Below are 115343 nucleotides of genomic sequence, written 5' to 3'. Positions count from 1 at the left end.
TTCCGAATATGTTGAGGGCGATCATACTTTATTTATTGGAAAAGTGCTAGATATTAAATTAGAAGAAGGGAATCCATTATTGTTCTTTGGTGGCCGATATCACCAACTAAAAGAATTAGAAGTCATCCAATCATAAGGAGTGGAAGAGATATGAATATTGTCGCTGCTGCTGAAGCATTATTACAAGCAGAAAAAGAAAAGAAACCAATTGCTCCTTTTACATCTTTAATAGAAGAAATTTCTATTAAAGATGCCTACCAAATTCAAATTTACCAAATTGAGAAAAAAGTAGAACAGGGTGCTCTTGTTAAAGGGAAAAAAATTGGTTTAACAAGTAAAGTCATGCAAGACATGTTCAATGTTTCTACACCTGATTATGGACATATTTTAGACAATATGATTTTTGATGAAGGTAGTCCGATTCATGTAGAACGTTTTATCCAACCAAAAGTAGAATTTGAAATTGCGTTTGTTTTAAAAGAAGATTTAATCGGCCCTAATATTACTGCTAAAGATGTGATTGCTGCGACAGCGTATGTTGTCCCAGCAATTGAAATTATTGATAGTCGAATAGAAGATTGGAAGTTTAAATTTGAGGATACAGTTGCAGATAATGGTTCATCTGCAGGTGCTGTTATTGGTCAACGTCAAACTAAAATTGGCAATGTTGATTTAGTAACTGAAAAGTTGAGCGTATATAAAAATGATCAACTTATAGATGAAGCAACGGGCGATGCTGTTATGGGGAATCCTGTGCATGCAGTCGCATGGCTAGCTAACACATTATCGGAATACAATATTTCTCTTCAAAAAGGAGAGATTATTCTAGCAGGCGCCTTAACAAAAGCGATCATTTTCGAACCAGGTGATACGTTCACAGCTAAGTTTGAAACACTTGGCGAGGTAAGTATATCTTTTACTGAGGGCGGTGTAATATCTTGAATAGATTAAAAGTTGGTATAATTGGTTCTGGTAATATTGGAACAGATTTGATGTATAAAATTGAGAGATGTGATTTTCTTGAGATGAAAGTCATGGTTGGCATTGATTCAAAATCAGAAGGATTAGAACGTGCTAAAAGTAGAGGATATGAAACAATTGATACTGGGATAAACGGTCTAATGGAGAAGATAGATCTTGTGGATATTGTATTTGACGCGACAACAGCATATGCTCACCGTTTACATAGTGAGAAGCTAATAGCAGCTGGGAAGAAAGTAATTGATTTAACACCAGCTGCAATTGGACCTTTCGCTGTACCAAGTGTCAATTTAACAGAGCATTTTGAGGCATCAAACGTAAATATGGTAACTTGCGGAGGACAGGCAACTATTCCACTAGTACATGCTATCAATAGAATTATTGATGTTGAATATGCAGAAATTATTGCAACGGTTGCAAGTAAAAGTGCTGGACCTGGAACGAGAGCTAATATTGATGAATTTACACGTACTACTTCAAAGGCTATCGAGCAAGTAGGAGGAGCCAAAAAAGGGAAAGCTATTATTATATTAAATCCCGCGGAGCCTCCTGTTATAATGCGAGATACGGTTCATGTTCTTGTGACTGAAGAGGGGCATGAAGAGTCAATTATTTCTTCTATTAAATCAATGGTTGAGGATGTACAAAAGTATGTACCAGGCTATCGATTAAGAGGGGAACCACAAATAGATGGAAAAAAAATATCTGTATTTGTAGAAGTTGAAGGAGCAGGTGATTTCTTCCCTCCATACTCTGGAAATTTAGATATTATGACAGCTGCGGCTGCAAAAGTAGCAAATGAACTTGCAAAGCATTTATTAACTTCAAAAGTATAGGAGGAGTGGCAGTGAATCGATCGTTTGAAATATTAGATGTAACACTACGCGATGGTAGTCATGCAATGAGGCACTCTTTCACCGAAAAACAGGTTGAAGAAACGGCTAGAGGTCTAGATAAAGCAGGTGTTTCTTATTTTGAAGTATCACATGGTGATGGCTTAGGAGGATCTTCTTTACAATATGGATTTTCTAAGGTAAATGAACTGAAGTTAATAGAAGCTGCATCTTCAGTATGTAGTCGAGCAAAAGTATCGGTCCTACTTATTCCAGGTATCGGAATAAAAGATGATTTACAGGATGCAGTTAAAGCAGGAGCCAAGATGGTACGTGTAGCAACGCATGTAACCGAAGCTGATGTTGCCGCTCAGCATATTAATTTAGGCAGAGAGCTTGGACTAAAGACAGTTGGATTTTTGATGATGGCTCATATGGCATCTACAGCTAAAATCGTAGAACAAGCTAAACTATTCGAGAGTTATGGAGCAGAAATTATCTATGTAACAGATTCAGCAGGTTATATGTTACCTAATGAGGTGACTGAGCGTATTAAAGCATTAAAAGAAAATGTTTCGTGTGAAATAGGGTTCCATGGCCATAATAATTTATCCATGGCAATGGCTAATACAATAGCTGCAGTGGAAGCTGGGGCATCTTATATTGATGGTAGTCTAAGAGCTTTAGGAGCAGGTAGTGGTAATACACAGACAGAGGTAATGGTAGGTGTATTCGAACGTCTAGGTTATAACACAGGGATTAACCTATATGATATTTTAGATGTTGCAAATGATGTAGTTGCACCATTTATGCAAAGACCACAGGAAATAACAGGTTCTAGTTTAATTTTGGGATATTCAGGTGTTTACTCTAGCTTCTTACTTCATACTCAGTCTGCTGCTCAAAAATTTAATGTAGATGAGCGAGATATTTTAGTTGAACTTGGGAAAATGAAAGCAATTGGTGGTCAAGAGGATTTAATTTTTGATGTGGCACAACGTTTAGCTTTAAACGTGTAATTAATACCCTCCATTTTATTTATAATGGAGGGTATTTTTACTTCAGAGAACTTATTATCCTATTTTCTTCGTTACTATTTATTGAAAAATTTCTTTTGAATAGTCTTGTACAAAAGAAAATCAATAATTATTATTGGTTTTCTTTTGTTTTTTGAACTATTTTTAATCTAGTATAATCTTTGGAATTTTCATACAATTTAACAAACCACTAAAATTTTAGTTAAGTAAGGAGGAAAGAGATATGGGGAAACCTGAAATTGCCAAATTAGGCTATGTAGCATTAGTAACAGCAGATTTGGAAAAATCATTGTATTTTTTCAGAGAAGTAATTGGATTAGAGGTTACAGAGGAAGTCGACGGAGTGTACTATCTTCGGGCATGGGGAGACTTCCAACATCATACTTTGTCTTTGGAACAAGGAGATCGTGGATATGTACGTCATATTGGTTGGCGTACTAAATCAAAAGAAGATGTACTCCTTTTTAAAAACAACTTAGAACAAGCTAGTGTTGATGTTGAATTCATAGAAGCTTGGGATACACCAGGAATTGGAGAAGCGATACGATTTAAACTACCAAGTCAGCATACTTTTGAGTTGTATTTTGATATAACTCGCCCAGAAGTTGAAGAGCATCGCAAATCAGTATTAAAGAATCAAACATATAAATCATGGGCTAAGGGAATATCTCCACGTAGGTTTGATCATGTGAATATCCATACTTCAACAGATGTAGATCAGACTTACTCTTTTTTAGAAAACGTGCTTGGTTTTAAAATGCGAGAGTTTTTACGAGATGATGATGGATCCGTGTTAGCTGGGTGGATGAGTGTAACACCGCTAGTGCATGATGTAGCAGTTTTATCAAAGCCTAATCTTCCAACACCAGCCAGATTACATCATATTTCCTATTGGACAGATGATTCACAGGATATTTTAAGAGCTGCAGATATATTAAGAGAAAATGGAATTGAATTTATTGGGCCAGGTAAACATGGAATTACGCAAGCGATGTATTTGTATGTGATGGATCCTGGCAGTGGATGTCGAGTAGAACTGTTTACTGGAGGTTACCTTATTTTTGAACCAGATTGGGAACCGATTGAGTGGACGATGAAAGAACGAGCTATTGGTAATACGTATTGGGGAGATTCTGTGCAAGATAAAGAGGCTAATAAAATTACGATAGAAGCCTAAATGGAGGTGGTTGGCAAATGCATACAATTGAAATCAATTTCAATAATTTAGATTTTTGGCAAGAACATATTCCTAATCATGTGATGGCATTAGGATTTTTTGACGGACTTCATAAAGGACATCGCGAAGTAATTAAAACAGCAAAAGAAGTAGCGATTGCAAAACAATTACCTATGTCTGTCATGAGTTTTTTTCCTCATCCTAAAAGTGTTTTATCTAATGGTAAAGAACAAGTCGATTATTTAATGCCATTGGATGAGAAAAAACGTGTATTAGAAAGCTTGGGTGTCGATTTCTTCTTTATTGTAGAATTTAATTTATTATTTGCTAGCTTATCTCCGCAGCAATTTGTATCTGATTACTTAGTAAACTTCGGTGTAGTTCATGCTGTATGTGGTTTTGATTATACGTATGGCTATAAAGGTATTGGAAATACGAGTCGTTTAAGAGAGGATTCTAATTTTTGTATAGAAGTAAAAGAAGTTCAGTGTGTTAAATTTTTCGGACAAAAAATTAGTTCGACTGCTATTCGCAATTCGTTAAACGCTGGGAAACTACAGGAAGTTCAAAAGTTATTAGGAAAACCATATGAGGTTAAATGGCATAGGTATGAGGGGCTATTGCCTCAATACACAGTACCAAAACCGGGTGTATATTTTGTCACTCTTGAGAGTAAATGTGGTTCTTATTCATGCAATATTAAAGTATTACAGAATAGGGAGTTACATATAACAAGCAATAAGTTAGAGAATTGTAAGTTACTTACAATTCGTTGGCATTATAAAGTGGAAGAAGAAAGTTGTATGGCTACTAGTTAGATAGGGGATGAAGATTTGTCAAAGATAAATGTGTTTCAAGAACTTATTAGGCAAGATAAACCTTTTATATTACCGGGTGCTTATGATGCCATGACAGCGAGATTAATAGAAGAGTTTGAATTTCCTGCAATTTATGCAACTGGTGCAGGAATATCAAATGCTCAACTTGGTTGGGCGGATGTTGGATTAACAACAGTGAGCGAAATTGCCGACATCGTTAGTCGAATGTCAGATGTAACAACAATTCCTATAGTTGTCGATGGTGATACCGGATTTGGAAATGCCATTAATGTCATGAGAACAATCAAACAATTAGAGCGAGCTGGTGCTTCTGCGATTCAATTAGAAGATCAAGTATCACCTAAAAAATGTGGACATTTTAGTGGGAAACAAGTGATTACTAAAGAGGAAATGGTTGGGAAAATTAAAGCCGCACTTGATGCTCGAACTGACCAAAATTTGGCTATTATTGCACGGACAGATGCACTTGCAGTGTATGGAATGGAAGAGGCTATAGATCGTGCACATGCCTACAAAGAAGCAGGTGCAGATGTTCTATTTGTGGAAGCGCCGACTACAATTGATGAATTAAGTCTAATCACAAAAGAAATACCAAATGTACCTCATATTATTAATCTAGTAGAAGGTGGTAGAACACCTCTTGTTTCATTAGAAGAAGCTGAGAAATTAGGCTTTCAAATTGTGTTATGTGCAAATACAATATTACGTTCGGCAATTAAGGGCATTCGAGATAGCTTAACTATTTTATCAAAAGATGAATCACAAGCAAATATAAAAGACTACATTTGCTCATGGGAAGAAAGACAAGAATTATTTAAATTAAAAGAAATTAACGACTTGGAAAAAAAATACGCTGCAGAAAATTTTAGTGGATATGGGAGGGTAAAAAATGGCGAGAGAAGTAGATTTTGATTTGGTCGTGATTGGTTGTGGGGTTGCTGGAACATCCGCAGCACTAGCAGCTGTAGAAAAAGCGAAAGAACAGGGTAAAGAATTAAAAGTTGCCATTTTAGAACGCGCACCATTTGATCAACGTGGTGGGAATTCTCGTTGGACAGCTGCCTACATGCGTATGGAAAATATTGATACTCCAGCTGAAAATCTTGTAGAAGATATGCTGGATTTCTCTGATCATTATTCTGATCGTGCCTACATTGAAACACTTGCAAAAGATGCTGGCCCAACTTTACGGTGGGTAGAATCCAAAGGTGTAGAGTTCGATTATTTACCTACAATGTTTTTAACAGCTGCAAAACCACGCCTTTTACCTGTAGGTGGAGGGCGAGCAATTATTGATGCTTTATCCTTACGAGCAAGAGCTCTTGGAGTAGAAATTATGTACGAATCAACTGCTTGGGATTTAATATTAGACGATGATGGTGCAGTTGAAGCTTTAAAGGTTCGTATTAATGATGGTTCTTCCGTAACTCTTAAAGTAGGTTCAGTGATTTTAGCATCAGGTGGTTTTCAAGGAAGCCAAGAAATGATGGCTCAATATATCGGGAAAGATGCACATAAAATTCCAACAGTTGCGGAAGGGGGATTATTTAATAAAGGAGAGATGATTCGACTTGCGCTAAAAATTGGGGCAAAAAGTGCAGGACAATTTGATTCCTTCCATGCAGAAACCGTTGATCCTCGAAGCAAACGTGAGGAAGCTGGAGTTATGCTCTATCCATACGGTATTTTAGTGAATCAAGAAGGGAACCGATTTACTGATGAGGGAATTGCTACGATTGATGAACAGTATGAGGAAGTAGCTCGCAAGATTTTTTATGATTGTCCAAATCATTTAGCTTATATGATTTCAGACCAACAAATCTATAATATTCCTGGTTATGAGGAGGCACTTCAAACCGAAGTAGAAGCAATTGAAGCAGAAACTATTGAAGAGCTTGCACTTAAAATTAATGTTTCTCCAGAAAGATTACTAGAAACGGTAGAGCAATTTAATCATGCTGTTCAGCCTGGTGAATTCTTATGGAATAAGAAGGACAATAAAAAAGCGATCAACATTACACCTCCAAAATCCAATTGGGCAATTCAAATAAACCAAGGTCCGTTTGTTGCGTACCCTATTATTTGTTGCAATGTATTTACAAATGGTGGGTTAGCAACTGATATTAATGGGCGTGTTTTATCCAATGATGATGTGCCAATTCCAGGATTATATGCTGCAGGTGAAACTGCTGGTTTGTATTATGGTAAGTATCCAGGTGGTACATCTGTACTTAGAGGTCTTGTATATGGCAAAAGATCCGGAGAACATGTTGCAAATTCTATTCCTGTAAAAAAAGAAGCGTATGTAAAATAGGAGGGAAACTATGGTGCTAGAGCTAAAAGGTCAGGTAGCGTTGGTTACTGGTGGGGGAAGAGGGATTGGACGAGAAACATGTATCTTGCTTGCTTCACTTGGTGCAGATGTCGCAATTTGTTCCCGTTCCGTGCAAGAATGTGAAGAAGTTTCTGCGTATATTCAAAAAACGTATGGAACAAATACTGTAGTTGTCACAGGTGATGTATCAAAAGAAAAAGATGTAGATACTATTATTGATCGCGTCAATAACACACTTGGACCCGTTTCTATTTTGATAAACAATGCAGGTGTAATGAGTTTAAAACCTTTTGTTGATACTTCTATAGAAGAGTGGAATTGGGTTCATGATGTTAATGTAAAGGGTCCATTTTTACTAAGTAAAAAAGTAGTGCCTGACATGATGGAACGTGCGGAAGGTGTCATTTTGAATATTTCATCGATCTGGGGTACAAAAGGTGGACCAAACCGCAGTGCATATATCAGTTCAAAACATGCCGTTATTGGGTTATCAAAAGCACTTGGAGAAGAATTAAAGCCATATGGTATTCGAGTTAATGCTATTTGTCCAGGACCAGTTAATACAAAAATGACAGATGATTTAGGTCCAGATCTAAATAAAGAAGGCTGGCTAGAACCGATTGACTTAGCAAACATTATTGTTGATCTTTGTTTACCTAAAATGAAAGCCATAACAGCGTCATCAATTGAAGCATTTGGAGCAGGGCAACCAGTTTCAACTAAAAAAATGAGTGGAGGAAAAGAAAATGAATAAAATAGTAACATCAATAGAATCAAAAAATATTAGTTTAGAGCTTTCTATCAAATTATTGGAGGCGGCTGTAGTAAAGGGTAAAGAATTAGGTATGCCATTTAGTATTTCAATTGTTGATAAAGTCGGAAATTTAAAAGCATTTTCTGCTATGGATGGAGCTCCAGTATTGAGTTTAGAAATTGCACAAAATAAAGCATTTTCAGCCGCAGCATATAATCGTCCAACGCATGAATGGTATGATCGTTTAAAAAATGATCCACCATTATTACATGGTATTGTGCATACAGATCGTTTAATCATCTTTGGAGGCGGTTATCCCATCTTGATAAATGGTGAATTAATCGGAGGTATTGGTGTAAGTGGGGGACATTATACACATGATATGCAAGTATGTGAAGCTGCGCTTGAATTACTTAAGCAATTTGAGGAAGTGTAATGCCTATGGAAAACTATAATATTATTATTATAGGAGCAGGAATGGCAGGGTTATGTGCAGCTGTTGAAGCGGTTTCTAATAATGTTCGCGTACTCATTTTAGAAAAAGAAAATGAAATAGGCGGCAGTTCTTTACTTAGTGGAAGATATATGGCATTTGCAAATACAGATTTACAAATGCAAGAAGGAATTCAAGATTCAACAGAAATGCTCGTAAATGACCTACTTACGGTCGGAGATGGTGCCAATGAAAGGTCTCTTGTAGAAGCTTATGGCCAGCATCAACTAGAAACTTATCAATGGTTAATAGAAAAAGGTGTACAATTTCATGCGGTTCAAGCAGTAAGTGGACATAGTGTGCCAAGAGGACATCAAATTACTCCTAAACAGGCAATCCAAACATTATTTGATCTTGCCAATTCAAATTCCAATGTTACTTTTCTATTAAATGCAGATGTTAAAAGATTGCGTAAAAATAACGAAGGTAAAGTGACGGAAGTTTTCTATGTGAAAGATGGAAAAGAATTCAATGCAATTGCTGAAGATGGTGTAATTATAGCTTCTGGTGGGTTTTCTAAAAGTGAAACCTTATTGAATGCATTTGCTCCTCAATTGAAGGGGGCGCTTCGAATTGGAGGTAAAGGGAACGTTGGAGATGGCATCAAACTGGCATGGGAACAAGGTGCCTGGATGCGGGACTTTCCCTTTCTAAAAGGGACTTATGGTTTTCATCCATCAGCAGATGGTCCTCGTAAATCTCAAGGGTTAGTCTTTTACAAAGGTGCAATCATTATAAACGCGGAAGCAAAACGGTTTGTGAATGAATCAATTTCTTATAAATTAATTGGAACAAAAGCTTTAGAACAATCAGATGGTATAACCTATCAAATATGGGATCAAGCAATTATGAAAGAAAGTGTACCAGGAGATGCATTATATGACTTTGACAAGTTACTAGATTTAGGATTAATTGAACAGGCTAATTCACTGAGTGAGTTAGCACAAAAAATTGATGTGCCAGAAAAAGCCCTACTCGAAACGATTCAAACATATAATAGCGATGTAAGTAAAGGTGTAGATCAACAGTTTGGACGTAGCACTTTAACACATAATTTTGGCAATCCGACAACGATAAGTGAAGGACCGTTTTATGGAATGCGAACAACTGTTGCAATGCTGGCAACTTATGCAGGTATTGCTGTAGATGAACAAGCTAGAGTATTAAATCCTTATAATGAGCCTATTGAAGGCTTATATGCAGCAGGAGAACTTGTTGGAGGGTTTCATGGTGCTGGCTATATGACAGGAAGCTCTCTAGGAAAAGCCGCTATTTTTGGAAGGATAGCTGTGCGTACAGCTATACAAAATATAAATACTGAAAGTTTATTTGTAAAGGGGTGAGTTGAAATGAAGATTTGGCATCAAAGTCTGACATCTATTGAAAGCATTCCACAATATCGCGATGCAGTAGTCAATCATATTCAAAAAGTAGCTCGTCCAGATGTTGAGGTTGTGTTGCATGGAATGTCGAATGAAACATATCCAGCTCAATATCCGGGGCACTTTATTACGTATAATTATTTGCAAAGTCTGCATAAGGAACAATTTATTAAAAATGCTCTAATCGCGGAAAAAGCAGGATATGACTGTGTTTTCATTGGGACTATTCCTGACGTTGGATTATTGGAAGCACGTACACTTGTAGATATTCCGGTCATAGGCTATGGACAGGCTTCATTTCATGTAGCTTCGATGTTGGGGGATACTATTGGTATTGTAAATTTTTTAGAACCTTTAACGGATCAATTGAAATTTAACATAGAGCGATATGGTTTAGGGTCCAAACTGGGTCCAATTGTACAAACGAATGTTGGTTTTTATGATATTCTTGAAGGCTTTGCTAATCCTGGTCCAGTAATACAAGCTTTTACTAATGCAGCTGAAAAAGCAATCGAACTAGGTGCAGATGTAATTGTCCCGGGTGAAGGACCAATGAATGTATTTTTAGCTACCCATGGTATTAGTAGAATTGGAGACGTGCCAATCGTCGACTCATTTGCAGCAGGTATTAAGATGTGTGAAACTTTTTATGATTTGAAAAAAAATTCTGGTGTAACAATGACTAGAAAAGGATATTTCAACGCGAAACCTCCAGAAGAGGCTGTAACAAAACTAAGAGAGTTCTATAATTTAAAGAGTGATTTACATGCAGAATCGGACTATGGTCTTTCTGTGAAGGTTCCTTTTTAACGCAGTATCGAAAATTCCTTTTTTAATGATACTTTGTAATATAAAAATGGATGGATCTATAATATAGATTTTGGACTTACGCTAAAATAGTGAGACAATATAAAACACCTTCAGTTTGAGTACACTTGCAATAAGTACTTAAATCGGAGGTGTTTTTACCTGGGCAAAAATGTGCAGCGTCATCATTTAAAAATCTTTTGTTGAAATAAGATATAAATGGTATATTTTATACTAAGAGTGGTTACAAATTAAATGAAATTTTAAAGTGTATGTTAGATGTCATCTAGAAGGCGAGAGATTAAAAGATGAAAATAATTACTGTTAAGGATATTGTCCGTAAGTTCTCATTTAAGGTTTTAGCTGGACATGATCAATTGCATAGACCATTAATACATAATAAAGTACGTCGTCCAGGACTTGAGTTTATGGACAAATTTGATTTTATTACGACCGGGTATGTACAAATTTTAGGGAAGAATGAAATAAATTATTTACACACATTAGAAGATGAAGAATGTAGGCTGCGCATTGGGAATATTGTTAAATATAATCCTCCGTGTATTATCATAACATCCAATCAAGAGGAACCTTTAGGATTAATACAATATTGCGTAGCTGAAAAAATTCCGGTCTTACAAACTCCTGATTCAACCAGTGTTTTAAGTGCGAAGTTAGATGCATATGTAATGAAGGGAATGGCACAAGAAATAGCCATTCACGGTGTTTGTGTGAATGTTGCAGGAATGGGGATACTTTTACGAGGCAAGTCAGGTGTTGGGAAAAGTGAAACAGCTCACACATTAATTGGCCGTGGACATCGATTGATTGCGGATGATATTGTTGTGCTGAAAAAGCTAAGCCCTCAAACATTACTTGGAACACATAATGAAAAGAACAAAGAATTTCTTGCCTTGCGAAGTATCGGTTTGTTAAATGTAGTGCGACTTTACGGGAGAGCATCATTTCAAGAAGAAACACGAATTGCGCTTGATATTGAGCTGACAAAGTGGGAACAAAATGACCTTAATAACGAATTAGAGTTAGAAACAAAGTTTACCGATTATATGGGGGTTCAAATTCCACATATTCAAATTCAACTTCAGCCAGGCCGTGATGTAGCAGGTTTAATTGAGGCTGCAGCAAATAATTGGTATTTAAAGCAACAAGGTTATAGTGCTGCGGAGGATTTTGTACAACGACTCGAAAAAGACTTTGATAATTCAAATTAAATATTCATACTCATTTTGTGAAGGCAGCTACTTGCATTATTAAAATTAAGTAACGAAAACATGCTACCGCAATTTACGGTAGCATGTTTTCATTTTCGTTATTGTACTGGGTTTGGTGCAGATGCGTTTTTGTCAGTTGTTTTTGCAGATGCGATTATGATTGATGTATCCATATTAGGTATAGACTTATTAGCGGCACCATCTGCTTTAGGGGTGTTGGAATTAGCAGCAGCTGCTTTTGTAGGAGGCTGACTATTTGGTGTATCCTTCGGAGCTGCCTGCTTTTCAACATTATTAGCTCCGGAAGGAATAGGTGATTCGGCCATATTTGCCACGCTGTTCATCATTTTTTCAACTTGTGGTGCTATGTTTCCGACCATCTGCTTTATGTTTCCGCCCGCTTGTCCGGTGCTACCACTCGAAGCGTGTTGTCCGGATTGAGTTTTGCTATTCATTGTGGAATCAGCATTAGCTGATGCGCCTTTTGAAGCATTTTCGTTCATCATATTTTGCAATGTGTTACTAACCATCGCTTTTGTTGCACAAAACTTTGTTGCGCCTTCAGCTGCTGTCATGGAACCTAACAAGACGAGCATTTGACCTTTCCTGCTTTTCTCATCATGCATAAGCCTGACAGTACCATATGCGGTCATAATTGATCCCAACATGAAACGAGTGAATGCACTTTTAGAACTGATATTTTGTTGGTTTTGAGTCAACTTTGTGAAACCTCCTTTATGAATTTTAATAAAAGCGTCTAAAAATTTTACTATTACTTAGGCGCAATGGAACAAGTGAACGTCTAAACAATTGTTCGGACATTTCAACTTTATAATCCCCAATTATCTACTGATTATACGTATCGTTTAACTTGCCTAATGTTTTTAAAAAAATTATTAAAATGTTCAAAAATAAGAATTCATTTTCAATTTTAATCCAATATATGAATACCACAATTACAAAAAAATATGAAATCCAAAGTATTTGGAGAAAAGAAAGGGCTTACTCTTGTCGTTTGCAATTCCATATATTGTGGAAGCAATTGGTATTTGGGCTGTACAAGAAAAATATGGTCAAGTTGCACAAGCAAAAGCACAAGTAAAACTAAAAGAAGCAAGCTTATAAAAAAATTATAAATCCTTACATATATATCACGGTGAACCGTACCATAAGTAAGTGCAATTTCAGTATGGCATAAAAAACAAGAGCTCGGTATGGAACCGAGCTCTTGTTTATATAGCTTATTTAAAATCAATAATGATCTTGAGTGCTTTTTCTTTAGCAGCGCTTTTGAATGTGTCATAAGCTTCTATAATATTATCGAATGTGAAGTTGTGCGTAACGAGCTCTTCAATTTGGATCTTTCCGTTTACTAACGTTTTTAAAAGCATAGGGATTGTGTTTGTAGATACAAGCCCAGTCGTAATCGTAACATTACGAATCCAAAGGTCCTGTAATTGTAAATCTACAGGTTTTCCATGTACTCCTACGTTTGCTAGATGGCCACCAGGAGCTAAGATTTTTTGGCATATGTCGAATGTGGCAGGGTATCCTACTGCTTCGATTGCAACGTCGACGCCCCGGCCGCCTGTTATTTCTAAAATTTCCTTTATGGCTGCATCCCCATCTTTAGAGATGATGGTGTGTGTAGCACCAAAACGCTTTGATTCCTTTAGTCGGTTTTCATCTAAGTCCACCATAATAATTGTAGAGGGTGAATAAAATTGAGACGTTAATAATACGGACATCCCGATTGGACCCGCACCTACAATGGCAATGGTGTCGCCAGGAGAAACTTGACCGTTTAGTACACCGATTTCAAAGCCGGTAGGTAAAATATCAGAAATCATAACGGCTGCATCGTCAGACATCCCTTTTGGAATGTGGTATAGCGAGTTATCAGCGTGTGGAATGTGTACGTATTCTGCTTGTGTACCATTAATGAGGTGCCCTAAAATCCAACCCCCATCTTTACAGTGCGCGTATAACCCAGTTTTACAGTAATCACAAGTGCCACAGGCTGTAACACATGAAATAATAACCTTATCGCCAACTTTAAAGTTTTTCACTCCTGAACCAACTTCTTCAACGATACCGATGCCTTCGTGGCCTAAAATTGTTCCCTCTTTACAAGCAGGTACATCGCCTCCAAGAATGTGTAAATCGGTACCACAAATAGTTGTTTTCGTTAACTTGATGATTGCATCACTATCATTAATAATACGCGGCTTTTCAACCTCACGTACTTCTTTTTTTCCTGGACTTGCATATACTAAAGCTTTCATCTTATGGCCTCCAATAAGTTTGCAAATTTTCTCACACTCAAAGTATTAACAAAAGTTAGGTGAAATAAACAGATTTTTTGTAAGTTAAAGATAAAATTAGACATTTAAGTTGCGGAAAAATACATTTTGCAAATCATTGAAGTGGCATTTCAACTTTTTTGGAGTGCTGCTTTTGAGTTAATGAAACCAAGTTATTCACTAATTATTATTACAGTAGGAACCCGATTAGCGTGGTACGATACATTAGGAAAGACATATACGACAGTAGACTATCAACATTTTATTGAACTTGTAGCTACGGAAATTGAAACCTCACTGGCCCTTTTTAAGTACAGTATAAAAACCGCATTTAGCTATGTTACGGAGAACCACATCATAAATAAAGAAGTTCTTTTACTAATAGACATTATATCTAAATTATGATAATACTAGTATTAAAGAGATATGGAGGTTGTCCATTTATGAATATTTTGGTACAAGGTGCAGGAGCTTTAGGTGCTTACTTTGGTGGTAGACTGTTAGAATCAGGTCAAAACGTTTCATTTTTTGTGAGAGAAAAACGGGCTGCTCAATTAATTAAAGAAGGCTTGAAAATAAATAGTCCCGAAGGAAACTTTGAAAGCAAAGATGTAACTGTTTATACATCCCCTGAACAAGTCAAAAATATAGACTTAGTAATACTAGCTGTAAAAGGATATCATCTTGACCAAGTCATACCACAAGTTCAAGCAATCGTTCAACAAACGGGGGCGTGTGTGCTACCTCTGTTAAATGGTATGGAGCATTTGGAGAGACTACAGGAAGCGGTTGGAAAAGAAAAAGTGATAGGGGGATTTGCTTCTATCATTGCAACACTAAATGCACAAGGTCATGTCGAGCATACAAGTGGAGGTAGTGCTATAAAATTTGGAGTTCTTCATAACGAACAAACAGAAATATGTGAGCAATTAGAAGAAATCCATCATCATGTTAAGGCCAATTTGTTAAGAGAAGAAAATATTCTAAAACATATGTGGAAAAAGTACATTTTTATTACGGCGTTATCCGGTATAACTTCAGCGATGCAGTTGCCGGCAGGATTTATAGCAAGTACAGAGGCGACCTTTACTGTTGCAAAAAAGGTAATCTATGAAATGAGCATGTTAGCTAAGCAAGAGGGAATTAGTTTAGCGGAGCAGGAAGTAGAAATGATGGCAAACAATTTAAAAGGTTTTAAAAAAGACGCAACATCTTCCATGCATCAAGACATGAGAAAAGGGCTTCCTTTAGAAGTCGAACATTTACATGGAGGAGCACTGCGTTTAGCTGTCAAAAATCATGTGACTGTTCCTGTGATAGAAACGCTATATGGCATATTGAAACCATATGAAAATGGCAATCCGAATTTACGATAAAAGTAGTTCTGAACTTTAACACTAAGGGGTCAATTCTGTTATAAGAATTGACCCTTTTTTCTTTGATTTAGTTAGGTGCGCGAGGGATAAAAAAACAAGATAGTGCTCCTCAAATGAACCTATTAATAAAAATATCTCAAACCTCAAATATGCCCAAAACTCACATACGACTTATCCGAAAATAAGTACAAAAACAGTAGAAAAGTCTCTTTCGGCACTTAATATTGGATAAGTCGTATAGTCATTTTGCTATATTTTATAAAGCATGATTAATAAATTAAATCGAAATATTAAACGTGTAGAAATGAGAGGTGTCAATCTAATTACAGTACTTGGGTTGATTTCTAAGAACGCGACGGACAAGCAATCGTAACAGGATTTCTTTCTAGTTTATTCAATTACCATAAGTTTTGTCCAAAGTGAATTAGCAATGACTATTCCTGTGATAGAAACGCTGTATGGCATATTGAAACCATATGAAAATGGCAATCCAAATTTACGATAAAAGTAGTTCTGAGCTTTAACACTAAGGGGGCAATTCTGTCAGAAGAATTGCCTCTTTTCAGGTCATAATACTTATTTCATTAGCATCTGTTCGATTGTGCAGGGAGTCCATTTTTATCGAAAAATAGAGAAGAGAGCGTACATTGTCTTTGAAATACAATGTACGCTCTCTTCTTGATTTCTTATTCTTTATTCATTAGGCTATGCTTTCTACCATAAATAAAATAGACAAACAATCCAATTGCAAACCAAATCCCGCTTGCGATCCATGTATGAACGGAGAGTTGGGTAATTAAAAATAAACATAATACAAACGAACAAATCGGTAAAACTGGGAAAAACGGTACTTTAAACCCACCAGTTGGTATACTCTTATCTTTCCTTAAGTAAATAACTCCAATGGAAACGATTGTAAATGCAATTAATGTTCCCATGCTTACTAATTCTGCCAGTTTAGATAATGGAACGATGCCAGCACAAATAGCTACAAGTACGGCAAATGTCCACGTATTTTTAACGGGTGTATTATATTTTTTGTTAAGCTCAGACATACTTTGCGGAAGTAATCCATCACGGCCAAACGCGTAAAGAAGTCTTGTTCCTCCATATAACATCACAAGTATAACCGTTACCATCCCGACAACAGCACCAAGAGAAATTACGCCTGCCACCCAATCTAGGTGAACGAGCTGCATAGCAAAGCTGACTGGGTCACTTACGTTTAGACGTGTATATGAAACCATTCCAGTTAAAACAAGCGAAACCGCTATGTAAAGTAATGTACAAATTAATAATGAACCAATAATTCCAATTGGTAAATTGCGTTGTGGATTTTTAACCTCTTCAGCCGCTGCTGAAACAGCATCAAACCCAAGATAAGCAAAGAAAACAATGGCTGCTCCGCTCATAACTCCATTTATACCGAACGGCATGAATGGCTGCCAATTAGCAGGCTCCACATAAAAAATACCTACTCCAATAAATAATAGAATAACACCTACTTTAATAAATACCATAATCTTATTAAGCTTTGCAGATTCTTGTATCCCGCGAGTTAACAATAATGCAATGGCAAGTACAATAGCAATAGCAGGTACATTCACATAAGTTCCATCTGCTGGATTAAAAGGCCCCGAGATTGCCTTTGGAATGGTGATATTAAATCCTTCTAAGAAAGCCGACAAATAAGAGGACCAACCAGTTGCGACAGAAGCAGCTGCCAAACCATATTCTAGTAACAAAGCCCACCCAACTAACCACCCAACTAATTCTCCAAATACAATATATCCATACGTATAAGCACTACCTGTTACTGGTATAGATGAAGAAAATTCTGAATAACACAAACCTGCCAATGCACAGACAATAGCAGCTATTATAAACGAAAAAACAATAGCTGGACCAGAACTACTCGCCGCTACTGTTCCAGGAAGGATGAATATACCTGTTCCGACAATGGCACCAACTCCAAGCAACACTAAATCAAATGCGCCTAGCGTTTGCTTTAGCTGGACATCTCCACTTTTTTTAAGTAATGTTCCGACATTTTTTCTCCTGAATAACACATTTTTCATTTTTAACCCTCATTTTTCCTGAAAACCTGCTAAAATTTTATACGTTTATTCTAGAAAGGTCAAATGTTTTTGCTTTTTTTGCGAATTTTGTCGAAAAAAAGTTAATTTGAAGTCGATTTGAGAAACAGTGGTAAAATTAGTTTCTGCAGATTGGTACATATTATCCTTAAATGAAAGAACTATTTTACTTCGTGTCTGTGCAAAAAAAAGCACAAAATGAATTAACCATTTCATGCGAAAGTTTGAGATGAATACAAACCTATAATTTCTAACACCAAACTATAACTTTATAAGGGGTAGTTTGGGCGGGAATACTTCTTGTAGTAGGACCATAGATTACAATTAGGTTTCGGTTTGCAGGGTTTCTTGTAAATGATTGCCCATTTGTTAATAATATTTGAGTAAATGGTGAAATATTTAATCTTAATTGCCCATCACTACTCACTAATTGTTCATTAAAGTAGTCTACTTTTACATTTTGATTTTGGTTATCTTTTACCATAACTATTGCCCGATATTGTGGTGGGAAAATAAAAGGAGTAGGGGCGTTTCCATCATAATATCCAGTTACTCTATCGCCGACTGTTACCATTACATGGTCTACAAAGTAAGTAGTGGGTGACACCACGAAATTTACTGAAGATCCATTTCCATTATCTACTGATATTAATGTATAACAACCTTCTCCTTCACCATTTACACCTATCATAAAATCACTAATCATGGTGACTGTGCCATGAAAAGATTGAAAATTTATCATCCTCATACCTCCATCGATATTTAATCATTTCCTTATTATGCTATTCATTCCTAAGACTTTGTGTTATCTGTACTTAATTAACAATAAAAGTGGCAACAAAAAGGGTTATCAAAGTGGCCTGTATAGCCACTCTGATAACCAATTTAACATATCTTTATTTGTTTAATTTGTTCTTCATTCGGTGTGAAAAATGATGCCATACACAACAGGTGTAGCTGAAAATAAATCAGAAGGCTATCCGATTAATAGTTCTTTTTTAATTTAAATGCAAATATATGCCGGAAAAGGCGGAATAATTATTTCGTTCTAGTTATACAATAAGGTAGCCGCTGATCCTAATTTGTTGGATCAGCTGCTATTTCATTTTCTCATCATCTGTTCTTGAGCCATTCTTATCATTTCTTTCACCATGTTACCGCCAATCGGTCCACCTATTTTTCCAGCTGTTCAGCTGTAAGTTTACCGTTATATCCCTTATTCAATGGAATGCCTAGTTCATTTGCAATTTCGTATTTTACATCATTTGGATTGCTAGTATCTACGTTATAACCTTGCTCTTTCATAACTCGGGACTTGAGTTTGTCTAACTCGCCGCGAGCAGAGGGGACTAATATCTTATTCTTCTTTGCCATTTTTCTTCACTCCTTTTTTGTTAGTCTTTCTTGGGAATGAAACTTTACTCATATTGATGCAGTATGTAATGAAATTTTTCTATGCATATTTTCTTTATCACGTGGGATAGTCTAATAAACCTATGGATTCATCTTTTATATCGAATAGGCTAACATAATTAACATTTCAAGATGGATTACATAGATTGAAGTAGTCAAGAAAAGCTAATTTGAAGGAGAAATTAAATTGATTGACCAACAATGTGAGGGTATAAATCAACGTATAGAACAATGGGCATTGTTCCATTTTGCACAGGAAGACCAATTCAAACGTTTAAAAATGGCATCTGTAAACAATCCGGCCTTATTTTATCAATATGGGGAGCAGCAATTTTTTAATAAAGCACTTGCATTTCGATACAAAGCAATGATAGCGGGCTCGCTGATACCATATACAAAAATGGTAGAATCAGCTGAAAATAATACTCAAATCAGTCGAGAGGTTAAACCGTTGCTTAATTTGCTTCTTAATGGAGGATATATTTTGTATACAAGGCATGGGGAATCAACCGTGGGAGAAGATCAAGCGAATATAGACTTTCAAAATTGTTCTACACAACGAAATTTGTCTGGAAATGGGAAAAGACAAGCCGTAAGCTATGGAGAGATACTTCGTAGTCTATATATCCCTGTTAATTTTCCTGTCCTTGCGAGTCCTTTTTGCAGAGCAAGAGAGACTGCTGAATTGGCTTTCGGAGAAGAAAATGTCCAAGTCGATCCTTTCTGGGGTGAAATATATAAGTTGAGCGGTCATTTGAACGAAAGAGAACAGGAAAGAATATTAAAAGCCCTTCAATCAGCACTAGAAATCATACCACCACTGGGAACTAATAAGGTTATTATCGCGCACAGTTTTCCAAAAGCGTTTGGTTTGAATCAAATTCCAGACATGGGAACTGTAGTTGTGAAACCTCTTGGGGATGGAAAGGGGTATGAGGTTGTCGCTCTGATAACTTTAACAGAGTTGTCGGATTTGCTTAAATAAATTGAAAAAGGTTATCAGAGCGGCTACTACGCCATTCTGATAACCTTTTATCATTTCTTCATCTGTCTGATCATCTCTTCATCCGGCGTAACAAACACCGTATTTTGTTCAAAATAAATCACAAACCCTGGCTTCGCACCACTCGGTTTTTTCACTTGTTTAACTACTGTGTAGTCAACTGGCACAGAAGCCGATTCACGTGCTTTACTAAAATATGCTGCAAGATTGGCTGCTTCTAGTAATGCTGTTTCGGATGGATTGTCGGAATGTATAACAACATGGGATCCTGGGATATCCTTTGTATGGAGCCATGTGTCTGTTTTTCTTGCTAGTTTAAACGTAACAAAATCATTTTGTTTGTTGTTTTTCCCTACAGAGATTTCAGTACCGTCTGAAGCGATGAATTTTTCAGGACTCGGTTTCGTCGGCTTTTTCTTCTTTTTAGAAGCTCGAGCTTTTAACAAACCTTGCTCGATTAATTCTTCTCGAATTTCTTCAATGTCCGTTGGAGAAGCTTGCATCACTTGTTGAAGCAGTAATTCGAAATACGTAATATCATCTTTTGTAATGTCAAATTGTTGTTGAATTTTTAGCAAGGCAGTTTTTGCCTTTGAATAGCGGCTATAGTACCTTTGTGCATTTTGTGAAGCTGTTTTTCTAATATCTAATGGAATAAGCACCGTTTTTTCGTTTTCGTCGTAGTAGTTAACTAACTCGACTTCCTTTAAACCTTTTTCAATTGCATAGGCATTTGCCATTAACAGTTCACCATACAGTAGAAATGTATCTAAGTTTTCGGCTTGTTCAAAGTCTTTTTTCAGCTTTTTCATTTTCAGCTTCAATTTGCTTAATTCGTTTAGAAGCCATCTTTCTAAATCCCCGGCTTGTTGTTTTACACGGTCACGTTCCGCTTTTGCAAAATACACGCGGTCTAATAGGTTGCCTAGAGTTTCTTCATCATATTTGTCTCCAACTAAATGAGTTAACGCATTTGGAGAGTAAAAAGTTTTTCCGTTTACATCTACAATTTGTTTTGTAGAACCACCTTGTTCAAATTCTTTCATATATGCTTTATACACTTCTAGACGTTCTGTTGTTTCATTAAAACGGTGTAGTAATTCTTTCGCATGTAATGGTGAAAACCCAGAAATCTGCTCTACGATTTCGCTTGATTCGTTTACTGATTGAATAACTTTTACTAATTCATCTGTTATTTCAAATGGATGTAGTTTATTTTGAGCGGGTGGTGCTAAATATGGCTGACCTGGTAAAATCGTCCGATAACTATTCATGGAAGGTGATAAATGCTTAATACTTTCTAAAAGAAGATTTCGACTTGGATCGACTAATAGTAAGTTACTGTGACGTCCCATTATTTCCATATGGATTTCTCTTGTCATATCATCGCCAATTTCATTTTTACTATGAATTTGGAAAATGATAATACGGTCAGTTTCGTGCTGACGAATAGATGCTATCACACCACCTTCTATATGTTTACGTAATACCATACAAAATAGAGGGGGTGTTGCAGGATTATCGATTGTTTCATTTGTAATCTGAACACGCGAATAAGAAGGGTGCACAGAAAATAATAATTTGAAGTTTTTGCCTTGTGCACGTATGTGCATTAATATTTCTTGTGCGTTTGGTTGGTGTATTTTAGAAATACGTCCTGTTACTAGTTGTTGTAATTCAATTGTCATTGATCTTGTGAATAAACCATCAAAAGCCATAATTTGTCCTCTTTCAAAACTTTATTTTCTGTCTGGCTTCATCGCTTAGCCATAATGGGTCAAAATAAGCGAGTTACCTTTTCTACTTAATAGGAAAGTGTAGCTTTTTTACTTAGTATCTGTCTAGTTCCAGCGACTTGCCCCTCGGGGTCAAATGGGTAATCGACTTTGGTGGCTGAGAAGCTGCCACCTCGCGATTCGCCATTTGCCTGTCGGGGCAGACATAGTCGCTTATACTTTTCATAATATCTTATCATTTTAAAGGGAACTTGTGTTATAATCAGTAAAGTATGTAAACCATGTTGATCAAATAGACAGACGGATTACGAATGTATTGAAGGAGAAGTTATGCGCAGAGAAAAAGGTATATTGATCGTTCTATCAGGTCCATCTGGAGTAGGTAAAGGAACAGTGAGAAAAGAACTGTTTTCAGAACCAGGTACAAACTATGAATATTCTATCTCCATGACGACTAGACTTCCTCGTGAGGGAGAAGTTGACGGGATAGATTATTTCTTTAAAAAGAAAGAAGACTTTGAAGAGTTGATTGAACAAGGAAGATTATTAGAGTATGCCGCTTATGTTGGCAATTACTATGGTACTCCAATTGATTATGTAAATGAAACTCTCAATTCTGGACGTGATGTTTTCTTGGAGATAGAAGTTCAAGGAGCAGCGCTAGTTCGGGAAAAGGCACCAAATGCTTTATTTATTTTCCTTGCACCACCAAGCTTGTCCGAATTAGAACAAAGACTAATTGGGAGAGGCACAGAAACGGAAGATGTTATTAATTCTAGAATTCAAGCTGCTAGGCAAGAACTAGAAATGATGCATTTGTATGATTACGTTGTGGAGAATGATGAAGTAGCAAAAGCATGTGGCAAGATAAATGCTATAGTTGCTGCAGAACATTGTCGACGTGAGCGTGTTGAAAAAAGATATTTAGCTATGTTGGAAGGGGAAGTATAAATGTTATATCCATCAGTAGATCATTTAAAAACAAAAATTGATTCAAAATACTCACTAGTGAGTGTAGCTTCAAAAAGAGCTCGACAGTTACAAGAAGATGGTGGAGAACGCTTAACTTCATACGTATCACATAAGCAAGTTGGGAAAGCGTTAGAAGAAATTGCTGCTGGCGCACTTATTAACTTATCACCTGGAAAGAACATAATTTATAAAGACGAAGTATAATATTTTTAAAGCAACAACCTCCCAAAGAGTCAACATTTCTTTGGGAGGTTGTTGTTTAAAAAGGAGGAGCAGCCGTGTTAACTGCTAAGAAAATTGTTGTTTGTGTTACTGGTGGAATTGCGGTTTATAAAGCTGTTGCGCTAGTGAGTAAACTAACGCAAGCTGGTGCAAATGTGAAAGTAATTATGACACAATCAGCTATGCAATTTGTACAGCCATTAAGTTTTAAAGCATTGTCTAGAAATGAAGTGTATTTTGATACATTTGATGAAAAAGATGCGAGTGTCATTGCACATATCGATTTAGCAGATTGGGCAGATTTAATAATCGTTGCTCCTGCTACTGCAAATGTGATTGGGAAGCTTGCAAATGGAATTGCAGATGACATGGTAACGACTACATTACTCGCAACGACAAAAAAAGTTTGGATTGCACCTGCCATGAATGTACATATGTATGAAAATGCAGCAGTTATTCGAAACATAGATCAGCTTTCGAAGGATGGATATTCATTCATTGAACCTTCAGAGGGCTTTTTGGCATGTGGATATATAGGCAAAGGTCGATTAGAAGAACCAGAAAAAATTGTGCATTTAGTCGAGGGATATTTTGCTCCGAAAGATCTTCCATTACAAGGAAAAAAAGTGGTGGTAACAGCTGGACCTACTAGAGAGAGAATAGATCCTGTTCGTTTTCTTACAAACTTTTCTAGTGGTAAGATGGGCTATGCAATGGCAGAAGCAGCAGTGAAACTTGGAGCTCAAACAACACTTATATCAGGACCTGTAGGTATTGACCCTCCAAGTGGTGTTCAAGTTGTTCAAGTAGAGAGTGCTCAAGATATGTTTGAAGCAGTAATTGAACATTTTGATTCAGCATCTATGGTCATTAAAACTGCAGCAGTTGCTGATTATCGACCAATAGAAATTCATGCTCAAAAAATGAAAAAGCAATCTGGAGAATCGACAATTGTTTTGGAGCGTACTACTGATATTCTTGCTGAGCTGGGCAATAGAAAAACTAGCCAATTACTAATTGGATTTGCTGCTGAAACAAATGATGTTGTCCACTATGCAAAAGGTAAATTAGTTAAAAAAAATGCGGATTATATAATTGCAAATGACGTAACAGAAGTTGGTTCTGGATTTGGTACAGATACAAATGCAGTTACGTTAGTTGGGAAAAACAATATAGAAATGCATTTTCCATATATGACCAAGAAGGAGCTTGCTCTTCAATTGTTGCAAACGATTATTCACTTAGAAAATGATGTGAAAAAATGATAGCGGAAGTAATTGTGGATGTCTCTACCTTTTCAGTCGATCGTCCGTTTGACTATATCGTTCCAGAACAATTTGTATCAATAGTAGAACGAGGTAGTAGGGTACATGTACCTTTTGGAAATCGAAAAGTACAAGGATTTATCACAAATGTAAAAGAGCAATCAGATTTCGATGAATCTAAGCTAAAAGAAATACATTCCATTATTGATGTGGAACCAGTCATTACTGAAGAGCTATTACAATTGTCGAAGTGGTTGACAAATAAAACGCTTTGTTTTGAAATTGATGCTCTTCAAGTAATGCTGCCAGCAGCTTTGCGTGCATCTTATAAGAAGAATATCAAGTTAATCGAATATCAAGCAGTGGATGACCAGTTTTTAAGTCTTTTTGGAAAAAAAGAATCGGTTCCTTATGATGTTGTAGAAAAAGCAGGACTGTTGAAGTTAATGAAGAAGTACCTAACAAATGGCAGTGTCGAGTTAGAAACGATTATTAAGCAACAAGCTAGAGCTAAAACGATTGTGAAATATAAAGTTTCACCTGATCAAGATTATATTCAAACACAACTAGCTGGTCTTAAAAAACAAGCTGTAAAACAAAAAGAATTGATTGAGTGGTTATTAGTACAGGAACAAACTTCATATACATTGCAAGAACTTAGTGCGTTAGCAGGAGCAACTAGTAGTACTGTAAAAGCCTTAATCGAAAAAAATATTTTAGAAAAAGAAAAAAAAGAAGTATATCGGGAAATTAATTCATTAGAACATAATGAAATAGATCATCGATTTCAGCTTACTAAAGAGCAAGAATTTGCACTTTCAAAGGTAAATAGTGCCCAAGACAATGCAGAACATACTACATTTCTACTACACGGTATTACGGGTAGTGGAAAAACGGAAATATACTTGAATACAATTGAAAAAGCTATTTCTAAAGGAAAACAAGCAATTATGCTTGTTCCAGAAATTTCACTTACTCCTCAGATGACCCGTAGATTTAAATTACGTTTTGGTGAGGAAGTTGCAGTAATGCATAGTGGTTTATCTATCGGTGAAAAGTATGATGAATGGCGCAAAATATGGCGTGGAGAAGTGAAGGTTGTAGTAGGGGCAAGGTCTGCTATATTCGCACCCTTTAGGGATCTTGGCGTCATTATTTTGGATGAAGAGCATGAATCTACATATAAACAAGAGGACAATCCTAGGTACCACGCCAGAGATGTAGCGATTTGGCGTAGCGAATTTCATAATTGCCCGGTCATTCTTGGAAGTGCAACTCCTTCATTAGAATCCTACGCTCGTTCTTCAAAAGGTGTTTATACATTATTAACATTACGTATGCGAGCAAAAGAGCAACCATTGCCGACTGTGAATGTTATCGATATGCGCGTAGAACTTAAAAATGGAAACCGTTCGATGTTTAGTGTCGATCTTGCAGATGCGCTTAGAGAAAAGCTTGAAAAGAAAGAACAAATTGTACTCTTCTTAAACAAACGAGGTTTTTCTTCCTTTGTCCTCTGCCGTGATTGTGGAACGGTAGTAGAGTGTGATCAATGTGATATCTCGTTAACCTATCATCGCTTTAATGAGCAACTAAAATGCCATTATTGTGGTCATGAAGAGCCGGTTCCGACGATCTGTCCGGAGTGTTCCAGTGAACATATTCGTTTTTTTGGAACAGGTACGCAAAAAGTGGAAGAAGAAATTACTAAACTATTTCCTTACGCTCGGGTTATTCGGATGGATGTCGATACAACGAGAACGAAAGGTTCACATGAACGTATACTAAAGCAGTTCGGTGACGGAGAAGCAGACATATTACTTGGTACTCAAATGATTGCAAAGGGATTAGATTTTCCAAACATTACACTTGTAGGAGTATTAAATGCAGATACAACCCTACATTTAGCTGATTTTCGAGCATCGGAAAAAACCTTTCAGTTGATGACACAAGTAAGTGGAAGAGCAGGGAGACACGATAAAGAGGGGGAAGTATATATACAAACCTATACTCCCGAGCACTATGCGATTGAGCTATCTAAATCTCAGATGTATGAACCTTTTTATCATAAAGAAATGCAAGTTCGTAAACAATATGAGTATCCTCCGTTCTATTATTTGACGCTTGTTCAAGTGACACATGAAAACGTCATGATTGCTTCTGAGTATGCAAAACTTGCTACAGATTGGTTACGAGGTAATTTATCTTCTACAACAATGGTGGTAGGTCCTACCGCTTGTGCAATTAGCAAAATTCAAAATAGATATCGTTATCAATGTTTGATAAAATACAAAAAAGAACCAATATTAATCGAGAAATTACAGCAATTAATTAAAATATATCGTTCGGATTGGATGAAAAAAGGGATTATTTTATCCATAGACCTAGATCCATCCGCAATTTTATAAGCTGTATGAAATGAGGAAAAGAAATGGCAATTAGACAAGTTATTACACACCCAAATGAACTACTAACAACCAAATGTAAAGAAGTAGTGAATTTCGATAAAAAACTGACAACACTTTTAGATGATATGTACGACACGATGATTGCATCCGATGGCATTGGCATTGCAGCTCCACAAGTTGGAGAAACAATCCAAGTTGCAATTGTTGATTTAGGAGAAGGGCAAGAAGTAATTGAACTGATTAATCCAGTGGTCGTTGAAATTAGTGGCTCCGAAATAGAAGTGGAAGGTTGCTTAAGTTTCCCTGACATATATGGAGAAGTAGAGCGTCCTTTTCATGTAAAAGTAGAGGCGCAAGATCGTGATGGTTCTTTGTATGAACTAGAAGCAGAAGATTACGAAGCAAGAGCCATTTTACATGAAATAGACCACTTACATGGCGTGTTGTTTACTACAAAAGTTATTCGTTATGTAGAGTTAGAAGAATTAGAACAAGAGGAGGTAATGGAATGACATCGATTGTTTTCATGGGAACGCCAGCTTTCTCTGCTCCGATATTACGAATGCTAGTAGATGAAGGTTATAATGTACTAGCTGTTGTGACACAACCTGATCGTCCCGTAGGTAGAAAAAAAGTCTTAACTCCTCCACCTGTGAAAGAAGAGGCCCTGAAACTAAACCTTCCAATTATTCAACCTACAAAACTGAAGGGCTCCGAGGAACTTGGACAAATTGTTAAATTGAATGCAGATATAATTGTTACTGCTGCTTTTGGTCAGATATTACCAAAAGAATTGCTAGATGCTCCAAAGCTTGGTTGTATTAATGTTCATGCATCTCTTTTACCAGCATATAGAGGTGGAGCACCGATTCATCAATCAATTATAGATGGACAAGAAAAAACGGGTGTAACTATTATGTATATGGAAGAAAAACTGGATGCAGGTGATATTATTGCGCAAAGTGAAATTTCTATCGAACATAATGATGACACAGGTATGTTATTTGATAAATTAAGTAAAGTGGGATCTGATTTATTAAAAGGAACATTACCATCTATCATTTCTGGAACAAACAATCGATTAAAACAAGATGAATCACTTGTGACGTTTGCAAGAAATATTTCAAGAGAACAAGAACGTATTGATTGGGAAAAATCTGCATTACAAGTTCATAATCAAATTAGAGGATTGCATCCATGGCCTGTTACTTATACAATTTTGGAAGAGCAAACAGTGAAAATTTGGAAAGCAGACACGATCAATACACATACAAAAGAGCAACCAGGTACCGTAGTGAAAATTGAATCGGATTATTTTATTGTTCAAACCGGTTTTGAAGAAGCGATACGAGTAAACGAATTACAGCCTGCTGGTAAGAAAAAAATGTCTGCTGAAGACTACCTACGTGGCGTTGGATCGAAATTACGAATAGGAGATACATTTGAATGACTAAAAAAGCCGAAAAAATATCTATTGGAAATACAAGAGATGCTGCACTAACTATATTAATGGCCGTAGAAAAACAGCAAGCATACAGTAACTTATTATTACATCAAACGATTGAAAAATATGCGATTGACCCAAAAGATCGTGCACTGTTAACGGAATTAACATACGGGACACTTCAATATAAAATGACATTAGATTATTACTTACAACCGTTCATTAAAGGGAAATTAGATGATTGGGTATTACAATTGTTGAGACTTTCCCTTTATCAAATTCATTATTTAGATCGTATTCCAGACCATGCTGCAGTAAATGAGGCAGTAAATATTGCGAAAAAAAGAGGCCATAAAGGGATCTCTGGAGCAGTAAACGGCATCCTTCGTTCTATTTTAAGAGAAGGAGTTCGTAGTACGGAAGAAATTACCGATGATGTAGAAAGACTTTCTATTGAAACGAGTCATCCGCTATGGATGGTGAAGCGTTTTGTTTCACAATATGGTTTTGATACGACTGAAAAAATGTTAATAGAAAATAATGAACCTCCTGTACAAACTTTACGTGTTAATTTATTTAAAAGAACTGTAGAGCAGGTGCTTTCATTATTTACGCAAGAAGGTTATACTGTTGCGCAAAGTAATATAATTCCAGAGTGTATATATTTGATTAATGGACAAGCTGCTAAATCAACTGCTTTTGAAAAAGGGTTTGTTACGATTCAAGATGAAAGTTCGATGATCCCAGCATATGTATTACAAGCAGAGCCAGGAATGACAGTACTCGATATGTGTTCTGCTCCTGGTGGGAAAACAACACATATTGCAGAAAAAATGAAAAACACTGGAAAATTAGTGGCTATGGATATTCACCAACATAAATTAAAGCTAGTGAAAGAAAACGCTGACAGACTTGGATTTAGTTTTATTGAAACAGTGGAAATGGATGGCAGAAAAGCACTAGAAGTTTATCCTGAAGAATCATTCGACCGTATTTTAGTTGATGCACCTTGCAGTGGCCTTGGTGTTATGAAACGTAAGCCTGATATTAAATATACGAAAAGTGAAAAGGATTTTACAACGCTTAAACCAATACAACTTAATTTGTTGGAATCTGCCTATAAATTACTTAAACCGGATGGTATTCTAGTTTATAGTACATGTACAGTAGATCGTGAAGAAAATGAAGGAACAACAGAATTATTCTTACAAGAGCACCCAGATATGGAACTTCAAGCTTTCCCGGAAGTTATTAAAAACATTAAAGAACAACCTAAAGACGGCATTCTTCAGCTTTTCCCACAAGACTTACGAAGCGATGGTTTTTATGTTGCCGCATTACACAAAAAGAACTAACTGCAGTTTCTTGTTAAACCAAAACGAGGTGAACGTATAAATGAAGTTCGTTGTAAAAACTGATGTAGGAATAAGAAGAACTGTAAATGAGGACCGAGTCGATGTTTTTGAACATAATGACAGTGTCATTCTATCTGTAATTGCAGATGGAATGGGAGGCCATAATGCTGGAGATGTAGCAAGTGAAATAGCTGTCTCTGAATTTCATAAATATTTTTCTACCATAGATGAAAATGCTATTTCAACTACAGAAGAAGCAAAAGAATGGTTAAATTATGCATTTCAATCGATTAATCAATCGGTTATTAAACATTCTACAGAAAATGTAGGCTGTGAGGGAATGGGAACAACGCTAATAGCAGGATTATTTTATGGCAAAACAGGAGTTATAGCACATGTAGGAGATAGCAGAGTATACCGTATAACTGATCAAAAAGTGGAGCAAATTACACGAGATCATTCTTACGTAAATGCTCTTTTAGATTCTGGTGAAATTAACGAAGAGCAAGCCAAGGTACATCCAAAAAAGAATGTATTAATGAAAGCGGTTGGAACTGAAAAAACTATTCATCCAGATTTTTATAAAGTTAATATTCAAGCGAATTCCTATTTTCTATTTTGTACGGATGGTTTAAGCAACAAATTAAGTGAAGCAACTATACAATCAACTCTTTTCTCAACCATGTCATTAGAAGAAAAAGGAGTATCCCTTATTAATGATGCTAACAGTGCTGGTGGTGAAGATAATATTTCGCTTATCTTACTTTCTAACGTAGATGAGGAGGTGTAAGGGTGCTTATTGGAAAACGAATTAGTGGAAGATATAAATTGTTAGACATGATTGGTGGAGGTGGAATGTCTAACGTTTATTTAGCGCATGATATGATTTTAGATCGTGACGTAGCGATGAAAGTGTTACGGTATGATTTTTCCAATCAAGAGGAGTTACATCGACGTTTTCAACGAGAGGCATTATCTGCAACTAGCCTTACACATCCTAACATTGTAAATATTTACGACGTTGGTGAAGATGGGGATATCCATTATATTGTCATGGAGTATGTAAAAGGGGAAACATTAAAAGAATACATACAAAATAATTCACCGATCTCACCTAATCGATGTATAACAATCATGAAACAATTAACATCGGCAATAGCAGACGCTCACAACAATAATATAGTTCACCGAGATGTAAAACCACAAAATATTCTTCTGGATGAAGAAGGAAAAGTGAAAATTACCGATTTTGGTATCGCGATGGCATTAAGTGCAACATCCTATACACAAACAAATTCCGTATTAGGTACCGTTCACTATTTGTCTCCAGAACAAGCTCGTGGTGGAACTGCAACTAAGCAATCAGATATATATGCACTTGGGATTGTATTATTTGAACTCTTAACAGGAGAACTACCATTTTCTGGTGAATCCGCAGTGTCGATTGCATTAAAACATCTTCAATCAGAGACGCCATCTATTCGTGCAATTTTACCTTCTATTCCACAAAGTTTAGAGAATGTTGTCATAAAAGCGACATCAAAAGACCCAAGAGACAGATATGGAACTGCAGAGGAAATGGAAGCTGATTTGGCAACTGCTATGACTCCAGAAAGAGCGAATGAAGAAAAATTTGTGGTAGAACTTGATGAAGGGGCAACGAAAGTACTTCCAGTTATTAAGGAACCTATATCTTTTGATGAAGTTTCAGAAACAAAGAAAATATCTGTAAAACCTTCTGTAGTAGAAGATAGTAAAGACAAAAAGAAAAAGAAGAAATGGAAGGTAATTAGTGGGGTTTTAGCTAGTATTTTACTAATAGCAATGATTGTAATTATTGCTTTCCCTGGTATATTTAAAGCAGAAAAAATAGAAGTACCAAATGTATCTAATTTAGAATTAGCAGAAGCGATTAAAAAATTAGAAGCAGAGGGCTTTATTGTTGGTGAGCAAACAAAAGAGTATTCAGAAGAAATTGCAGAGGATTTTGTCATTCGGACAACTCCAGAAGCTGGAAAAATTCGTGATAAAGAAACGGAGATTAGCATATATATTTCTTCTGGAAAAGAGACTTCTGTCATCGCGGATTATAGAGGTAGGGATATAGATCTAGTAAAAACTCTTCTTCAAAATCAAGGTTTAAAAGAAATTAAAACAGTAGAGAAGTTTTCAGATCAACCAGTTGGAATTATTTTAGAACAAACTCCGGAAGATGGAACAGAACTAGTTCCTTCTGAAACAGAATTAATATTTACAGTTAGTAAAGGTCTGGAATTACAAAGAGTAAAGGATTTAACAGGTTTTAACGAAAAAGCACTAAGTGATTATGAAAACTCTTCTGGGTTTACAATTGAAATTGTTGAAACGAGGAACTCTGATAATATTCCTAGTGGAAATGTGATGACTCAAACACCAACCGGAAATACAAAAGTTGAACCTGGGAGCACGATTGAAGTAGTGATTTCAGGTGGTCCCAAAGCCAAAGCTTCAAAACTATTTGTAAAATCTATAACAATTCCTTATGAAGAAGCACCGGAAGCACTAGCGCCACAAACAGAAGAAGTAGTGGAGGATGTTGAGGAAGAAGTTGTAGAAGGAAATGTAGTAGATGAATTAGAGATAGAGGCAGACCCAATAGTACCAGAACCAGTATTACCAGAACCAGAACCAGAACCAGAAAAATTACCACCAGCGGAAGTGGTAAAGCAAGTTGTTCGAATTTATATTCAAGATAAAACGAGAACAATGGCAGAGCCAGTAGAAGAGTTTGTATTGACGAAAACTGTGGAAAGACAAATTAAACTCGAAATTAGTGAAGGTCAAAAAGCAGCGTATCGTATAGAAGTAAATAAAAGAGTTATTGCAGAGGAAACAATTACGTATGAGGATATAAAATAGGGAGGTTACGAATGTCAACAGCTCAAATAAGAAAAGCATTAAGCGGATTTTATTATGTATATGACAATGATCAATTAATAGCTTGTCGAGGAAGAGGTATTTTAAGAAATAGAGGAGAATCACCTTTAGTTGGAGATTTTGTGGACTACACAGTAGAAGGCAATAATAACGGTACTATTGATGCAATTCATCCGCGTAAGAATAGTCTAGTTCGACCTCCAATCGCAAATATTGATCAAGCAATTTTAGTTTTTTCGATAAAAGAACCAGATTTTAACACCATATTATTAGATCGCTTTTTAGTTGTATTAGAATCTTTCCAGATAGAACCTATTATTTGTTTAACTAAAAGTGATTTAATGGATGAACAAATGGAAAAAACGATTGCCGAGTATACGAAAGAATATGAACAAATAGGCTATACGATTTTAATGACTTATAAAGACGACCCATTGTTTGATGAGAAAATAGCTCCTTTATTAAAAGGAAAAGTAACTGTGTTAGCGGGACAATCAGGTGTTGGGAAATCGACATTACTCAATACGATTTTGCCTTCATTAGACTTGAAAACAGGTGTAATTTCTGAGGCGTTAGGCAGGGGGAAACATACAACCAGGCATGTGGAGTTAATCGCAGTTTGTGATGGCTTGTTAGCGGATACACCAGGATTTAGTTCATTTGAATTTGAATTAATGGAGAAAGAACAATTATCAAGTTGTTTCCCTGAATTTGTAGCAATTCAAGATAGTTGTAAATACAGAGGCTGCATGCATGTCAAAGAGCCTAAATGTGCTGTCAAGGATGCTGTTGAATCAGGAGACATAAAAAAATATCGTTACAAACACTATATACAATTTTTAGATGAAATAATCGATAGAAAGCCGAGGTACTAAACATGGTGAAAATAGCTCCATCTATTCTAGCAGCTAATTTTTCAAAATTAGGAGAAGAAGTATTAGAAGTTGAAAAAGCAGGAGCAGAACTTATTCATATTGATGTGATGGATGGTCATTTTGTTCCGAATATAACGATGGGGCCGATAGTTGTAGAAGCGCTTAGACCTTTGACAAAATTACCTTTAGATGTTCATTTAATGATCGAAAATGCAGATCGATATATTGAAGCATTTGCAAAAGCCGGAGCAGACTATATTACGGTGCATGTAGAAGCTTCTCCGCATCTTCACAGAACGATTCAATTAATTCGTTCTTTCGGCGTGAAACCAGGTGTTGTACTAAATCCCCATACACCAATTGAATCGATTCAACATGTGTTAGAAGATATTGATATGGTTCTATTTATGACTGTAAATCCTGGATTTGGTGGGCAAAAGTTTATTCATTCTGTCGTACCCAAAGTGAAACAACTTGCAGATTTGATAAAAGAAAGAAACTTATCAATTGAAATAGAAATAGATGGCGGGATAAATGAAGAAACGATTATTCCTTGTGTAGAAGCTGGTGCAACTATATTTGTAGCAGGTTCTGCGATTTATAATGCGCCTGATAAAGGAAAAGCTTTACAAGCTATCAAAAATGCTGGATTAAGTGCTGTAAGTAAATGAAGCGAGTAGTCATTTGTTCAGGTGGCCCAAAAGAGGAAGTTGTTGATTTTAAACAACTTCCTCTTTTGAAAGATGAAATTGTTTTTATCGGGGCAGATAGAGGAGCAATGCATCTAATAGAAAATGGAATTATACCAAATGAAATAATTGGTGATTTTGACTCGCTTTTAGATGATGAGTTCCATTACCTGGAACAAAAAGTGGGGAAAATAACCAAATTACAGGAGGAAAAAGATGAAACAGATACCCATATTGCGGTTATTCAAGCATTAACTTATAAGCCAGACCAGATTATATTGACCGCTGTAACCGGTGGTAGACTAGATCATTATGAAGCGGTATTGCATGATATGTTTCAATTTCAAATGAGTAACCCTGATGTGATTTTTTCGATTCAAAATAAACAAAACATTATTCGATTTTTACTTCCTGGTACTCATCTTATTGAGTCGAATCATATGTATAAATACATTTCATTTTTTTCATTCGGTGAAACAGTAGAAGCAGTTTGGTTAAGAGGTTTTTTATATGAAGTGACAAATGAAAACATTGCAATGGGGAACTCAAAATTTACAAGTAATGAAGTAATAGGCCAAACAAGTACTATCTCTTTTACCAAAGGCATATGCTTAATGATAAGAAGCAGTGACTAAAAGGGAGGAATATTGTGTGAAGGTCTACACATTTAAATTACCTAAATCAGTTAGTAGTTTCGTGAAAGTATGTATTCGTCTATTTAAGAAAGAAGAAAAGAAAAAATGAAAAAATGCCAGGTCGACAATTAATTGTCGGCCTGGCATTAATTATGAGTGCGATTAAACGCGCTCAACTTTGCCTGATTTTAAAGCTCTAGCAGAAACCCATACACGTTTTGGTTTACCGTTTACAAGAATACGAACTTTTTGTAAGTTAGCACCCCATGTACGTTTTGTAGAGTTCATAGCGTGAGAACGAGCGTTACCAGCACGAGCTTTACGCCCAGTAATTACACATACTTTTGGCATTATATTTCCTCCTTAAAAAAGAAGCTGAAAGTTTTTTCAGTTCGTTATTTCACATACTTTAATAATTTACCACAGACGACTACTATGTGCAAGAGATATCAAGAAAAAAACCTTTACACCATGAAAAGCGTAAGTGCCTGTTTTGTTCCGACAGGCAAATGGGGAAATTCGCAGTCCAACTTGTTGGACGTAGAATATTCACATTTGACCCCGAGGAGCAAGGCGCTGAAGCTAGCCACCATGAAAAGTGGAAGGCGCTCGTTCATCGACGACAAGCACATGACAAGCCGGCAAAAAGGTTGTACTTTAACCTTTTGGACGGATTGACATGTGACCTCGAGTCGATAGCGCCTGTAACTAGCCACCATGAAAAGTGGAAGGCGCTCGTTTGTGTCACAATTTTAGTTTTATGAAAAGTACGTATTCGTAAAATCGTTTTAAAACTAGACTTAAGTAACATACTCTTTTATAATTCCTTATGGTGTAGTACAATAATGGATAGTAAAAAAGGACTTTGGAGGTTTCAACATGTCAATTGAATTGAAAAACGAATTCGGACAGATTGATATATCGCAAGATGCAGTAGCACAAATTGCTGGAGGAGCTGCTATTGAATGCTACGGTATTGTTGGTATGGCTTCAAAACATCAAATAAAAGATGGTTTAACAGACATATTAGGAAAAGAAAATTTTACTAAAGGTGTTTTAGTGAGACAAGAAAAAGAAGATTTACATATTGATATGTATATAGTAGTTAGTTACGGAACGAAAATTTCTGAAATAGCTTATCAAGTGCAATCCAAAGTGAAATATACACTTAATAAATCTCTTGGTATGTCAGTGAAATCCGTAAATGTTTACGTACAAGGAGTTCGCGTGGCAAACGTGTGAATAAGGGAGAGAAAATTATGAAATCTATCAATGGTATCCAATTTGCAGACATGATTAAGATGGGCGCTCATCATCTTTTTCAAAATGCAGATTACGTCGATGCATTAAATGTATTTCCTGTCCCAGATGGTGATACAGGAACAAATATGAATCTTTCGATGACTTCTGGTGCGAAAGAAACTGCTGCACATACAGTAGAACATGTTGGTAAAACAGCACAAGCCTTATCTAAGGGTTTGTTAATGGGAGCTAGAGGAAACTCCGGTGTGATCTTATCTCAATTATTCAGAGGCTTCGGCAAATCGGTCGAACAGTTTGATACATTAAATACAAAACAATTTGCGCAAGCCTTAAATTATGGTGTTGAAACTGCATATAAAGCAGTTATGAAGCCAGTTGAAGGTACTATTTTAACTGTCGCAAAAGATTCTGCTAATAAAGCTGTCGAAGTAAGTGAGACAGAAGAAGATATTCGCATTCTAATGGCTGCGGTTGTAGAAGAAGCAATACAATCACTCAATAGAACGCCCGACTTACTTCCTGTTTTAAAAGAAGTTGGTGTTGTGGATAGTGGTGGACAAGGACTTGTCTATGTCTACGAAGGATTTTTAGCGAGCCTAAAGGGAGAAGCACTTCCTGAAAAAACAGTGAGTTCATCTATGGATGATCTTGTAAATGCAGAACATCATAAGAATGTTCAAGGATTTATGGAGACTGTAGATATTGAATTTGGATTCTGTACAGAATTTATGGTTCGTTTTGAAGAAGGAAAAAAACTTTTTGATGAAACGGATTTTAGAAATGATTTAAGCGCTTACGGTGATTCTTTGTTAGTAATCTCAGATGAAGAAATAGCAAAAATTCATATACACTCAGAAACACCAGGAGAAGTACTCTCTTATGGTCAGCAGTATGGAGATCTTATTAAAATAAAAATTGACAATATGCGTCAACAACATACTGATATTGTTGGTGAAGGATTTTCTAAAGAAGCTCCAGTTAAAAAAGAAGTAGCACATCCTTACGCAGTAGTGACTGTAGCTATGGGTAAGGGAGTTGTTGAACTATTAAAAAGTTTAGGAGCATCAGCGGTAATTGAGGGTGGTCAAACGATGAACCCTTCTACTGAAGATATAGTAAAAGCAATTCAATCTGTTCATGCAGAGCGTGTATTGATTTTGCCAAACAATAAAAATATAGTAATGGCTGCAGAGCAAGCGGTAGAAGTTCTAGGAATTGAAGCTGCAGTTGTGCCGACAAAAACTATTCCCCAAGGAATGGCAGCAATTCTTGCATTTAATTCACAAGCTACTGTAGAAGAAAACAAAAAGAATATGACAAATGCATTTGCTCATGTGAAAACTGGTCAAATAACTTTTGCAGTTCGCGATACTTCAATTGATGGTGTTGAGATTAAAAAAGATGATTTCATGGCAATAGCAGAAGGGAAGATTATTTTTTCCAATCCTTCCCTACAAGTAGGTGCACATAAACTTGCACAGTCTATCATTCATGAAGATGCAGAAATAGTGACTATTATTTATGGCGAAGATGTTACGGAAGAGGAAGCGAAAAACTTAGCATCATTCATTGAAGAACAATATGAAGATGTTGAAGTTGAAGTGTATAATGGTAAACAACCACTCTATCCATATATATTGTCGGTGGAATAAAGAAAAGCGAAAGCGCCCTTTTTTCACATGGACATTTTCGGTTTGCTTCGGACGAATCTTATAGTAATATTATCTTTTATCAAAAGACCACGAGAATCTAGTCATTCTCGTGGTCTTTTACGTCTGTGCTACTCTTCTGCATAATCTTTGTTTAATGCTTAAATAATGTGTAGAATAAAGAGAAAGCAATAAATATTGGGAGGTCTATGCAATGAAGTTCAAATCAGTTTTTGATATTATTGGGCCTGTGATGATTGGACCATCTTCTTCTCATACCGCTGGAGCTGCACGTATTGGTAAAATAGCAAGAGATTTATTCGGTAAACAACCTACATGGGCAAGAATACACTTGTATGGATCTTTCGCTGAAACATATAAAGGGCATGGCACCGATGTAGCAATAGTAGGTGGTTTACTTAACTATGATACATTTGATGAACGGATTAAAACTGCATTTGACGATGCGAAAACAGCAGGCCTTACTTTCGAATTTATTCCAGAAACGGCACATACTGAGCACCCGAATACTGCACGTATTGTTATTGGGGATGACGAACGAGAAATGTCAATGGTCGGAATATCAATTGGTGGAGGAAAAACGGAGATTACCGAGTTAAATGGCTTTCTACTACGTCTTTCTGGTGAATTATCCGCTATCTTAGTTGGACATGAAGACCGATCTGGCTGCATAGCAAGTGTAGCGAACTGTTTAGCGTTATATAATATAAATATTGGACATATGGAAGTTTCTCGAAAAGAGAAAGGAAATATGGCGTTAATGATTATTGAAGTGGATCAAAATATAAATGACTCTATCTTAGCTGAAATTGCTAAATTACCTAATATTACACAAGTTAGAAGAATAGCGGATTAAGGAGGAAATGAAATGGACGTATTATTTCGTAATGTAAGAGAATTAGTTGATCGCGCGAATAAAGAACAAAAACTAATTTCTGAAATAATGATTGAACAAGAAATGCTCATTACAGAACGTACACGAGAAGAGATTATGGCTCAAATGGATCGTAATTTGACGGTGATGGAAGAAGCCGTTGAAAAAGGATTAAATGGAGTATTCTCTAAATCTGGATTAACAGGTGGAGATGCAGTTCTTTTGCAAGCGTATATGAAAAAGGGAAATTCTTTATGTGGTGATGTAATGTTAGATGCAGTGAGCAAAGCAGTTGCGACTAATGAAGTAAATGCTGCAATGGGAACAATTTGTGCAACACCAACTGCTGGATCTGCAGGCGTGGTACCTGGCACTTTGTTTGCAGTGAAAAACAAATTAAACCCAACAAGAGAACAAATGATTCGTTATTTATTTAATGCTGGAGCATTTGGCTTTGTTGTAGCAAATAATGCCTCGATTTCAGGAGCAGCTGGTGGATGTCAGGCAGAGGTTGGCTCAGCTGCAGGTATGGCGGCAGCTGCAATCGTAGAGATGGCTGGTGGAACGCCTGATCAATGTGCAGAGGCATTTGCTATTACACTAAAAAATATGCTTGGCTTAGTTTGTGACCCTGTAGCAGGGCTTGTGGAAGTACCGTGCGTAAAACGAAATGCAATGGGTGCATCCAATTCACTTGTAGCAGCAGACATGGCACTTGCAGGAGTAACAAGTCGAATTCCATGTGACGAAGTAATTGATGCAATGTATAAAATTGGTCAGTCAATGCCTACTTCTTTGAAAGAAACTGCTCAAGGTGGACTTGCAGCAACTCCTACTGGTAAATGGTTAGAAGCTAAGATCTTTGGGGGAGCAGTTGTAAGTGGAAACAACTAAAAAAGACGAGTTAGTCACTTCCTTAAAAGGAGTGGGGAGTGGCACTGCTACAGCATTACACGAGTTGGGAATTGAAACGCTAGAAGACTTAGTAATGACTTTTCCTTATAGACATGAGGACTTCCGCTTGAAGAATTTAGCAGAAACTCCGCATAATGAGCGAGTAACCGTGGAAGGAAGGGTCGAAAGTGAACCTTCTCTTCTTTTTTTAGGGAAAAATAAATCACGATTACAAGTACGTTTATTAGCTGGTCAGCATCTAATAAAAGCGGTGTTTTTCAATCAAGCATATTTAAAAACAAAATTAGAGTTGGGCCAGGTAGTTACTGTAACTGGTAAATGGGACAGAGGTAGACAAGTTGTGAATGTTACAACATTTTCTTCTGGTCCAAAAACAGATCAGCAAGACTTTGAACCTGTTTATTCGTTAAAAGGTACAATAAATCAAAAGACTTTCCGAAAATTTATGCGATTAGCATTAGATGAATTAGCGCAGGTTTTAATCGATGTTCTTCCAGAATCACTTCGAATTACTTATCGTTTACCCGGCATTTCAGAAGCGTTAGAAGGAATTCATTTCCCTCAAAATGTGGATCATTCTAAAAATGCAAGGCGACGATTTGTATATGAGGAACTTCTTATTTTTCAGCTTAAAATGCAAGCGATAAAAAAAGTGAGAAAAGAGCAAAATAAAGGAAATAGTGTTGCTTACGACAATAATCAGCTGAAAAAATTAATTGAAACTCTTCCATATGAATTGACCAATGCACAAAAAAGAGTAGTTAATGAGATTTGTAGAGACTTAAAAGAACCTCACCGTATGAATCGTCTTTTACAAGGAGATGTGGGATCGGGAAAAACAGTGGTTGCAGCAATTAGTTTATACGCTGTCATCACTGCGGGATATCAAGGGGCATTAATGGCTCCTACTGAAATATTAGCAGAGCAACATGCAAGTTCTTTAGATGAGTGGCTTTCCCCTATGGGAGTCAGGATGGCACTTCTTACAGGGTCAACCAAAACAAAGGCTCGACGAATCGTTTTAGAAAATTTGGAAGCAGGCAATATTGATTTATTAATCGGAACGCATGCATTGATCCAACCGGATATACTGTTTAACCAACTTGGTTTAGTAATTACAGATGAGCAACATCGTTTTGGTGTAGAACAACGTAGAGTATTGAAAGAAAAAGGAGAAAATCCAGATGTTTTATTTATGACGGCGACTCCGATACCTCGAACTTTAGCGATTACTGCTTTCGGAGAAATGGACGTATCTATTATTGATGAAATGCCTGCTGGGCGAAAAGAAATTGATACGCATTGGATGAAAGAGGATCAACTTCATAAAATAATCGTTCGATTAACCCGAGAATTAGCAAACGGAAGACAAGCTTATATTATTTGCCCACTTATTGAAGAATCAGAAAAGCTCGACGTGCAAAATGTAGTAGATGTATATACTATGATGTCCGCAGCACTAGGGAAGGACTATACAGTAGGTCTCATGCACGGACGACTTCACTCAGATGAAAAAGAAGGAGTCATGCGAGAATTCTCAGAAGGAAAAGTGCAAGTACTTGTTTCAACAACTGTTGTTGAGGTTGGAGTGAATGTACCAAATGCTACTTTTATGATTATTTTTGATGCGGAACGTTTTGGACTGGCCCAGCTTCATCAACTCCGTGGAAGAGTAGGGCGTGGGGAACATCAGTCTTATTGTATTTTACTAGCCGATCCTAAATCGGAAGAAGGCAAAGAACGTATGATGTCCATGACAGAAACAAATGATGGATTTGTACTTGCGGAAAAAGATTTAGAATTGCGAGGACCTGGTGATTTTTTTGGAAGAAAGCAAAGTGGATTACCGGAATTTAAAGTGGCTGATCTTGTACATGATTACCGAGCATTGAATACTGCGAAAGTAGATGCGGAAAAAATGCTGAACTCTGTCGATTTTTGGCATTCGGAAGAAATGGAAGGTTTGCGTTCCGTTCTTATAAATTCAAAAGTACTTGAAGGAGAACGGATCGACTAAAAAGAATGTAAGAATGATTTTGAATCATCTCTTGCATTCTTTTTTTAATATTTATATACTGATATTAGTACCAAGTGCTAAAATGGTGGTGATTGGATGAAATACACAAAAAAGGAACGTCAAAAAAGTCTTTTAGAAACATTAACTAAAAATCCATTTATAACGGATGAAAATCTGGCCACTACATTTAGTGTAAGTGTGCAGACAATTCGTTTAGATCGAATGGAACTTTCTATTCCAGAATTACGTGAACGTATAAAGTCAGTAGCTGCCCATAATTATGAAGAAGAGGTAAAGTCACTTCCAATTGATGAAGTTATTGGAGAAATTATCGATATCGATTTAGATAATCAAGCAATTTCGCTATTGGATATTACTTCAGATCATGCTTTTGCTAGAAATGGAATTGCTAGGGGTCATCATTTATTCGCTCAAGCAAATTCATTGGCAGTTGCCGTGATTAATGATGAGTTGGCTCTTACAAGAAAATCGATTATTACTTTTGTAAAACCTGTAAAAGTTGGAGATAGAGTAATAGCTAAAGCAGTGGTAGTATCTAGAGACGTAGAAAAAAATAGTACTCGTATAGAAGTGACGAGCAAAGTTGAGAACGAAACAGTATTTGTTGGTCAGTTTAATATGTACCGAGGTACCGAGTGACGAAGTCTTAAAAAGGGTGATGACGTATGAAAATTTCAATAGATGCAATGGGTGGAGATAATGCTCCGCATGAAATCGTAAAAGGTGTACTCCAAGCTTTACAAACTTTTGAAGATTTAGAAATACAGTTATATGGGGACGAACAAAAGCTAGCACCCTTAGTTACTGCTCATGAACGTTTGCAAGTAATACATACAGATGAAGTGATTGAAGGAACGGATGAACCCGTTCGTGCAATTCGTCGCAAGAAAAATTCATCGATGGTAAAAATGGCTGAATCCGTAAAAACAGGTGAGGCTGATGGTTGTGTTTCCGCTGGGAATACAGGAGCTTTAATGGCTGCAGGATTATTTATCGTTGGTCGTATCGATCAAGTAGACCGTCCAGCGCTTTCTTCAACGCTACCTACGCTCGACGGAAAAGGATTTGTTATGCTAGATATGGGTGCAAATGCAGATGCCAAACCCGAACACTTGCAGCAATTTGCGGTAATGGGTAGTGTCTATGCAGAAAAAGTCCGTGGTATTGCTAATCCGAGAGTTGGATTGCTAAATATCGGAACGGAGGATATAAAGGGGAATGAGCTGACGAAAGCTGCATTTACTTTATTGAAAGAAGCACCTATTAATTTCGTAGGCAATGTAGAATCGAGAGATTTACTTACAGGAGTTGCAGATGTTATTGTAACGGATGGATTTACTGGGAATATGGTATTGAAAACACTTGAAGGTACTGCATCTGGAATATTCACATTGTTAAAAGAAGCTTTCAACACTTCAACCAAAACAAAAATTTCAGCACTATTAGTAAAAAATGAACTTCGTGGAATAAAAAATAAACTAGATTACTCGGAATATGGTGGAGCAGGGTTATTCGGTTTGAAAGCTCCTGTTATTAAAGCGCATGGTTCTTCTAATGCAAATGCCATCTTCCATGCGATTAGACAAGCAAGAACAATGGTAGAGCATAATGTATGTGACATCATTCAAACCACATTACGAAAGGAATCATCTAATGACTAAAATTGCATTTATCTTTCCTGGACAAGGATCTCAATCTGTAGGTATGGGTAAACAATTAATTGAAAATGATGACAAAAGTAACCGATTTTATCAACAAGCAGACCAAGTATTAGGATTTTCAATATCTGATATCATGCTTAATGGACCTGCGGAGGAATTGACTAAAACGTATCATGCTCAACCTGCATTACTAACGACGAGTTCAATGATTTCGAGCAAATTAATCGAAGCAGGCATTACTCCACACTATACAGCTGGTCACAGTCTAGGAGAGTATTCGGCTCTTGTTGCATCGGGTGTAATTCGATTTGAAGAAGCTGTTTTATTAGTTCATCAAAGAGGTTTATTTATGAATGAAGCAGTACCAGCAGGTGTTGGTGCGATGGCAGCTATATTAGGTCTTGAAAGAGCTGCATTAACTGCTGTAACAGATGCCGTAACTAATACTGGCGAGACAGTGCAAGTAGCGAACTTAAATTGTCCTGGACAAATTGTTATTTCTGGAACTGCTGCTGGAGTACAAGAAGCTTCTATACAGGCAAAAGAAGCAGGTGCAAAAAGAGCAATACCATTAGTAGTTAGTGGTCCTTTCCATTCGGAATTAATGCGGCCTGCAGCACATAAATTAGACGAAGCTATTACTTCTATTGATTTACAGGAAGCAAAAATACCTGTCATTTCAAATGTAACAGCGGGGCCTGTTACAGAATCTAGCGTGATAAAAAATCTTCTAGTAGAGCAGTTATATTCACCCGTACGATGGGAAGAATCTGTACAAAAAATGATCGAACTTGGTGTAACGGTATTCATCGAGTGTGGACCTGGAAAAGTACTGAGTGGATTAGTGAAAAAAATTGATCGTTCAGTCACTACTTATTGTGTATTTGATGAAGAATCCTTACAACAAGTAATCTCAGACTTAGGGGAGCGTTTAAATGGGTAAATTACAAGGTAAATCAGCAATTGTAACTGGGGCATCTCGAGGGATAGGTAAAGATATTGCCCTTTACCTTGCAAGAGAAGGTGCCAAAGTGGCGGTAAACTATAGCGGAAGCAAAGAAAAAGCAGATGCTGTAGTAGAAGAAATTAAAGCAAATGGCGGAGAAGCATTTGCAATTCAAGCAAATGTGGACCAAGCAGATAGTGTTCAAAACTTAATTAGTACAACTTTAGAGCAATTTGGTTCAATCGATATTCTTGTTAATAACGCAGGGATTACTCGTGATAATTTACTCATGCGTATGAAAGAGCAAGAATGGGATGATGTACTAAATACGAATCTAAAAGGTGTTTTCTTATGTACAAAAGCTGTTACAAGACAAATGATGAAGCAACGTGCTGGTCGTATTATTAATATTACTTCTATCGTTGGTGTATCTGGGAATGCTGGTCAAGCAAACTATGTTGCAGCAAAAGCTGGCGTAATCGGGTTAACTAAGTCAAATGCAATAGAGCTAGCTAGTCGTAATATTACGGTGAATTCGGTTGCACCGGGGTTTATTACAACAGATATGACGGATGCCCTTCCGGAAGAAGTAAAAACACAAATGCTTAGCCAAATTCCACTTGCGAAGTTTGGAAATCCTGAAGATATTGCAAAAGCTGTAGCATTTCTAGCTTCTGAAGATGCAAATTATATTACTGGACAAACATTACATGTTAATGGCGGTATGTATATGTAAGTTTTGGCTTTCATTGACTAGAAGTTTTTTGTATAATCATTGAGGGGAGGTGACAAATGTGTCAACAGTTTTAGAACGTGTTACAAAAGTAATCGTGGATCGTCTAGGTGTAGATGAAAGCGAAGTGAAATTAGAAGCATCTTTCCGTGAAGATTTAGGTGCTGACTCTCTAGATGTAGTTGAATTAGTTATGGAACTTGAAGATGAGTTCGATATGGAAATTTCAGATGAAGATGCTGAGCAAATTTCAACTGTAGCAACTGCAGTTAGTTATATTGAAAGTAAACAAGCTTAAATAGTAAAAGAGACGTTCTCCTTTATTCTTTGTGAATAATTGGTAGGAGCGTCTCTATTTCTTTTTGCACATTGCAATATAAACAGGTAAACTTAGAAGGATAAATGAAGCATAAGAAAAGTGGAAGACAAAGTCTGAAGCTAAAATTGCAAGAAAGGCAGATTATTCATGAAAGTAAATCGTAAAAGTACGCATACAAAAAAAGCAGTTTATCCTGAAACTGTAAAACTGCAGTTTGAAGAGTTTCAAGATTATTTTAATATCCATTTTAAAAATCCAACATTATTGTACACTGCATTCACACATTCATCCTATGTGAATGAGCATCGCCGGAAACTATTCACCGATAATGAACGATTAGAGTTTTTGGGAGATGCCGTGTTAGAATTGTCGGTTTCCCAATATCTATATCAAGAATACACAACTATGAGCGAAGGTGAGCTGACAAAACTTCGTGCAGCAATTGTTTGTGAACCATCATTAGTCATTTTTGCAAATGAGCTTGGTTATGGGAAATACGTTTTACTTGGTAAGGGAGAAGAGCTTACAGGTGGCCGTGAGAGACCAGCATTACTAGCAGATGTGTTTGAGGCATTTATCGGTGCTTTATATTTAGATCAGGGCTTAGATCCAGTTATTTCTTTCTTAGAACAGGTGATATTCCCTAAAGTTGAAATCGGTGCTTTTTCGCATGTGATGGATTATAAAAGTCAATTGCAAGAAGTTATTCAACAAAAAAATAATGGTATGTTAAATTATGAAATTGTGGAGGAAAAAGGACCAGCACACGATCGCACATTTGTTTCTCGCGTGATGTTAAATTCCAAAGAACTTGGCATTGGGAATGGTCGTTCGAAAAAAGAAGCAGAGCAACAAGCTGCAAGAATAGCAATAATCGCATTAAAGGATTATGAACAGGAGGAATAAAATTTGTTCCTTAAACGATTAGAAATAATGGGATTCAAATCATTTGCTGACAGAATAGGAATTGATTTTGTTCCAGGTGTAACCGCGGTAGTAGGTCCAAATGGTAGTGGGAAAAGTAATGTAACGGATGCGATTAGATGGGTTTTAGGGGAGCAATCGGCCAAATCTCTTCGTGGTGCAAAAATGGAAGATGTTATTTTTGCAGGAAGTGATTCTAGAAAAGCATTGAATTTTGCAGAAGTTACATTAATATTAGACAACTCAGAGCAACGAGTTGCACTAGATTTTAACGAAATAAATGTTACAAGAAGAGTATACCGTTCTGGAGAAAGTGAATATCTTCTTAATAAGCAAACATGCAGACTGAAGGACATCACTGACTTGTTTATGGATTCAGGTCTTGGAAAAGAAGCTTTTTCAATTATTTCTCAAGGGCGTGTTGATGAGATTCTCAATAGTCGCCCAGATGATCGAAGAACAATTTTTGAAGAAACTGCTGGTGTGCTTAAATATAAGCAACGGAAAAAGAAAGCCGAATTCAAACTAATTGAAACAGATGATAATTTAAATCGAGTGTTGGATATTTTACATGAATTAGATGACCGTATGGAGCCGTTACAAATTCAGGCTTCATTAGCATCTGATTATTTAACTATGTCTGAAGAACTAAAAGACATAGAAATTGCTGTTATAGCACATGACTTGCGATTATGTGTTAGTAAAAATACCGTACTTCAACAAAAAATGAATGCACTACTAGAAATAAAACAAGTACTCACTATACATTTAAAAGATATTGAAGTCAGCATTCAAAATAGTCGAAAAGAAATGTCTGATGTTGATGAGAATTTGGATGTATCTCAAACTAGTTTACTTGAGGCGACTTCTGAGCTAGAACGTTTGGAAGGTAGAAAGCTGTTGCTTGCAGAGAAAAAGCAAAATGCCAGTCAGCAAATTGCGCAGTTGAAAAAAGTATTTGAAGAAGAGAAAGAAAATCTTCAATTATTAGAAAACCAGTTAAAAGAAAATAATAGCTCGAAATCAGGTAGAGTAGTGCTGTTAAAAGAACTTCGTACGAAAAAGCAGCAAATTGATCGTGTCTTAAATAAATCAGCCTCTGAACTAGAAGAAGAGATTGAAGCGTTAAAAGGCACATATATTGATTTACTAAACGAAGAAGCAACGATGAAAAATGAAATGAAGCACATGGAGCAACAATTGCAATCTCAGCTCGTATCTTCTGAGAAAATGATTGAAGATTACCAAGAAATTAAAATTGAACTAGAAAAACTAACACATCGTAAAAAAGAATTAGATCAGTTGCTAACGGATTGTCAAAGGAATCTTGCGCAAAGGTTGCACGATTTTCAAATGAAACGACAAGCCTCTGAACAATTAGAAAGTACTTTCGAAGAACAGCAAACGATGCTCCAAAAGGCTTACCAAATGAAGCATCAATTAAAAGCCAGAAAAGATTCACTCGAAGAATTAGAGTCCGAATTCTCAGGTTTCTTCCAAGGTGTTAAAGAAGTGCTGGTTGCAAGGGATAAAAAAGAATTGGAAGGAATTCATGGAGCAGTTGCTGAACTTATCCAAATCCCCAAACAGTATATGAATGCTATCGATACTGCGATTGGTCAACAATCTCAGCATATTATTACAAACTCAAGTCAAGATGCTAGACATGCGATCGAGTGGTTAAAAAAGAAACGAGTTGGTAGAGCAACGTTTTTACCACTTCAAGTGATGAAATCTCGAAAATTAAATGAGCAAACATTAGCGTCCATAAAAAAACATCCATCATTTGTTAACACAGCAGATATGCTAGTAAATTATAGCGATGAATATAAAATCATTGTGGAAAATTTACTAGGAAGTATTATTATTGCAAAAGATTTAAAGGGTGCAAATGATATGGCAGCCTCTGTGCAATTTAGGTATCGTTTTGTTACATTAGATGGGGATGTTGTGAATGCAGGGGGTTCTTTAACAGGTGGATCCGTTAAACAACAATCATCCTTATTCACACGGAAGGCAGAATTAGAGCAGCTAAATGAAAAGTTAATAGACTTAGAACAGTCAGTACTACAAGCTGAAAAGGCTGTTTCTACAAACAAACAAGCGGTACAACAAATGAAAAAAGATTTAGAAGAAACTCGTTTAGCTGGAGAAGTATTAAGAGAAGAAGAGCTTAAGCTATTATCTGAAACAAGGGAATGTGCAGCGATTATAGCTCGACTGACTAGCCAATTATTAGAGTACGATGAAGAAAAAGCTGAGAAAAGTAATCTGCATGTAGATTTAGTTGGTAAAAAAGAAAAAACTGCTAAAAGAAGCGCTGAAATTAAAGAATCACTGGTTTCAATTCAACAGTCAATAGATCAGTTACAATTGTTGAAGCAACAATCTATTGAAGAAAAAGATAAGTTCCAAAATGAGCTGGGTGCCTTATTATCTCAAATTGCTGTAGTGAATGAACAGATTACCCAACAAGAAAAAGAAAGAGTTCAACTCGAGAGCTCGATTTTAACAACCTCCAAAAAAGTTCATACTTTACAAAGAGAAATAGCTTGGTATGAAACGGACGACCAAGAAGGTCCTAGTGCGGAAGAAATAAGTAAATTGATGATTACATGTAAAACGACGAAAGACAATTTAATTATGCATATTCAAGCGATAAAATCGAAGAGGTCTACTCTGTCAAATAATATCAATGAGTTTGAAAGTGAGTTGAAAAAGTTACAACAACAAGCCGAAATTCAACTGAATGAAGAAAGAACTGTAGAGATTAAGTTAAGTAAATTAGAAGTAGAAATGACTGCTCTAAAAGATCATTTAGAAGATACGTATGAATTGACGCTTGATGAGGCGGAGAAAGATTTCCCGTTTAGTATGGATGAAGATTTAGCACGGAAAAAGGTTATTTTACTTAAGCGTTCTATTGACGAATTGGGGCCGATAAACTTAAGTTCTATAGAAGAGTATGAACAAGTGAATGAACGTCATTCCTTTTTAACAGAGCAGCGAGAAGATTTACTCTCTGCAAAAGACACTTTGCATGAAGTTATTAAAGAAATGGATGAAGAAATGACGATGCGCTTTGAAACGACTTTTTATGAGATTCAAAAACACTTTAAAGTTGTATTCCGAGAATTGTTTGGCGGAGGTCAAGCGGATCTAGTCTTAACGGATCCTAGTAATTTGCTCTATACAGGAGTAGATATTATTGCGCAACCACCAGGTAAAAAGCTACAAAACCTTTCTCTTTTATCTGGTGGAGAACGTGCTTTAACGGCGATTGCTCTATTGTTTGCTATTCTACAAACTCGGCCAGTACCATTTTGTATTTTGGATGAAGTAGAAGCTGCGCTTGATGAAGCAAATGTTACTCGTTATAGTAATTATTTGAAGAAATTTAGTCATGATACACAGTTCATTGTTATTACGCATCGTAAAGGTACGATGGAAGGTGCAGATGTATTGTATGGTATAACGATGCAGGAATCAGGGATATCAAAATTGGTTTCAGTAAAATTAGAAGAAGAAATTTTAGTTTAAAGGAGCTACCAAATGAGTTTTTTCAAGAAAATCAAAGACAAAATGATGGGTACAACCGAAGAAATTGAAGAAACAGTTACAATTACCAATAAGTTCAAAGAGGGCCTAGCGAAGACTAGAAATCAATTTACATCAAAAGTAAATGATTTAGTAGCAAAATATCGTAAAGTGGATGAAGATTTCTTTGAAGAATTAGAGGAAATTTTACTACAGGCTGATGTTGGATTTGAAACCGTAGTGGAGTTAATGGATTCACTTCGTTTTGAAGTGAAACGTAAAAACATAAAAGATACTACTGGTATTCAGTCAGTCATTTCCGAGAAGCTCGTTGAAATTTATGAAGCTGGCGATGAAAATATGACAGAATTAAATCTTGAAGAAGAGGCATTGTCTGTTATTTTATTCGTAGGAGTAAATGGTGTTGGGAAAACAACGACTATAGGGAAACTTGCACATCGTCTAAAAGGTGAAGGTAAAAAAGTAATGCTAGCTGCTGGAGATACATTCCGTGCAGGTGCAATTGATCAACTTCAGGTTTGGGGCGATAGAGTTGGTGTAGAAGTGATTAAACAAGCAGAAGGCTCTGACCCTGCCGCTGTCATGTATGACGCTATTAGAGCGGCAAAAACAAGAGGTGTAGATGTGTTAATATGTGACACAGCTGGTAGACTTCAAAACAAAGTAAATTTAATGAATGAGTTAGAAAAAATTCATCGTGTTATTTCACGAGAAATCCCGAATGCTCCTCATGAAGTTTTACTTGCTCTGGATGCGACTACAGGTCAAAATGCGCTTGTTCAAGCGCAGACATTTAAAGAGGTTACAAATGTTACGGGAATTGTGTTAACGAAGCTGGATGGTACTGCAAAAGGCGGAATTGTGCTTGCTATTCGCAATAAGTTGCATATACCAGTTAAATTTGTCGGTCTAGGTGAAAAAATGGACGACTTACAACCATTTGATGCAGAAAAATATGTGTACGGACTTTTCGCAGAAGGCTTAGAATTTGAAAGTGAAAATGATGGAGACAAGTAAAAACACTTGACAGACTTACAAACTATTTATACACTAATGAGTGACAATTGGATTGGTAAGGAGAGATGGGAATGATTGAAAAAACAACTCGTATGAATTTTCTCTTCGATTTTTACCAAGCATTATTGACAGATAAACAAAGAAGCTATATGCAACTTTATTATTTAGATGATTTATCACTTGGAGAAATTGCAGAAGAATACTCTATTTCTAGGCAAGCGGTGTATGATAATATAAGACGTACAGAAGCAATGTTAGAAGAGTATGAAGAAAAGCTAAATTTATTTTCTAAGTTTGAAAATAGACAAGAAGTAATTGAGCAAATTATGCAATTAACAATAGACCAATCATCTGGTAATAAACTGATTAAACTCATTAATCAATTAAAAGAATGGGATTAGGAGGCGGCGTGCATGGCATTTGAAGGATTGGCTGAGCGACTCCAAGGAACGCTTCAGAAAATCAAAGGCAAAGGAAAAATTTCTGAAGCAGATGTAAAAGAAATGATGAAAGACGTAAGACGTGCGTTAATCGAAGCGGATGTTAACTTAAAAGTTGTAAAAGAATTCGTCAAAAATGTATCCGAACGAGCAGTTGGTCAAGAAGTGATGAAAAGTTTAACGCCTGGTCAACAAGTCATTAAAATCGTAAAAGATGAATTGACTAAGTTGATGGGAGGAGAACAAAGTCAAATTTCTTTCTCTTCAAGACCGCCAACGGTCATTATGATGGTTGGACTTCAAGGTGCCGGTAAAACAACTACAACAGGTAAACTTGCAAATGTACTTCGTAAAAAGTATAACAAGAAGCCTTTATTAGTAGCAGCTGATATTTATCGACCTGCGGCTGTAAAACAACTAGAAACGATTGGCAAACAACTTTCATTACCAGTATTTTCATTAGGAATAGATATCTCTCCTGTTGAAATTGTGAAACAAGCATTAGAACATGCAAAAGAAGAGCATCATGATGTAGTGATTATTGATACAGCAGGTCGTCTGCATATTGATGAAGTACTTATGCAAGAGTTAAAGGATATTCGTGCACTTAAAGAGCCTGATGAAGTGTTTTTAGTTGTGGATGCAATGACAGGGCAAGATGCTGTTAATGTTGCGAACAATTTTAATGATGCGGTTGGTATTACAGGTGTCATTTTAACAAAACTTGACGGGGATACCCGCGGTGGTGCTGCGTTGTCTATTCGTTCTGTCACTCAAAAACCGATTAAGTTTGTCGGGATGGGTGAAAAAATGGATGCTTTAGAAGAATTTCATCCAGAAAGAATGGCTTCTCGTATTTTAGGAATGGGAGACATGATGTCTCTTATCGAAAAGGCCCAAGCAAATGTAGATGAAGATAAGGCAAAAGAACTAGAAGAAAAGTTCCGTACGCAAACTTTTACATTTGATGATTTCTTAGATCAGATTGGTCAAGTGAAACAAATGGGTCCATTAGATGAAATTCTTAAAATGCTTCCAGGTGCAGGTAAAATTAAAGGGTTAGAAAATGCGAAAGTCGATGAAAAACAAATGGATCGCGTAGAAGCAATTATTTATTCCATGACTACGCAAGAAAAAACGACACCCGATATTATTAATGGACCTAGAAAAAAACGTATTGCTAAAGGATCGGGTACAACGATTCAAGATGTTAACAGATTGATCAAACAATTTGAAGACATGAAAAAAATGATGAAGCAAATGACTAGCATGCAACAAAAAGGGAAAAAAAAGATGAAAATGCCGGGTTTAGACTCGCTATTTAAGTAAAATTTTTCGAAAAAAAGTAAGGTGTTAAGAAAAAACACTTTACAAACAAATAAAAGCTTGATAATATACTATCTTGTGTGAAACTATTCGGAGGTGCAATAAAAAATGGCAGTAAAAATTCGTTTAAAACGTATTGGAGCAAAGAAATCTCCATTCTATCGTATTGTAGTAGCAGACTCTCGCGCACCGCGTGATGGTCGTCAAATCGAAACAGTAGGTACTTACAATCCACTTACTAAACCAGCTGAAGTTAAAATTAACGAAGAATTAGCGTTAAAATGGCTTCAAGATGGTGCGAAACCATCTGATACAGTTCGTAACTTGTTCTCAGATCAAGGAATCATGGAGAAATACCATAACATTAAACTCGGCAAATAATCGGAGGTGACAATGTGAAGCAGCTGATCGAAGCAATCGTTAAACCATTAGTTGATTATCCCGATAATGTTCAGGTTGAAAAAGATGAAAGTATAAACCGTATAGTTTATAAGTTATCTGTACATCCTGAAGATATGGGAAAAGTAATTGGCAAACAAGGGCGTGTAGCGAAAGCGATTCGTACTATTGTTTACTCAGCAGCAGGCAGTCACCAGAAGAAAAAAACATATGTCGACATTTTAGATTAATGTACAAAAAGGGAGAACAAATTGTTCTCCCTTTTTTGATAGGTAAGAAAGAATCGGTCTAGCGTAAGCAACCTTGTCTATTGGGCCAGATATAGGCGCTTCCGCTTTTCTTAATAAGAACTGTCTAGCTCCAGCTCCTTGTCCCTCGGGGTCAAATGTGAAATCGCTGCGGTGGCTGAGGAGCTGCCTCCTCGCGATTCCCCATTTGCCTGTCGGGCCAGACATAGGCGCTTCCGCTTTTCTTAAATAGGAGGTAAATCAAATGGAATGGTTTAACGTTGGTAAAATTGTAAATACTCATGGCATTTGGGGAGAGATTCGTGTCATTTCTTCGACGGACTTTCCGGATGAACGTTTTGAAGTAGGAAGTGAACTAGCCCTTCATAAAGCGGATGGTTCTAAACCGATTACCGTTAAAGTTGCTAGTCATCGTAAGCATAAAAATTTCAATTTATTGACATTTGAAGGCTATTCTCTATTAAAAGACGTAGATGGATTCAGAAATGCAATATTAAAAGTTTCGGAAAAATATTTGACTGACTTAGAAGAGAATGAATTTTATTTTCATGAAATTATTGGATGTACGGTTGAATCGACAGATGGTGATGTAATTGGTGAAGTGACGGAAATCCTTCAAACGGGAGCAAATGATGTTTGGACAGTCAAACCTAAACAGGGTAAAACACATTATATCCCGTACATTGAAGATGTCGTAAAATCGATAGATATTAAGAATAAAAAAATTACAATTGAAGTGTTAGACGGTTTATTGTCATGATGAATATTCATATACTTTCTCTTTTTCCAGAGATGTTCACAGGTGTATTTGGAACATCTATATTGAAAAAAGCACAGGAAAAAGAGGAGGTTAGATTGAACATCATTAACTTTCGAGACTTCTCTGGTAATAAGCACAACAAAGTCGATGATTATCCATACGGTGGTGGAGCGGGAATGGTATTGAAACCGGACCCGATCTTTGATGCGGTGGAATCGATTACGGACAAAAGTAAGAAAGAGCCGCGAATCATTTTACTTTGCCCGCAAGGAGAACAATTTTCACAAAAAAAAGCTGAAGAGCTCGCACAAGAAGAGGAACTTATTTTTATTTGTGGGCACTACGAAGGTTATGATGAACGCATACGAGAACATTTAGTAACAGATGAAATCTCACTAGGAGATTTCGTTATGACTGGTGGAGAAATAGCGGCAATGGCGATTGTCGATAGTGTCGTTCGACTATTACCTAATGTTTTGGGGAATTCGGAATCACATGAATTGGATTCTTTTTCTACAGGTTTGTTAGAACACCCCCATTATACTCGTCCTGTTGAATATCGGGGCTTTAAAGTCCCAGATGTTTTATTATCCGGTAATCACGCAGTAATTGATAATTGGAGAAGAGAGCAATCCTTAAAACGTACGCTCGAAAGAAGACCAGAACTGTTAGTTTCAGCTAATTTAAGTGTTGAAGATAAAAAAATGATTCGTAAATTAAAAGGTGAATAAATTTGGATTTTTGCATTGCATCTGTTATTGTATTGTGGTATATTCTACTATGTACTTCTATGGGGAGTACTGATTTTGGATGTTCCGCTGCAACAGAAAATGGGTGTAAGAGCATTCTATAAGAGGAGAGAAAATCATGCAAAATATTATTACAGCAATTACTAAAGAACAATTACGTACAGATCTTCCTAAATTCCGTCCAGGTGACACAGTACGTGTACACGTTAAGATAGTTGAGGGAACTCGCGAACGTATTCAAATGTATGAAGGTGTTGTAATTCAACGTCGTGGAGGCGGAATCAGTGAAACTTTCACAGTGCGTAAAATTTCTTACGGTGTTGGGGTTGAACGTATATTCCCGGTAAACACACCAAAAATTGCAAACTTAGAAATTATTCGTCACGGTAAAGTTCGTCGTGCTAAATTGTTCTACCTACGTGAACTACGTGGTAAAGCAGCTCGTATTAAAGAACTTCGTCGTTAATAAAAAAGCAACAATTGATGTTGTAGTAAAGGTGAATTCACTTTTGCTGCAACATTTTTTAATTTTCAGGCAGGAAAAAAAACAGCCATTCTTTTTGCTTGATGTAGGTTTTCCTTGTACAATATAGACAGTAGATAAGGGGGCAAGCTGATGGAACAAGCTAAGAAAGAGAAAAATGAGATATGGGAATGGTCAAAAGCTCTCCTTATTGCCTTTGGTATAGCAGCAATAATTCGTTTCTTATTATTTACACCGATTGTTGTGGACGGTGAATCTATGATGCCGACTTTAGAAAATGGTGACAGGATGGTTGTAAATAAAATAGGATATATGATTGGAGAACCAGATCGTTTTGATATAGTCGTATTTCATGCTCCAGAACAAAAAAATTACATAAAACGTGTAATAGGGCTTCCTGGTGACCATATTGAGTTTACAAATGACCAACTCTTGATAAACGGTAAAGAAGTACCAGAGCCATATTTAGATCAATACAAAATCGAAATCACCGAGGGTACATTGACGGATGATTTTACACTAGAAGAAACACCTGCCCAGGTGAAAGAAATCCCTGAAGGATATATTTTCGTAATGGGGGACAATAGAAGATATAGTAAAGATAGTCGACATATTGGCCTTGTTGCCATTGATGAAGTGATTGGAAATACGAGTCTTGTTTTTTGGCCTCTGAATGAAATAGGTATTGTGAAGTAAATAAAGGAGTGTCAAAATGACGATACAATGGTTTCCTGGTCATATGGCCAAGGCAAGAAGAGAAGTAACAGAGAATCTAAAAATGGTAGATATTATTTTTGAGTTAGTTGATGCGCGATTGCCGTTATCATCTAGAAATCCGATGATTGATGAAGTAGTTCATCAAAAAACAAGATTACTGATTTTAAATAAAGTCGACATGGCTGATGAAGCAGAGACAAGAAAGTGGATAGCCTATTTTGCCTCAAAAGGGCTCCCAGCAGTCGCGATTAATTCATTAGAAGGAAAAGGACTCCAAGCAGTTTTTAAACTCGCTAAAGAGCTTCTAAAGCCTAAATGGGAGCGTATGGAGTCTAGAGGTATTAAACCTCGAGCAATAAGAGCGATGATTGTAGGAATTCCGAACGTTGGAAAATCTACATTGATTAATCGATTTGCAAAAAAAAATCTTGCAAAAACAGGAAACACTCCTGGGGTTACAAAGAGACAGCAATGGATAAAGGTAGAGAGAGAAATCGAACTACTAGATACACCTGGTATTCTTTGGCCGAAGTTTGAAGATCAGGAAATTGGATATAAGCTAGCTCTAACAGGAGCCATTAAAGATGCTGTTACTAATATGGAAGACTTAGCTATATATGGTCTTCGATTTTTACAAGAGCATTATCCGAATCGTTTGGAAGAACATTATAAAATGAGTGCAGTTAGTGATGATTTGGAAGTAACGTTTGATCATATTGGTAACCTCAGAAGAGCGTATTCTAACGGAACAGAAATTGATTATGACAAAGTAGCAGAACTAATTGTTCGAGATGTTCGGAATCTTCGTCTCGGAAGATTAACTTTTGACTTTGTAAGTGACATAACTGAATAATAAAAAGAAAATCGCCCTTTTACCAGTTGGTAGAAGGGCGATTCTTGATTTTTCTCCAAACTTACCGATACATAAAATAAATTAAGATAAAGAAAGTTGAAGTGAATTAGAATGTTTAGTCTTAAAGAAATGAAAGAAAAATTTGCCAATGCAACTGAGCAAGAGCCATGGATGGATGAGGTCGAAAACGATCACCGAGTAGGAGCCCAAAAATTATATAGCTCCTGGCTCAATAAACAAAAGTTACGCATGTTAGAAAAGCAAGAACATCAAGAAAAAATAATGTTTGATGCAAGTTATCGAAAACTTGCAACCGATTTAGTTGCAGGAGTCGATGAAGCTGGGCGCGGGCCATTAGCTGGACCTGTTGTAACAGCAGCAGTTATCTTAGGTGAAAATTTAGAACAATTAATTGGAGTGAATGATTCAAAACAAATCTCAAAAGAGAGCCGTAATAAATTAGCCCAAATAATAAAAGAAAATGCACTCAGTTACTCCATCCACTTTCAATCTGTAAATAAAATAGATGAACTTAATATTTATGAGGCAACAAAGCAGTCTATGACAGAAGCTGTACTTAGTTTGAATATACGGCCGTCTGTTGTAATTGTAGATGCGATGACGCTACCGATTAATATAGAAACGCACTCCATAATAAAAGGAGATGAAAAAAGCTTAGCAATTGCAGCTGCATCTATATTAGCGAAAACAGCAAGAGATAGCTATATGGATCTATTACATGAAGAATATCCTATGTATTGTTTCAATAAGCATGCAGGTTATGGAACAAAACTACATGTAGAAATGCTCCATACATACGGTCCAACTGAACATCATCGGAAAACATTTGAACCAATAAAATCTATGATAAAGGAAAGCGCAAGCGCTAATGTCTGCCATGACTGATTGGCAAGGATAGGGCTGCTTGCGCTAAACAAGAAATGAGGTGAAGAGATGTCGTCTACTTTTTTTTCTTCGATCCAATCCCAACCTGTTCAACAAAGCACTCCCAATAGAATGTTGCCTATGAAAGAAGGCCAAGTGATTCATGGATCAATTGTCAAGATTTTTCCAAACGATACGGCCGAATTACAAATAGGGGCTCAAAAAGTGATAGCTAAATTAGAAACACCCCTTCAAGCGGGGAATGCTCATTTCTTTCAAGTGACGAAATCTGAGCCGAACCTCCAATTAAAAGTTGTTTCAGAGCCACTTATCCAGTCCAATTCATCTTCTCAAACTACAGTTCAACTAATAAAGGCGATGAATTTGCCCAATACGAAAGAGATGCAAATAGCGGTACAATTCTTTTTAAAAGAGCAAATTCCAATGGCCAAAGAACAATTAGTACAAGCCGTACAACTATTGAAACAGCTTCCGACAAATGTAACGATGAAGTCGGCGCTCGAATCGATTCAAAAAATGACAGAATTGAAAATTCCACTTACACCAAAACTATTTGAAACAGTGATAAGTGGGAAATCCAAAGAAGGGTTACATTCATTGTTGCAATCATTTAAAGCAGCATTACTTCAAGATACTACTATCTCAACTAGCAGTAAGAATTCACTTCTGCAGATTATGCAAAAGCTTTCACAACCATTTGAAGAGCCTGTTGCTGGTGTTGTATTGGGCAAGCAAATAGAAACACTTCAGAATACGCAAGTATCAATTTCTACAAGACTACCTTTTTTACAAGCATTAAAACAAGCTGGAATTCTACCAATCCAAGCAACTTTGTCACAACCGATACTTCCTACAGCGAAGGCTACGTTACAGAATACAGCAGGAGAGTTAATGGGGAAATTTGGACAAGCAACACCAAACGAAAAAGAGATAATCATGGAACAAGTGAAAAATTGGGTTAATTCTCAAGTAACATTGAATAGTACACAAAAAGAACAAATACTTTCAGTTCTTAAAAACAACGATCCAAATGGACAAATCACACCTATTAATAATGCACTTATCAAAGCATTTTCAGAACAAAGTCAACATGCAGTGTTTTTGAAAGATGAAAATGGAATTACACCAAAAGAACATTTGCTCTCCTTATTAGGAAAAGGCGGTGGGTCTGAATCTTTTTCGCAAAATTTACAACAAATATTAAAAATATCCAAAAGTAGTATAAATCCAATTATTTCACAACAAATGATTCGATCAGAAGAAACAGTACTTCAGCAACTAGATGGAAAAGCTTTTGAACATGCTATGAAAGAAGTGCTAAAGACGCTCGGATTTAGCTACGAAGCAAGATTAGGTACAAATAGCGAAGAAATAAGACAAATTGCTTCTACACTAAAACCCCAGCTAGTGGAACTTATACAGCATCAAACTGTATCTGCGAATGTAAAGGAACAAGCTGAATTAGTGCTAGGTCGTATGAATGGCCTTCAACTCTTGTCGAATGAAAATGGACCTCAACATCAGTTGTTAATGCAAGTTCCATTAGAATTCCTAGGAAAGAAAATGGATGCTACCCTGGAGTGGAAAGGTAGAATGTTAGAGAATGGCAAGATAGATCCCGAATTTGCTCGAATTATGTTCTATTTACAATTAGAAGCATTAGAAGAAACAGTTATTGATATGCAAGTACAAAATCGAATTGTTACAATTAATTTATATAATCATGATACCCATCTTCAAACTCAAGCTGAAATGCTAAAAGAATCTCTAAAAAAAGGGTTGCAAGCTGTAGGATATCAGCTTTCAGGTGTCTTTGTTAAAACTTTTGAGGAACAAAAGTTGTCTTCAAAAATAAACATAAAATCGTCTGTTATAGAAACACAGGGAGTAGATATCCGAATATGAAAGAAATTAGATTGAAGCGAAAAGAAGCTGTTGCTTTAACGTATAAACCAGGATTAATAGATGCACCAACAATCGTTGCTAAAGGTAAAGGAAAAGTTGCAGAAAATATATTAGCTAAAGCGGAAGAGAATAATATACCAATACAAGAAGATGCAAGTTTAGTTGAACTACTTGGACAATTGGATATAAACCAATCTATTCCAGAAGAATTATATCAAGCTGTCGCTGAAGTTTTTGCATTTGTCTATAAACTAGATAAAGAAAAAGGTAATTATTAACTTATATTAAAATATTATTCTATATATTCTTTAATATGTTTTTAATTGAATCCCAAAGTCTTTTGTGGACAAATTCTGACAATTTTAATACAATGATAAAGGTACTATTATTTTACAAGAGTTTGATGGGAGGATGTAAGATGAATATCCATGAATATCAAGGGAAACAGCTGCTTAGACAATATGGCGTAGCGGTTTCAAAAGGAATTGTTGCTTTCTCTCCTGAAGAGGCAGTTAAGGCAGCGAAAGAACTTGGCTCAAGCGTTATTGTTGTTAAAGCTCAAATTCACGCAGGTGGTCGTGGTAAAGCTGGTGGGGTAAAAATCGCTAAAAATCTAGATGAGGTACGTGAGTACGCGAAGGAACTATTAGGGAAGGTATTAGTAACTCATCAAACTGGTCCTGAAGGTAAAGAAGTAAAGCGCTTACTTATTGAAGAAGGAAGCGATATTAAGAAAGAATACTATGTAGGTTTAGTATTAGATCGCGCAACTTCGCGTGTGACGTTAATGGGCTCTGAAGAGGGTGGAATGGACGTTGAAGAAGTAGCGGCAAATACTCCTGAGAAAATCTTCTATGAAGAAATTGATCCAGTTGCAGGTTTAACTGGTTTCCAGGCTCGTCGCATGGCGTTTAATATGAATATTCCAGCTAAACTTGTAAACAAAGCAGCAAAATTCATGCTAGGTTTATATCAAGTTTATATTGAAAAAGATGCTTCAATCGTTGAAATCAACCCGTTAGTAGTAACGACTGATGACAATGTATTAGCTTTAGATGCGAAATTTAACTTCGATGGAAACGCTTTATACCGTCACAATGATATTATAGAAATGCGTGACTATGATGAAGAAGATCCAAAAGAAATCGAAGCTTCAAAATATGATTTAAGTTATATTTCTTTAGATGGAAATATAGGATGTATGGTTAATGGAGCAGGACTAGCTATGGCAACAATGGATACTATTAGCTATTATGGCGGTTCACCCGCAAACTTCCTTGACGTTGGGGGCGGTGCTACAGCTGAAAAAGTTACAGAAGCATTTAAAATCATTCTTTCTGATTCCAATGTAAAAGGTATATTCGTTAATATCTTTGGTGGGATTATGAAGTGTGACGTTATTGCAGAAGGTGTCATTATTGCAGCTAAAGAAGTAGGACTAACCGTGCCTTTAGTAGTACGTTTAGAAGGTACAAATGTTGATTTAGGGAAAAAATTACTAAACGAATCTGGTTTAAATATCATCGCTGCTGACTCAATGGCAGACGGTGCTCAAAAAATCGTTAAACTTGTAGGATAAAGGAGGCAGAGAGAATAATGGGCGTATATATTAATAAAGATACAAAAGTAATCGTTCAGGGAATTACGGGCTCAACTGCTCTTTTCCATACAAAACAAATGCTTGAATATGGTACTAAAATCGTTGCTGGAGTTACACCTGGTAAGGGTGGTACTGAAGTGGAAGGTGTTCCAGTTTTTAATACGGTTCAGGATGCTGTAAAAGAAACTGGTGCAAACGTTTCTGTAATTTACGTACCAGCTCCGTTTGCTGCTGATGCAATTATGGAAGCTGTTGATGCTGACTTAGATATGACTATTTGTATTACAGAACATATTCCAGTATTAGACATGGTTAAAGTTAAACGTTACATGGAAGGCAAGAAGACTCGTTTAGTAGGACCAAACTGTCCTGGTGTTATTACAGCGGATGAATGTAAAATCGGCATCATGCCTGGATATATTCATACAAAAGGTCATGTGGGAGTTGTATCGCGTTCAGGTACATTAACATATGAAGCTGTTCATCAATTAACACAAGCTGGTATTGGTCAAACAACTGCTGTAGGTATTGGTGGAGATCCAGTAAATGGAACTAATTTTATCGATGCTTTATCTGCATTTAATGAAGATGAAGAAACTTACGCAGTAGTAATGATTGGTGAAATTGGTGGTACTGCTGAAGAAGAAGCAGCGGCATGGATTAAAGCCAATATGACAAAACCTGTAATAGGATTCATTGGTGGTCAAACGGCTCCTGAAGGGAAACGTATGGGGCATGCCGGTGCGATTATTTCTGGTGGTCAAGGTACTGCAGAAGGTAAGATTAAAGCAATGGAAGCGGCTGGGATGAAAGTTGCAGCAACTCCATCCGTAATTGGTGATACTTTAATAGAAGCTATTAAAGAAGCAGGTCTCTACGACGCTTGTAAAACACATTAATATAAATATACGGCACATCATTTGGTGATGCCGTATTTTTTTATAATTTATTAAAGTATATGAAAATTATGCATAGAAACTATCTAGCTAGAAACAGGCGCTTGTGCTTTTCTAATAAAGGAGGGACTATATGAAGAATGAAGTTAATAGTGAACTAGTAAGAAATAGATTATTAGCATTACATTATGTGCTTCCAGTTCCATTGAATAAGGTATTACCTTTAATTGAGTATGACCCCCAATTAGTTCAGTTAAGTAGAATGCCAACTCATTTACTTGCAACTTTGTTAAAGATTTCACAGGATCGTGCTATTAAGCTCCAGCGAATGTACTCGAAATTTGTCGAATATCCACTTCAACAAATGTATAAAAAAAGTAATATAACCCCAATTTGTTATACTGATCCCAATTATCCTTTAAGTTTGAAATCCCTTTACGATCCACCAACAGTTTTGTATACAAAAGGAGATTTAGCACTCCTTGAAAATCCCAAAAAAATTGCTATTATTGGTTCAAGAGAAGCTACAGACTATTCAAAAGAAAGCATAGAAAAAATCTTACCCCCAATTTTAAAACAAAATTATATTATCGTGAGTGGTTTAGCAAAAGGTGCTGACACTTTGGCCCATGAAATTACGATAGCATTAGGTGGGAAAACAATAGCTGTATTAGGTACTGGATTATTCCATGTATATCCAAAAGAAAATAATTATCTTACTGAAATCATGGCTGAAAATCATTTGCTAGTGACAGAATATCCACCTTACATAACTCCTAAAAAATGGAATTTCCCAATGAGGAATCGAATAATTAGTGGGTTGTCTCAAGGTGTTGTTATTACAGAAGCAAAACTAAAGAGTGGTACAGTTTCGACGATGGAGCATGCGCTAGAAAATGGAAAAGAAGTTTTTGCAATTCCTGGTTCCATACATTCGCCACTCTCAGAAGGTCCTCATCTCCTTATAACAGAAGGGGCTAAGCCAGTTTGGAATGGAGAACAAATACTCGAGGAATTAAATGATTTTGAGCAAATTGCGCATTAGAAAATGGAAAAGCCTTGCATTATGTTGAAAACTGTTATGTTTTCGAATTTACAAGACTGAAAACCATTAGTATCAGTGGTTAAAGGCAATTGCGCGAAGTTCTAAAAACGACAAAGTGACCAAAAAGTGACTAACTCAAAGTGTTTTACGTAATATGTTTACAGAAACCGTATTGTCTTTCTTAGTTGTGTGTACATAAGTGTTTAATGTAGTCTCCGGACTGCTATGCCCTAAGCGTTCTTGCACGTCCTTTATATTTGCTCCATGACTTACCAGTAAACTAGCAGATGAATGCCTTAAAGCGTGTAATGGTATATCTTTTAATCCTAACTTTTTCTTAACAACAGCCCATTGATTTGAAAATGACATAGGATTCATAACGCGGTAATCTCTAGTGCGAAAGAATAGATCCACTTCATCTAATGTTTCCCAGGCACTTTGCATTTCCCTTCTAACTTGCATCTGTTTTATATAAAACGAGTGCACTTCTTCCATAAATTCATTTGGTAGCTCGATCACTCTAGTTTTCCCTCCTCCTGTTTTTTTCTTTCCTTTCGGCGGACCGAGGTATAACTCTTTCGTATTCAAATCATAATTCAAACTACGCTTTATAGTCACGGTATTTTCCACAAAATTAAAATCTTCCTTTGCTAATCCTAAAACTTCGCCGCGTCTTGCAGAAGCATAATAAGCCATTTTAAGCATGACTCTGTCGCGTTCTTTAACTTTGTCTAAACCTCTCAAGAAAACATCTGTAATGTAATCCTCATCATAAATTTCACGTTCTTTTGTTTCCACACGGAGTGCTATGTGTTCCATTGGATTACGGTCAATAATTTCCCATTCATAAGCTTTGTGGAAGATACTCTTTAAGACCATTGTTCGCTTAGTTGTTGATTTCCTTTCATCCTCCTGGATCTCCGCCAAATAATCTTCAATGTGCAGCCTTTTTATTTTTGACACTTTCATTTTTCCGAAGTAATCATTAAGTTCATTTAAATAGTATTTATAATTACTAATTGTTGTTCTTGCTAAATCCTTTACCACGTACTTATCCCACCAACGATCTAATAGGGAAGAGAAACGAATTTCTTCTATTCCTTCGTCGTGATTATTCATGCACTCAAATTCAAATTCTTTAATTTTCTTATTTAATTCTCTTGGACCCTTTGCCGTTACCGTTTTCGTTTTTCGTTTTCGTTTTCCTCTATCGTCGTATCCTTGTTCAATATAAATTTTGTATTTATTTTCTCCAATTTCTTTGTATGATGTCATAATATAGCTCCTTTTGGTAGTGCATTTGGATAAATATCTCTTTTTTATTACGATACAGGAACATCTGTTCTTTTATATGTTATACTACTGGAAATAGAGTTGCAATTGAAATAATAGTTAGACAACTGGAAATTAATTTGTAATAATGAAAATTGTAAGTCTACAGACTGACGACTACCGGTGAGTAGGTCTAAACCTACTCGTTAACGTCTCTTTTTCCGTTCTTCCACAGGTTTCCATTCGTATAGTTCGTCCGTATCACAATGTAAAACAGCAGATATGTTTTTGGCAATTGGTAATGACATTAATCGTTCGCCAGTAGTATAAGTGTGTATCTGTTGTCTTGTGACACCTAAACGATTCGCTAACTCTTGTTGAGTCATACGAGCTTGCAGAAGTCTGTCGGATAAGAGACACCTACCGACATCGTACAAAGACTGCTTACCACCTTACTGGGAGATGTTTTGTAATGAAAAAGAAGGAAACCATCGATTTGAAACATTTATTAGAAGAATTAAGAAAGTTACTAGCTAATTCAAAGTGATTTATTTCGCAACAAGCGAATCAATCTGACTGCTTCCTTAATTTCATCTTCTGTAGCTTCTGTACCGTCAATTATGATTTCATACTTATTTTTAAGTGCGGAAGGGGTTAAGTCATCCTCGACAATAAGATTTCCTTCCGCTGTTGTTAGATCGTCCCCAAAGAAGTAATTCGGACTCACATCGTATATACCTGCAATACTTTTAATCAAATCCAAAGATACTCCATACAAGCCTCGTTCTATTTTAGATAAATTGCTGTAGTCATACCCTAACTTTTCCGCAAGCTCTATAAGAGTGTCCTTATTTTCTTTTCTAATCTTCCTGATTTTACTACCTACGTGTTCCTTCAAATGCATCACCCCCATTGCTCATTATATTGAAATTGGTCTAGAAAACCAACTACAAAAATAAACCATTAAAATTAATTTGTTAATTTAACCAATTTAGTAGTTGACTTGGTTAGTATAACCAATTATACTAAGGTTAATTCATTGGTTGATATAACCAATTTATGCAAGGAGGTGTACAAGTATGAATAATAATATTGCCGACATTCGTAAGAGTAAAGGCATCTCCCAAAAAGAATTAGCTGAAATGATTGGTGTCTCTGCAAATTGGATGAACCATATTGAAAAAGGAAAGCGAAGACCCAGTACTAAAACGCTCGAAAAAATAGCGGAAATGTTGCAAATCTCAATAAAAGATATTTTTTTAGAATAAAATTGGTTAATATCACCAATGTGAAGGCGGTGTAATTAATGAGACGCATTAGAACCGTAAAGGCTCTTCTGGATTATCTAACTTCGATTAATTGTCGGATGGGTAGATCCACGGTGGATAAACTTATTCGCGAAAATAGAATACCTCACATTCGTGTGAGTGATCGTGTACTAATTTTTGATTTAGATGCAATTGATAATTGGCTTTCAATCGAGGAGGTAGCGAAATGACACCAATGGCAACTTTAATTGTTTTCAGTGCAATCTTTATCGCATTGTCGTTCTCCATGGGCATGTTGTGGGAATCGACAAACGGAAAGGGAAAATAAACCCTAAGTAATACCTCGCACCCAGCAATAAATATTCGAAGAGCGGAGTACGCCAAGACGGACCGATTAAATCCCGAGCGACAGCAATAGCCAACGCCATGACATCGAATCTTTACTGGTGGGTGCGAGAGAGAACCTACTAAAAGGAGGAAAAGAAAATGGATCAAATAGTAGTCATGCATAATCGAAAAGCAGTAACTAGTTCTTTAAATGTTGCTAGTGTATTCGGTAAAGAACACAGAGGTGTCTTGAGAGACATTGATAATTTAATAGAGGGGCTTGCACAGATTGGGGCAGACCTATTTTTCGAAACAACTTACATTCACGAACAAAATAAACAAGAATATCGAATGTTTTTAATGAATCGTGATGGTTTCACTTTACTGGCAATGGGTTTCAACGGAAAAGAAGCTCTTCAATTCAAAATGAAATATATCGATGCTTTTAATCAAATGGAAGAACAATTCAAACAACCAATATCAAGCACAAAAGCATTATTACAAGCAGCGCTTGAACAAGAAGAACGAATTAGTGGAGTGTCGGACCGTGTAGAACTGCTTGAAAATAATATGCGGATTGATGGAGCTCAGGAATATCGAATCAATAAAAAAGGTAGAGGAAAAGTAGTTGAATGTATGGGTGGTATGGATACAAAAGCATACAAAGAAATTAGCAAAAGAGCATTCTCACAGTTCTGGAATGAATTCAAAAAATACTTTGAGATTCCTAGATATGGTGATTTGCCTAAAACACGATTTGATGAAGCCTTGCAATTCATTAGTGAATGGTCTCCAAATACAGCTATGCGAATGGAAATCAAGACATTGAACGCTCAACAAAATTTGAACCTAAACGATGGTGAGTTTCAATGAAAAACGGCAAAAAGTTGACTGCTGCTGAAAGGTCACATATTGAATCTAGCAAACTTAAATCTAGCGATTGGTTGCTTGCAAAAAAAGAGTCGGACAAGTGGTTGCTGGTGCATCGTGATGTTGCATCACAAACAAAAGTAATATTTGCACCAACAAAATAAGAGAACAGGAGATGTTAAATATGAAAAGTACAGGGATTGTTAGAAAAATTGACGCTTTAGGTCGTGTTGTTTTACCGAAAGAATTACGTCGCACATTAAATATTGCCGATGGAGATCCAGTAGAAATATTTGTAGATGGTGATCAAATCATCCTTAAAAAATATCAAGCGAATATGGAATGTGCTGTAACTGGTGAGGTATCTAATGAAAATATTTCGGTGTTGGACGGAAAGCTGATTTTGAGCCAAAAAGGAATAATTGATTTGTTGTCTCAACTTCAAGAAAAAATGAAAACGGGTGGTGAATAGAATGGATCTAATACGAGAAAATTTATCAGCGTGGCTTGAAGTAGAACAGGGGATTTTGGATGAAGTTGCACATGATGTTGCAAACTCAGATTCTATTGAAGAAATGGTTATTGCAAAACAAGCATACACAATTCAACAAACAAAAGTTGAAACAATCATGGCTGCAATGAAAATTGCTGAATAAAAATAACCCACTCACTCAGGCCAATGAGTAAGTGAGCAGAAGAAATTTTATATTAGTTACATCTTATCACAAAATCAGGAGGTTTAAACGTGAAAAACGTAAAGTTACTATCCATAAATCTTGAAAACTTTAAAGGTATTAAACAATTTTCGCTAGTTACAAACGGTGAAAGCGTAAGAGTATTCGGTGACAATGCTACTGGTAAGACAACCTTATTAGACGGTTTCTTGTGGCTGTTATTCGACAAGGATTCGCAAAACAAAAAGGATTTCTCTATTAAAGCACTTGAGACTACTGGTGATGAAGTTCACAACTTGAATCATATCGTCGAAGCTACTTTCAATATTGATGGAACAGAAGTTCTTTTGAAAAAAGTGTACTTCGAAGAATGGGTTCAAAAGCGCGGATCTTCTTCAAAAGAATTCAGTGGTCACAAAACAAAATATTACATTGATGAAGTTCCTAAAAAGAAAAAAGAGTATACAGATTACGTCGCAGAACTAGTCGAAGAAGAACTCTTCAAACTGATTACAAGCCCTACTTTCTTCAACGAACAGATTAAATGGCAGGACCGTCGTAAATTACTTTTAGAAATAAGCGGTGATATTTCAGATGATGAAGTTTTTGCTTCTGATAACCAACTTGCTGGATTAAATCTTATTTTAAAAGGTCGTTCCCTTGATGATCATCGAAAAGTGATTGCTGAACGTCGGAAATTAATTAATGAAGATTTGAAAACGATTCCTATCCGAATTAATGAAATCAATAAATCTATTCCAGTGGATGTTGTCGATATTGAGTCACTCAAAAATGATTCGAAAGATATCGAAAAACAAATGGATGAAAACAAAACACTTATCCATAACATTCAGAATGGCCAAGCATTGCAAAGTAAGCAGTTGGAGCTAGGCAAGGTTCAAAACGATTTAGAAACCGTTAAACGTACTTTTGAATCGGATTCGAAAGAGAAATTGTATCAACTACAAACTAAGCTGCAAGAAGAACAAAGTAATTTAAAAATAAATGACATGAAAATCTCTGAACAAAATCAAGGAATTAGCTATGCAAATGGCAATTTAAAACGCATTAACGAGGATCTAGTTAAGCTACGCGATGAATGGAAACATATTAATGCAAAACAATTCGAACATGTCGAAGAATGCGTTTGCCCAACATGTGAACAAGACTTACCAGTTGATCAAGTAGATGCTGCACGACAAAAAGCGCTCGAATCATTTAATGCAAAAAAATCGACGATGTTAGCGGAAATTGATACTAAAGGAAAGGGTATTGCACAAAACAAAAATAAATCCCTTGAAGATATCAATTCAAACATTGCCAATCTTGAAAAATTCAACACTATTAGAAGCGAAAAAGTGAAACAGATAGAGAAAGTTGCTGCTGAAATTGCAACGCTTAAAGGGACTTTAAAAGACGTTTCTGAATCACCTGAATACATCAAGTTTATGAATCTAGGACAAGCTTTAGAACAAGAAATCGCAAGTATTAAAAATCAGTCAGAACAAGCTACGGTTGATATTAAAAACGCAAATATCCAACTTGCATCTAAGAAACATTTAATTGATGCGGAAATCGCTGAATATGCGAACATCGGCAATCTGAAAGCAAGAATACAAGAATACGAGGAACAAGAGGAAATGCTTGCAAAAGAGTATCAGAAACTGGAGCACCAAGTATTCCTTACGGAAGAGTTTGTTCGTAGAAAAGTGGAGCTCCTTACAGAAAAAATAAACGCTAAATTCAAACTGGCTCGTTTCAAATTATTCGAAAATCAAATTAATGGCGGTTTAAACGAGGTATGTGAAACGACTTATAACGGAGTGGACTACGGTTCCTTGAATAACGCAATGCGTGTCAATGTAGGTTTGGACATTATCGAAACCTTATCCAACCATTACGGAATTGTGGCACCAATATTTGTGGATAATGCCGAAGCTGTAACCAAGTTAAACGCAATAGATGCACAGATTATTAGCTTAGTAGTTTCAGAACAAGATAAAACATTAAGAGTGGAATCGAAAGGTGACGACAACCTAACTATTTTGAATATGGAGGTTATCTAAATGACTGAAACAGTCGTAGTCAAAGTGGAATCGTATAACGATAGAGATGGATGCAGTAGAGAACAATTGCTGATTAACGGTGAATCAGTGATGTATGCTGGACCACTTTGGGAATGTCCAGAGGACGCAACTTTAGAACGTGATCTATTAGGTCCCAGTGACTTCGTGAGCCTACTTGAAAATTTAATTAAAAATCATAACGGCAAAAAAATAAAATTCGAATATGAAGAAGTGGAGGAATTTTAAATGACAAATCAATCAGTAGCACTAATTCAAAAAGACATCACAGATGCAGTTAGCCAGAACATCGAAAGGTTGCAGAGCGAGGGGCTTTCGCTTCCTTCGAACTATAGCCACAGTAACGCTTTGAAAAGCGCTTTTTTCAAACTACAGGAAACGGTAGATCGTAGTGGCAAGCCTGCGTTAGAGGTGTGCACGAAGGAATCAATTGCTAACGCTTTACTGGACATGGTTGTACAAGGTTTAAGTCCTGCAAAGACACAGTGTTATTTCATAGTTTATGGTAGCAAATTGCAACTAAATCGCTCTTACTTTGGTACACAAGCGGTATTAAAACGCTTAACGAACGTTAAGGATATTTGGGCAAATGTAATCTACAAAGACGACGAATTTAATTATGAAGTTGATCACGGGCGTGAAAAGTTAGTTAGTCACAAAACAGCTTTTGAAAACCGGGACAAAGAATTACTCGGGGTATATGCAATTATTCAAACGAATGATAATGAGGAAATACTCACAATCATGACAAAAAAAGAAATCGAAGTATCTTGGGGCCAGTCGAAAACTGGACAAGCTGTACACAAAAAATTCCCACAAGAAATGGCAAAGCGAACGGTAATAAATCGTGCAGCAAAAGCCTTTATCAATACGAGTGACGATAGTGATTTATTAGCGCAAGCTATCAACGATACAACAGAAAATGAGTATGAAAGAAAAGAAATTAATCCGCAGCATGAAGTCGATGAAAAAGCGAATACCGAAGATTTAGATATTAAACCAGACAAACCAATCATTGATATGCCTGTTGAAAATCCTGTCAACGAACCAGAGCCGACGTTAGAACCTGAACCACAGCAAGTTGAAGAAGAAGGACCAAGCTTTTAATGATTGAAATCAAAACTCTTGCTACTGGGAGCAAAGGAAACTGCTATTACGTGACAGATGGGGTAACACCCATCTTGATCGAATGCGGTATTTCATTCAAACAAATTCAACAAAAATTAAACTTTCAAACTACCGATATTGCTGCATGTTTGGTTTCGCATGAACATCAAGATCATTGTAAAGGTATTGACGGAGTTTTAAAGGCTGGCATTCGTTGTTATATGAGCGCAGGAACAAAAATGGCCATTAATCGAGATAATCATCATCGTATTAAAACCGTCGAGAATAAAAAGCAATTTACTGTTGGAACTTGGACCATATTACCTTTTGATGTGCAGCACGATGTCTCAGAACCATTTGGCTTCTTATTAGCCAATGAAGATGGTGAGAAGCTCTTGTTTGCTACCGACACGTATTACATCAAATATAAATTTAAAGGGCTGTCACACCTCATGATTGAAACGAATTATTGTCAATCGGTGCTAGATACCAATGTAGAGTCTGGTCGCATCCATCCATCCATGAGAAAACGTGTTATGAAGTCGCATTTTAGCTTAGAAAATGTAATTGAATTTTTAAAGGCTAATGATTTATCGAACCTTCAAGAAATTTGGTTGCTGCATCTATCGGATTCAAATAGTGATGAAGAATTGATTAGAAATGAAGTTGCGAAAGTTACAGGGAAATTAATTCGTATTCCATAAGAAAGGAGTCGCATCATGAGTGAAATCACATGGATCAAACTTAAAACAGATATGTTTGATAACCAAAAAATTAGATTGATTGAAGCTTTACCAGAAGGCGACACGATCCTAGTCATTTGGATAAAGCTACTTACCTACGCTGGGAGAACAAATGCGAACGGATTCATTTTAATCAACGAGGATATAGCTCTTACTGTTGAAGAAATGGCCATTATCTTTAATCGTCAATTAAATGTAGTTCGTCTCGCGTTAGAAGCATTTAAACGATATGGAATGATCTCGATGCATAACGAGATTGTCCGGATTAAAAATTGGGACGTCCATCAAAATATTGAAGGTATGGAACGTGCTAAACAGTTGAATGCAGAACGTAATCGCAAATATAGAGAGCGTAAAAAGTTAGAGTTACCAGCTGTTGCACAACAAAGTGACGTTAGCGTGACGTCACGTGACGAAACAGATATAGATTTAGACTTAGAACTAGAACTAGATAAAGAAAAAGATATAAAGAATAAAGATATACGTGATTTATTCAATCACTATAATTCTAAAAATATCATTCAACATAAAAATTTAAACAGTTCCATAAAAACAGCTATTGCCTCAAGACTTAAAGATTATAGCTATGAGCAACTTGTACAAGCAATTGATAATTACGCAATTGTATATTCCAGTGAAGATTATTGGTTTACAACAAAGTATGCTCTCGCTGACTTAATGAGAGACAAAGATGTTCGAAAGTTCATTAATGATGCAGAACCATTAAAAAACTTTGTAGCGAATCGTAGTTTTGGAGGTAAAACAAATGGAAGACAAGGAACTAATCAAGCGGCTGGAAAACAATATGCAGATGGCCTTAACTTCTGAGATATGTGATCAACATGAAGATTTAAAAAAAGAAATCCATTTGATGAACATTGATGGAGAAATGAAATGTCCTTTATGCGAACGTGATCGTTTAAATGCGGAATCGGAGCAAATAGAGACAGTCAAATTGATCAACGCTTTAAATCGTCAAGAATATAACGTATTTGCCCATAAGAGCGAGTTAAAGGATGAAGGGTTACTAGAAGTGTCATTCGGTACTTACGAAGCTCTAACGGAAGAAGAAACGACAAATAAGCAGCGCGCAACAGAAGCTTATCAAAAATTCCAACAGGGCGAGAGGTTTAACGTTTGGCTAACAGGATCACCGGGGGTTGGTAAATCACATCTTGCAATGTCCATCCTACGGAACTTGAATGAGCGAGGCAATAAAGATAAGTCCTGCTTATATATTTCGGTTGATGAAATGTTGCTTAAAATTCGTGACAGTTTCAACAACAAAGAAAGCAAATACACGGAACATTACTTTGTGGATCTGTTATCAAATGTTGATTATCTCGTACTCGATGACTTAGGAGCTGAAACAGGAGGAACTGGAACCGTAAAGAAGGCAACAGACTTCACGTTAAGAGTTCTTTATTCAATCGGTAACGCTAGGCAAAACAAATCAACCATCATTACTACTAATCTATCAAGAATCGCTTTAGAGGGCATGTATGACCAAAAATTAGTATCTCGATTGATGAAAGATACGTATTTAATCAACTTTAAAATTACATCCGATAAGCGAATTAAAAATATTGAATTTTAGGGGTGTAAAACGTGAGCAACTACACACGCCAACAAGAAAGAAAGTCGCACATCGAACAAAAGAATAATGAAATCCCCGTGAGATATGAAGGGGACATTCGTAGATTCTTGGAATATTGCGTAGCTACAGATCAACCTGATTGTATCGAATCAATGTTGGATTACCTGTATGTATCGTTAAAAGATCAAAGAATCAAAAAGAATACGTGGGAAAGACGGCTTGCAGCTATTCGCAAACATTTGTCTGTCTCGTGTGGGGCGTTGTTCGACAAAGAAAAAGAAGTGGCAAGAGAATTGGGAGCTATGAGGAAAATATATCATGATGCCGAATTTTTAGAGCTAACAAAAGTCGAAGGGCAACCAGTCGCCGATAAGCAAGAGTTGATTGTTTTAATCGAAAAGCTTCCAGTGAGAGAAAAAGCAATTGCGTTGATTAACTTGATTACAGCGAACCGCCCTAGTGAAATGGTTCGTTTGAAAATAGAAAACTTCGACTTAGAAGGTCGTGCCGTCAGTATCTATCTTAAAAAGCAAGGGACGTGGCACGACAAGCGTTTAACGCAAGAAGCGGTAAAAGCGGTAAGGGAGTATATAAAAGCCTTTAAATTGAAACCTAGTGACTATTTTGTAGGTCGTGTATACAAGGGCGGACGTTATGAAAGTGTAAAGATAAGCGAAATTGGTTATACGAAAGCGATGCGAAGGTATTTATCGCATAATCCATACACATTAAGGAAAACACAAATATCAGATATGCACAAAACGGGTGCTGATATTCCGACAATCAGTAAACAAGTAGGCATCAAGTGTAAACAGACGTTAGTAAATCATTATTTGACAGTCGCTGACTCTACTGTAGACAAATTTATATAACAACAAAGGGGAATGAAACTATGAAAATTAAAGAAATTTTAGAACTTACGGAAACAAAACTTATCGCAGAAATCGCTAAAGAACATCTTACGATTGGAGAGAAACCTGCAAGAACAGCTTTAAAACGCGCTGGATGTTATACGATCGTGGGCAGAATAGGGTGGATTTTTGATGAAGCTGAGAATCCAACGAACTTAGAACGTTCAATTTATGATTTTTGCAAAGAGGACAAATAAAATGGCTAGTAAATGGGTACCAGGACAAGGCTTCTTCCTTGTCCAACACTCAGGGCCTATCGACCGTGCGCAAAACAGAAAAAACCTTGAAACATTAGAAATAAGGTTGCAAGAAGCGGAAAAAAAGAATTGGGGGTTTAAAAGTGTCAAAAACGAAATTAGATTTGAATGATAAACATCACCAACTATTGATAGCAACGCTTTCTGCTTTCATTAACGACTTTGGTTACTCCCCTAGGGAGATGTATGAACTGTTGGAAAACACAAGACGACAAACATTCAACACTTTTATGGAAATGCACAGGGAGGCGGAAAATAAATGATTGGACAAAAAGTTACTTTCTCAAAAGAATCCAGAAGACAAATAATCATTGGTGATCTACAACGCATTGGAGTGCATGAAGGTTCAAAAGGTGAAATTCTTGATGCTTTAGACTACTCCACTTTACGCTGCATGCTAAGTGTTAAACAGGCGGTGAATTCATGAGCAGTGTTGGTACTTTCAAAAAAGACAACTCTAAACCTGTAGAGGAAATACTTGAAAACGCTCGGATCATTAACGTGATTACATCTCATGATGCCACGTTAAAAAACCCACACGAAATCGCATTCGTAGTTTCAAAGTTTCGTAGTTACGAAGACTACAAGCAAGTCGTTAGGCATGAAGCATGCTCAAAGAATCCACAATTAAAGCACGGTGCATATAGTGAACATTTATTATCAGCAATGTTTAAGGGGTGGTAAGCGTGACGCCAAACGAAAGAAAGAAACTCAAACAGGAAAGAGAAAAGCTGAAAGTCTACCGCAATCGTTTAATGGCATTGAAAGATGTAATGCCACATGACGAGGAGCTTTGGAGTGATAACGATAAAATCGTTAAGTTTTTTGAAACTGGACAAGCCAGAAAGTACGAGGATAAACTCAACCTCCCAAATATTAAACCTGGTGCACCAACAGTTAAAAGACCGAAACGTGCAGAAATTACAGTGGAGCTAACTGTTGAGAAATATAAAGAACTGAAAGCAAAAGGCGTTAGCGACAATGCGGTAAAAGATGAGTATGGTTTTCACTCGAATAAATTCAACGCTTGGAAAAAGAAAAATAACCTAATGAAAACGGAGGCTGACAAAGTGGAATTGACTGTAGCTGTGTACAAAGAATTGAAAGCAAAAGGCCTTACTGATCAAGAGATTGCCGATAAATTCGACAAGAAAATTGGTTCGGTGTACCAGTTTAAGAGTGTTAATGGTTTGACTAATCAACCAATTAAACCTGTTGAAAATGAAGCTGTATCAGTGGAAGTTGATTCAGCCCACCTGAAAGATGCTGTCGATACTTTGGAAAAGGAATTAGAAGAAACAAATATCTTCGCAAGTGGTGAAGCTTTAAGAGTTAGTGAGTTAGAACAACAATTACATGATTCAAACTTAAAAAACAGGGGATTAGAAACGAGTTTAGAAGTTTATCAAGGAAATGTATCGGAATTAAATGAAGCATCTGAAAACGCTCGAAATGCAGAAAGGAAGGCTATACAAGAATTAATCGATTACGAAAGAGAATATCGAAAATTAGAAGTCGATTATCATAATCAGTCTGGTGAGCTTACTCGATTAAAAGCAATGCTTGAAAAGTTAAAACATACCAGTCAAATAAATGTTTGGTTGATGAAACAGCATATTGGATTTGTGGAGCAAGCGGATGAACTGGCGGAGGTGAACTTTCGATGAATTTAGCAGAATTATTTAAAATACAAGGTTATCTGGATGAAAGAATTGAAAATGAACATCCGGCTCATGCAGGTGAAGATCGCGTAGCTAAAAAGATATTAGCTTTACAGGTCGAGCTTGGAGAGTGCGCTAATGAATGGCGAGGATTTAAGTTTTGGAGTTCCAATCAGGAGCCGAGAATATTGTCGCCTATAACAAATTGGGGAGAACCTTTCAAAAATCCGCTTTTAGAAGAGTATGTAGATTGTCTCCATTTCATTTTGTCGATTGGGTTGGAAGAGGAAATATACTCGGATGCCTATACATTAGAATTCGAATCACTTAAAGAAGAAAACATAGTGGATCAGTTTTCGAGGGTTTTTAGATCTGTGCATGATTTCGAATATGGCGGTTGCGTTGAACACTACTATTTGAAATTAGTGAAGTGGTTTAGCGGTCTAGGTGAAATGCTCGGCTTCACATGGGAACAAATCGAACAGGCATACTTCGAGAAGAACAAAATCAACCACGAACGACAAAACTCAGGTTATTAGGATATGGCTCGCGTGATTACTACTCTATTCAAACGAGGTTTAGTCATATGTGGTCATTTGAATAAAGGTGAGATTACTAGTTTAAAAGAGGAAGGTTGGGTTTGTGAAAAACGACCTAACATCAACAAACATGGTATTTCAGTAAAAGAAAAATAGGAGGCAAGTAATTGAGTATCTGTAAACGTTGTAACAGACCGCTTAAAACACAAATGTCAATCGATACCGGATACGGTCCAATTTGTAAGAAAAAGCATGACGAAGCGGAAGAGGAGTTTCTTAAACGCCAAATCACTATAGATGATGAAATAGCATACAGAGAGAAAATGAAAGCTTGAGGGGCTTCGTGCCCCTTTAATTATAAAAGGAGTGACGAATTGAATATCTTTTTTGAAATACCAGGCAATATACAAGCGCAAGAAAGACCAAAGTTTTCTACAATAAACGGTCATGCAAGAGCGGTAGATCCAATTAAATCAAGGGATTTTAAACACTTTGTAAAGATGGTTGCTGCAGAACATGCACCAGCTGCATTAATTGAAACTGAAATTCGACTATTCGTAGATATTTATAGACCAATTCCTAAGTCTATGAGCAAAAAAAACCGTGCTTATGCAATATCTGGTGCACTAAGACCAACAAAGAAACCGGACTTGGACAATCTAGTAAAAGGAATTAAAGATGGTTTAAGCAAAGTGATCTGGCACGATGATGCACAGATAGTTGAAATGACTGTTCGGAAATTCTATTCAGAGAATCCTAGAGCTGTTGTAAAAATCGATTGGTGAGTTGAAAAAAGATTAAAAGGAGCAACTAACATGACAAATATTGAAGTTATAACGCGTGTAAGACTGTTTTTAGAAGGTAACGTAAAAGAAGATTTGGATGGTAAATTATCAGCTCGCGGCGAAGATAGTGCTTCTCTTTATTACGTTGGTAAATCAGTTCAAGGACCATCAGAAGAAATTCAAGTCATGAAAGACGATGGGGAAATATTCACGCGTCCTACTGGTAGTAAAAAATGGTTTACTACTGACATCTTCTGTGATTGTTTCCGAACTTGCAGCCACTGTAAAAAGTTGATGATTGAGGGCTATGTAATCGAAGATGGCGAAGATTATTATTGTTCGGACGAGCATTTAGAAACAAAGTACACGAGAAAACAGTTCCTAGAAATGTTTGATGATGGTAAAGGCGATTCATACTGGCACGAGTGGTAATGCGCAATAGACAACAAATAGGGGGTATAACATGCAGTATCAAACGATAGGTAAAGGAGAGCCACTAGTTTTTATTCATGGTCTTGGACAAACCCAAAATGCTTGGGAGTTACAAAAAGAATTGTCTGATCAGTTCCAGTTGTTCATTCCGACACTAAGAGGCCATGGGGAATCGTTAGTCACTGAAAACATGACGTTGTTCCATTTCGCACAAGACATATTAAAAATGTTGGATGAAAACGGCATTTATTCGGCTCATTTTTGCGGATTGTCCCTCGGTGGAGTGATTGTTCAAGAGATTCATAGTCGAGCGCCAAAACGTGTGAAATCCATGATTCTAGCTAACACCACAAGCTATGTTCCTAGTTTTGCATTTGACTTAGCGATTCGAGATAGAAAAAATTCATTGCAGCAATTATCCGATGAACAATATATAGCACAGATCGCGTGGAATACATTGCACAAACCAACAGAAAAAGAGTTGCATCAAGCCGTTAAAACATTTCGAATTAACCGAGAAGCGTATATACCATCATCTAGGGCAATTCGTGGGATTAACTATTTACCTTTGCTCAACACGTCTACACCTATACACATTATTGCTTCTAGTAATGATAACGTCACACCTTATTTATACAATGCACAGGTAACGAAAATGTGGGCGCATAAGGCTAAGATAAGCGTTTTAAATAATACGGGGCATCTATCGAATATACAAAAGCCGATGCAGTTTAATCAGATCGTTCGGGAATTTGTTGGGAAGCAGTAGACAACAAAAAGCGACATAGGAGGTATGAAAAATGTCTTTCTCAGAAATGAGTAAAAATGAAGCTGTACAACTTATAGAAGCAAAGATAAAAGGTGAACAAAATTGTTATTCATCAATCGTTAATGAAGCTGTACGAATGATAAAAGAAGAACGTAATAAGGTTGAACTATATGAAAAAGCATTATTGAAAATAGTTGAAACCCCAGAAGATTCTTATAACACGTTTGAAGAAGCATATTTAGAAACTGTAAACGTTGCATTGGAAGTATTGAACATAGAGGAGTAATCTATGTCACAGTTCGACTCATAAAGCACAACACTTCGGAAATACCGAATAGTTGACCATATTGTTAACACCAACAAAAAGGTAAAGGAGAATGAAAATGAACATACCAATCATTTATTTTGTTGCTGTCATTAAAGACGGTGTGATGTACTGGCAAGACGATAAGATTTATCGCACAGAAGAAGGCGCTAAGAAGCGTAAAGATAAATTGTTATCCGAGCATCCAAAGCAATTAACTGTACTGTATGCAGATGATTTTAAACAAATCTGAGGGGGAATTGGAATGATAGATGCTCAACTTTCAATGCTTTTGGTTCAAACTATCTACGCAACTAAAGATGCTAAGTTAATCGAGGCTTTCGAGCTTATCGCGGATCAAGCATTAAACTCGGAAAAACTGGAAACAAAATTAGCTGTAGTTGAATTGTATGCAGATTATGGTGTAGATCAAGCGAATACGTTGAAAGAAAAAAACACTCAGCTTCGTGAAGCTTTGGAGTTTTATGCAAGTAGTGAAAACTATCAAGTCAATTTAGTTGATCAATGGGGACCCGAAATAAACGTCATGATAGATGGTGGAAATAAAGCGCATAAAGCATTGGAGGAAATTAAATGATTAACAGAATTGTACTTGTTGGAAGATTAACGAAAGATGTAGATCTAAAATATACTCCTTCTGGAGTGGCGATGGCTCGATTTACTTTAGCGGTAAACAGAACTTTTTCTAACAGTAAAGGGGAAAAGGAAACAGATTTTATTAATTGCCAAGTGTGGAGAAAACCTGCTGAAAACGCAGCTAACTATTTGAGTAAAGGTAGTTTGTGTGGTGTGGAAGGTCGTATTCAAACGGGTAGTTATGAAGGGCAAGACGGAAAGCGTGTATATACTACCGATGTTGTTGCAGATAGCGTTCAATTTTTGGAACCGAACAAAGACAAAGGGAAGCAAAATAGTTCTCCTACAACTCAACCTCAACAGAATTATCAGCAGTCAAACCAGAGTGCTGATAATCAAACGAATTATACAAGGGTTGATAATGATCCGTTTGCAAATAGTTCTGGTCCAATAGAAGTTTCGGATGATGATTTGCCATTTTGATTTGAAGGAGTGAAGTGAGTGGAAATCAATCAAGAATTATATGAAAAGGCAAAAGTTTTTTTCGATAAACTCGTTGAAGGACTTCGAAAAATAGCACAGGCCATTGTAAAAGTTTTGGATTGGATTAAAGAAAAATCAATCGATCTATATCAATTTGAAGAGGAAAAACCATTATCCAAAAGGAATCATCATAAATTAGATCTCACTCGACAAAAGATGCAGCATCAAGTCATTGAATGTAAGCCAAGGAATCTAATCAAAAAGATTATTCATTGAAGGAGTGGACTGGTTGGAAATCATTAAGAACTATGTAGACCTTTGCAGAAAGATTGAAATTGTGGAAACGCAGCTCTTTCAAGTAGATATTGATTTAGATTACTGGTTTGGTAGAGGTAGAATGCCATTCACAGGCACTGGTGCAGATGATTTCGGAGTTATCGCATCGATAGAAAACATTCAGCATTACCATGATAAGAAACATAGATTGCAGAAGATGCTCGATTTTTATCAAGATATTAAGAATGAAACAGGCGAGAAGATTGATAAGCTTGAAGGGTTATCTTGTCAGGTGGCTAAAATGAAATACATGGAGAATAAGTCATACAAGCAGATTGCAGAAGAATTGGACATGTCTTATGGATATATCAGAAGAATTGCTTCAAAAGGTAACAAAGAGGTAACAATTAATTTGCAAAATGCAACTACCGAATTATAATGAAAACAAAGAGCTATTGTACACGCGTTGTGGTGGTGTATGTATTATACTAACTTAATATAATTAAATAAGGCGCTGTTGGTCGCAGCATATCCAAAGTTTTTTCATTGCAAACGTGATAATTGAGTAAATAATAAGTGTTGCGAACGCTATTAAAAACAACCCAATTGTAAAAAATAGCATGATAAATGAATAAATAATAAGAGTGCTTACGTTAAATCGTGAGTGCTTTTTTAATGTCGTAAAAAGCAAATAGCGTAAATGGGGTGATGCCATTGATTGAACGTAAATTAAATCCAAAGCAACAAGCCTTTGCAGACCATTATATTGAAATAGGTAGTGCAGAAGAGGCGGCATTGAAGGCAGGTTATAGTAAAGCTTACGCAAGAGGTAAAGCTTATACTCTGTTGGCAAATGTCGGCATTAAAAAATATATAGAAAATCGCATGGAAGAATTGAAGTCCGAGCGAGTAGCAAATCAACAAGAAATACTAGAATACTTAACAAGCATTATGCGAGGTCAACAACAAGAAGAGGTACTTCGTGGTATTGGTGAAGGTGCTCAAACGGTTGATGATATTGACGTAAGCGCTAAAGATAGAATCAAAGCTGCTGAAATGCTAGGGAAACGTTATGCGATGTGGACAGAAAAACAACAAGTAGAAGTAACTGGCGCGGTTCAGTTCATCGATGATATAAGCGGTGAAGTAAATGACAGTTAAAAAGCTATCTGAACTCCTTCCTACCGCTTTTCATCCTGCATGGAGAGCTTCTGTAGCAGAAGACATTTTACATATTGTATGTAAAGGCGGTCGTGGTTCTGGGAAATCGTCAGATGTAGCGCATATTATAACCCAATTGATTATGCGATACCCGGTCAATGCTGTTGGTATACGTAAAGTCGATAATACTATTGAAACCTCCATATTCGAACAAATGAAATGGGCTATTAATGAACAAGGAGTGTCTCACCTTTTCAAAATAAATAAATCACCAATGAGAATTACATATATCCCAAGAGGGAATTATATGATTTTCCGAGGTGCTCAAGATCCAACGCGGATTAAGTCATTAAAGAGTGCTAACTTTCCCTTTGCCATTGCATGGATAGAGGAATTAGCTGAATTCAAAACAGAAGAAGAAATAACGACTATCACCAACTCTCTATTACGTGGAGAACTGGATGATGGTCTTTTTTATAAATTCTTTTACACATACAACCCTCCAAAACGCAGACAATCATGGGTTAACAAGAAATATGAGAGTTCGTTTCAACCAAAGAACACATTTGTTCATAAATCAACGTATTTAGACAATCCTTTCATTTCAAAGCAATTCATCGAAGAAGCCGAAGCGACCAGAGAACGAAGTGAGTCGCGTTATAAATGGGAATATGGAGGAGAAGCAATTGGCTCTGGAGTAGTGCCGTTTGATAACTTAGTGGTTGAACCTGGATGCATTACTGACGAAATGGTCGCTCAATTCGATAACATTCGAAACGCGGTCGATTTTGGATACGCTACTGATCCACTCGCTTATGTGCGATGGCATTATGACAAAAAGAAAAATGGTATTTATGCTATTGATGAACATTATGGGCAAAAGATAAGCAATAGAGAGTTAGCGAAATGGTTAATTAAAAAAGAATACCAATCAGATGACATTGCAGCAGATAGTGCAGAACCGAAGTCTATTGCAGAATTAAAAAACGAGCATGGTATTAAGCGGATGTATGGAGTAAAGAAAGGTCCAGATTCGGTTGAATACGGAGAACAATGGTTAGATGATTTAGATTTCATTTGCATAGATCCATTGCGTACTCCGAAAATTGCGTGGGAATTCGAGAACATCGATTACCAAACCGATAAAGATGGAAACCCTAAACCTCGATTAGAGGATAAAGACAACCATACAATTGATGCTACAAGATACGCATTCGAACGTGATATGAAAAATAAACAAGGATTAGTAATCCTAAGGTAAGGAGGTTCGAAAAGATGCCGGATCCATTTAGTGTGACACATGGCGAGGAACTAATCGCTATCATTGAACAAAATGCACCTAAACAAGAAGATGTTATAAAAGAAATATATGATTCGTTTGATTCAAGGACCATGCTTGAAGGCGTTAATTATTATTTTAAGGAATCAGACATTAAGCAACGTAAAATCATGGCCACGGATGAAGGTGGTAACGTGGTTCCAGATAACGATGCTACAAACAATAAAATTGCATCTGGATTCCATAAGATTTTAGTGGATCAAAAAGTTGCATACTTATCGGGTGAACCAATGGTATTTGGTTCAAAAAGCGAGGATGCTAAGACACTTGAATTGATTGATGAACTACTTGGAGAAGAATTCGAGGATGTATTGCCAGAGTTAATCATTAACGTGTCAAATAAGGGAAGAGAATGGATGCACCCTTACGTCAATGAAGATGGCGATTTCGAATACATGATTGTACCAGCAGAAGAGTTCATTCCACTTTTTGACCGTAAAAAGAAAAGAAAGCTTGTGGCTGGAATTCGTTTCTATCCTATAAGCGAGGATGTCATTAAGTTTGAAATGTGGACAAGTAAAGATGTCACATATTACGAAATGATAGGCGACAAACTGGTATTAGATGTGAATGAAGAAGTTAATCCTGCACCTCATTTTTGGCAAGGAACCAAGGCAATGAATTGGGGAGATGTTCCGTTTATTGAATTTGCGAATAATGAAGCGCGAATATCTGATTTACATTTCGTAAAAGGTGAAGTTGATGCTTATGACCGTTTGGTTTCGGATGCACAAAACACGCTTGAAGATATGCAATCGTTGATATATGTCTTGAAAGGCTACGAAGGAACTAACTTAGCGCAGTTTAATACACAATTAAAACGCTATAAGGTTATTTCCATTGCAGCAGACGAGGGCGCTGGTGTAGATACATTGAAAGCGGAAGTGCCTGTAGAGGCGTATAAAACACAATCAGATAAGTTGATGGATAACATATATGCGTTCGGTCAAGGTGTGAATCCTTCTCCAGATATTATTGGTAATGCACCGAGTGGGGTTGCATTGAAAAATCTCTACTCGTTATTGGATATGAAAGCCTCTATGTTAGAGCGTAAATTTACATTATCTTTGCGCAGATTTATGTGGTTTGTATCTGAGTATGCGAAGTTTAGTAAAAAAGGTGATTTCAATTACCGTGATATAACATTTACATTTAGCAAAATGTTATTGACGAACGAAGCGGAAATCATACAGATGGCTAGGGATTCTGACGGGGTTATTTCCAAAACTACTATTCTTGAAAATCATCCTTGGGTAAAGGATGCCGAACTCGAAAAACAACGGTTAGAAGATGACGCTTTGCTTTATGGCGATAGCTTAGAGCCTTTAGGTGGTGAAGGTGATGGATCAACAGGAGATACAGAAGAAGATTGATGAATTAATTACACAATCAGAAACCGTTATCGAAGAAGTGTTTGCCAGAAGATTAAAAGAGCTGCTGTACATGGTAAGCGATATTTATCGGAAATATACCGTTAAGGGTAAAGATCCTTCGTATACCGATTTAAACAAATACAATCGATTGCAAAAAGAATTAGAACTGATTAAGAAAACGTTAAATGCAGACTATCGGGCGGTTGTAAAAACACTCGAGAGTGCACAGGAAACGATTTATATACAAAACTACCTAATGGCAGCGTATCTGTTAGAAATGACAGCAGAGGAAGATATGGGCTTCTCACTTCCATCTATGGAGACAATACAAGAAGCAATACTTAGTCCAATTGAATTCCTAACTCTTCCAAAAGTTATGGAGAATCATCGAAATGAACTAATTAGACGCATCCATATTGAAATCACTCAAGGCTTCATTGCTGGTGAGGGATATGCAAACATTGCTCAAAGACTTCAAAAAGCATTAGGCTTCTCACAAAAGAAAGCTAGGTTAGTAGCGCGAACAGAAGGTGGCCGTACAAGGTCGATTAGTAGTGAAGCGGTAGCAGAACAAGCGAGTAAACATACGAAACTAGGCAAAGTATGGATGAGCTCATTGGACTTGCGTGTGAGAATGTCACACAGAGCGTTAGACGGAAAGAAAGCAGATGCAGAAGGCTACTTTCACTATAAAGGTTTAAAGGCTAAAGCTCCTCTTTTATGGGGTAATGCTCCAATGGATATCCAGTGCAGATGTGACGTTCTTTACACCGTAAACGGTATGCTTCCACAATATCGAAGAGGCAGAAATTACATGGATGAGGACTACCAGAAGAAACTTAAAGAACGAGTAAATAAATACATGGATGAAGGCAAGACGTTTCTCCAAGCTTTCAAAAAAGCGGATAAAGAGATTAAGCCGCCGTCAAAAGTGTTTGATTACGTCACTTATGATGATTGGAAAGATAAATTTGCAACAGCTAAATAAGAGAGGGTGCTCTGGATGATTGATAAAAGTGAAAAGTATCTGAAATCCATCGACAATACGCTTGGTGATATTTTAAAAGAGTTGAAACGTCAAAGGCAAACAGACGAAGTGTATGCCATTACTTTAGATACTGAAGCCGTTTCTGAAGTGATCGTAGAATGCTTTAAAAATATAGAACGAACTAATTAAAAGGTGGTGAGATAATGGTGAAATATCGAAAAAAGCCAGTAGTTATTGAAGCGATAGAGTGGGACGGAACTAATTGGCAAGATCTTCACGATTGGGGCTGTAAATCGGCACAGACACAGGATGATGAATTGTGGATACCGACTCTTGAAGGAATTATGAAAGCTTCTATAGGCGACTGGATTATAAAAGGTATTAAAGGCGAGTTTTACCCTTGTAAGCCAGATATTTTTAAAGCTTCTTATGAAATTGTTACAAACGACAATGACTGAAAGGAAGTGATCCATTATCTCGTAGCTATACGTTAAATAGTACTAATTTTCTTATAATTCACTTATACTGATAAAAAAGTATAAGGAGTTTTGGCATGGCGAAAAAGCATCCGGTTCTCGAAGGTATTGAAGCAATATTTATAGGCATTCCACTCATGCTAATTAGTTTAGCGGTTATTGTGTTGGGTTTATGGTTTGTATGGGAAATATTGAAATTTGTAATTACAGATTTTTTCTAAGTCACTCAATCGGGTGGCTTTTTATTATGTCTTCGTCCTGTTTGAATGACGTTAAAAGTCAATTATTACCTATCGTGTCGTTACACGTTAAAAACGAATAGGAGGAAAATAACAATGAATAAAGAACAATTAGTGGCATTAGGTTTAACAGAAGAGCAAGCAGATAATGTTATCACAGGGTTTGGTACTATGATTCCGAAAACACGACTTGACGACAAAATCAAGGAAGTTACGGAGTTGAAGGAACAAATCACTAACCGCGATACTCAATTAAAAGAGTTAAGTGGGAAAGTAGTGGACAATGTGGAATTATCTGCACAGATTAAGCAGCTGCAAGAAAAAAATGAAACCTCAACAAGTGAGTTTCAAAAAGCTTTACTACAGAAGGAATTCGACTTTGCCTTAGAGCGCGCGCTAAATGGAGCAAAAGCGAAGAATCCGAAAGCAGTAAAAGCGTTATTGAATACAGAAACACTCAAACTTGATGGAGAAACATTATTAGGCTTAGATGACCAATTGAAAGTGTTGAAAGAATCGGATGATTATTTATTCGAGTCTGATAGCTTGCAAGGCAGAACGCCACCTGGTGGAAAGCAACATGTCCCAGGAGGATACAACAAACCGAATCCATTCGCCAAAGAATCATTTAATTTAACAGAGCAAGGCAATTTATACCGCGATAATCCAGATTTAGCAAGTCAATTAAAAACGTTAGCAAAATAACGTTAAAAAACAAACAGGAGGTCATTTTAAATGACAAAAATAGCAGATGTAATCGTACCAGCAGTATTTAATCCTTACGTAATCGAGCGTACAGCTCAACTATCAGCACTAGTGCAAGCAGGGATTGCAGAGCGTGATCCATCATTCGATAAATTAGCAACATCAGGCGGTAAATTAATCAATATGCCATTTTGGTCAGATTTAACGGGAGAAGATGAAATTCTTTCTGATACTACACCACTAACACCAGGGAAAATCACTTCTGGGCAAGATGTAGCTGTACTATTAATGCGCGGTCGTGCATGGAAAGCTAACGATTTAGCAAAAGCATTATCAGGTGATGATCCAATGGCTGCAATTGGTGACTTAGTTGCTTCATATTGGGCACGTCAACAACAAAAAACAGCAATTTCAACATTAGACGGCGTATTTAAAGCGGCTTCTATGGCTGGGAATGTATCTGATATTTCCGCAGGTGTCGGCGCACTTGGTACTTTCACAGGCGAAACATTCATTGATGCAGCGTACAAATTAGGAGATGCAGAATCTAAGCTAACAGCTATCGCTATCCACTCTGCGACATATGCTTCACTTCGCAAGCAAAATTTAATTGAATTCTCTTTAGATTCAAACAATCAACAAATTCCATCTTACATGGGTAAACGTGTAATTATTGACGATAGCATGCCTAACGTTGCCGGAGTATACACTTCATACATTTTCGGTTCAGGAGCGTTTGCATTAGGTAATGGTGCTGCACCAGTTCCAACAGAAACGGATCGCGATAGCTTGCAAGGTGACGACATTCTTATTAACCGTAATCACTTTATCCTTCATCCTCGTGGAGTTGCATTCCAAAGTGCTTCTGTTGTCGGTTCTTCTCCAACGAATGTAGAGTTAGCTACGGCTACTAACTGGGTGCGTAAGTACGAAAACAAAAACATCCGAATTGTACAATTCAAACATAAATTAGTTTAAGAGAGCGCATTATGGCTCTCTTTTTCAATTCTTTTGGAAGGAGTGACCTAGTATGGGTTTAGCTGCATTTAATCGCATGAGACTATTGCAAGCGGAAAAAGAAAAAGAAGAAAAAGAAAAAGAAAAAAAGGTATCAACAAAAAAGACTTCTCAAAAAGTAGGTGAATAACATGTGGAAGCCTACATTCGAAGAAATTTCTATTTTCAAGAGATTGAATCAAGAGAAAACGGAAAAGAAAAACGAGTATTACACAACCATGATTCCAATTGTATTGGAGCGAGCGAATGATTATTGCAAACGAAAGTTTGAGACTACAGATATCCCTAGTGGCGTTTGTTTATTTATTGCAGGAGTTATTCAATTTAACGATAAAAAACAAGGGTTAAGTGGTCGTTCGATGGGGTCTGTTTCGTACTCTTATGATGTCGAAATACCACAAACCTTATTTAAGCACCTCGCTCCTTATAGGAGGTTGAGTTGGAATGGATAATGAATTTCCACATGAAGTATCCATACTCCAATTGATTCCAGGAGAAGATGATGGTTTTGGCGGTACTGGAAAGGCTACATGGGACATTTATGAAACAATAGAGGCTTTTGTCGATACCCCATCATCCAGAGAGATTTATAATGCCATGCAAAGACAGAATCCATTAGATCGGTTTATGTATTACGCATATCGAAAAGATGTTCTCCAGACCATGCGCGTGAAACATGATGGGGATTTGTACGAGATTGCCAGTAAACCAGAAGATCAAGGTGGACAAAACGAGGTTATGAGAATCGCACTCAAGTTGGTGAATCCATGAGTCGAAACAATATAACCTTTGGTAATAAACAATTATCCGCCGCCGTCCTTAAATGGGGTGAGGATGTCCTAGACGATGCAAAGCGTATCATTGCAGATACGGCTTATCTTATCGTCAATCAAGCGAAAGCACTTGCTCCAGAAGATGATGGCTCGCTTAAAAGGTCAATTGAAGTAAATTTCATAGATGATGGGCTTACGGCGGTTGTTACAGTGGGAGCCCATTATGCTATTTACGTGGAATACGGGACTGGGATTTATGCGGAGAATGGTAATGGTAGGCAAGATGCTTGGACGTATTACAGCATTAAGTTAGGTCGTTTCGTCACCACTCGAGGAATGAGACCTCAACCATTTTGGTTTCCAGCAGTAGAAGCAGGTCAAAAGTATTTCCGAAAAGAAATGAAAAAGTTAGGAAGGTGATATCATGTCACTTGCATTTGCAGCCACACATCAAGCTATATACAGTCGATTGCTGAACGATGTACCCGTTACAGCGTTAGTTAAGAAAACTGTAGAAGGAATCGAATATAAAGGCGTATATGACCATTTGACAGAGGATACACCTTATCCTTACATTGTCATTGGGGAACCGAGAACAGATCCGTTTGAAGTCAAAAATACCGATGTGGAAGATGTATTCATCACTCTACACATTTGGAGCAATTATAGTGGCAAGAAGGAAGCATATGACATCCTTAGTGCTTGTCATGAAGCGTTTAAATACAAATTAGCAATAACCGGACATACCGTGATAAAAACGTCATGGAGTGGCGCCCAAGTCTTTGATGACATTGACGCTACGCTAAGACATGGCGTAATTACATTAAAATTCACACTATCAAAAGGGAGCGATTAACCTATGGCTATTAAAACAGGAAAAGACGAATTAATCTTAATATTACCAACAGATAAAACAACTTCATTGGTTATCGAGTACGATCAAATCTTACTAGCGCATCAAACATCTTCTTCACATGCAATTGAAAATGAAATCAGTTCTGAATCTACTAAACAAGGAACGGTTCGTGCACCTGGTATTTCTGCTGAATCATTTGAAGTTGGAGGATATGCAGATACGGAAAATGAAGCGCAAAAAGAATTAATCCGTGCTACACAAGATGGCGTACAAGTGCGCATCTGGAAAGTAAATATTAATAAAAATGCAGAAGGTAAACATGAGACTCGTTTCGGTTATGGTTACTTAGAAAACTATGAAGAATCATCCGAAGTTGAAGGTTTTGCAGAATACTCAGCTACAGCTCAAATCATCGGGAAAACACAAACAGGCGAGTTAGATGCACTACCAGATACAGTTATTGCGCTTGCTAAATACGGATTTGAAAAACCTGGTGAGTACACAGGCGACTTAGACAGTAAAGTAATTACAACATTCGTTTAATTGAAAGGAGAGGGATAACCTCTCTTTTTTTTATGAATACAAATAGGATGAGGAGGGCATACACATGCCATATTTAACGATAAAAGAAGAAGAATTACAAGGTAAAGTAGCTTTTGCATTTGCACGTAAGGCCGACGAATTATTTGGTGACGTGGAAGAAGATGATAAAGGCAAGGTGTTAAATAACGGTCAAAAAACAGGTGGATTAAATGCGGTCTATTTAGGACTATTACAATTCGAACCAACAGCAATCATCCAATTTTGGCAATGTGCTTTAGCTCATCAAAAAAAACAACCTTCTGCAGCTATTATCGAAGAAGCCATTGAACTACGAGCAGAAAATGGCGAGGATGAGGAAGATTTATTTAAGGAAGCATATCAAGCAATTGACACGGCGGGGTTTTTCAGAAAGAAACTAGGGATGTTCTGGAAGGGTACGGAAATGATGCCAGAGACGGGCAAGACCGACGAGGAGAAAGAACAGAACAAGATGGCATACGACGTGATCATGGAAGCGAAGAAAGCACTGGAGGCTTAAATCTACATGGGCTCATGACTGAATGTGTGGAAATACTCGGAGTCGGTGCTTTAGAACAGTTTTGGACGTGGACACCTAACGAGTATCGGACGATTGTAAAAGGTCAGCAGTTACGCAATGTAAATGAACGCGAACAGTTAGCGCTACAAGCTTTATTTACAGCGATTGCACAAAATCCGAAAAAGAAACGAATCTCTCTCAAAGATGTGTATAACGCAGAAGCGGAAAGAAAGCTGATTAAAGACGAAGCGGTGGAAGTGAAAGTAGATAGAAATCTATATCGCCGTGCTTTAACAGACTTGAAAACCTATATGGGAGGAGGGAAAAGTGAATGACAGTCGAAAGGTTTAGCGCAATCGTAGGCGCAAATGTCAGAGAATTTAAACGTAAAATGCGCGAAGTGGACCAAACGATTAGAAGCACGGCATCGGGTACAGTTGTAAATATTGGTGCACAGATAGCCGAGTTTCACCGTAAATATACGGTAGTCCGAAATAGACTTTTAGATATAGCTCGAAATAGTTGGGACGCAAACATAGGCGCAGATACGGCTGAATTTTACGCTAAAATTGCCTTACTACGTGCAAAAGCTCTTGCGCTCGCGCGAAATAAAATCGTCATCCCTATAAGAGCCGCCTTTTCGGGGTTTAGAGAAGGATGGCAAGTCTACCAACAAACAATAGGCAAGATTGCTTCCAACATTAGATCCGTGGGAGAAATAATTGGAAATACGTTTCTCGGTGTATTTATATCACTTATTCCTGCGCTTGCGCCAATTATCGCTAGTATTGGTGGGTTGATAGGTTCGCTTGGTCCTGTGATTGGAACAGTGGCAGGGAGTGCCTTTGCGTTAGTGGGAGCATTTGCGGCGGCTGGGTTTGGGGCAGGTGCCTTCGCGGCGGTTGCTATAACCAACTTAAAGGGTGTGTTTGCTGCATCTTCTGATTTGAAAAAGCTACAAGAAAAATTAGACGATGCCACAACACTAAAAGAACGCACGGAGATCATGAAGGAAATGGAAGCTGTTCAAGGATCATTAAATTCCGAGCAAACGAAAGCTTTGGATTCTATGGGTAGATTAAAAGGTATATGGAAAGGCATTACCGATGGGTTGCAAACCCAAACCCTTCAAATATTCACAAAAGCTCTGGATATTTTTGGTGCCACATTAGAAACCCTTAAACCACTATTCGAGAAAAGCACAGCAGCCGTAGATGGTTTAATGACGAGCCTCGGCACTTCCATGAAGTCACCACCTATTCAAGAGTTTTTAAAATACCTGAATACCTCTGGCGGACCAATGCTTACGACATTTGGACAAGCGTTTGGAAACATTTTCGCAGGTATCGCTTCGATGTTGACTGCATTTGGTCCACTATCAGCAGATACGGCAAAAGGATTTTTAGGCATGACGCAAACCTTTGCAGATTGGGCAGCTGGATTAGGGAAATCAGAGAAGTTCCAAGCCTTTGTTGATTATGTGAAAACAAATATGCCGAAGATCAAGAGTATCGTAGGAGATGCAATTACTGGATTGGTTGATTTCTTTGCAGCGTTTGGTCCTATAGCTTCGGATATGATGTCGAGTCTACAAGATATGATGGGTAGATTTAAAGAATGGTCTAGCACCCTATCAAGCAATAAAGGGTTTCAGGAGTTTATTGCTTATGTAAAAGAATCGGCGCCAAAAGTAATGGAATTAATCGGAAACTTAACTGATTTCTTAATCAATTTAGGAATTGGGATGGCTCCATTGGGTGGAAAGATTATGGAGGTCGCTAATAGTTTCTTTACATGGGTTAACGGCATGATGCAAGGAAACCCAATTATCGGGAAGATTATTGCAGTTGTAGTTTTCCTCGGAGGTATACTCATTGCATTTGTTCCGCACATTATCGCCTTTGGAGCTGTATTCCTTCAAATGTTACCGCATATCAGTAAATTTGGTACGTTCATTTCTGGATTGTGGGCTAAATTGGCGCCTTTAGGAACTACCATTTTAAATCTAGCATCTAGAGCACTACCATGGTTATTGAGAGGTTTTGCAGCTTTAACAGGACCTGTTGGAATCGTAATAGCGATTATTGCAGCTTTAATTGCAATCGGCGTGTATCTATGGAAAAACTGGGATACTATCTCCGCCAAAGCCTTGGAATTGAAGGATTGGGTAGTTGCTAAGTTTACGGAGTTGAAAGATGCTGCAATAGCTAAATTTACAGAACTTAAAACAGCAACGATAAATAAATTCACTGAATTAAAAACCGCTGCACAGAATAAAGTGTCCGAATTAAAAACTGCAGCGATTACTAAATTTACCGAGCTAAAAACGGGTGCAGTTAATAAGTTTACTGAATTAAAAACTGCTGCAATTAATAAATTTACCGAGTTAAAAACAGGGGCAGTTAATAAAGCAACCGAGTTGAAAACGGCAGCGGTGAATAAATTTACAGAACTAAAAACGGCAGCAACTAATAAAGTTACCGAATTAAAAACATCCGCTGTTAATAAGTTTAACGAATTGAAAACCGCTGCAGTGAATAAAGTTTCGGAACTAAAAACCGCGGCTGTGACTAAATTTGCTGAATTAAAAACAGCAGCACAGAATAAAGTGTCTGAAATGAAAACAGTGGTACAAAATAAATTTACGGAAATGAAAGATGCTGTACGCAACAAGATGAATGAAGTCAAAACGAAGGTTGAAGAAGGATGGAACAAAGCTAAGGCCTTCTTAACTAGCATCGACTTAACGAGTATAGGGAAAGCTATTATCCAAGGTCTAATTAGGGGTATTGGTTCGATGGCAGGTAGTATCGCGAGCAAGGTATCCGAAATGGCGGATTTGGTTCCAGATTGGTTAAAGAAAAAACTAGGCATACACTCGCCATCTAGAATTACTACCGCTTTAGGGGAACATACTGGACAAGGATTTGCTAATGGTATTGCAAATAAAGCAAAATCAGCCATAGATGCGGTTAAAGGGATATCTTCGGATATTACAAGCGCATTTGTCCCAACACTTGCAGCGGATCTATTATCCCCTAGTGCAAACATTACGGAAAAACGTAGTATTAATGCTTCTGTATCGCATGATGTGAATAGTCAAAGTAATGTGATGTCGGCTTTATTAGCAGAGATTGCAGAAGCTATTAAAAACGGACAAGAAATCACGCTTAACTTGGATGGTCATCCATTAGCGAAGATATTAAAGCCTTATATTGACGCAATGCAAAGCCAGGATATGTCGAACGTCAATTACATGAATGGAGTGAGAAAGTAATGGACTTGAAAGTTGTTAAACAGACAGGAGAGTCTTTTACTCTCTCTGAAAAAGGAATAATTGTACAAGAGTTTATTCCAGGACCAATCGAAATTAAACGAGAAAATGCTGTACTTGGTGGTCGAGCCGGAAAGATACCTCTTGGTGTTGAGTACGGCACTCGTAAACTTAAAGCAAGTTTGCTATTTATGGTACGAGATCAGTTTGATTATTTAACTAAACGTGACGAAGTAGTGGCTCTGCTAACGATGCTAGAGCCTTTTTATGTGCGCGAAGGTGTAGCGATTGGAAATATGTATGAATTTGAGAAGCCCGGACAGTATTGGGACGCGCTCAACATGTTGCCTCGCGAAACAGTATATATAGATGAAAAACAATGGTTTGTGGAAACGGTTAGCCTAAGTGACCCAGAACAAATAGGGATGATGGGAAAAATTGAATGGGAATTAGAAACGTATACCCTCCCGTTTGGTGAATCTCTTTTAAAAACAAGTCTATTTGAGGTTACTAGCTTTACATTTGATTATCTAGGAAACGCGCCTATTAACCCACGTTATATGCCATTAGAAATAGCCATTACAGGCGTTGGGACTAATGCGACTATCACAAATACCACAACAGGCGAATCGATGGTGTATACAGGCGCAATGAACGCTAGTAATACCTTACGAATTGATAGTACAGAAGGTATGCGGATTACAAAGGATAAATTATCGGTATTGAGAAACACAAATAAAACCTTTATTAGTCTAGCGCCCGGAAAAAATGACTTCATCGTCACCAACTTAACGGATATAAGCGTGACGTTTACACATAAAAATTACTACAAATAAGGAGATGAACGGGTATGCCTTTGAACACCTTCCAAATAAAAGCGGATATAAAAAAACCCATACTCGGCAATGAACCTACCGTCACCTCTAGTGATGACATACTGTTTGTTGTTAGTATTTTAGATGCTGGAGAGCCTGTTGATTTAACGGGCGTGATTACTTGCTCTTTAGTCCATACAAGATTAGATGGCGCAGTAATAGTTACTGATGGCACAATTCAAGCGGATGGGAAGATACATTATAAATTCGGCACATCTGAGACCGCGGTACCAGGTCAAGTTAAAGCTGTAGCGCAATTATATAGCGCTGATGAACGTGTGAGTACCATTGCATTTACTTATAAGGTAGCGCAAGATTCAACCGGAGATGGGTATGTACCATCGATAACGGAGCAAACATTAATACAAGTAGTTATGTCTAATGCACAAGCTAAAATCGACGAATTAAGTCAGGTAAATGTAGTTGATCTTAAGGCGCAGTTGGCAGATAAGGCGAATCAAGCTGAGGTTCGAAAAAACACCGATGCGCTTCCCATAAATGTATCTGAAATGGACACTGAAACAAAATCGCTGTTTACTGGTGGTGCAGTTGCAGTTGTTGGAGAGTATGCAGTAGGTATGGAAAACGTAAAGCCGAAAGCGATTAATCATGAGAAGACAACATTTTTATCTACAGGGAAAAACCTATTTGACAAATCCAATGTCATGCCAAATAAATATATTGGATTAGATGGGAAGTTACTAGATAGCACAACAGACTTTACTTCCATGTTTATTAACGTTTCTCCGAATGATGTGATTACTATAAGTACAAGTCAACGCGTGGGTTTATATGACATAAATCAAGCGCCAGTTACAGTCCTTAATAATGGACCGATAACTACCGCGTTCAGAACATTAACCGTTCCAGCCAATGTGCATTATATAAGAGCGAACTCCATAAATAGTTCACTCAATACTTTTCAAATTGAACGAGGGGATACAGCGACAGCCTTTGAACCTTATCACTATAAAATGAAAAGTTTGGTAGTGGAAGGTATCGGTAATATTTCGGAATTGCCCGTATCTTCATCAATTGTCGACAACTTAAAAATCGCTTTAAGTGCAGGGTTTACAGTATTATCACCAAATCTCCCTACTACCATATCGAAAGATGCGAAAAATAAGACTGCTATACTCTTGATAAATGGTCAAACAGCCATTGAAACTACAGTGGTTTCAAAGACTCGAAATGAATTTAATTTAAAAGGTATTACTCCAATTTTAACGAATGTTACGCAGACTAAATACGGAAACGGAATCCAGTTATCGGGGGCATTGGGGAGTGAATGGTGGAAAGTATACAGTAATTACTTGGTTATCTTAAAGCCGAATACGAAATATACTTTAAGCGCTAAAGCATCCAATAGTAAAATAAATGCATTAGCTTCGGGCGTTATTATCTATGACGGTGTAGATACGACCGCGTCGTTAGGAACGCATAGAAATACAAACAATCCTACTATCACATTTACAACAACAGCGTCAGGGAGTATTAACCTGCGCTTTTATCTAGACAATGAAACATCTAGCGGAACAAATGTCGAAACGAAATACTTCGATATTATGTTAGCTGAATCAGCAACGGCACTCCCGTATGTGGATTATTTAAACGAAACGTACACGATTCCCCCTGTAAATTCTAGTTTTGCGCAGGTTGTAAATATTATACCAAATACAACAATAACCAACCCGGATGGACTTCTTAACTCTATTACTACCGTAAATATTCCGTCTAGCTCCACAATGATAGCTGTTAATGGGCAAGCACCAGATGAAAACGGGGATATAAGCATAGTCATTCCTAAATCTCAAATAGACGGTAAAACAGTGGTTAGTTTTGGAGACAGTATCTTTGGAAACTACTCGCCCCCTGTAGATATATCAACATTTATTTCTGAAAACACAGGCAGTATAGCCAAAAATGTAGGGTTTGGCGGTTGTAGAATGAGTTCTCACCACACTCACTGGGATGCTTTTTGTATGTATCGTCTAGCCGATGCCATCACAAGTAAGGACTTTTCTTTGCAAAACCAAGCTATCATTAGTGGGAGTGGTGAATCTGTACCATTAGGCAACAGATTACCGACTTACTTCCCTACGAGGCTAGAAACTTTAAAAGGGATTGATTTTAATAAAACAGAAATTATAACAATCGCTTACGGTCAAAATGATTATACAGCTATCAAGTTACTGGATAACACAGAAAACCCATACGACATCCACACATATAAAGGAGCATTGCGTTATTCACTTGAAAAAATACTAACCACATATCCTCATATAAAAATAATGGTGTTATCGCCAATTTATTGTTTTTGGTTGGTAGACGGTGTTTTCGATCAAGATAGCGATACGAGGAAATTCGGAGATAACGTACTGCCTGATTTGGTGCAAGCAGCTAAAGAAGTATGTCTCGAATATAAAACCCCTTATTTAGATAACTATTATGATTTAGGATTTAATAAATTTAATAGAACTTCCTATTTTAGTGGCTCAGACGGAATTCACCCGAATTCGGCAGGGAGAAAACGGATTGGAGAAAAAGTTGCTAGTCAATTGATTAGTAGATTTTAATGCCCAATTGAGACAGCTCTGCTATGAGAGTAGAATTTGTGTGATTTAACAATTAATGCTATTATTTGAAATAATACGCGTTAGGAAGTGACCACAATGAAGAAAGATACCGACGATAATAAAATAATTGCGTTTAGAATTCCTCTAACGGAAGAAGAAGAAGAGCAGACATTAGATCTTGCAAACAAAATCCAAGTAATTACTGATCTTGCGAACGAAGGGATTATTTCACAAAGATCTAGAGTTCGTATTATTAAAAAATTAATCTATTAATCTTGTCTGTGACGCAGTAGGAACATACGGTGTCGTAACCATTTATTAAAAATAGCAATAAAAAAGAGCTCTCGGATTATTTCGAGGGCTCTAAATCGTTGTCTATTATTGACGGCATATCTAAATAATAATCAATATTTACTTCCAAAGGAAAAACCATTTGAAGCTCATTAAGTTTAGTATGATCTTCATTCCAGGATAAATGACCGTCGAGAATTCGTTTTAATGCAGCTGTATTTTTTAACCACCTACGGGCGGTTAAATTATTTTCTTTGGATAAGAGATAAAGCTCAACTTCTTTTATAGTGGTCATTCCTTACCTTCTTTCTCGAGTCCTTTTTTTATTAAATCTAATATTGCTTGTGTACGATTGTTAATCCTATTTTCAAACCTAAAATTTTCAATTTGTTCTAATAGTTCTTCAGGAAATCCAACTAGGATCTTTTTTATTTCATTATTCATTTATCCATCTCCTTTTATATATTGTATATACTTTATATCATTTATATTTGACATATGCAACATTTAGCTATAATGTATATATTATATATAAAGTATATACAAAAGGAGGGGTTAATATGTCAAATGATGCAAGCCGTTTACAAAATGATTTGCAAACTGTCGTCGAGTTGATTAGCCCAGGGATTGAAAAGGACAAACTAGCATTAAGAATAGAAGAAGTTTTGTATAGGTATCATATAGAGCATCGTGAGTCGCAAGATTTAGCGAATGATATGGAGGACAAATTAAAATTATTCCTTTCCTCTAAACGTTTAGAGGGTTTAAGTCCTAAGACTTTGAAGGATTACCAATTAGAACTTAGATTGTTTTTTAAATATGAACCTAAAGCAGTGGTTTTGATCCAAACACCAGATGTTCGTAATTACCTTGCTTCACTTGAAAATATTCAAACATCCACAATGGGTAAAAAATTAACTGTTTTAAAAAGCTTTTTTGGATGGATGGTCAAAGAAGAAATATTGCTACGTGATCCAACCGCTAAAATCAGATTACCAAAGAAAAAGAAACGTTTACCAAAAGGTTTAACAATCCAAGAATTAGAATTAGTTCGCGAAACATGTAACACGAAAAGAGAACGGGCATTGATAGAGGTGTTCTATTCAACTGGTTGTAGATTAAGTGAGTTGGCAAGTATGAATATAGATTCTATCGATAAACAAGAAATGAGTACGACAGTAATTGGTAAAGGTAACAAAGAACGGAAAGTTTACTTAACTTTCATGGCTTTGTATCACCTAGAAAGCTATTTAAAAGAGCGAAATGATGATTGTGAAGCGGTATTTATCACTCAACGTAGACCATACAGACGAATGGGGAATAAAGCTATTCAGGTTGAAGTGGACCATATCGAGCAAAGAGTCGGTTTAAAGAACAAGAAACTCACTTGTCATACAATGCGCCATACTCTCGCCCAAAATATGCTAGATAACGGAGCTAAACTTGAAGAAGTGCAAAACATATTAGGTCATGAGAACATTGGAACTACCCAAATTTATGCGCAAGTATCGGAAGAACGGAAGCAACAAGCTCATAAACGTTACGCTTAATAAATTGAATAAGTGCTACCGGGAGCATCCATTGGGTGCTCTTTTTATATAAAATGAGGTGAAACAATGTCCGAAATAATTGTACAAAGTCTTGCTGGAGAACAAGAAGTGCTCTCTGATTTTCAAAGCTTACTAAGAACGCGAAAAGTAAATGGAGAGAAGACTGTTTCACTCCTTGCTTTTCCGTCTAAACGAAATATCCACAGCATGAAGTACTTAACAAACGAATGCTCTATCTTTTTTAATGAAGAGGAGTATGTCATTAAAAACACAGACCAAAAGAGCATTGGGCACTTATATTCCAAAAGTGCGGATGGGATTGCTAAGTTTTATGTGGACCTGATTAACAGTCAACAACCTTTAATCCATAACGGTTCAATGACATTTGAGAACTATATGGCATTTGTTTTTACTGGGACTCCTTATAATTTCGTTATCATGGATTTTGCCTATGCAGAAGCCTATGAAAACTTAGGGAACGACAATCGATTGGCTTTATTTCAAAAAGGCTTAGAACGCTATAATCGTGAGTTTGAGCTGATTGGAAATACGGTTTATCTTAAAAAGAAAATAGGAAATGATACAGACTTTATGTTTGGGTTTGGCCATAACATCAACGCAATTGATATCCATTGTGATTCTACTAATCTCGCTACTCGTATTCTAGGTAGAGGGGCAAGTACAAGCCCAGAAGAAACACCAGAAAACGAGAAAGTATATATAACAGCGGAGTATATTTCCCCTAAATCAGCAGTGTGGGGTGTAATTGACAGTCCATCTTTAACGGATGAAAGATATACAAGTAAAGAAACGCTATCGGAAGCGATGCAAGAAAAATTGATGGATGAACCAGAGTTTTCCCTAACGATCGATTTTCAAGATTTACGCGCTGCAGGTTATCCTTACACGGTTCCAAATGAAGGGGATAGAGTGTTTGTTATCCATGAAGGCATGGACAACTTGGAAATTGAAACAAGAATTGTGGAAATAAATGAACAGTTTGAATGGGTAAAAGGTGAGCTTGTGCCTGTATACACAAATGTTACTCTAGCAAATTATCAAAAGAAATTTGCAGAAAATATGTTTGATGCGATTCAAAAACAATTATCCGATATCGTGAATAGTGATGGTGTGATTAAGTATTCTGTTGTGGATGAAGCCATCCGATTAGCTACGCAAGCATTGCAAAGCGCTCAAACAGAACTAGAATTTGAGAATGGCATCATAGCAAGGGATAAGACGAACCCAAATAATCTAGTGCTATTTAATGCAGCTGGTGTAGGTGTATCGGTAAGTGGTGGGCAAACCTTCGAAGCTGCAATTACTGCATTAGGGGTTATTGCAGAAAGAATCTTCGGTAAATTGCTGATTGGTGAACAGCTCTACATCGAATCAGATAGTGGAGTCATTACAATTAAAGATAATAAATTCACGGTCAGGGATGCCAGTAATACAGAAAAAGTTGTTTTAGGCGAAGTCGCTACGGGTGAATATGGCGTATATGTAGCTAAAGGCGCTATCACAATCGAGCGCCCAGACGGATACGCCATAATTAATAACGGGATGAGCGTATATGATGTCAATATACAAGGGTCCTCCCCGACATTTACGAGTCCTTCTGTATCGGTGGAAAATTGGTATTTTAAAACAAACAGTACAACTTCTTCCGATTGCGATTTCTTTTCTTACGAACATAAAGCCCGTTATTTAAAGCTGAGGTTGGCTTATAAAACCCAAGCACCAGGAGGTAGCGCAACAGTTACTATTGAAAGAGGAACTGTTGCGCTAGGCAATATAGAAGTATTGGCGACAATTACGACAACCTCGTCAACCGAGGAGTTATACGCGACAATTACAGTCGACTTAGGGGTGCCAACAGGGGCGGTAGGTACTTTTTACTTAAGGTTAAAAACAAATGAGGTAGCTCACGCTGCGTATGCACGAGTAAACCGTAAATGGTTGGAGGGATGATAATGGAAAAACAAATACAATTGTTTGTAAATGTGGACAATGAAGGAAATATCATTACAAGTTATCACGGAGAAAATATTATTGCAGCGGACCCTTACGAATTTTTCTTTTTAACGGATGTGCAAACGGTAGAAGATATAGGTCTATATAAAGTTGTGATGGTAGGCATGAAGCCAACATTAGTATTAAAAGAGAACGCTCAATAGGCGTTCTTTTATTTTGTCTAAAATAAAGGAGTGAAAAAGTGGAGCCGTCAAATGAGGAATCAAAGAAAATATTGGTGTCGCTAGGGAAATTAGAAGAAAAATTTGAAAGTTTGAATACCGCGATGAATGCAGTATCGAAAGTTTCCGAATTGGTTATACAGACAGATTCAAGTGTTAAGTCAGCGCACGTTCGGATTAACGACTTAAAACTCGATATTGCCAAAGAAATACTACGACAAGAAACGGCAACAGAAAAAGAATTTATCGCACAAGAAACACTAATAAAGGAAAAGTTCGTGGAACAAAAAGTGGGGATGAAAGAAGAGTTTAAAGTAAGGGATGAAAATTTCAGTAAATTCACAGGGAAAATAGAATTCTTGCAAAGAACCCTTGCAGGTAGTTTTATTACATTTTTGTTCGGGATCGCGTTGTATATCATTCAGAGATTTGGGGGTAATTGAAAATGACAACAGATAAATTAAAACAACATATCGCTTTATTCGGAGGATTGCTTTCAGCGGTCCTTTTGTTTTTGCAGACTTTAGGAGTGACATTTACATGGTTTACAAATGATTCAATTGACGCTTTTGTAAATGCGTTGCTTGCAGCGGTACCGTTTATTTGGGTTCTTTACGGAGTTTACAAAAATACTTATTTGGTAACTAAAGAAGCAAAAGAACAAGAGAAAAAATTGATAGAAGAGGGGCTGAAATAATATGACATACGCTGTTATCAACGATTACATTGAAAAAAGTAAGTATCCGATAAAAGCCAAGTATGAAATGACACCTACGTCAATTACTATTCACAACACATGGAACGATGCTTCAGCAGTTGCGGAAGTTGAATACATGCAACGTAATGGTAATGCAGTATCTTTTCATGTCGCAATTGATGATAAGCATGCGATCGTCGCTGTGCCGTTTAGTCGTAACTGTTGGCATGCAGGTGACGGTAGTTCTTTGACCAGCGGCAATCGCACATCTATAGGCATCGAAATATGCTACTCGAAAAGTGCTGGAGATAAATACAGAAAAGCCGAAGCGAATGCAATCGAGTATACGGCGCAACTTTTGAAAAAGTATGGATGGGGTATTGATAGAGTAAGATTCCACAAAGAATGGAGTGGAAAGAATTGTCCACATCGTATATTAGATGAGGGCAGGGGCGATTCTTTCAAAAAGTCTATCGCTAATCGACTAGTTGAATTAAACAAGAAGTTAGTAACTCAAGTATCCAAACCTGTTGCAACTAAAACAGCTACTCAAACAAAAGGAACATACCGCATCAAAACAGGCACTTTCAAAAACGCAAGTGCGCTCGCGGATGCAGTCAATAAAATAAAAACAGATTTTGGTTTCGTAATACATGAAGCTGCTGATACTACTTCATTCAATTCTGATTATCGCATTTACACAGGTACATTTACGACAAAAGAAGCTGCAGAAAATGCTCGAGCGAAAATCACAGCGAAGTATGGTTGGCTTACTTACTTGATTGACGAAACTAAATAAAAAGATAGCGACCTTCTCATAATGAGTTGGTCGCTTGTTTTGATTATACAAATATTTCAAATTCATTCGGTCGAACCCGGTTAGTGATTGACGGTTCTACAACTTCTAACACTTCTTTTTCCTTCCAAACCTCCCATTCCGTTATATTAAACTTTTCGATGGCCCATGCAGTCAATACGATTCCGCACAGCCCGAATCCAATAATATTTATCAATCTCTCATCCTTTCAAAGTTTTAATAGCTTGTTGATCGCTTCTATTTTACGAGGTTCGAGGTGGCGTAGATAAAAACGGATATACTCATCCATAAAATCCTTATTGTAGAGTGTCATTTTGATCAATACAGCAGCGGTAGATGTTGGGGTTATATCTAAAGCATGAGCAAGGTTACAGAGAGTATCATAGCTTTCTTGCGGAAACTTAATAGTAACTTTTCCCGTTTCTCCTTTCATCGTTATTTTTAGTTTTGGTCGGTCGCTATACCCAGCCGTGATTGTATTAGGTCGATGATAATCCCTCCGAAACCATTTTCTAATAGAAGCAATGATTAATTCATGGGTAACTGCTTTTTCAATCAGTCTTTGTGCTGCATCTTTTACTGGTTCTTCGCTAAGATGTGCAAAGTGGTAAAGTAAATCCTTTAATTCCAATGACATCGTTGGTTTCACGTCCACTTTTTTATCACTTCTCACCTTCCTGTCTTTCTCCCCCATTCTCTTCAACTGGTAACCCCCATTTTTTTAGTGTTATCCCTAGTAATGATTCCTAAGTTTAGTAGGATTCCTAGGGATATTAGCATTATATGAAGAGGGAGGTAGCTTCATAACCTGTTAAATTAATTTATTACAATTGTCATAACTTCCTGTCTCGCAACCTATATTTGTATTACAAGTGTAGTAAAAAACGAAAGGGGCAAGGTAATGAACAGATTGATACTTGGTGTAGATGCAGGAAACCACAAAGCAAAGGTAGTGGGGCCATTCGGTATTGACTCATTTAAAACGAACATTTGTGACTGGTTCGAGCGTGATGTGGAAGAAGTATTTGGAAGGGATGATATGGAATTCGAGATTAATGGAAGAAAAGGTTTTGCTGGATCTATAGCAGAACACGAAGATCAATTTGGGGACGGAACTATGTATGGAGATAGCAAAGCACACGAGGATACAAAGATTAGGGTACTACTTGCAATTAATCGTTATTTAGAACGCTACTGTCCACATTTCACAGACATAGCACTAGTTACAGGGCAACCTATTAAACGTCACAAACAAGCGGAAAAGGATGCTATTTCTTCTATGTTAATAGGCATTCATGAAATAAAAGTGAATGGAAAAACAAGAGTCATTAATATAGAAAAAGTAGGTGTAGCTCCAGAGGGAAGTGGCGCTATTTGGAGTTGTCCACAAGATGGCATTATTAAGATTATTGACATAGGAAGCGGAACTGTTAATGTGGTTTCCATTGTTGATAGGAAGCTTATAAATACGGCTTCTACTACGTTTAATTTTGGTGTAGAAACAGTTAACAATAAGGATGATCTAGGAACCATCGCAAGAGGAATAATTCGAAACACGACTAAATTGAAATGGAACAAAAATGACAAAGTATTAATCTGTGGAGGAATAGCAGAAGGAATTGCCCCTCACCTTATCGAACATTACCATAATGCAGAAATATTAGTGCCAGAACTGGTTCGTGGGAATGGGGTGACAAAATTACATCCCGTTTTCGCAAATGCAGTCGGATTTTATGCACTAGCGGAGGGAGCATTTGGATAAATGGGGCGTACAAATAAATCAGTTAGTTTTAATGATGAGGACGAATTAGATGTAGAGCTATTGAATCATGCAGAAAGACCAAATAGGTTAACGGGCAAAAAACGAAACTTTAGTAAATACGTGAAACGATTAATAGACGAGGATATCAAAAGAGAAGCTGCAGGCAACAAAAGAGGATTACCTTCTATAGAAGATGAACCGATAGTAAGTAAAAAGAAAGATGCGTACACGCTTGAATTAATGCAAGGATACCTATAATCGAAAGGGGATAGTTCTGTCCAAAAAAGATGAAGATCAATTGGATGAAGAAAAGGAAACCGCGGAAAAAAGAGAGCAGCTTCTAAATGACTTAGTGTTGATGATCGCAATCCCATATATATTTTTTAGGTTTATTACAGGTACATTTTAAAAATAAAAAGGAGTGTGTTAATGGAAAGAAGAAATGAAATGTTAGATGGACTCTTAGAATTAGCGAGAAAAGATTTGAAGAAGATAGGTAAGCAGCTTGAAAAAGATGAATCAAATAAAACGCTGATTGCCGAATATGGATTTCGTTTGGGAGTTGTAGAAGGGTTAGAAAGAGCCTCTTACCTTTTTATATAGAAGAAAGCCCAACCACTTATTTGTGGAAGGGCTTTCTTCTATAATAAAACAGAATAGTACACGTTTCGACAAAACCAGTGATACAGTTTGTTTTTTCGTTATCGAGTGACCAAATAAGTGACCAACTAAATAACAATAAACAATAATTAAAAAGTTTAACGAATACAAAAATTAATATTAATAACTTCAAATACTATGTTACATTAATAAACAACAATTAAAATTAATAAACAGCATTTAACTTGCTTTATGTTGAAAACTGTTATACATTTTGCAACAGGTATTTGTTTTGAAGATTAAAACGAGTTACCTTCTATAAGGAGGCACATCTATGTCGGATTATTTAGTAATTGTAGAATCGCCTGCAAAGGCAAAAACAATAGAACGTTATCTTGGAAAGAAATATAAAGTAAAAGCGTCAGTAGGGCATGTTCGAGACTTACCTAGAAGTCAAATGGGTGTAGATGTCGAGAATAACTATGAGCCAAAATATATTACTATACGAGGCAAAGGTCCCGTATTGCAAGATTTAAAAAATGCAGCAAAAAAAGCAAAAAAAGTTTATCTCGCAGCTGACCCAGACAGAGAAGGGGAAGCAATTGCATGGCATTTAGCGACTGCACTAAAAGTTGATATTGATTCTGATTGTCGAGTAGTCTTTAATGAAATAACGAAAGACGCGATATTAGAATCATTTAAACATCCACGAGCTATCAATATGGATTTGGTTGATGCCCAACAAGCTCGAAGAATACTAGACCGTCTAGTAGGTTATAATATCAGTCCTATTTTATGGAAAAAAGTAAAAAAAGGACTATCAGCTGGCCGAGTACAATCTGTAGCTTTACGTCTTATTATCGATCGTGAAAATGAAATTAATGGCTTCATTCCAGAAGAATATTGGACGATTGAAGGTCAATTTGAAAAAAGTAAAAAAGCATTCGATGCCTTTTATTTTGGTACAGATAAGGATAAAGTAAAACTTACGAACGAAGATGAAGTGAAAAATGTATTAAATGGGATTAAAGGCAAAGAGTTTGAAGTTACAAATGTTGTGAAAAAAGAAAGAAAAAGAAATCCAGCTTCATCATTTACAACATCATCTCTTCAACAAGAAGCAGCTCGAAAACTTAATTTCAGAGCAAGAAAAACAATGATGCTCGCGCAGCAGTTATATGAAGGAATCGACCTTGGCAAAAAAGAAGGCACTGTAGGTCTCATCACTTACATGAGAACTGATTCTACGAGAATTTCTGAAACAGCCAAAACTGAAGCACATGAATACATAAAAAATGAATTTGGTGCAGAATATATTTCAACTAAAGTTGCAGAGAAACAATCGAAAAAATCACAGGATGCCCATGAAGCGGTCAGACCTACAAGCCTTTTAAGAACTCCTGATGAGTTAAAGGTAATTCTTTCTAGAGATCAATTACGTTTATATAAATTGATCTGGGAACGTTTTGTAGCTAGCCAAATGTCACCAGCAACTTTGGATACAGTTGCCGTAGATTTGAAAAATGGGATTGCTATTTTCCGCGCAAACGGTTCGCAAGTGAAATTCCCTGGATTTATGAAAGTATATGTAGAAAGTTCAGATGATCAAACAGAAGATAAAGATAAATTACTGCCAGTGTTAGAAGTTGGTGACATAGTAGATTCATTATTAATTGAACCGAAACAGCATTTTACTCAACCACCTCCGAGATATTCGGAAGCAAGATTGGTAAAAACACTCGAAGAAGTTGGAATTGGTCGCCCGTCTACTTACGCTCCTACATTAGATACTATTCAAAAAAGAGGCTATGTAGCTCTTGAAACAAAACGCTTTGTTCCAACTGAGTTAGGTACAATTGTTCATCAATTAGTGCTAGAATTCTTTCCGCAAATATTAGATGTTGAATTTACAGCTCAAATGGAAAGAGATTTGGATAGTATAGAAGATGGGCAAGTTGAATGGGTTAAAGTAATCGATGGTTTCTATCAAGACTTTGAAAAGCGTGTGACCTATGCAGATGCTGAAATGGAAAAAATCATCATTAAGGATGAACCTACAGGAGAAGATTGTGAAAAATGTGGTTCTCCAATGGTATATAAACTAGGAAGATACGGAAAATTTATGGCATGTAGTAACTTCCCGGATTGTCGTAATACAAAAGCAATTATAAAAGAGATCGGTGTTCCTTGTACAACATGTGGCGAAGGTCAAATTGTTGAACGTAAAAGTAAAACAAAACGATTATTTTATGGGTGTGACCAATACCCGACATGTGAGTTTGTTTCTTGGGACAAGCCAATAAATAGAACATGTCCAAAATGTAATGAAATGTTAGTTGAGAAAAAGTTGAAAAAAGGCATCCAAATACAATGTGTTGCGTGTGATTATAAAGAAAATCCACAGAGTTAAATGAAAGAAGGCTACGACATGACTAAAATAGTAAACGTAATTGGTGCAGGGCTAGCAGGAAGTGAAGCGGCTTGGCAAATTGCCAAAAGAGGAGTGAAAGTACGCCTTTTTGAAATGCGTCCTGTAAAACAAACACCAGCCCATCATACGGATAAATTTGCGGAGTTAGTTTGTTCTAACTCACTTAGGGCTAATAATTTAACAAATGCTGTAGGTGTTATTAAAGAAGAAATGCGCATGCTAGATTCCTTAATTATTCAATCAGCTGATAATAGCAGTGTTCCGGCAGGTGGTGCATTAGCTGTAGATAGACATGATTTTTCAGGTAGAGTGACTGATGCAATTCGGAATCATCCAATGATTGAAATAGTTAATGGAGAAGTAACGGAAATTCCTGAAGGTATTACGGTAATTGCGACGGGTCCTTTAACTTCACCTGCACTAGCAGAAAAAATTAAAGAAATAACTGGACAAGATTATTTATATTTTTACGATGCTGCTGCTCCAATTGTGGAAAAAGATAGTATCGATATGAATAAAGTATATCTAAAATCTCGTTATGATAAAGGAGAAGCAGCTTACTTAAATTGCCCAATGACAGAAGAAGAATTTAATCTATTCTATGATGCGTTGGTTGAAGCCGAAGTTGTTCCTCTGAAGGAATTTGAAAAAGAAGTATACTTTGAAGGGTGTATGCCGGTAGAAGTAATGGCTACACGTGGTCGCAAGACATTATTATTTGGACCAATGAAGCCAGTTGGACTAGAAGATCCTAAAACAGGAGAGCGTCCATATGCAGTTGTCCAACTAAGACAGGATGATGCAGCAGGGACACTTTATAACATTGTTGGTTTTCAGACACATTTAAAATGGGGACCACAAAAAGAAGTATTGCAGCTAATACCTGGTTTAGAAAATGTAGAAATCGTTCGATATGGTGTAATGCATCGAAATACGTTTATTAATTCACCGACTGTTCTTCAACCTACTTATCAGTTAAAAGCGGATAAACAAATATTCTTTGCTGGTCAAATGACTGGTGTAGAAGGGTATGTAGAATCAGCAGGAAGTGGATTGTTAGCAGGTATTAATGCTGCTAAATTAGCATTAGACGAGGAGCTAATTGTATTGCCGCCAGAAACAGCACTTGGCAGTATGGCGAGATACATTACAGAGGCAGATCCAAAAAATTTCCAACCGATGAATGTGAATTTCGGGTTATTCCCTAATCTTGAAAAAAAAGTAAGAGACAAAAAAGAAAGAACTGAACAATTAGCAAATCGTGCATTAACAACTATTCAAAACTTTATGGAAAATACAGCACTTTAATTGCTTTAAGCCTCTAAAAATTGATATACTTTTAGAGGCTTTTACTATGGTTAGAATTTGGAGTTGTTTTAAATGATTGGATTAAAAGAGTTGCATTCTTTTATATCGTATATACAGCTTGAAAGAAACTACTCTAGTTTAACTGTCAAAGAATATGAAAAAGATATTGAACAGTTTTTGGGTTTTTTAAATTTAGAAGGTGTAGAACATTTAAATGATGTCGAATACGTTCATGCCAGATTATTTGTAACGAATCTATATGACACAAAACTAGCCAGAACTTCTATTTCTCGAAAAATATCAGCTATTCGCTCTTTTTACAAATTTTTGCATAGAGAATTTAATATTAGTGAAGATGCTTTTCATTCTTTATACCACCCCAAAAAGGAAGTTAAGCTTCCCCATTTTTTTTATGAAGAAGAGATGGATAAGTTGTTTGAAGGAAACAAAGGAAGCGATCCTTTATCGATAAGAAATATCGCTTTGTTGGAGTTGCTATATGCGACAGGGATTCGCGTCAGTGAACTCACTTCTATCGAATTACTTCATTTAGATTTGAATTTTGGAATAGTTCGTGTAATGGGAAAAGGCCGAAAAGAAAGATATATTCCTGTTGGTGACTACGCAATTAAAGCAGTAGAAGACTATCTTGAAAATAGTAGGTCTACTCTAATGAAAAAAACATCACATTCAACTCTTTTTGTTAATAGTAGGGGAGAACCTTTGACTGCAAGAGGAGTGAGGTATGTGTTGAATGAAATGATGAAAAAAGCGTCTATTCATACAAAGATTTATCCTCATATGATGAGACATACTTTTGCTACTCATTTATTAAACAGTGGAGCAGATTTAAGGAGTGTTCAAGAGCTATTAGGGCATTCACAACTATCTTCAACTCAAATCTATACACATGTTTCAAAGGAACATTTACGTAAAACGTATATGAATGCTCATCCTAGGGCATAACTTTGGTGCAAATTTTCTAAGGTGAGTTTGATAAAGAGGAGGAATTGAAATGACGGGAATTCACGCAACGACAATTTTTGCGGTAAGTCATAATGGTAGCTGCGCAATGTCAGGCGATGGCCAAGTAACGTTAGGAAACCAAGTGGTAATGAAGCATACAGCCAAAAAAGTAAGAAGATTATTTAACGGTCAAGTTATTGCTGGTTTTGCAGGATCGGTTGCAGATGCATTTACTTTATTTGAAATGTTCGAAGGTAAATTATTAGAGTTTGATGGTAATCTACAGCGTGCTGCAGTAGAGTTAGCAAAGCAATGGCGCGGGGATAAGATGTTGCGCCAACTAGAGGCAATGCTATTAATAATGGATAAAGATAATTTATTACTTGTTTCAGGTACAGGAGAAGTAATTGAACCGGATGATGGCATTCTTGCTATTGGTTCCGGTGGAAATTATGCTCTAGCAGCTGGACGTGCATTAAAGCAATATGCTGGGGATCGTTTGACTGCAAAGGAAATAGCGGAAGCAGCGCTTAATACAGCAGCAGACATTTGTGTTTTTACAAACCATCAAATTATTGTGGAGGTTTTGGGAGAATGAAAGAGATAAATTTAACACCAAAACAAATAACAGAACATTTAAATCGTTATATCGTTGGACAGGATGCAGCTAAAAAAGCGGTGGCCGTAGCTCTACGGAATCGGTATAGAAGACAACTTTTAGACGATGATATGAAAAATGAAGTTATTCCTAAAAATATTTTAATGATTGGTCCAACTGGTGTAGGTAAAACAGAAATAGCTAGAAGAATGGCGAAACTAACGAATGCACCATTTGTAAAAGTCGAAGCGACTAAATTTACAGAAGTAGGTTATGTCGGTAGAGATGTTGAATCTATGGTCAGAGATTTAGTCGAAGCAGGAATTCGTATAGTCAAAGAAGAAAAGATGGATGAAGTAAAAGACCAGGCTGTTCGATTAGCTAACGATGCAATTGTGAAATTACTCGTTCCTTCTTTAAAGAAAAAGCAATCAGGTCAAAATCCTTTTGAAGCGCTTTTTGGTGGGAAAACCGAAGAGGATGTTACAGAAACAGAAGATACAGAAGTACGTATAAAAAGGTCTCAGATTGCAGAAGACTTAAGAGATGGAAAGCTTGAAAATGAAATAGTTACAGTAGAAGTTACTGAATCATCGCCTTCTATCTTTGATACGATGCAAGGTGGTGGAATGGAAGGTATGGGAATGATGCAAGATGCCATATCTAATCTAATGCCTAAGAAAAAGAAGAAACGTAAAATGGAAGTAAAAGATGCCCGTAAAATATTAACACAAGAAGAAGCAAGTAAGTTAATTGATAATGATGAAATTTCTCAAATTGCTATTGAAAAAACGGAGCAGACAGGAATTATCTTTATTGATGAAATGGATAAGATTGCAAGTCGAAGTGGAAGCGGTTCTTCTGCAGATATTTCTCGAGAAGGAGTTCAACGGGATATATTACCAATTGTAGAAGGTTCAACTATAAACACTAAATATGGACCAGTTAAAACAGATTATATTCTTTTTGTAGCAGCCGGAGCATTTCATATGTCGAAACCTTCTGACCTAATTCCTGAGTTACAAGGGAGATTTCCGATTCGTGTCGAGCTAGATAAGCTGACAAAAGAAGATTTTGTGCGTATATTAAGAGAGCCGCATCAATCATTGATCAAACAATACGAAGCTTTGTTGCAAACGGAAGGCATTACTCTTACGTTTGCGGAAGACTCAATTAATAGAATTGCGGAAATAGCTTCTGAAGTTAATCAAGAGACAGATAATATTGGAGCTAGAAGACTTCATACGATATTAGAGAAAATATTAGAAGATCTATCTTACGAAGCATCGGATATATCGCCAGCGCATATTAACATTACACCTGCATATATTGACGGGAAACTTGACAATATTGTGAAAAACAAAGATTTATCACGATTTATTTTATAATTTTGAATCTTTTGACTTCACAATAGAATTGAAAAGCTATATGATACAAAGTAAGTTCGGAAAAATTGGAGGATGCAACAAATGAATTTATTAACTAAAACAAGAAAGATTAACTCGATGTTACAAGCGTCTGCAGGGCACGCCGTTAATTTTAAAGAAATGGCAGACACTTTAACTCAAGTAATAGATAGTAATGTATTTATTGTTAGTAGAAAAGGAAAGTTACTCGGGTTTGAAATAAGTCAAAAAATTGACAATACTCGTATGCTTAAAATGTTAGAAGATCGACAATTCCCAGAAGAATATACAAAAAATCTATTTAATGTACGAGAAACTTCAGCTAACTTAGATATAGATAGTGAACACACTTGTTTCCCAGTAGAAAATCATGATTTATTCATTGATGGATTAACTACAATTGTTCCTATTGTTGGTGCTGGTGAACGTTTAGGTACTTTAATCTTATCACGCATTAAAGATGAGTTTGGGGAAGATGATTTAATCCTAGCTGAATATGGAGCTACAGTTGTTGGTATGGAAATTCTTCGTGAAAAATCAGAAGAAATCGAGGAAGACGCTCGTAGTAAAGCTGTTGTACAAATGGCGATTAACTCATTATCTTATAGTGAATTAGAAGCTATCGAACATATCTTTGAGGAATTAGATGGAGTTGAAGGTTTACTAGTTGCTTCTAAAATTGCTGACAGAGTAGGAATTACTCGTTCTGTAATTGTAAATGCATTACGTAAACTTGAGAGTGCTGGAGTAATTGAGTCAAGATCCCTAGGGATGAAAGGAACTTATATTAAAGTTCTAAATGATAAATTCCTTGACGAATTAGCTCAGCTTAAAATGAAATAAAGTAAATAGAAATTTAGTCTTCCATCTAATTAGGTGGAGGGCTATTTTTGTATTTATTTGAGAATTAGCATGGGAAATTTACTACTAAAGGAGAAGTATGAAGAAAATATGTCGAAAAATGTCTATAATAAAGGAAAGATAGTTAATTTGACTTATTAATAATTCGGGATATTTAATAGACACTATTATATAAAGTCATTACAATGAAGTTATCATATGTATTCAATTTTTGTTTTTACTAGATAACCAGAAATAATGAGGTGAATAAATTGAGCATTTTTGGAGGTACTATATCAAATTTAGAGCGTGGTTTAGATTTTTCGGCTACGAAACAAAAAGCGATTGCGCAAAATATTGCAAATATCGACACGCCGAATTATAAAACTAAAACAGTTAGTTTTGATACATATTTATCTGATGCTAAAAAAAGTACTATATCAGCCTATAGAACTACAGAAAAACATATCAATTTTGATGCGAAAATTAGTCATGTAGGCATTTCTAGTTATAACAATTTAAGCTACCGTAACAATGGGAATGGTGTCGATATGGATAAAGAACAGGCTAACCTTGCGATTAACCAAATACACTATAATGCATTAGTAGATAGAGTAAGTGGGAAATTAAATACTTTACAAACTGTGATAAGAGGGGGTAGCTAATTATGTCGATTTTTCATGGAATGAACACAACAGCATCTGCTTTAACAGCGCAACGTCTCCGTATGGATGTGATATCTTCTAATATGGCAAATGTAGATACTACTCGTGCGAAAATGGTAGATGGAGAATGGCAAGCATATAGAAGAAAATCAGTTACTCTTAAACCTCAAGGCAATAATTTTTCGAGTTTCTTAAACATAGCTCGTGGCACATCTTCTAAAGAGTCGGTTGGTAGTGGTGTAAAAGTATCTAGCATAAATGAAGATACAGAAACTCCATATAAGCTTGTATTCGATCCGACTCATATTGACGCAAATGATGAAGGATATGTTGAAATGCCTAATGTAGATCCATTAAGAGAAATGGTAGATCTTATTTCAGCTACACGTTCATATGAAGCAAATGTAACGGTATTTAATGCAAATAAATCTATGCTTTCAAAAGCGTTAGAAATAGGGAAATAAAGTAGAAAGAAGGGTGTAAAGTAATGGCGATTGAAGCAATTTCGTTATTTCAACCTAATCAAATAAATGCAGTCCAAATTTCTGATAAAACAACTGTTTCTGAAGCGCAACAGAATTTTGGGGACTTTTTAAAGAATGCAATTGAATCTGTAAATGAAAATCAGAAAACATCTGATGTACTAACAGAAAAACTTATTAATGGTGAAGATGTAGAGCTTCACAATGTTATGATCGCATCTCAAAAAGCTAGTATCACGCTAAATGCAACATTAGAGATCCGAAATAAAGTAGTAGAAGCATATCAAGAAATAATGCGTATGCAAGTATAAGTCCTCGGTTAATTCTATAAATATCGAGAAAAAATATTCACCATAGCCGGAGGATACAAATGAATGAACGAATAAAAAAACCCATAAATGACATTTCCGTTTTTTGGAAAAGTCGGACGAAGATGCAAAAGGGAACTATGGTAGGAAGTACAATAGCGGTAATTCTAATTGCGGCACTTATAACTTACTTTGTAACGAAAATAGATTTTGTTCCTCTTTACTCTGATGTTACTCCCTCAGAAATTGGTCGTATTAAAGAAACACTTGATACTCAAGGTGTTCCAAATGAAATAGCACCCGGGGGTACATCTATTTTAGTACCTGCTGAACAAGTCGATTCTTTATTAGTACAATTAGCCGCAGAAGGTTTCCCTGAATCTGGAATGATTGACTACAGCTTTTTCTCTCAAAATGCAGGGTTTGGTATGACTGACAATGAGTTTAATGTGTTGAAATTAGCCTCTATGCAAACCGAACTTGGGAATCTAATCAAAAGTGTAGAAGGTGTAGATGATGCTAAGGTAATGATTACTTTGCCTGAAGAAGGTGTCTTTTTATCTCAGAGTAATGAAGCGGCAAGTGCTTCCATCGTATTAAATACAGATCCCGGTTATCAATTTACTGAAACACAAATCCTCTCATTATATAATTTAGTATCAAAATCAATTCCTAATCTATCGACGGAAGATATTGTCATTACCAATCAATACTTCGAATATTTTGATCTAAAACAAGCAAGTACAGGTGGAGCAAACGTAGAAGATCAAATGACGGTCAAAAAGAATATTGAGCGAGACTTGCAGAGACAGGTCCAAACAATGCTGAGTACATTGATGGGGCAGGATAAGGTAGTAGTTTCTGTCACTACTGATATTGATTTTAAACAAGAAAATCGCGAGGAGAATCTCGTCCTGCCTGTTGATGAAGAAAATATGTCTGGTATTGAAATAAGTGCACAACGAATTTCTGAAACATTTACTGGTGAAAATCCAGTAGTTGGTGGAACACCTGCAGAAGAGGATCCAACAGATAATGGTACAAGTTATGTAGCAGGCTCTTCATCTAATGGAGATTATGAACGTCTTGAAGATACGATCAATAGCGAAGTAAATAAAATCCGAAAAGAAATCGTTGAAAGTCCATATAAAATTAGAGATATTGGTATTCAAGTTGTGGTTGAGCCTCCAAGTCCAGAAGATGTAACGTCTATGCCGGAAGGTGTCCAAGATGATATTGAGCAAATACTTTCAACGATAATTCGAACTTCAATTGATAAAGGTGAGGTTGGAGTATTAACAGATGAACAATTAGAAGAAAAAATTGTTGTATCTGTCCAAGCCTTTAATGGAAAAACGCAAACTGTAGCTGAAACAACACCTACAATTCCATGGTGGATCTATGTTATAGGAGGAATATTGTTAGTCGCAATTATTCTTCTAGTTATTTACATTTTCCGTTCTAGAAAGAATGTTGAAGAAGTGATTATTATGGAAGAGCAACTTGAGGATATAACAATAGATGATATTAATGATGAAAAAGAAACAGAAGCTACTTTAAGACGAAAACAATTAGAGAAAATGGCAAAAGATAAGCCTGAAGATTTTGCAAAATTGTTGCGTACTTGGATAGCAGACGAATAATCGGAGGGACTGCTATGGTAAAGAAAGAAAAAGAACTTAGTGGTAAACAAAAAGCAGCGCTCTTGTTGATTTCTCTGGGACCAGAAGTATCTGCTTCTATATATAAACACTTAAATGAAGAAGAAATTGAGCGTTTGACATTAGAAATTTCTGGTGTAAAAAAAGTAGAGCCAGAAATTAAAGAAGATATTATTGAAGAATTTCACACGATTGCATTAGCTCAAGACTATATTTCCCAGGGTGGAATTGGATACGCGAAGACAGTTCTTGA

The 115343-nt window shown here is 36.7% G+C and carries 141 protein-coding genes and 1 pseudogene (2 of these 142 cut by a window edge); 127 read left to right on the top strand and 15 right to left on the bottom strand.

The features are described 5' to 3' along the window. The 13 genes from C7437_RS05480 to hprK form a co-directional block, all read left to right on the top strand. Window positions 1–136 carry the 3' end of a flavin reductase family protein gene (locus tag C7437_RS05480; protein WP_111438609.1) on the top strand. Its footprint begins 344 nt before the window's first position, so only the last 136 of its 480 coding nucleotides appear in the window; its start codon lies beyond the left edge, outside the window; the stop codon is at window positions 134–136. Window positions 137–150: 14 nt separating this feature from the next. Next, a complete protein-coding gene (locus C7437_RS05475) occupies window positions 151–942 on the top strand; it encodes a 2-keto-4-pentenoate hydratase (protein WP_111438608.1) in 792 nt (263 codons plus the stop codon). Continuing rightward, window positions 939–1817 carry an acetaldehyde dehydrogenase (acetylating) gene (locus tag C7437_RS05470; RefSeq protein ID WP_111438607.1) on the top strand — a complete coding sequence of 293 codons (879 nt, stop codon included), beginning with the start codon at window positions 939–941 and terminating at the stop codon, window positions 1815–1817. The genes C7437_RS05475 and C7437_RS05470 overlap by 4 nt, the downstream gene beginning before the upstream one ends. 5 nt (window positions 1818–1822) lie before the next feature. Then, entirely contained in the window at window positions 1823–2833 is a 1011-nt protein-coding gene (gene dmpG / locus C7437_RS05465; RefSeq protein WP_111438606.1) for a 4-hydroxy-2-oxovalerate aldolase, read from the top strand. 241 nt (window positions 2834–3074) lie between these two features. After that, window positions 3075–4028: a VOC family protein gene (locus C7437_RS05460; protein ID WP_111438605.1), complete on the top strand. Its 954-nt coding sequence runs from the start codon at window positions 3075–3077 to the stop codon at window positions 4026–4028. Between the two features lie 17 nt (window positions 4029–4045). Then, entirely contained in the window at window positions 4046–4846 is an 801-nt protein-coding gene (locus tag C7437_RS05455; protein ID WP_111438604.1) for an FAD synthetase family protein, read from the top strand. Between the two features lie 15 nt (window positions 4847–4861). Beyond that, window positions 4862–5779 (top strand): isocitrate lyase/PEP mutase family protein, encoded by a 918-nt coding sequence (locus C7437_RS05450; protein ID WP_111438603.1) that lies wholly within the window; start codon window positions 4862–4864, stop codon window positions 5777–5779. Next, window positions 5757–7181 (top strand): FAD-dependent oxidoreductase, encoded by a 1425-nt coding sequence (locus C7437_RS05445; protein WP_111438602.1) that lies wholly within the window; start codon window positions 5757–5759, stop codon window positions 7179–7181. Before C7437_RS05450 ends, C7437_RS05445 begins: the two co-directional genes overlap by 23 nt. Window positions 7182–7191: 10 nt before the next feature. Further along, a complete protein-coding gene (locus C7437_RS05440) occupies window positions 7192–7956 on the top strand; it encodes an SDR family NAD(P)-dependent oxidoreductase (RefSeq protein ID WP_111438601.1) in 765 nt (254 codons plus the stop codon). Next, window positions 7949–8392 (top strand): GlcG/HbpS family heme-binding protein, encoded by a 444-nt coding sequence (locus C7437_RS05435; RefSeq protein WP_111438600.1) that lies wholly within the window; start codon window positions 7949–7951, stop codon window positions 8390–8392. The genes C7437_RS05440 and C7437_RS05435 overlap by 8 nt, the downstream gene beginning before the upstream one ends. Before the next feature lie 5 nt (window positions 8393–8397). Next, entirely contained in the window at window positions 8398–9792 is a 1395-nt protein-coding gene (locus C7437_RS05430; protein ID WP_111439004.1) for an FAD-dependent oxidoreductase, read from the top strand. Between the two features lie 6 nt (window positions 9793–9798). Next, a complete protein-coding gene (locus tag C7437_RS05425; protein ID WP_111438599.1) occupies window positions 9799–10641 on the top strand; it encodes an aspartate/glutamate racemase family protein in 843 nt (280 codons plus the stop codon). Window positions 10642–10946: 305 nt separating this feature from the next. Then, the gene (gene hprK / locus C7437_RS05420) at window positions 10947–11870 is read left to right on the top strand and encodes an HPr(Ser) kinase/phosphatase (RefSeq protein WP_111438598.1); all 924 of its coding nucleotides are present in this window, start codon (window positions 10947–10949) and stop codon (window positions 11868–11870) included. A 98-nt stretch (window positions 11871–11968) separates the two neighbouring features. Here the strand turns inward: hprK and C7437_RS05415 are convergent, their stop codons facing one another. Further along, entirely contained in the window at window positions 11969–12589 is a 621-nt protein-coding gene (locus C7437_RS05415) for a hypothetical protein (RefSeq protein ID WP_111438597.1), read from the bottom strand. Window positions 12590–13111: 522 nt separating this feature from the next. After that, a complete protein-coding gene (locus C7437_RS05410; protein ID WP_111438596.1) occupies window positions 13112–14155 on the bottom strand; it encodes a zinc-dependent alcohol dehydrogenase family protein in 1044 nt (347 codons plus the stop codon). 126 nt (window positions 14156–14281) lie between these two features. On the opposite strand from C7437_RS05410, the gene C7437_RS17050 reads away from it, so the two are divergent. Both C7437_RS17050 and C7437_RS05400 read left to right on the top strand, forming a co-directional pair. Then, window positions 14282–14578, top strand: coding sequence for a hypothetical protein (locus C7437_RS17050; RefSeq protein ID WP_211309973.1), 297 nt, complete (start codon window positions 14282–14284; stop codon window positions 14576–14578). 38 nt (window positions 14579–14616) lie between these two features. Further along, on the top strand, window positions 14617–15549 hold the full coding sequence (locus C7437_RS05400) for a ketopantoate reductase family protein (protein WP_170122322.1): 933 nt from the start codon (window positions 14617–14619) through the stop codon (window positions 15547–15549). A gap of 686 nt (window positions 15550–16235) precedes the next feature. On the opposite strand, the gene bcaP is transcribed toward C7437_RS05400, so the two are convergent. The 3 genes and pseudogenes from bcaP to C7437_RS05385 all read right to left on the bottom strand — a co-directional run bounded on the left by bcaP (window position 16236) and on the right by C7437_RS05385 (window position 19019). Then, the gene (bcaP, locus tag C7437_RS05395; protein ID WP_111438594.1) at window positions 16236–17627 is read right to left on the bottom strand and encodes a branched-chain amino acid transporter BcaP; all 1392 of its coding nucleotides are present in this window, start codon (window positions 17625–17627) and stop codon (window positions 16236–16238) included. 268 nt (window positions 17628–17895) lie between these two features. Next, window positions 17896–18387, bottom strand: coding sequence for a hypothetical protein (locus tag C7437_RS05390; RefSeq protein WP_111438593.1), 492 nt, complete (start codon window positions 18385–18387; stop codon window positions 17896–17898). A gap of 360 nt (window positions 18388–18747) precedes the next feature. Beyond that, window positions 18748–19019: pseudogene (locus tag C7437_RS05385) on the bottom strand (alpha/beta-type small acid-soluble spore protein). A gap of 226 nt (window positions 19020–19245) precedes the next feature. Here C7437_RS05385 and C7437_RS05380 point away from each other — a divergent pair. Further along, window positions 19246–20043: a histidine phosphatase family protein gene (locus C7437_RS05380; RefSeq protein ID WP_342767765.1), complete on the top strand. Its 798-nt coding sequence runs from the start codon at window positions 19246–19248 to the stop codon at window positions 20041–20043. Window positions 20044–20093: 50 nt separating this feature from the next. Here C7437_RS05380 and C7437_RS05375 read toward each other — a convergent pair whose 3' ends face one another. Next, a complete protein-coding gene (locus C7437_RS05375; RefSeq protein ID WP_111438592.1) occupies window positions 20094–21779 on the bottom strand; it encodes an Rqc2 family fibronectin-binding protein in 1686 nt (561 codons plus the stop codon). 348 nt (window positions 21780–22127) lie between these two features. Here C7437_RS05375 and gmk point away from each other — a divergent pair, with 348 nt between their 5' ends. The 13 genes from gmk to spoVM all read left to right on the top strand — a co-directional run bounded on the left by gmk (window position 22128) and on the right by spoVM (window position 34687). After that, window positions 22128–22748, top strand: a complete 621-nt coding sequence (gene gmk / locus C7437_RS05370; protein ID WP_111438591.1) for a guanylate kinase — start codon at window positions 22128–22130, stop codon at window positions 22746–22748. Beyond that, complete coding sequence (gene rpoZ / locus C7437_RS05365; RefSeq protein ID WP_111438590.1) at window positions 22749–22973, top strand: DNA-directed RNA polymerase subunit omega; 225 nt, start codon at window positions 22749–22751, stop codon at window positions 22971–22973. A gap of 74 nt (window positions 22974–23047) precedes the next feature. Next, on the top strand, window positions 23048–24256 hold the full coding sequence (gene coaBC / locus C7437_RS05360) for a bifunctional phosphopantothenoylcysteine decarboxylase/phosphopantothenate--cysteine ligase CoaBC (protein ID WP_111438589.1): 1209 nt from the start codon (window positions 23048–23050) through the stop codon (window positions 24254–24256). Then, the gene (gene priA, locus C7437_RS05355; protein ID WP_111438588.1) at window positions 24253–26664 is read left to right on the top strand and encodes a primosomal protein N'; all 2412 of its coding nucleotides are present in this window, start codon (window positions 24253–24255) and stop codon (window positions 26662–26664) included. Before coaBC ends, priA begins: the two co-directional genes overlap by 4 nt. A gap of 23 nt (window positions 26665–26687) precedes the next feature. Beyond that, a complete protein-coding gene (gene def / locus C7437_RS05350) occupies window positions 26688–27176 on the top strand; it encodes a peptide deformylase (protein WP_111438587.1) in 489 nt (162 codons plus the stop codon). After that, the gene (gene fmt, locus C7437_RS05345; protein ID WP_111438586.1) at window positions 27173–28114 is read left to right on the top strand and encodes a methionyl-tRNA formyltransferase; all 942 of its coding nucleotides are present in this window, start codon (window positions 27173–27175) and stop codon (window positions 28112–28114) included. The genes def and fmt overlap by 4 nt, the downstream gene beginning before the upstream one ends. Then, window positions 28111–29463: a 16S rRNA (cytosine(967)-C(5))-methyltransferase RsmB gene (gene rsmB, locus C7437_RS05340; RefSeq protein WP_111438585.1), complete on the top strand. Its 1353-nt coding sequence runs from the start codon at window positions 28111–28113 to the stop codon at window positions 29461–29463. The genes fmt and rsmB overlap by 4 nt, the downstream gene beginning before the upstream one ends. 40 nt (window positions 29464–29503) lie before the next feature. Further along, window positions 29504–30253, top strand: coding sequence for a Stp1/IreP family PP2C-type Ser/Thr phosphatase (locus C7437_RS05335; protein WP_111438584.1), 750 nt, complete (start codon window positions 29504–29506; stop codon window positions 30251–30253). 2 nt (window positions 30254–30255) lie between these two features. Next, the gene (pknB, locus tag C7437_RS05330) at window positions 30256–32361 is read left to right on the top strand and encodes a Stk1 family PASTA domain-containing Ser/Thr kinase (protein ID WP_111438583.1); all 2106 of its coding nucleotides are present in this window, start codon (window positions 30256–30258) and stop codon (window positions 32359–32361) included. Between the two features lie 11 nt (window positions 32362–32372). Continuing rightward, a complete protein-coding gene (gene rsgA, locus C7437_RS05325; protein WP_111438582.1) occupies window positions 32373–33254 on the top strand; it encodes a ribosome small subunit-dependent GTPase A in 882 nt (293 codons plus the stop codon). 2 nt (window positions 33255–33256) lie between these two features. Next, complete coding sequence (rpe, locus tag C7437_RS05320; protein WP_111438581.1) at window positions 33257–33925, top strand: ribulose-phosphate 3-epimerase; 669 nt, start codon at window positions 33257–33259, stop codon at window positions 33923–33925. After that, on the top strand, window positions 33922–34578 hold the full coding sequence (locus C7437_RS05315) for a thiamine diphosphokinase (protein ID WP_111438580.1): 657 nt from the start codon (window positions 33922–33924) through the stop codon (window positions 34576–34578). Before rpe ends, C7437_RS05315 begins: the two co-directional genes overlap by 4 nt. A gap of 16 nt (window positions 34579–34594) precedes the next feature. Next, a complete protein-coding gene (gene spoVM / locus C7437_RS05310; RefSeq protein WP_111438579.1) occupies window positions 34595–34687 on the top strand; it encodes a stage V sporulation protein SpoVM in 93 nt (30 codons plus the stop codon). Between the two features lie 53 nt (window positions 34688–34740). Here spoVM and rpmB read toward each other — a convergent pair whose 3' ends face one another. After that, a complete protein-coding gene (gene rpmB / locus C7437_RS05305; RefSeq protein WP_111438578.1) occupies window positions 34741–34929 on the bottom strand; it encodes a 50S ribosomal protein L28 in 189 nt (62 codons plus the stop codon). 528 nt (window positions 34930–35457) lie between these two features. Here rpmB and C7437_RS05295 point away from each other — a divergent pair. The 17 genes from C7437_RS05295 (at window position 35458) to C7437_RS05215 (ending at window position 52891) form a co-directional block, all read left to right on the top strand. Continuing rightward, entirely contained in the window at window positions 35458–35820 is a 363-nt protein-coding gene (locus C7437_RS05295; RefSeq protein WP_111438576.1) for an Asp23/Gls24 family envelope stress response protein, read from the top strand. Window positions 35821–35837: 17 nt separating this feature from the next. After that, on the top strand, window positions 35838–37493 hold the full coding sequence (locus C7437_RS05290) for a DAK2 domain-containing protein (protein WP_111438575.1): 1656 nt from the start codon (window positions 35838–35840) through the stop codon (window positions 37491–37493). Window positions 37494–37704: 211 nt separating this feature from the next. Then, window positions 37705–38367 (top strand): L-serine ammonia-lyase, iron-sulfur-dependent subunit beta, encoded by a 663-nt coding sequence (gene sdaAB, locus C7437_RS05285; protein WP_111438574.1) that lies wholly within the window; start codon window positions 37705–37707, stop codon window positions 38365–38367. A gap of 12 nt (window positions 38368–38379) precedes the next feature. Then, window positions 38380–39279: an L-serine ammonia-lyase, iron-sulfur-dependent, subunit alpha gene (sdaAA, locus tag C7437_RS05280; RefSeq protein ID WP_111438573.1), complete on the top strand. Its 900-nt coding sequence runs from the start codon at window positions 38380–38382 to the stop codon at window positions 39277–39279. Further along, window positions 39266–41317, top strand: a complete 2052-nt coding sequence (gene recG, locus C7437_RS05275; RefSeq protein WP_111438572.1) for an ATP-dependent DNA helicase RecG — start codon at window positions 39266–39268, stop codon at window positions 41315–41317. The genes sdaAA and recG overlap by 14 nt, the downstream gene beginning before the upstream one ends. Before the next feature lie 96 nt (window positions 41318–41413). Continuing rightward, the gene (gene fapR / locus C7437_RS05270) at window positions 41414–41977 is read left to right on the top strand and encodes a transcription factor FapR (RefSeq protein ID WP_111438571.1); all 564 of its coding nucleotides are present in this window, start codon (window positions 41414–41416) and stop codon (window positions 41975–41977) included. 26 nt (window positions 41978–42003) lie between these two features. Then, entirely contained in the window at window positions 42004–42999 is a 996-nt protein-coding gene (gene plsX, locus C7437_RS05265; protein ID WP_111438570.1) for a phosphate acyltransferase PlsX, read from the top strand. Then, complete coding sequence (gene fabD / locus C7437_RS05260) at window positions 42992–43942, top strand: ACP S-malonyltransferase (RefSeq protein WP_111438569.1); 951 nt, start codon at window positions 42992–42994, stop codon at window positions 43940–43942. The genes plsX and fabD overlap by 8 nt, the downstream gene beginning before the upstream one ends. Next, window positions 43935–44681: a 3-oxoacyl-[acyl-carrier-protein] reductase gene (gene fabG / locus C7437_RS05255; protein WP_111438568.1), complete on the top strand. Its 747-nt coding sequence runs from the start codon at window positions 43935–43937 to the stop codon at window positions 44679–44681. The genes fabD and fabG overlap by 8 nt, the downstream gene beginning before the upstream one ends. Window positions 44682–44739: 58 nt before the next feature. Continuing rightward, window positions 44740–44976 carry an acyl carrier protein gene (gene acpP / locus C7437_RS05250; protein WP_111438567.1) on the top strand — a complete coding sequence of 79 codons (237 nt, stop codon included), beginning with the start codon at window positions 44740–44742 and terminating at the stop codon, window positions 44974–44976. A 168-nt stretch (window positions 44977–45144) separates the two neighbouring features. Beyond that, on the top strand, window positions 45145–45903 hold the full coding sequence (gene rnc / locus C7437_RS05245; protein WP_111438566.1) for a ribonuclease III: 759 nt from the start codon (window positions 45145–45147) through the stop codon (window positions 45901–45903). 3 nt (window positions 45904–45906) lie between these two features. After that, on the top strand, window positions 45907–49461 hold the full coding sequence (smc, locus tag C7437_RS05240; protein WP_111438565.1) for a chromosome segregation protein SMC: 3555 nt from the start codon (window positions 45907–45909) through the stop codon (window positions 49459–49461). A 12-nt stretch (window positions 49462–49473) separates the two neighbouring features. After that, complete coding sequence (ftsY, locus tag C7437_RS05235) at window positions 49474–50496, top strand: signal recognition particle-docking protein FtsY (protein WP_111438564.1); 1023 nt, start codon at window positions 49474–49476, stop codon at window positions 50494–50496. A gap of 71 nt (window positions 50497–50567) precedes the next feature. Beyond that, window positions 50568–50897, top strand: coding sequence for a putative DNA-binding protein (locus tag C7437_RS05230; protein WP_111438563.1), 330 nt, complete (start codon window positions 50568–50570; stop codon window positions 50895–50897). A gap of 12 nt (window positions 50898–50909) precedes the next feature. Next, window positions 50910–52265 carry a signal recognition particle protein gene (ffh, locus tag C7437_RS05225; protein ID WP_111438562.1) on the top strand — a complete coding sequence of 452 codons (1356 nt, stop codon included), beginning with the start codon at window positions 50910–50912 and terminating at the stop codon, window positions 52263–52265. Window positions 52266–52370: 105 nt separating this feature from the next. Continuing rightward, the gene (rpsP, locus tag C7437_RS05220; RefSeq protein ID WP_111438561.1) at window positions 52371–52643 is read left to right on the top strand and encodes a 30S ribosomal protein S16; all 273 of its coding nucleotides are present in this window, start codon (window positions 52371–52373) and stop codon (window positions 52641–52643) included. A 14-nt stretch (window positions 52644–52657) separates the two neighbouring features. After that, window positions 52658–52891, top strand: coding sequence for a KH domain-containing protein (locus C7437_RS05215; RefSeq protein ID WP_111438560.1), 234 nt, complete (start codon window positions 52658–52660; stop codon window positions 52889–52891). On the opposite strand, the gene C7437_RS05210 is transcribed toward C7437_RS05215, so the two are convergent. After that, entirely contained in the window at window positions 52883–53116 is a 234-nt protein-coding gene (locus C7437_RS05210) for a hypothetical protein (protein WP_111438559.1), read from the bottom strand. The two genes, C7437_RS05215 and C7437_RS05210, sit on opposite strands and share 9 nt — an antisense overlap. A gap of 37 nt (window positions 53117–53153) precedes the next feature. Here C7437_RS05210 and rimM point away from each other — a divergent pair, with 37 nt between their 5' ends. From rimM to dprA, 11 genes are all read left to right on the top strand, one after another. Then, window positions 53154–53669 carry a ribosome maturation factor RimM gene (rimM, locus tag C7437_RS05205; RefSeq protein WP_111438558.1) on the top strand — a complete coding sequence of 172 codons (516 nt, stop codon included), beginning with the start codon at window positions 53154–53156 and terminating at the stop codon, window positions 53667–53669. Beyond that, window positions 53669–54400 (top strand): tRNA (guanosine(37)-N1)-methyltransferase TrmD, encoded by a 732-nt coding sequence (gene trmD, locus C7437_RS05200; protein ID WP_111439002.1) that lies wholly within the window; start codon window positions 53669–53671, stop codon window positions 54398–54400. Before rimM ends, trmD begins: the two co-directional genes overlap by 1 nt. A 136-nt stretch (window positions 54401–54536) precedes the next feature. Continuing rightward, window positions 54537–54884 carry a 50S ribosomal protein L19 gene (rplS, locus tag C7437_RS05195; protein WP_111438557.1) on the top strand — a complete coding sequence of 116 codons (348 nt, stop codon included), beginning with the start codon at window positions 54537–54539 and terminating at the stop codon, window positions 54882–54884. A gap of 150 nt (window positions 54885–55034) precedes the next feature. Next, entirely contained in the window at window positions 55035–55598 is a 564-nt protein-coding gene (lepB, locus tag C7437_RS05190; protein ID WP_111438556.1) for a signal peptidase I, read from the top strand. Window positions 55599–55614: 16 nt separating this feature from the next. Then, on the top strand, window positions 55615–56472 hold the full coding sequence (gene ylqF, locus C7437_RS05185; protein WP_111438555.1) for a ribosome biogenesis GTPase YlqF: 858 nt from the start codon (window positions 55615–55617) through the stop codon (window positions 56470–56472). 111 nt (window positions 56473–56583) lie between these two features. After that, window positions 56584–57378, top strand: coding sequence for a ribonuclease HII (locus C7437_RS05180; RefSeq protein WP_111438554.1), 795 nt, complete (start codon window positions 56584–56586; stop codon window positions 57376–57378). Between the two features lie 48 nt (window positions 57379–57426). Continuing rightward, window positions 57427–59283, top strand: coding sequence for a hypothetical protein (locus tag C7437_RS05175; RefSeq protein ID WP_111438553.1), 1857 nt, complete (start codon window positions 57427–57429; stop codon window positions 59281–59283). Continuing rightward, window positions 59280–59561, top strand: a complete 282-nt coding sequence (locus tag C7437_RS05170; RefSeq protein WP_111438552.1) for an EscU/YscU/HrcU family type III secretion system export apparatus switch protein — start codon at window positions 59280–59282, stop codon at window positions 59559–59561. Before C7437_RS05175 ends, C7437_RS05170 begins: the two co-directional genes overlap by 4 nt. Window positions 59562–59701: 140 nt before the next feature. Next, window positions 59702–60862: an ADP-forming succinate--CoA ligase subunit beta gene (gene sucC, locus C7437_RS05165; RefSeq protein ID WP_111438551.1), complete on the top strand. Its 1161-nt coding sequence runs from the start codon at window positions 59702–59704 to the stop codon at window positions 60860–60862. Window positions 60863–60879: 17 nt separating this feature from the next. Further along, window positions 60880–61782, top strand: coding sequence for a succinate--CoA ligase subunit alpha (gene sucD, locus C7437_RS05160; protein ID WP_111438550.1), 903 nt, complete (start codon window positions 60880–60882; stop codon window positions 61780–61782). A 130-nt stretch (window positions 61783–61912) separates the two neighbouring features. Further along, window positions 61913–62824 (top strand): DNA-processing protein DprA, encoded by a 912-nt coding sequence (dprA, locus tag C7437_RS05155; RefSeq protein WP_111438549.1) that lies wholly within the window; start codon window positions 61913–61915, stop codon window positions 62822–62824. A gap of 135 nt (window positions 62825–62959) precedes the next feature. Here the strand turns inward: dprA and C7437_RS05150 are convergent, their stop codons facing one another. The 3 genes from C7437_RS05150 to C7437_RS05140 all read right to left on the bottom strand — a co-directional run bounded on the left by C7437_RS05150 (window position 62960) and on the right by C7437_RS05140 (window position 64994). Continuing rightward, window positions 62960–64099: a tyrosine-type recombinase/integrase gene (locus C7437_RS05150; protein WP_111438548.1), complete on the bottom strand. Its 1140-nt coding sequence runs from the start codon at window positions 64097–64099 to the stop codon at window positions 62960–62962. Window positions 64100–64302: 203 nt separating this feature from the next. After that, a complete protein-coding gene (locus tag C7437_RS05145; protein WP_281269924.1) occupies window positions 64303–64533 on the bottom strand; it encodes a helix-turn-helix transcriptional regulator in 231 nt (76 codons plus the stop codon). A gap of 101 nt (window positions 64534–64634) precedes the next feature. Next, window positions 64635–64994, bottom strand: coding sequence for a helix-turn-helix domain-containing protein (locus tag C7437_RS05140; RefSeq protein WP_170122321.1), 360 nt, complete (start codon window positions 64992–64994; stop codon window positions 64635–64637). A gap of 181 nt (window positions 64995–65175) precedes the next feature. Here C7437_RS05140 and C7437_RS05135 point away from each other — a divergent pair, with 181 nt between their 5' ends. The 50 genes from C7437_RS05135 to C7437_RS16885 all read left to right on the top strand — a co-directional run bounded on the left by C7437_RS05135 (window position 65176) and on the right by C7437_RS16885 (window position 96786). Continuing rightward, window positions 65176–65364 (top strand): helix-turn-helix transcriptional regulator, encoded by a 189-nt coding sequence (locus C7437_RS05135; RefSeq protein WP_111438546.1) that lies wholly within the window; start codon window positions 65176–65178, stop codon window positions 65362–65364. Between the two features lie 38 nt (window positions 65365–65402). Then, the gene (locus tag C7437_RS05130) at window positions 65403–65594 is read left to right on the top strand and encodes a helix-turn-helix transcriptional regulator (protein WP_111438545.1); all 192 of its coding nucleotides are present in this window, start codon (window positions 65403–65405) and stop codon (window positions 65592–65594) included. A 256-nt stretch (window positions 65595–65850) separates the two neighbouring features. Continuing rightward, complete coding sequence (locus C7437_RS05125; RefSeq protein WP_111438544.1) at window positions 65851–66564, top strand: Rha family transcriptional regulator; 714 nt, start codon at window positions 65851–65853, stop codon at window positions 66562–66564. Next, on the top strand, window positions 66561–66725 hold the full coding sequence (locus C7437_RS16925) for a DUF6906 family protein (RefSeq protein ID WP_170122320.1): 165 nt from the start codon (window positions 66561–66563) through the stop codon (window positions 66723–66725). Before C7437_RS05125 ends, C7437_RS16925 begins: the two co-directional genes overlap by 4 nt. Before the next feature lie 20 nt (window positions 66726–66745). Then, window positions 66746–67033 carry an AbrB/MazE/SpoVT family DNA-binding domain-containing protein gene (locus tag C7437_RS05120; RefSeq protein WP_111438543.1) on the top strand — a complete coding sequence of 96 codons (288 nt, stop codon included), beginning with the start codon at window positions 66746–66748 and terminating at the stop codon, window positions 67031–67033. A 1-nt stretch (window position 67034) separates the two neighbouring features. Next, a complete protein-coding gene (locus tag C7437_RS05115) occupies window positions 67035–67217 on the top strand; it encodes a hypothetical protein (protein ID WP_111438542.1) in 183 nt (60 codons plus the stop codon). Between the two features lie 89 nt (window positions 67218–67306). Next, window positions 67307–69301, top strand: coding sequence for an AAA family ATPase (locus C7437_RS05110; RefSeq protein WP_111438541.1), 1995 nt, complete (start codon window positions 67307–67309; stop codon window positions 69299–69301). Further along, window positions 69302–69547, top strand: a complete 246-nt coding sequence (locus C7437_RS05105; RefSeq protein WP_111438540.1) for a hypothetical protein — start codon at window positions 69302–69304, stop codon at window positions 69545–69547. Continuing rightward, complete coding sequence (locus tag C7437_RS05100; RefSeq protein WP_111438539.1) at window positions 69548–70426, top strand: recombinase RecT; 879 nt, start codon at window positions 69548–69550, stop codon at window positions 70424–70426. Next, complete coding sequence (locus C7437_RS05095) at window positions 70426–71130, top strand: MBL fold metallo-hydrolase (protein WP_111438538.1); 705 nt, start codon at window positions 70426–70428, stop codon at window positions 71128–71130. The genes C7437_RS05100 and C7437_RS05095 overlap by 1 nt, the downstream gene beginning before the upstream one ends. Window positions 71131–71145: 15 nt before the next feature. Then, on the top strand, window positions 71146–71997 hold the full coding sequence (locus C7437_RS05090; protein ID WP_111438537.1) for a phage replisome organizer N-terminal domain-containing protein: 852 nt from the start codon (window positions 71146–71148) through the stop codon (window positions 71995–71997). Next, on the top strand, window positions 71936–72766 hold the full coding sequence (locus C7437_RS05085; protein ID WP_111438536.1) for an ATP-binding protein: 831 nt from the start codon (window positions 71936–71938) through the stop codon (window positions 72764–72766). Before C7437_RS05090 ends, C7437_RS05085 begins: the two co-directional genes overlap by 62 nt. A gap of 11 nt (window positions 72767–72777) precedes the next feature. Continuing rightward, entirely contained in the window at window positions 72778–73638 is an 861-nt protein-coding gene (locus C7437_RS05080) for a tyrosine-type recombinase/integrase (protein WP_111438535.1), read from the top strand. A gap of 20 nt (window positions 73639–73658) precedes the next feature. Next, complete coding sequence (locus tag C7437_RS05075; RefSeq protein WP_111438534.1) at window positions 73659–73874, top strand: hypothetical protein; 216 nt, start codon at window positions 73659–73661, stop codon at window positions 73872–73874. A 1-nt stretch (window position 73875) separates the two neighbouring features. Further along, the gene (locus C7437_RS16920; protein ID WP_170122319.1) at window positions 73876–74046 is read left to right on the top strand and encodes a hypothetical protein; all 171 of its coding nucleotides are present in this window, start codon (window positions 73876–73878) and stop codon (window positions 74044–74046) included. A 147-nt stretch (window positions 74047–74193) separates the two neighbouring features. Further along, complete coding sequence (locus C7437_RS16915; RefSeq protein ID WP_170122318.1) at window positions 74194–74361, top strand: hypothetical protein; 168 nt, start codon at window positions 74194–74196, stop codon at window positions 74359–74361. Next, window positions 74358–74618, top strand: coding sequence for a hypothetical protein (locus C7437_RS05065; RefSeq protein ID WP_111438532.1), 261 nt, complete (start codon window positions 74358–74360; stop codon window positions 74616–74618). The genes C7437_RS16915 and C7437_RS05065 overlap by 4 nt, the downstream gene beginning before the upstream one ends. 2 nt (window positions 74619–74620) lie before the next feature. Continuing rightward, window positions 74621–75601 carry a hypothetical protein gene (locus tag C7437_RS05060; protein WP_111438531.1) on the top strand — a complete coding sequence of 327 codons (981 nt, stop codon included), beginning with the start codon at window positions 74621–74623 and terminating at the stop codon, window positions 75599–75601. Then, a complete protein-coding gene (locus C7437_RS05055) occupies window positions 75598–76134 on the top strand; it encodes a dUTP diphosphatase (protein ID WP_111438530.1) in 537 nt (178 codons plus the stop codon). Before C7437_RS05060 ends, C7437_RS05055 begins: the two co-directional genes overlap by 4 nt. A gap of 3 nt (window positions 76135–76137) precedes the next feature. Continuing rightward, complete coding sequence (locus tag C7437_RS16910) at window positions 76138–76290, top strand: hypothetical protein (RefSeq protein ID WP_170122317.1); 153 nt, start codon at window positions 76138–76140, stop codon at window positions 76288–76290. A gap of 11 nt (window positions 76291–76301) precedes the next feature. Continuing rightward, on the top strand, window positions 76302–76469 hold the full coding sequence (locus tag C7437_RS16905; protein WP_170122316.1) for a DUF6011 domain-containing protein: 168 nt from the start codon (window positions 76302–76304) through the stop codon (window positions 76467–76469). A 39-nt stretch (window positions 76470–76508) separates the two neighbouring features. Next, window positions 76509–76919 (top strand): RusA family crossover junction endodeoxyribonuclease, encoded by a 411-nt coding sequence (locus tag C7437_RS05050; protein WP_245909212.1) that lies wholly within the window; start codon window positions 76509–76511, stop codon window positions 76917–76919. 30 nt (window positions 76920–76949) lie between these two features. Further along, window positions 76950–77351 (top strand): hypothetical protein, encoded by a 402-nt coding sequence (locus tag C7437_RS05045; RefSeq protein WP_111438529.1) that lies wholly within the window; start codon window positions 76950–76952, stop codon window positions 77349–77351. Between the two features lie 31 nt (window positions 77352–77382). Continuing rightward, window positions 77383–78120: an alpha/beta fold hydrolase gene (locus C7437_RS05040; RefSeq protein ID WP_111438528.1), complete on the top strand. Its 738-nt coding sequence runs from the start codon at window positions 77383–77385 to the stop codon at window positions 78118–78120. Between the two features lie 31 nt (window positions 78121–78151). Further along, window positions 78152–78406, top strand: a complete 255-nt coding sequence (locus C7437_RS05035; RefSeq protein WP_111438527.1) for a hypothetical protein — start codon at window positions 78152–78154, stop codon at window positions 78404–78406. A gap of 97 nt (window positions 78407–78503) precedes the next feature. Then, window positions 78504–78677, top strand: coding sequence for a hypothetical protein (locus C7437_RS16900; protein WP_170122315.1), 174 nt, complete (start codon window positions 78504–78506; stop codon window positions 78675–78677). Window positions 78678–78689: 12 nt separating this feature from the next. Beyond that, entirely contained in the window at window positions 78690–79022 is a 333-nt protein-coding gene (locus C7437_RS05030) for a hypothetical protein (protein ID WP_111438526.1), read from the top strand. After that, window positions 79019–79504, top strand: a complete 486-nt coding sequence (gene ssb / locus C7437_RS05025) for a single-stranded DNA-binding protein (RefSeq protein ID WP_111438525.1) — start codon at window positions 79019–79021, stop codon at window positions 79502–79504. Before C7437_RS05030 ends, ssb begins: the two co-directional genes overlap by 4 nt. Window positions 79505–79522: 18 nt before the next feature. After that, window positions 79523–79780 (top strand): hypothetical protein, encoded by a 258-nt coding sequence (locus tag C7437_RS05020; protein WP_111438524.1) that lies wholly within the window; start codon window positions 79523–79525, stop codon window positions 79778–79780. Between the two features lie 13 nt (window positions 79781–79793). Beyond that, complete coding sequence (locus tag C7437_RS05015) at window positions 79794–80219, top strand: RNA polymerase sigma factor sigma-70 region 4 domain-containing protein (protein ID WP_111438523.1); 426 nt, start codon at window positions 79794–79796, stop codon at window positions 80217–80219. Between the two features lie 275 nt (window positions 80220–80494). Then, window positions 80495–80941, top strand: a complete 447-nt coding sequence (locus C7437_RS05010) for a terminase small subunit (RefSeq protein ID WP_245909211.1) — start codon at window positions 80495–80497, stop codon at window positions 80939–80941. Further along, window positions 80931–82202 (top strand): PBSX family phage terminase large subunit, encoded by a 1272-nt coding sequence (locus C7437_RS05005; protein WP_111438521.1) that lies wholly within the window; start codon window positions 80931–80933, stop codon window positions 82200–82202. The genes C7437_RS05010 and C7437_RS05005 overlap by 11 nt, the downstream gene beginning before the upstream one ends. 14 nt (window positions 82203–82216) lie before the next feature. Next, window positions 82217–83653 (top strand): phage portal protein, encoded by a 1437-nt coding sequence (locus tag C7437_RS05000; RefSeq protein ID WP_111438520.1) that lies wholly within the window; start codon window positions 82217–82219, stop codon window positions 83651–83653. Next, window positions 83622–84641, top strand: a complete 1020-nt coding sequence (locus tag C7437_RS04995) for a phage head morphogenesis protein (RefSeq protein ID WP_111438519.1) — start codon at window positions 83622–83624, stop codon at window positions 84639–84641. Before C7437_RS05000 ends, C7437_RS04995 begins: the two co-directional genes overlap by 32 nt. A 15-nt stretch (window positions 84642–84656) precedes the next feature. Continuing rightward, the gene (locus C7437_RS16895) at window positions 84657–84830 is read left to right on the top strand and encodes a hypothetical protein (protein WP_170122314.1); all 174 of its coding nucleotides are present in this window, start codon (window positions 84657–84659) and stop codon (window positions 84828–84830) included. 14 nt (window positions 84831–84844) lie between these two features. Next, window positions 84845–85099 carry a hypothetical protein gene (locus C7437_RS04990; RefSeq protein WP_111438518.1) on the top strand — a complete coding sequence of 85 codons (255 nt, stop codon included), beginning with the start codon at window positions 84845–84847 and terminating at the stop codon, window positions 85097–85099. 95 nt (window positions 85100–85194) lie between these two features. Further along, the gene (locus tag C7437_RS16890; RefSeq protein WP_170122313.1) at window positions 85195–85338 is read left to right on the top strand and encodes a hypothetical protein; all 144 of its coding nucleotides are present in this window, start codon (window positions 85195–85197) and stop codon (window positions 85336–85338) included. Between the two features lie 114 nt (window positions 85339–85452). Beyond that, window positions 85453–86061 carry a phage scaffolding protein gene (locus C7437_RS04985; RefSeq protein ID WP_111438517.1) on the top strand — a complete coding sequence of 203 codons (609 nt, stop codon included), beginning with the start codon at window positions 85453–85455 and terminating at the stop codon, window positions 86059–86061. Between the two features lie 30 nt (window positions 86062–86091). Continuing rightward, window positions 86092–87039 (top strand): major capsid protein, encoded by a 948-nt coding sequence (locus C7437_RS04980; protein WP_111438516.1) that lies wholly within the window; start codon window positions 86092–86094, stop codon window positions 87037–87039. Window positions 87040–87209: 170 nt separating this feature from the next. Next, window positions 87210–87530: a phage head-tail connector protein gene (locus C7437_RS04975; protein ID WP_111438515.1), complete on the top strand. Its 321-nt coding sequence runs from the start codon at window positions 87210–87212 to the stop codon at window positions 87528–87530. After that, complete coding sequence (locus tag C7437_RS04970) at window positions 87523–87849, top strand: phage head closure protein (protein ID WP_111438514.1); 327 nt, start codon at window positions 87523–87525, stop codon at window positions 87847–87849. Before C7437_RS04975 ends, C7437_RS04970 begins: the two co-directional genes overlap by 8 nt. After that, the gene (locus C7437_RS04965) at window positions 87846–88271 is read left to right on the top strand and encodes an HK97-gp10 family putative phage morphogenesis protein (protein ID WP_111438513.1); all 426 of its coding nucleotides are present in this window, start codon (window positions 87846–87848) and stop codon (window positions 88269–88271) included. Before C7437_RS04970 ends, C7437_RS04965 begins: the two co-directional genes overlap by 4 nt. 4 nt (window positions 88272–88275) lie before the next feature. Continuing rightward, entirely contained in the window at window positions 88276–88707 is a 432-nt protein-coding gene (locus C7437_RS04960) for a DUF3168 domain-containing protein (RefSeq protein WP_111438512.1), read from the top strand. Between the two features lie 3 nt (window positions 88708–88710). Continuing rightward, entirely contained in the window at window positions 88711–89250 is a 540-nt protein-coding gene (locus tag C7437_RS04955; protein WP_111438511.1) for a phage major tail protein, TP901-1 family, read from the top strand. Between the two features lie 64 nt (window positions 89251–89314). Continuing rightward, window positions 89315–89788 carry a tail assembly chaperone gene (locus C7437_RS04950; RefSeq protein ID WP_111438510.1) on the top strand — a complete coding sequence of 158 codons (474 nt, stop codon included), beginning with the start codon at window positions 89315–89317 and terminating at the stop codon, window positions 89786–89788. A gap of 14 nt (window positions 89789–89802) precedes the next feature. Further along, window positions 89803–90123, top strand: a complete 321-nt coding sequence (locus tag C7437_RS04945; protein WP_111438509.1) for a hypothetical protein — start codon at window positions 89803–89805, stop codon at window positions 90121–90123. Further along, window positions 90120–93065: a phage tail protein gene (locus tag C7437_RS04940; protein WP_111438508.1), complete on the top strand. Its 2946-nt coding sequence runs from the start codon at window positions 90120–90122 to the stop codon at window positions 93063–93065. The genes C7437_RS04945 and C7437_RS04940 overlap by 4 nt, the downstream gene beginning before the upstream one ends. Then, a complete protein-coding gene (locus C7437_RS04935) occupies window positions 93065–93898 on the top strand; it encodes a phage tail domain-containing protein (RefSeq protein WP_111438507.1) in 834 nt (277 codons plus the stop codon). The genes C7437_RS04940 and C7437_RS04935 overlap by 1 nt, the downstream gene beginning before the upstream one ends. Window positions 93899–93912: 14 nt before the next feature. Further along, window positions 93913–96513, top strand: coding sequence for an SGNH/GDSL hydrolase family protein (locus C7437_RS04930; protein ID WP_111438506.1), 2601 nt, complete (start codon window positions 93913–93915; stop codon window positions 96511–96513). A 96-nt stretch (window positions 96514–96609) separates the two neighbouring features. Further along, window positions 96610–96786: a hypothetical protein gene (locus C7437_RS16885; protein WP_170122312.1), complete on the top strand. Its 177-nt coding sequence runs from the start codon at window positions 96610–96612 to the stop codon at window positions 96784–96786. Between the two features lie 76 nt (window positions 96787–96862). On the opposite strand, the gene C7437_RS04925 is transcribed toward C7437_RS16885, so the two are convergent. Together C7437_RS04925 and C7437_RS16880 are read right to left on the bottom strand one after the other, a co-directional pair. Continuing rightward, window positions 96863–97099 (bottom strand): hypothetical protein, encoded by a 237-nt coding sequence (locus C7437_RS04925; RefSeq protein WP_111438505.1) that lies wholly within the window; start codon window positions 97097–97099, stop codon window positions 96863–96865. Beyond that, window positions 97096–97248, bottom strand: coding sequence for a ribbon-helix-helix domain-containing protein (locus tag C7437_RS16880; protein WP_170122311.1), 153 nt, complete (start codon window positions 97246–97248; stop codon window positions 97096–97098). Before C7437_RS16880 ends, C7437_RS04925 begins: the two co-directional genes overlap by 4 nt. Before the next feature lie 116 nt (window positions 97249–97364). Here C7437_RS16880 and C7437_RS04920 point away from each other — a divergent pair, with 116 nt between their 5' ends. The 6 genes from C7437_RS04920 to C7437_RS04895 all read left to right on the top strand — a co-directional run bounded on the left by C7437_RS04920 (window position 97365) and on the right by C7437_RS04895 (window position 102045). Then, the gene (locus C7437_RS04920; protein WP_111438504.1) at window positions 97365–98354 is read left to right on the top strand and encodes a tyrosine-type recombinase/integrase; all 990 of its coding nucleotides are present in this window, start codon (window positions 97365–97367) and stop codon (window positions 98352–98354) included. Between the two features lie 66 nt (window positions 98355–98420). Then, complete coding sequence (locus C7437_RS04915; RefSeq protein ID WP_111438503.1) at window positions 98421–100325, top strand: phage tail protein; 1905 nt, start codon at window positions 98421–98423, stop codon at window positions 100323–100325. Between the two features lie 2 nt (window positions 100326–100327). Beyond that, a complete protein-coding gene (locus C7437_RS04910) occupies window positions 100328–100531 on the top strand; it encodes a hypothetical protein (protein ID WP_111438502.1) in 204 nt (67 codons plus the stop codon). A 38-nt stretch (window positions 100532–100569) separates the two neighbouring features. Beyond that, on the top strand, window positions 100570–100992 hold the full coding sequence (locus tag C7437_RS04905) for a hypothetical protein (RefSeq protein WP_111438501.1): 423 nt from the start codon (window positions 100570–100572) through the stop codon (window positions 100990–100992). Between the two features lie 2 nt (window positions 100993–100994). Further along, complete coding sequence (locus tag C7437_RS04900) at window positions 100995–101246, top strand: phage holin (RefSeq protein WP_111438500.1); 252 nt, start codon at window positions 100995–100997, stop codon at window positions 101244–101246. Window position 101247: 1 nt separating this feature from the next. After that, the gene (locus C7437_RS04895) at window positions 101248–102045 is read left to right on the top strand and encodes an N-acetylmuramoyl-L-alanine amidase (protein WP_111438499.1); all 798 of its coding nucleotides are present in this window, start codon (window positions 101248–101250) and stop codon (window positions 102043–102045) included. Window positions 102046–102088: 43 nt separating this feature from the next. Here the strand turns inward: C7437_RS04895 and C7437_RS16875 are convergent, their stop codons facing one another. Together C7437_RS16875 and C7437_RS04890 are read right to left on the bottom strand one after the other, a co-directional pair. Continuing rightward, complete coding sequence (locus C7437_RS16875) at window positions 102089–102259, bottom strand: hypothetical protein (protein ID WP_170122310.1); 171 nt, start codon at window positions 102257–102259, stop codon at window positions 102089–102091. 12 nt (window positions 102260–102271) lie between these two features. Beyond that, the gene (locus tag C7437_RS04890; protein ID WP_146249614.1) at window positions 102272–102736 is read right to left on the bottom strand and encodes a hypothetical protein; all 465 of its coding nucleotides are present in this window, start codon (window positions 102734–102736) and stop codon (window positions 102272–102274) included. Between the two features lie 228 nt (window positions 102737–102964). Between C7437_RS04890 and C7437_RS04885 the strand changes: the two genes are divergently transcribed. The 14 genes from C7437_RS04885 to fliG form a co-directional block, all read left to right on the top strand. Further along, entirely contained in the window at window positions 102965–103825 is an 861-nt protein-coding gene (locus tag C7437_RS04885) for a ParM/StbA family protein (RefSeq protein WP_111438497.1), read from the top strand. Beyond that, window positions 103826–104083, top strand: a complete 258-nt coding sequence (locus C7437_RS04880) for a hypothetical protein (RefSeq protein WP_111438496.1) — start codon at window positions 103826–103828, stop codon at window positions 104081–104083. Between the two features lie 171 nt (window positions 104084–104254). Next, entirely contained in the window at window positions 104255–104428 is a 174-nt protein-coding gene (locus C7437_RS16870; protein WP_170122309.1) for a hypothetical protein, read from the top strand. A gap of 331 nt (window positions 104429–104759) precedes the next feature. After that, entirely contained in the window at window positions 104760–106835 is a 2076-nt protein-coding gene (gene topA / locus C7437_RS04875; RefSeq protein WP_111438495.1) for a type I DNA topoisomerase, read from the top strand. Between the two features lie 18 nt (window positions 106836–106853). Further along, complete coding sequence (trmFO, locus tag C7437_RS04870; RefSeq protein WP_111438494.1) at window positions 106854–108164, top strand: FADH(2)-oxidizing methylenetetrahydrofolate--tRNA-(uracil(54)-C(5))-methyltransferase TrmFO; 1311 nt, start codon at window positions 106854–106856, stop codon at window positions 108162–108164. A gap of 72 nt (window positions 108165–108236) precedes the next feature. Then, the gene (gene xerC / locus C7437_RS04865; RefSeq protein ID WP_111438493.1) at window positions 108237–109130 is read left to right on the top strand and encodes a tyrosine recombinase XerC; all 894 of its coding nucleotides are present in this window, start codon (window positions 108237–108239) and stop codon (window positions 109128–109130) included. Window positions 109131–109179: 49 nt separating this feature from the next. Then, window positions 109180–109728, top strand: a complete 549-nt coding sequence (gene hslV, locus C7437_RS04860; RefSeq protein ID WP_111438492.1) for an ATP-dependent protease subunit HslV — start codon at window positions 109180–109182, stop codon at window positions 109726–109728. Continuing rightward, complete coding sequence (gene hslU, locus C7437_RS04855) at window positions 109725–111116, top strand: ATP-dependent protease ATPase subunit HslU (protein WP_111438491.1); 1392 nt, start codon at window positions 109725–109727, stop codon at window positions 111114–111116. Before hslV ends, hslU begins: the two co-directional genes overlap by 4 nt. An 81-nt stretch (window positions 111117–111197) precedes the next feature. Then, the gene (gene codY / locus C7437_RS04850; protein WP_111438490.1) at window positions 111198–111977 is read left to right on the top strand and encodes a GTP-sensing pleiotropic transcriptional regulator CodY; all 780 of its coding nucleotides are present in this window, start codon (window positions 111198–111200) and stop codon (window positions 111975–111977) included. Between the two features lie 269 nt (window positions 111978–112246). Beyond that, window positions 112247–112639: a flagellar basal body rod protein FlgB gene (flgB, locus tag C7437_RS04845; RefSeq protein WP_111438489.1), complete on the top strand. Its 393-nt coding sequence runs from the start codon at window positions 112247–112249 to the stop codon at window positions 112637–112639. A gap of 2 nt (window positions 112640–112641) precedes the next feature. Next, window positions 112642–113103 (top strand): flagellar basal body rod protein FlgC, encoded by a 462-nt coding sequence (gene flgC, locus C7437_RS04840; protein WP_111438488.1) that lies wholly within the window; start codon window positions 112642–112644, stop codon window positions 113101–113103. 23 nt (window positions 113104–113126) lie between these two features. Then, window positions 113127–113432: a flagellar hook-basal body complex protein FliE gene (gene fliE, locus C7437_RS04835; RefSeq protein WP_111438487.1), complete on the top strand. Its 306-nt coding sequence runs from the start codon at window positions 113127–113129 to the stop codon at window positions 113430–113432. Between the two features lie 59 nt (window positions 113433–113491). Further along, window positions 113492–115072 (top strand): flagellar basal-body MS-ring/collar protein FliF, encoded by a 1581-nt coding sequence (gene fliF / locus C7437_RS04830; protein WP_111438486.1) that lies wholly within the window; start codon window positions 113492–113494, stop codon window positions 115070–115072. Between the two features lie 14 nt (window positions 115073–115086). Further along, window positions 115087–115343 carry the beginning of a flagellar motor switch protein FliG gene (gene fliG, locus C7437_RS04825; RefSeq protein WP_111438485.1) on the top strand. 757 nt of this gene lie beyond the right edge of the window, so 257 of the gene's 1014 nt are visible here — the first part of the coding sequence; the start codon lies at window positions 115087–115089; its stop codon lies off the right edge, out of view.

Origin of the sequence: Psychrobacillus insolitus, from assembly GCF_003254155.1 — a bacterium.
In the GTDB taxonomy this organism is placed as follows: Bacteria; Bacillota; Bacilli; order Bacillales_A; family Planococcaceae; genus Psychrobacillus; species Psychrobacillus insolitus.
The sequence above is the reverse complement of the archived record's forward strand: the minus strand, read 5'-3'. Positions and strand labels throughout refer to the sequence as shown.

Coding starts and splice junctions, on each gene's coding strand:
- C7437_RS05210 (WP_111438559.1), bottom strand. CDS start 53,116: ATGTCTGGCCCGACAGGCAAATGGGGAATCGCGAGGAGGCAGCTCCTC.
- C7437_RS04930 (WP_111438506.1), top strand. CDS start 93,913: ATGCCTTTGAACACCTTCCAAATAAAAGCGGATATAAAAAAACCCATA.
- C7437_RS04955 (WP_111438511.1), top strand. CDS start 88,711: ATGGCTATTAAAACAGGAAAAGACGAATTAATCTTAATATTACCAACA.
- fliF (WP_111438486.1), top strand. CDS start 113,492: ATGAATGAACGAATAAAAAAACCCATAAATGACATTTCCGTTTTTTGG.
- C7437_RS04950 (WP_111438510.1), top strand. CDS start 89,315: ATGCCATATTTAACGATAAAAGAAGAAGAATTACAAGGTAAAGTAGCT.
- rnc (WP_111438566.1), top strand. CDS start 45,145: ATGAAAGTAAATCGTAAAAGTACGCATACAAAAAAAGCAGTTTATCCT.
- C7437_RS04960 (WP_111438512.1), top strand. CDS start 88,276: ATGTCACTTGCATTTGCAGCCACACATCAAGCTATATACAGTCGATTG.
- C7437_RS05180 (WP_111438554.1), top strand. CDS start 56,584: ATGTTTAGTCTTAAAGAAATGAAAGAAAAATTTGCCAATGCAACTGAG.
- C7437_RS04880 (WP_111438496.1), top strand. CDS start 103,826: ATGGGGCGTACAAATAAATCAGTTAGTTTTAATGATGAGGACGAATTA.
- C7437_RS05105 (WP_111438540.1), top strand. CDS start 69,302: ATGACTGAAACAGTCGTAGTCAAAGTGGAATCGTATAACGATAGAGAT.
- C7437_RS16885 (WP_170122312.1), top strand. CDS start 96,610: ATGAAGAAAGATACCGACGATAATAAAATAATTGCGTTTAGAATTCCT.
- codY (WP_111438490.1), top strand. CDS start 111,198: ATGAATTTATTAACTAAAACAAGAAAGATTAACTCGATGTTACAAGCG.
- C7437_RS04925 (WP_111438505.1), bottom strand. CDS start 97,099: ATGACCACTATAAAAGAAGTTGAGCTTTATCTCTTATCCAAAGAAAAT.
- rpsP (WP_111438561.1), top strand. CDS start 52,371: ATGGCAGTAAAAATTCGTTTAAAACGTATTGGAGCAAAGAAATCTCCA.
- hslU (WP_111438491.1), top strand. CDS start 109,725: ATGAAAGAGATAAATTTAACACCAAAACAAATAACAGAACATTTAAAT.
- C7437_RS05430 (WP_111439004.1), top strand. CDS start 8,398: ATGGAAAACTATAATATTATTATTATAGGAGCAGGAATGGCAGGGTTA.
- fabG (WP_111438568.1), top strand. CDS start 43,935: ATGGGTAAATTACAAGGTAAATCAGCAATTGTAACTGGGGCATCTCGA.
- fapR (WP_111438571.1), top strand. CDS start 41,414: ATGAAATACACAAAAAAGGAACGTCAAAAAAGTCTTTTAGAAACATTA.
- C7437_RS16920 (WP_170122319.1), top strand. CDS start 73,876: ATGGCTAGTAAATGGGTACCAGGACAAGGCTTCTTCCTTGTCCAACAC.
- C7437_RS05040 (WP_111438528.1), top strand. CDS start 77,383: ATGCAGTATCAAACGATAGGTAAAGGAGAGCCACTAGTTTTTATTCAT.
- C7437_RS16890 (WP_170122313.1), top strand. CDS start 85,195: ATGGCGAAAAAGCATCCGGTTCTCGAAGGTATTGAAGCAATATTTATA.
- C7437_RS04920 (WP_111438504.1), top strand. CDS start 97,365: ATGTCAAATGATGCAAGCCGTTTACAAAATGATTTGCAAACTGTCGTC.
- priA (WP_111438588.1), top strand. CDS start 24,253: ATGATAGCGGAAGTAATTGTGGATGTCTCTACCTTTTCAGTCGATCGT.
- rsgA (WP_111438582.1), top strand. CDS start 32,373: ATGTCAACAGCTCAAATAAGAAAAGCATTAAGCGGATTTTATTATGTA.
- fmt (WP_111438586.1), top strand. CDS start 27,173: ATGACATCGATTGTTTTCATGGGAACGCCAGCTTTCTCTGCTCCGATA.
- C7437_RS05435 (WP_111438600.1), top strand. CDS start 7,949: ATGAATAAAATAGTAACATCAATAGAATCAAAAAATATTAGTTTAGAG.
- C7437_RS04945 (WP_111438509.1), top strand. CDS start 89,803: ATGACTGAATGTGTGGAAATACTCGGAGTCGGTGCTTTAGAACAGTTT.
- C7437_RS16900 (WP_170122315.1), top strand. CDS start 78,504: ATGAACATACCAATCATTTATTTTGTTGCTGTCATTAAAGACGGTGTG.
- def (WP_111438587.1), top strand. CDS start 26,688: ATGGCAATTAGACAAGTTATTACACACCCAAATGAACTACTAACAACC.
- C7437_RS05410 (WP_111438596.1), bottom strand. CDS start 14,155: ATGAAAGCTTTAGTATATGCAAGTCCAGGAAAAAAAGAAGTACGTGAG.
- C7437_RS05295 (WP_111438576.1), top strand. CDS start 35,458: ATGTCAATTGAATTGAAAAACGAATTCGGACAGATTGATATATCGCAA.
- C7437_RS05455 (WP_111438604.1), top strand. CDS start 4,046: ATGCATACAATTGAAATCAATTTCAATAATTTAGATTTTTGGCAAGAA.
- flgC (WP_111438488.1), top strand. CDS start 112,642: ATGTCGATTTTTCATGGAATGAACACAACAGCATCTGCTTTAACAGCG.
- C7437_RS05290 (WP_111438575.1), top strand. CDS start 35,838: ATGAAATCTATCAATGGTATCCAATTTGCAGACATGATTAAGATGGGC.
- C7437_RS04900 (WP_111438500.1), top strand. CDS start 100,995: ATGACAACAGATAAATTAAAACAACATATCGCTTTATTCGGAGGATTG.
- C7437_RS05315 (WP_111438580.1), top strand. CDS start 33,922: ATGAAGCGAGTAGTCATTTGTTCAGGTGGCCCAAAAGAGGAAGTTGTT.
- C7437_RS05335 (WP_111438584.1), top strand. CDS start 29,504: ATGAAGTTCGTTGTAAAAACTGATGTAGGAATAAGAAGAACTGTAAAT.
- C7437_RS16880 (WP_170122311.1), bottom strand. CDS start 97,248: ATGAATAATGAAATAAAAAAGATCCTAGTTGGATTTCCTGAAGAACTA.
- C7437_RS05170 (WP_111438552.1), top strand. CDS start 59,280: ATGAAAGAAATTAGATTGAAGCGAAAAGAAGCTGTTGCTTTAACGTAT.
- dprA (WP_111438549.1), top strand. CDS start 61,913: ATGAAGAATGAAGTTAATAGTGAACTAGTAAGAAATAGATTATTAGCA.
- rpoZ (WP_111438590.1), top strand. CDS start 22,749: ATGTTATATCCATCAGTAGATCATTTAAAAACAAAAATTGATTCAAAA.
- C7437_RS04885 (WP_111438497.1), top strand. CDS start 102,965: ATGAACAGATTGATACTTGGTGTAGATGCAGGAAACCACAAAGCAAAG.
- C7437_RS04985 (WP_111438517.1), top strand. CDS start 85,453: ATGAATAAAGAACAATTAGTGGCATTAGGTTTAACAGAAGAGCAAGCA.
- C7437_RS05120 (WP_111438543.1), top strand. CDS start 66,746: ATGAAAAGTACAGGGATTGTTAGAAAAATTGACGCTTTAGGTCGTGTT.
- ssb (WP_111438525.1), top strand. CDS start 79,019: ATGATTAACAGAATTGTACTTGTTGGAAGATTAACGAAAGATGTAGAT.
- rimM (WP_111438558.1), top strand. CDS start 53,154: ATGGAATGGTTTAACGTTGGTAAAATTGTAAATACTCATGGCATTTGG.
- C7437_RS04975 (WP_111438515.1), top strand. CDS start 87,210: ATGTGGAAGCCTACATTCGAAGAAATTTCTATTTTCAAGAGATTGAAT.
- C7437_RS05440 (WP_111438601.1), top strand. CDS start 7,192: ATGGTGCTAGAGCTAAAAGGTCAGGTAGCGTTGGTTACTGGTGGGGGA.
- ftsY (WP_111438564.1), top strand. CDS start 49,474: ATGAGTTTTTTCAAGAAAATCAAAGACAAAATGATGGGTACAACCGAA.
- sucC (WP_111438551.1), top strand. CDS start 59,702: ATGAATATCCATGAATATCAAGGGAAACAGCTGCTTAGACAATATGGC.
- sucD (WP_111438550.1), top strand. CDS start 60,880: ATGGGCGTATATATTAATAAAGATACAAAAGTAATCGTTCAGGGAATT.
- C7437_RS05175 (WP_111438553.1), top strand. CDS start 57,427: ATGTCGTCTACTTTTTTTTCTTCGATCCAATCCCAACCTGTTCAACAA.
- C7437_RS05375 (WP_111438592.1), bottom strand. CDS start 21,779: ATGGCTTTTGATGGTTTATTCACAAGATCAATGACAATTGAATTACAA.
- C7437_RS05125 (WP_111438544.1), top strand. CDS start 65,851: ATGGATCAAATAGTAGTCATGCATAATCGAAAAGCAGTAACTAGTTCT.
- C7437_RS05055 (WP_111438530.1), top strand. CDS start 75,598: ATGAATTTAGCAGAATTATTTAAAATACAAGGTTATCTGGATGAAAGA.
- C7437_RS05085 (WP_111438536.1), top strand. CDS start 71,936: ATGGAAGACAAGGAACTAATCAAGCGGCTGGAAAACAATATGCAGATG.
- C7437_RS05005 (WP_111438521.1), top strand. CDS start 80,931: ATGACAGTTAAAAAGCTATCTGAACTCCTTCCTACCGCTTTTCATCCT.
- C7437_RS05400 (WP_170122322.1), top strand. CDS start 14,617: ATGAATATTTTGGTACAAGGTGCAGGAGCTTTAGGTGCTTACTTTGGT.
- C7437_RS04990 (WP_111438518.1), top strand. CDS start 84,845: ATGGTGAAATATCGAAAAAAGCCAGTAGTTATTGAAGCGATAGAGTGG.
- C7437_RS05150 (WP_111438548.1), bottom strand. CDS start 64,099: ATGACATCATACAAAGAAATTGGAGAAAATAAATACAAAATTTATATT.
- C7437_RS05065 (WP_111438532.1), top strand. CDS start 74,358: ATGAGCAGTGTTGGTACTTTCAAAAAAGACAACTCTAAACCTGTAGAG.
- trmFO (WP_111438494.1), top strand. CDS start 106,854: ATGACTAAAATAGTAAACGTAATTGGTGCAGGGCTAGCAGGAAGTGAA.
- C7437_RS04915 (WP_111438503.1), top strand. CDS start 98,421: ATGTCCGAAATAATTGTACAAAGTCTTGCTGGAGAACAAGAAGTGCTC.
- C7437_RS04980 (WP_111438516.1), top strand. CDS start 86,092: ATGACAAAAATAGCAGATGTAATCGTACCAGCAGTATTTAATCCTTAC.
- C7437_RS04935 (WP_111438507.1), top strand. CDS start 93,065: ATGGACTTGAAAGTTGTTAAACAGACAGGAGAGTCTTTTACTCTCTCT.
- sdaAB (WP_111438574.1), top strand. CDS start 37,705: ATGAAGTTCAAATCAGTTTTTGATATTATTGGGCCTGTGATGATTGGA.
- hprK (WP_111438598.1), top strand. CDS start 10,947: ATGAAAATAATTACTGTTAAGGATATTGTCCGTAAGTTCTCATTTAAG.
- C7437_RS05030 (WP_111438526.1), top strand. CDS start 78,690: ATGATAGATGCTCAACTTTCAATGCTTTTGGTTCAAACTATCTACGCA.
- C7437_RS16895 (WP_170122314.1), top strand. CDS start 84,657: ATGATTGATAAAAGTGAAAAGTATCTGAAATCCATCGACAATACGCTT.
- C7437_RS05045 (WP_111438529.1), top strand. CDS start 76,950: ATGACAAATATTGAAGTTATAACGCGTGTAAGACTGTTTTTAGAAGGT.
- C7437_RS05115 (WP_111438542.1), top strand. CDS start 67,035: ATGGATCTAATACGAGAAAATTTATCAGCGTGGCTTGAAGTAGAACAG.
- C7437_RS05035 (WP_111438527.1), top strand. CDS start 78,152: ATGTCTTTCTCAGAAATGAGTAAAAATGAAGCTGTACAACTTATAGAA.
- C7437_RS05445 (WP_111438602.1), top strand. CDS start 5,757: ATGGCGAGAGAAGTAGATTTTGATTTGGTCGTGATTGGTTGTGGGGTT.
- rpmB (WP_111438578.1), bottom strand. CDS start 34,929: ATGCCAAAAGTATGTGTAATTACTGGGCGTAAAGCTCGTGCTGGTAAC.
- trmD (WP_111439002.1), top strand. CDS start 53,669: ATGAATATTCATATACTTTCTCTTTTTCCAGAGATGTTCACAGGTGTA.
- ffh (WP_111438562.1), top strand. CDS start 50,910: ATGGCATTTGAAGGATTGGCTGAGCGACTCCAAGGAACGCTTCAGAAA.
- C7437_RS04940 (WP_111438508.1), top strand. CDS start 90,120: ATGACAGTCGAAAGGTTTAGCGCAATCGTAGGCGCAAATGTCAGAGAA.
- C7437_RS04910 (WP_111438502.1), top strand. CDS start 100,328: ATGGAAAAACAAATACAATTGTTTGTAAATGTGGACAATGAAGGAAAT.
- sdaAA (WP_111438573.1), top strand. CDS start 38,380: ATGGACGTATTATTTCGTAATGTAAGAGAATTAGTTGATCGCGCGAAT.
- rplS (WP_111438557.1), top strand. CDS start 54,537: ATGCAAAATATTATTACAGCAATTACTAAAGAACAATTACGTACAGAT.
- C7437_RS05425 (WP_111438599.1), top strand. CDS start 9,799: ATGAAGATTTGGCATCAAAGTCTGACATCTATTGAAAGCATTCCACAA.
- C7437_RS05460 (WP_111438605.1), top strand. CDS start 3,075: ATGGGGAAACCTGAAATTGCCAAATTAGGCTATGTAGCATTAGTAACA.
- C7437_RS16870 (WP_170122309.1), top strand. CDS start 104,255: ATGGAAAGAAGAAATGAAATGTTAGATGGACTCTTAGAATTAGCGAGA.
- C7437_RS05090 (WP_111438537.1), top strand. CDS start 71,146: ATGAGTGAAATCACATGGATCAAACTTAAAACAGATATGTTTGATAAC.
- C7437_RS05230 (WP_111438563.1), top strand. CDS start 50,568: ATGATTGAAAAAACAACTCGTATGAATTTTCTCTTCGATTTTTACCAA.
- topA (WP_111438495.1), top strand. CDS start 104,760: ATGTCGGATTATTTAGTAATTGTAGAATCGCCTGCAAAGGCAAAAACA.
- C7437_RS16910 (WP_170122317.1), top strand. CDS start 76,138: ATGGCTCGCGTGATTACTACTCTATTCAAACGAGGTTTAGTCATATGT.
- hslV (WP_111438492.1), top strand. CDS start 109,180: ATGACGGGAATTCACGCAACGACAATTTTTGCGGTAAGTCATAATGGT.
- C7437_RS05475 (WP_111438608.1), top strand. CDS start 151: ATGAATATTGTCGCTGCTGCTGAAGCATTATTACAAGCAGAAAAAGAA.
- C7437_RS05100 (WP_111438539.1), top strand. CDS start 69,548: ATGACAAATCAATCAGTAGCACTAATTCAAAAAGACATCACAGATGCA.
- C7437_RS05075 (WP_111438534.1), top strand. CDS start 73,659: ATGAAAATTAAAGAAATTTTAGAACTTACGGAAACAAAACTTATCGCA.
- C7437_RS16925 (WP_170122320.1), top strand. CDS start 66,561: ATGAAAAACGGCAAAAAGTTGACTGCTGCTGAAAGGTCACATATTGAA.
- C7437_RS05000 (WP_111438520.1), top strand. CDS start 82,217: ATGCCGGATCCATTTAGTGTGACACATGGCGAGGAACTAATCGCTATC.
- gmk (WP_111438591.1), top strand. CDS start 22,128: ATGCGCAGAGAAAAAGGTATATTGATCGTTCTATCAGGTCCATCTGGA.
- C7437_RS04895 (WP_111438499.1), top strand. CDS start 101,248: ATGACATACGCTGTTATCAACGATTACATTGAAAAAAGTAAGTATCCG.
- plsX (WP_111438570.1), top strand. CDS start 42,004: ATGAAAATTTCAATAGATGCAATGGGTGGAGATAATGCTCCGCATGAA.
- ylqF (WP_111438555.1), top strand. CDS start 55,615: ATGACGATACAATGGTTTCCTGGTCATATGGCCAAGGCAAGAAGAGAA.
- C7437_RS16915 (WP_170122318.1), top strand. CDS start 74,194: ATGATTGGACAAAAAGTTACTTTCTCAAAAGAATCCAGAAGACAAATA.
- C7437_RS05095 (WP_111438538.1), top strand. CDS start 70,426: ATGATTGAAATCAAAACTCTTGCTACTGGGAGCAAAGGAAACTGCTAT.
- lepB (WP_111438556.1), top strand. CDS start 55,035: ATGGAACAAGCTAAGAAAGAGAAAAATGAGATATGGGAATGGTCAAAA.
- fliE (WP_111438487.1), top strand. CDS start 113,127: ATGGCGATTGAAGCAATTTCGTTATTTCAACCTAATCAAATAAATGCA.
- xerC (WP_111438493.1), top strand. CDS start 108,237: ATGATTGGATTAAAAGAGTTGCATTCTTTTATATCGTATATACAGCTT.
- rpe (WP_111438581.1), top strand. CDS start 33,257: ATGGTGAAAATAGCTCCATCTATTCTAGCAGCTAATTTTTCAAAATTA.
- rsmB (WP_111438585.1), top strand. CDS start 28,111: ATGACTAAAAAAGCCGAAAAAATATCTATTGGAAATACAAGAGATGCT.
- C7437_RS05130 (WP_111438545.1), top strand. CDS start 65,403: ATGAGACGCATTAGAACCGTAAAGGCTCTTCTGGATTATCTAACTTCG.
- C7437_RS04965 (WP_111438513.1), top strand. CDS start 87,846: ATGAGTCGAAACAATATAACCTTTGGTAATAAACAATTATCCGCCGCC.
- bcaP (WP_111438594.1), bottom strand. CDS start 17,627: ATGAAAAATGTGTTATTCAGGAGAAAAAATGTCGGAACATTACTTAAA.
- C7437_RS04995 (WP_111438519.1), top strand. CDS start 83,622: ATGGATCAACAGGAGATACAGAAGAAGATTGATGAATTAATTACACAA.
- C7437_RS05135 (WP_111438546.1), top strand. CDS start 65,176: ATGAATAATAATATTGCCGACATTCGTAAGAGTAAAGGCATCTCCCAA.
- fabD (WP_111438569.1), top strand. CDS start 42,992: ATGACTAAAATTGCATTTATCTTTCCTGGACAAGGATCTCAATCTGTA.
- C7437_RS04970 (WP_111438514.1), top strand. CDS start 87,523: ATGGATAATGAATTTCCACATGAAGTATCCATACTCCAATTGATTCCA.
- C7437_RS05390 (WP_111438593.1), bottom strand. CDS start 18,387: ATGATAAATTTTCAATCTTTTCATGGCACAGTCACCATGATTAGTGAT.